General features: G+C 61.7%; 108 protein-coding genes and 5 pseudogenes (1 of these 113 cut by a window edge). 61 read left to right on the plus strand and 52 right to left on the minus strand.

Annotated features, from left to right (window positions below; all coding sequences use genetic code 11):
• Positions 1–296: 296 nt before the first annotated feature.
• Positions 297–605, minus strand: a complete 309-nt coding sequence (locus tag PQQ52_RS21140) for a DUF4148 domain-containing protein (RefSeq protein WP_408215393.1) — start codon at positions 603–605, stop codon at positions 297–299.
• Between the two features lie 245 nt (positions 606–850).
• Positions 851–1855: a LysR family transcriptional regulator gene (locus PQQ52_RS21145; RefSeq protein ID WP_408215396.1), complete on the minus strand. Its 1005-nt coding sequence runs from the start codon at positions 1853–1855 to the stop codon at positions 851–853.
• Positions 1856–2029: 174 nt separating this feature from the next.
• Here PQQ52_RS21145 and PQQ52_RS21150 point away from each other — a divergent pair, with 174 nt between their 5' ends.
• The 10 genes from PQQ52_RS21150 to PQQ52_RS21195 all read left to right on the plus strand — a co-directional run bounded on the left by PQQ52_RS21150 (position 2030) and on the right by PQQ52_RS21195 (position 16374).
• Positions 2030–2884, plus strand: a complete 855-nt coding sequence (locus PQQ52_RS21150; protein WP_408215399.1) for an alpha/beta hydrolase — start codon at positions 2030–2032, stop codon at positions 2882–2884.
• Between the two features lie 45 nt (positions 2885–2929).
• A complete protein-coding gene (locus tag PQQ52_RS21155) occupies positions 2930–4141 on the plus strand; it encodes an efflux RND transporter periplasmic adaptor subunit (protein ID WP_408215402.1) in 1212 nt (403 codons plus the stop codon).
• Positions 4142–4228: 87 nt separating this feature from the next.
• Positions 4229–7414 (plus strand): efflux RND transporter permease subunit, encoded by a 3186-nt coding sequence (locus PQQ52_RS21160; RefSeq protein WP_408215405.1) that lies wholly within the window; start codon positions 4229–4231, stop codon positions 7412–7414.
• A 13-nt stretch (positions 7415–7427) separates the two neighbouring features.
• Positions 7428–9023, plus strand: coding sequence for an efflux transporter outer membrane subunit (locus PQQ52_RS21165; RefSeq protein WP_408215407.1), 1596 nt, complete (start codon positions 7428–7430; stop codon positions 9021–9023).
• Positions 9024–9460: 437 nt separating this feature from the next.
• Positions 9461–10300 (plus strand): MetQ/NlpA family ABC transporter substrate-binding protein, encoded by an 840-nt coding sequence (locus PQQ52_RS21170; protein ID WP_408215409.1) that lies wholly within the window; start codon positions 9461–9463, stop codon positions 10298–10300.
• A gap of 64 nt (positions 10301–10364) precedes the next feature.
• Positions 10365–11771, plus strand: a complete 1407-nt coding sequence (locus tag PQQ52_RS21175; protein WP_408215412.1) for an LLM class flavin-dependent oxidoreductase — start codon at positions 10365–10367, stop codon at positions 11769–11771.
• A gap of 12 nt (positions 11772–11783) precedes the next feature.
• Positions 11784–12944 (plus strand): methionine ABC transporter ATP-binding protein, encoded by a 1161-nt coding sequence (locus PQQ52_RS21180; RefSeq protein WP_408215414.1) that lies wholly within the window; start codon positions 11784–11786, stop codon positions 12942–12944.
• Positions 12937–13593, plus strand: coding sequence for a methionine ABC transporter permease (locus tag PQQ52_RS21185; RefSeq protein WP_120344862.1), 657 nt, complete (start codon positions 12937–12939; stop codon positions 13591–13593). Before PQQ52_RS21180 ends, PQQ52_RS21185 begins: the two co-directional genes overlap by 8 nt.
• A 192-nt stretch (positions 13594–13785) precedes the next feature.
• Complete coding sequence (locus PQQ52_RS21190) at positions 13786–14988, plus strand: acyl-CoA dehydrogenase family protein (protein WP_408215417.1); 1203 nt, start codon at positions 13786–13788, stop codon at positions 14986–14988.
• A gap of 60 nt (positions 14989–15048) precedes the next feature.
• Entirely contained in the window at positions 15049–16374 is a 1326-nt protein-coding gene (locus tag PQQ52_RS21195; protein WP_408215419.1) for an Nramp family divalent metal transporter, read from the plus strand.
• 168 nt (positions 16375–16542) lie between these two features.
• Here the strand turns inward: PQQ52_RS21195 and flhC are convergent, their stop codons facing one another.
• From flhC to PQQ52_RS21230, 7 genes are all read right to left on the minus strand, one after another.
• Positions 16543–17112, minus strand: coding sequence for a flagellar transcriptional regulator FlhC (gene flhC, locus PQQ52_RS21200; RefSeq protein ID WP_408215422.1), 570 nt, complete (start codon positions 17110–17112; stop codon positions 16543–16545).
• A gap of 14 nt (positions 17113–17126) precedes the next feature.
• Positions 17127–17447, minus strand: coding sequence for a flagellar transcriptional regulator FlhD (gene flhD, locus PQQ52_RS21205; RefSeq protein ID WP_028194930.1), 321 nt, complete (start codon positions 17445–17447; stop codon positions 17127–17129).
• Positions 17448–17968: 521 nt separating this feature from the next.
• A complete protein-coding gene (locus tag PQQ52_RS21210; protein ID WP_408215424.1) occupies positions 17969–19192 on the minus strand; it encodes a YeeE/YedE family protein in 1224 nt (407 codons plus the stop codon).
• Positions 19193–19343: 151 nt separating this feature from the next.
• Positions 19344–19874, minus strand: coding sequence for a GNAT family N-acetyltransferase (locus PQQ52_RS21215; protein WP_408215426.1), 531 nt, complete (start codon positions 19872–19874; stop codon positions 19344–19346).
• A gap of 105 nt (positions 19875–19979) precedes the next feature.
• Positions 19980–20858, minus strand: coding sequence for a helix-turn-helix domain-containing protein (locus PQQ52_RS21220; protein WP_459252558.1), 879 nt, complete (start codon positions 20856–20858; stop codon positions 19980–19982).
• 166 nt (positions 20859–21024) lie between these two features.
• Complete coding sequence (locus PQQ52_RS21225) at positions 21025–21327, minus strand: addiction module antidote protein (protein ID WP_054039070.1); 303 nt, start codon at positions 21325–21327, stop codon at positions 21025–21027.
• Positions 21324–21695 carry a type II toxin-antitoxin system RelE/ParE family toxin gene (locus PQQ52_RS21230; protein WP_408215432.1) on the minus strand — a complete coding sequence of 124 codons (372 nt, stop codon included), beginning with the start codon at positions 21693–21695 and terminating at the stop codon, positions 21324–21326. The genes PQQ52_RS21225 and PQQ52_RS21230 overlap by 4 nt, the downstream gene beginning before the upstream one ends.
• A 293-nt stretch (positions 21696–21988) precedes the next feature.
• Between PQQ52_RS21230 and PQQ52_RS21235 the strand changes: the two genes are divergently transcribed.
• The 6 genes from PQQ52_RS21235 to PQQ52_RS21260 all read left to right on the plus strand — a co-directional run bounded on the left by PQQ52_RS21235 (position 21989) and on the right by PQQ52_RS21260 (position 24667).
• The gene (locus PQQ52_RS21235) at positions 21989–22357 is read left to right on the plus strand and encodes a nuclear transport factor 2 family protein (protein WP_408215435.1); all 369 of its coding nucleotides are present in this window, start codon (positions 21989–21991) and stop codon (positions 22355–22357) included.
• Between the two features lie 29 nt (positions 22358–22386).
• A complete protein-coding gene (locus tag PQQ52_RS21240; RefSeq protein ID WP_408215438.1) occupies positions 22387–22644 on the plus strand; it encodes a hypothetical protein in 258 nt (85 codons plus the stop codon).
• A 125-nt stretch (positions 22645–22769) separates the two neighbouring features.
• Positions 22770–23231 (plus strand): RbsD/FucU family protein, encoded by a 462-nt coding sequence (locus tag PQQ52_RS21245; RefSeq protein WP_408215441.1) that lies wholly within the window; start codon positions 22770–22772, stop codon positions 23229–23231.
• Positions 23232–23280: 49 nt separating this feature from the next.
• Entirely contained in the window at positions 23281–23688 is a 408-nt protein-coding gene (locus tag PQQ52_RS21250) for a VOC family protein (RefSeq protein ID WP_408215443.1), read from the plus strand.
• Positions 23689–23898: 210 nt separating this feature from the next.
• Positions 23899–24330, plus strand: a complete 432-nt coding sequence (locus tag PQQ52_RS21255; protein ID WP_408215446.1) for a DoxX family protein — start codon at positions 23899–23901, stop codon at positions 24328–24330.
• Positions 24331–24394: 64 nt separating this feature from the next.
• The gene (locus tag PQQ52_RS21260) at positions 24395–24667 is read left to right on the plus strand and encodes a hypothetical protein (RefSeq protein WP_408215449.1); all 273 of its coding nucleotides are present in this window, start codon (positions 24395–24397) and stop codon (positions 24665–24667) included.
• Between the two features lie 72 nt (positions 24668–24739).
• On the opposite strand, the gene PQQ52_RS21265 is transcribed toward PQQ52_RS21260, so the two are convergent.
• Together PQQ52_RS21265 and PQQ52_RS21270 are read right to left on the minus strand one after the other, a co-directional pair.
• Positions 24740–26284 (minus strand): MFS transporter, encoded by a 1545-nt coding sequence (locus PQQ52_RS21265; RefSeq protein WP_408215452.1) that lies wholly within the window; start codon positions 26282–26284, stop codon positions 24740–24742.
• 143 nt (positions 26285–26427) lie between these two features.
• On the minus strand, positions 26428–27729 hold the full coding sequence (locus tag PQQ52_RS21270; protein ID WP_408215454.1) for an MFS transporter: 1302 nt from the start codon (positions 27727–27729) through the stop codon (positions 26428–26430).
• Between the two features lie 408 nt (positions 27730–28137).
• On the opposite strand from PQQ52_RS21270, the gene PQQ52_RS21275 reads away from it, so the two are divergent.
• Entirely contained in the window at positions 28138–28857 is a 720-nt protein-coding gene (locus PQQ52_RS21275) for a response regulator transcription factor (RefSeq protein WP_408215816.1), read from the plus strand.
• Positions 28858–28870: 13 nt separating this feature from the next.
• Here PQQ52_RS21275 and PQQ52_RS21280 read toward each other — a convergent pair whose 3' ends face one another.
• Positions 28871–29776: a dihydrodipicolinate synthase family protein gene (locus tag PQQ52_RS21280; protein ID WP_408215456.1), complete on the minus strand. Its 906-nt coding sequence runs from the start codon at positions 29774–29776 to the stop codon at positions 28871–28873.
• Between the two features lie 348 nt (positions 29777–30124).
• Between PQQ52_RS21280 and PQQ52_RS21285 the strand changes: the two genes are divergently transcribed.
• The 6 genes and pseudogenes from PQQ52_RS21285 (at position 30125) to PQQ52_RS21310 (ending at position 35219) form a co-directional block, all read left to right on the plus strand.
• A complete protein-coding gene (locus PQQ52_RS21285) occupies positions 30125–31081 on the plus strand; it encodes a 4-hydroxyproline epimerase (RefSeq protein ID WP_408215819.1) in 957 nt (318 codons plus the stop codon).
• Positions 31078–32205, plus strand: coding sequence for an NAD(P)/FAD-dependent oxidoreductase (locus PQQ52_RS21290; protein ID WP_408215459.1), 1128 nt, complete (start codon positions 31078–31080; stop codon positions 32203–32205). The genes PQQ52_RS21285 and PQQ52_RS21290 overlap by 4 nt, the downstream gene beginning before the upstream one ends.
• A pseudogene (locus PQQ52_RS21295) lies at positions 32198–32458 on the plus strand ((2Fe-2S)-binding protein); the annotation flags it as partial. The gene PQQ52_RS21290 and the pseudogene PQQ52_RS21295, both read left to right, overlap by 8 nt.
• Positions 32459–32580: 122 nt before the next feature.
• Positions 32581–33873: an FAD-dependent oxidoreductase gene (locus PQQ52_RS21300; protein ID WP_408215462.1), complete on the plus strand. Its 1293-nt coding sequence runs from the start codon at positions 32581–32583 to the stop codon at positions 33871–33873.
• 236 nt (positions 33874–34109) lie between these two features.
• Positions 34110–34877: an AraC family transcriptional regulator gene (locus PQQ52_RS21305; protein WP_408215463.1), complete on the plus strand. Its 768-nt coding sequence runs from the start codon at positions 34110–34112 to the stop codon at positions 34875–34877.
• Positions 34878–34889: 12 nt separating this feature from the next.
• The gene (locus PQQ52_RS21310) at positions 34890–35219 is read left to right on the plus strand and encodes a hypothetical protein (protein ID WP_007177862.1); all 330 of its coding nucleotides are present in this window, start codon (positions 34890–34892) and stop codon (positions 35217–35219) included.
• 8 nt (positions 35220–35227) lie between these two features.
• Here the strand turns inward: PQQ52_RS21310 and PQQ52_RS21315 are convergent, their stop codons facing one another.
• The 3 genes from PQQ52_RS21315 to PQQ52_RS21325 form a co-directional block, all read right to left on the minus strand.
• Positions 35228–35488, minus strand: coding sequence for a hypothetical protein (locus PQQ52_RS21315; protein WP_408215466.1), 261 nt, complete (start codon positions 35486–35488; stop codon positions 35228–35230).
• A gap of 156 nt (positions 35489–35644) precedes the next feature.
• Complete coding sequence (locus PQQ52_RS21320) at positions 35645–35977, minus strand: hypothetical protein (protein WP_408215469.1); 333 nt, start codon at positions 35975–35977, stop codon at positions 35645–35647.
• A gap of 229 nt (positions 35978–36206) precedes the next feature.
• Positions 36207–38090, minus strand: coding sequence for a bifunctional sugar phosphate isomerase/epimerase/4-hydroxyphenylpyruvate dioxygenase family protein (locus PQQ52_RS21325; RefSeq protein WP_408215472.1), 1884 nt, complete (start codon positions 38088–38090; stop codon positions 36207–36209).
• Positions 38091–38410: 320 nt separating this feature from the next.
• Here PQQ52_RS21325 and aroQ point away from each other — a divergent pair, with 320 nt between their 5' ends.
• The 3 genes from aroQ to PQQ52_RS21340 all read left to right on the plus strand — a co-directional run bounded on the left by aroQ (position 38411) and on the right by PQQ52_RS21340 (position 41220).
• Positions 38411–38866, plus strand: coding sequence for a type II 3-dehydroquinate dehydratase (gene aroQ / locus PQQ52_RS21330; RefSeq protein WP_325046400.1), 456 nt, complete (start codon positions 38411–38413; stop codon positions 38864–38866).
• Entirely contained in the window at positions 38863–39756 is an 894-nt protein-coding gene (locus PQQ52_RS21335; protein WP_408215475.1) for a shikimate dehydrogenase, read from the plus strand. Before aroQ ends, PQQ52_RS21335 begins: the two co-directional genes overlap by 4 nt.
• Positions 39757–39840: 84 nt before the next feature.
• Positions 39841–41220, plus strand: coding sequence for an MFS transporter (locus PQQ52_RS21340; RefSeq protein WP_408215478.1), 1380 nt, complete (start codon positions 39841–39843; stop codon positions 41218–41220).
• 84 nt (positions 41221–41304) lie between these two features.
• Here PQQ52_RS21340 and PQQ52_RS21345 read toward each other — a convergent pair whose 3' ends face one another.
• The 5 genes from PQQ52_RS21345 to PQQ52_RS21365 all read right to left on the minus strand — a co-directional run bounded on the left by PQQ52_RS21345 (position 41305) and on the right by PQQ52_RS21365 (position 46355).
• Positions 41305–42000: a TetR/AcrR family transcriptional regulator gene (locus PQQ52_RS21345; RefSeq protein WP_325046397.1), complete on the minus strand. Its 696-nt coding sequence runs from the start codon at positions 41998–42000 to the stop codon at positions 41305–41307.
• A gap of 121 nt (positions 42001–42121) precedes the next feature.
• Positions 42122–43453, minus strand: coding sequence for an NAD(P)/FAD-dependent oxidoreductase (locus PQQ52_RS21350; protein ID WP_408215482.1), 1332 nt, complete (start codon positions 43451–43453; stop codon positions 42122–42124).
• Between the two features lie 132 nt (positions 43454–43585).
• On the minus strand, positions 43586–44368 hold the full coding sequence (locus PQQ52_RS21355) for an anti-sigma factor (protein ID WP_408215484.1): 783 nt from the start codon (positions 44366–44368) through the stop codon (positions 43586–43588).
• On the minus strand, positions 44368–44937 hold the full coding sequence (locus PQQ52_RS21360; protein WP_408215486.1) for an RNA polymerase sigma factor: 570 nt from the start codon (positions 44935–44937) through the stop codon (positions 44368–44370). The genes PQQ52_RS21355 and PQQ52_RS21360 overlap by 1 nt, the downstream gene beginning before the upstream one ends.
• Before the next feature lie 485 nt (positions 44938–45422).
• Positions 45423–46355, minus strand: coding sequence for a dihydrodipicolinate synthase family protein (locus tag PQQ52_RS21365; RefSeq protein ID WP_408215489.1), 933 nt, complete (start codon positions 46353–46355; stop codon positions 45423–45425).
• Positions 46356–46502: 147 nt separating this feature from the next.
• Between PQQ52_RS21365 and PQQ52_RS21370 the strand changes: the two genes are divergently transcribed.
• Both PQQ52_RS21370 and PQQ52_RS21375 read left to right on the plus strand, forming a co-directional pair.
• Entirely contained in the window at positions 46503–47510 is a 1008-nt protein-coding gene (locus PQQ52_RS21370) for a LysR family transcriptional regulator (protein ID WP_408215492.1), read from the plus strand.
• Between the two features lie 196 nt (positions 47511–47706).
• The gene (locus PQQ52_RS21375; protein ID WP_408215494.1) at positions 47707–50787 is read left to right on the plus strand and encodes a transglycosylase domain-containing protein; all 3081 of its coding nucleotides are present in this window, start codon (positions 47707–47709) and stop codon (positions 50785–50787) included.
• A 117-nt stretch (positions 50788–50904) separates the two neighbouring features.
• On the opposite strand, the gene PQQ52_RS21380 is transcribed toward PQQ52_RS21375, so the two are convergent.
• From PQQ52_RS21380 to PQQ52_RS21405, 6 genes are all read right to left on the minus strand, one after another.
• Entirely contained in the window at positions 50905–52131 is a 1227-nt protein-coding gene (locus PQQ52_RS21380) for an ROK family transcriptional regulator (protein WP_408215495.1), read from the minus strand.
• 30 nt (positions 52132–52161) lie between these two features.
• Positions 52162–52959, minus strand: coding sequence for an ATP-binding cassette domain-containing protein (locus PQQ52_RS21385; RefSeq protein ID WP_179740863.1), 798 nt, complete (start codon positions 52957–52959; stop codon positions 52162–52164).
• Positions 52960–52979: 20 nt separating this feature from the next.
• The gene (locus PQQ52_RS21390; RefSeq protein WP_408215498.1) at positions 52980–53966 is read right to left on the minus strand and encodes an ABC transporter permease; all 987 of its coding nucleotides are present in this window, start codon (positions 53964–53966) and stop codon (positions 52980–52982) included.
• Positions 53967–54128: 162 nt separating this feature from the next.
• Positions 54129–55133, minus strand: coding sequence for a sugar ABC transporter substrate-binding protein (locus PQQ52_RS21395; protein ID WP_408215500.1), 1005 nt, complete (start codon positions 55131–55133; stop codon positions 54129–54131).
• Between the two features lie 482 nt (positions 55134–55615).
• Complete coding sequence (locus PQQ52_RS21400; protein ID WP_408215503.1) at positions 55616–56374, minus strand: flagellar brake protein; 759 nt, start codon at positions 56372–56374, stop codon at positions 55616–55618.
• 274 nt (positions 56375–56648) lie between these two features.
• A complete protein-coding gene (locus PQQ52_RS21405; RefSeq protein WP_408215505.1) occupies positions 56649–57686 on the minus strand; it encodes a LacI family DNA-binding transcriptional regulator in 1038 nt (345 codons plus the stop codon).
• A gap of 191 nt (positions 57687–57877) precedes the next feature.
• Between PQQ52_RS21405 and PQQ52_RS21410 the strand changes: the two genes are divergently transcribed.
• The 5 genes from PQQ52_RS21410 (at position 57878) to PQQ52_RS21430 (ending at position 64293) form a co-directional block, all read left to right on the plus strand.
• Positions 57878–59035: an ABC transporter ATP-binding protein gene (locus tag PQQ52_RS21410; protein ID WP_408215508.1), complete on the plus strand. Its 1158-nt coding sequence runs from the start codon at positions 57878–57880 to the stop codon at positions 59033–59035.
• Positions 59036–59046: 11 nt separating this feature from the next.
• Positions 59047–61041 (plus strand): beta-galactosidase, encoded by a 1995-nt coding sequence (locus PQQ52_RS21415; RefSeq protein ID WP_408215510.1) that lies wholly within the window; start codon positions 59047–59049, stop codon positions 61039–61041.
• Positions 61042–61115: 74 nt separating this feature from the next.
• Positions 61116–62369, plus strand: coding sequence for an ABC transporter substrate-binding protein (locus tag PQQ52_RS21420; protein WP_408215514.1), 1254 nt, complete (start codon positions 61116–61118; stop codon positions 62367–62369).
• A gap of 63 nt (positions 62370–62432) precedes the next feature.
• Positions 62433–63431 (plus strand): carbohydrate ABC transporter permease, encoded by a 999-nt coding sequence (locus tag PQQ52_RS21425; protein ID WP_408215517.1) that lies wholly within the window; start codon positions 62433–62435, stop codon positions 63429–63431.
• A 10-nt stretch (positions 63432–63441) separates the two neighbouring features.
• Complete coding sequence (locus PQQ52_RS21430; protein WP_408215521.1) at positions 63442–64293, plus strand: carbohydrate ABC transporter permease; 852 nt, start codon at positions 63442–63444, stop codon at positions 64291–64293.
• Positions 64294–64329: 36 nt separating this feature from the next.
• Here the strand turns inward: PQQ52_RS21430 and PQQ52_RS21435 are convergent, their stop codons facing one another.
• The 5 genes from PQQ52_RS21435 to PQQ52_RS21455 all read right to left on the minus strand — a co-directional run bounded on the left by PQQ52_RS21435 (position 64330) and on the right by PQQ52_RS21455 (position 69040).
• The gene (locus PQQ52_RS21435; protein WP_408215524.1) at positions 64330–65517 is read right to left on the minus strand and encodes a porin; all 1188 of its coding nucleotides are present in this window, start codon (positions 65515–65517) and stop codon (positions 64330–64332) included.
• Between the two features lie 85 nt (positions 65518–65602).
• Positions 65603–66316: an ABC transporter permease gene (locus PQQ52_RS21440; protein ID WP_408215527.1), complete on the minus strand. Its 714-nt coding sequence runs from the start codon at positions 66314–66316 to the stop codon at positions 65603–65605.
• Positions 66313–67002, minus strand: a complete 690-nt coding sequence (locus PQQ52_RS21445) for an ABC transporter permease (RefSeq protein WP_408215530.1) — start codon at positions 67000–67002, stop codon at positions 66313–66315. The genes PQQ52_RS21440 and PQQ52_RS21445 overlap by 4 nt, the downstream gene beginning before the upstream one ends.
• Before the next feature lie 28 nt (positions 67003–67030).
• Positions 67031–67819: an ABC transporter substrate-binding protein gene (locus PQQ52_RS21450; RefSeq protein WP_408215533.1), complete on the minus strand. Its 789-nt coding sequence runs from the start codon at positions 67817–67819 to the stop codon at positions 67031–67033.
• A gap of 27 nt (positions 67820–67846) precedes the next feature.
• Positions 67847–69040: a M20 aminoacylase family protein gene (locus tag PQQ52_RS21455; RefSeq protein ID WP_408215536.1), complete on the minus strand. Its 1194-nt coding sequence runs from the start codon at positions 69038–69040 to the stop codon at positions 67847–67849.
• 164 nt (positions 69041–69204) lie between these two features.
• On the opposite strand from PQQ52_RS21455, the gene PQQ52_RS21460 reads away from it, so the two are divergent.
• A complete protein-coding gene (locus PQQ52_RS21460; RefSeq protein WP_408215822.1) occupies positions 69205–70158 on the plus strand; it encodes a LysR substrate-binding domain-containing protein in 954 nt (317 codons plus the stop codon).
• Between the two features lie 62 nt (positions 70159–70220).
• Here the strand turns inward: PQQ52_RS21460 and PQQ52_RS21465 are convergent, their stop codons facing one another.
• From PQQ52_RS21465 to PQQ52_RS21485, 5 genes are all read right to left on the minus strand, one after another.
• Positions 70221–70841: an energy transducer TonB gene (locus PQQ52_RS21465; protein WP_408215539.1), complete on the minus strand. Its 621-nt coding sequence runs from the start codon at positions 70839–70841 to the stop codon at positions 70221–70223.
• A 157-nt stretch (positions 70842–70998) separates the two neighbouring features.
• Positions 70999–71397 (minus strand): ExbD/TolR family protein, encoded by a 399-nt coding sequence (locus PQQ52_RS21470; protein ID WP_408215541.1) that lies wholly within the window; start codon positions 71395–71397, stop codon positions 70999–71001.
• A complete protein-coding gene (locus PQQ52_RS21475) occupies positions 71394–72041 on the minus strand; it encodes a MotA/TolQ/ExbB proton channel family protein (protein WP_408215544.1) in 648 nt (215 codons plus the stop codon). The genes PQQ52_RS21470 and PQQ52_RS21475 overlap by 4 nt, the downstream gene beginning before the upstream one ends.
• Positions 72042–72068: 27 nt before the next feature.
• Positions 72069–74414: a TonB-dependent receptor gene (locus PQQ52_RS21480; protein WP_408215547.1), complete on the minus strand. Its 2346-nt coding sequence runs from the start codon at positions 74412–74414 to the stop codon at positions 72069–72071.
• A 302-nt stretch (positions 74415–74716) separates the two neighbouring features.
• Positions 74717–75628, minus strand: a complete 912-nt coding sequence (locus PQQ52_RS21485) for an NAD(P)/FAD-dependent oxidoreductase (RefSeq protein WP_408215550.1) — start codon at positions 75626–75628, stop codon at positions 74717–74719.
• Between the two features lie 173 nt (positions 75629–75801).
• Between PQQ52_RS21485 and PQQ52_RS21490 the strand changes: the two genes are divergently transcribed.
• A complete protein-coding gene (locus PQQ52_RS21490; RefSeq protein WP_408215553.1) occupies positions 75802–76236 on the plus strand; it encodes an Rrf2 family transcriptional regulator in 435 nt (144 codons plus the stop codon).
• Positions 76237–76345: 109 nt separating this feature from the next.
• Here the strand turns inward: PQQ52_RS21490 and PQQ52_RS21495 are convergent, their stop codons facing one another.
• On the minus strand, positions 76346–77140 hold the full coding sequence (locus PQQ52_RS21495; protein ID WP_408215556.1) for an alpha/beta hydrolase: 795 nt from the start codon (positions 77138–77140) through the stop codon (positions 76346–76348).
• Between the two features lie 127 nt (positions 77141–77267).
• Positions 77268–77618, minus strand: a complete 351-nt coding sequence (locus PQQ52_RS21500; protein WP_408215559.1) for a DUF4148 domain-containing protein — start codon at positions 77616–77618, stop codon at positions 77268–77270.
• Positions 77619–78209: 591 nt separating this feature from the next.
• Here PQQ52_RS21500 and PQQ52_RS21505 point away from each other — a divergent pair.
• Positions 78210–78449: a UDP-glucose 4-epimerase gene (locus tag PQQ52_RS21505; protein WP_408215561.1), complete on the plus strand. Its 240-nt coding sequence runs from the start codon at positions 78210–78212 to the stop codon at positions 78447–78449.
• Here PQQ52_RS21505 and PQQ52_RS21510 read toward each other — a convergent pair.
• The gene (locus PQQ52_RS21510; RefSeq protein WP_408215564.1) at positions 78446–79531 is read right to left on the minus strand and encodes a lysylphosphatidylglycerol synthase transmembrane domain-containing protein; all 1086 of its coding nucleotides are present in this window, start codon (positions 79529–79531) and stop codon (positions 78446–78448) included. The genes PQQ52_RS21505 and PQQ52_RS21510 overlap by 4 nt on opposite strands.
• 302 nt (positions 79532–79833) lie before the next feature.
• Between PQQ52_RS21510 and PQQ52_RS21515 the strand changes: the two genes are divergently transcribed.
• Positions 79834–80871: a zinc-dependent alcohol dehydrogenase family protein gene (locus PQQ52_RS21515; RefSeq protein WP_408215567.1), complete on the plus strand. Its 1038-nt coding sequence runs from the start codon at positions 79834–79836 to the stop codon at positions 80869–80871.
• Positions 80872–80902: 31 nt separating this feature from the next.
• On the opposite strand, the gene PQQ52_RS21520 is transcribed toward PQQ52_RS21515, so the two are convergent.
• The 3 genes and pseudogenes from PQQ52_RS21520 to PQQ52_RS21530 all read right to left on the minus strand — a co-directional run bounded on the left by PQQ52_RS21520 (position 80903) and on the right by PQQ52_RS21530 (position 82074).
• Complete coding sequence (locus PQQ52_RS21520) at positions 80903–81427, minus strand: universal stress protein (RefSeq protein ID WP_408215570.1); 525 nt, start codon at positions 81425–81427, stop codon at positions 80903–80905.
• 64 nt (positions 81428–81491) lie between these two features.
• Positions 81492–81799 (minus strand): annotated as a pseudogene (locus PQQ52_RS21525) (Crp/Fnr family transcriptional regulator); the annotation flags it as partial.
• Complete coding sequence (locus PQQ52_RS21530; RefSeq protein ID WP_408215842.1) at positions 81736–82074, minus strand: hypothetical protein; 339 nt, start codon at positions 82072–82074, stop codon at positions 81736–81738. The pseudogene PQQ52_RS21525 and the gene PQQ52_RS21530, both read right to left, overlap by 64 nt.
• On the opposite strand from PQQ52_RS21530, the pseudogene PQQ52_RS21535 reads away from it, so the two are divergent.
• Positions 82058–82213 (plus strand): annotated as a pseudogene (locus PQQ52_RS21535) (hypothetical protein); the annotation flags it as partial. The gene PQQ52_RS21530 and the pseudogene PQQ52_RS21535 overlap by 17 nt on opposite strands.
• Here PQQ52_RS21535 and PQQ52_RS21540 read toward each other — a convergent pair.
• The 3 genes from PQQ52_RS21540 to PQQ52_RS21550 form a co-directional block, all read right to left on the minus strand.
• Positions 82163–82348, minus strand: coding sequence for a hypothetical protein (locus PQQ52_RS21540; RefSeq protein WP_408215845.1), 186 nt, complete (start codon positions 82346–82348; stop codon positions 82163–82165). The pseudogene PQQ52_RS21535 and the gene PQQ52_RS21540 sit on opposite strands and share 51 nt — an antisense overlap.
• Positions 82336–83625: an NRAMP family divalent metal transporter gene (locus PQQ52_RS21545; protein WP_408215572.1), complete on the minus strand. Its 1290-nt coding sequence runs from the start codon at positions 83623–83625 to the stop codon at positions 82336–82338. Before PQQ52_RS21545 ends, PQQ52_RS21540 begins: the two co-directional genes overlap by 13 nt.
• 252 nt (positions 83626–83877) lie before the next feature.
• Positions 83878–84822: a LysR family transcriptional regulator gene (locus tag PQQ52_RS21550; protein ID WP_408215825.1), complete on the minus strand. Its 945-nt coding sequence runs from the start codon at positions 84820–84822 to the stop codon at positions 83878–83880.
• A 130-nt stretch (positions 84823–84952) separates the two neighbouring features.
• Here PQQ52_RS21550 and PQQ52_RS21555 point away from each other — a divergent pair, with 130 nt between their 5' ends.
• The 5 genes from PQQ52_RS21555 (at position 84953) to PQQ52_RS21575 (ending at position 90868) form a co-directional block, all read left to right on the plus strand.
• Complete coding sequence (locus PQQ52_RS21555; protein ID WP_408215575.1) at positions 84953–85918, plus strand: sugar ABC transporter substrate-binding protein; 966 nt, start codon at positions 84953–84955, stop codon at positions 85916–85918.
• 76 nt (positions 85919–85994) lie between these two features.
• Positions 85995–87635: a sugar ABC transporter ATP-binding protein gene (locus PQQ52_RS21560; protein ID WP_408215578.1), complete on the plus strand. Its 1641-nt coding sequence runs from the start codon at positions 85995–85997 to the stop codon at positions 87633–87635.
• Between the two features lie 3 nt (positions 87636–87638).
• Positions 87639–88640 carry an ABC transporter permease gene (locus PQQ52_RS21565; RefSeq protein WP_408215580.1) on the plus strand — a complete coding sequence of 334 codons (1002 nt, stop codon included), beginning with the start codon at positions 87639–87641 and terminating at the stop codon, positions 88638–88640.
• Between the two features lie 58 nt (positions 88641–88698).
• The gene (gene rbsK, locus PQQ52_RS21570) at positions 88699–89631 is read left to right on the plus strand and encodes a ribokinase (RefSeq protein WP_408215583.1); all 933 of its coding nucleotides are present in this window, start codon (positions 88699–88701) and stop codon (positions 89629–89631) included.
• A 133-nt stretch (positions 89632–89764) separates the two neighbouring features.
• Positions 89765–90868 carry a nucleoside hydrolase gene (locus PQQ52_RS21575; RefSeq protein ID WP_408215586.1) on the plus strand — a complete coding sequence of 368 codons (1104 nt, stop codon included), beginning with the start codon at positions 89765–89767 and terminating at the stop codon, positions 90866–90868.
• A gap of 43 nt (positions 90869–90911) precedes the next feature.
• On the opposite strand, the pseudogene PQQ52_RS21580 reads toward PQQ52_RS21575, so the two are convergent.
• Positions 90912–91067, minus strand: a pseudogene (locus PQQ52_RS21580) (LysR family transcriptional regulator); the annotation flags it as partial.
• Between the two features lie 2 nt (positions 91068–91069).
• Here PQQ52_RS21580 and PQQ52_RS21585 point away from each other — a divergent pair.
• The 18 genes and pseudogenes from PQQ52_RS21585 to PQQ52_RS21670 all read left to right on the plus strand — a co-directional run.
• Positions 91070–91558: pseudogene (locus tag PQQ52_RS21585) on the plus strand (cation:dicarboxylate symporter family transporter); the annotation flags it as partial.
• Positions 91559–91645: 87 nt separating this feature from the next.
• The gene (locus tag PQQ52_RS21590; RefSeq protein ID WP_408215589.1) at positions 91646–91828 is read left to right on the plus strand and encodes a hypothetical protein; all 183 of its coding nucleotides are present in this window, start codon (positions 91646–91648) and stop codon (positions 91826–91828) included.
• 72 nt (positions 91829–91900) lie between these two features.
• Positions 91901–92257, plus strand: coding sequence for an aminotransferase class V-fold PLP-dependent enzyme (locus PQQ52_RS21595; RefSeq protein ID WP_408215592.1), 357 nt, complete (start codon positions 91901–91903; stop codon positions 92255–92257).
• Between the two features lie 83 nt (positions 92258–92340).
• Positions 92341–92784 (plus strand): hypothetical protein, encoded by a 444-nt coding sequence (locus PQQ52_RS21600; protein WP_408215595.1) that lies wholly within the window; start codon positions 92341–92343, stop codon positions 92782–92784.
• Positions 92785–93106: 322 nt separating this feature from the next.
• On the plus strand, positions 93107–93310 hold the full coding sequence (locus PQQ52_RS21605) for a hypothetical protein (RefSeq protein WP_408215598.1): 204 nt from the start codon (positions 93107–93109) through the stop codon (positions 93308–93310).
• Between the two features lie 1069 nt (positions 93311–94379).
• Entirely contained in the window at positions 94380–94565 is a 186-nt protein-coding gene (locus PQQ52_RS21610) for a Flp family type IVb pilin (protein WP_408215600.1), read from the plus strand.
• A 130-nt stretch (positions 94566–94695) separates the two neighbouring features.
• Positions 94696–95232 carry an A24 family peptidase gene (locus PQQ52_RS21615; protein ID WP_408215602.1) on the plus strand — a complete coding sequence of 179 codons (537 nt, stop codon included), beginning with the start codon at positions 94696–94698 and terminating at the stop codon, positions 95230–95232.
• 36 nt (positions 95233–95268) lie between these two features.
• Positions 95269–96102, plus strand: a complete 834-nt coding sequence (gene cpaB, locus PQQ52_RS21620) for a Flp pilus assembly protein CpaB (RefSeq protein WP_408215604.1) — start codon at positions 95269–95271, stop codon at positions 96100–96102.
• 86 nt (positions 96103–96188) lie between these two features.
• Positions 96189–98177, plus strand: a complete 1989-nt coding sequence (locus PQQ52_RS21625; protein WP_408215606.1) for a type II and III secretion system protein family protein — start codon at positions 96189–96191, stop codon at positions 98175–98177.
• Between the two features lie 23 nt (positions 98178–98200).
• Positions 98201–98494 (plus strand): hypothetical protein, encoded by a 294-nt coding sequence (locus tag PQQ52_RS21630; RefSeq protein WP_408215608.1) that lies wholly within the window; start codon positions 98201–98203, stop codon positions 98492–98494.
• A gap of 46 nt (positions 98495–98540) precedes the next feature.
• On the plus strand, positions 98541–99743 hold the full coding sequence (locus PQQ52_RS21635; RefSeq protein ID WP_408215611.1) for a CpaE/TadZ family protein: 1203 nt from the start codon (positions 98541–98543) through the stop codon (positions 99741–99743).
• 55 nt (positions 99744–99798) lie between these two features.
• Positions 99799–101184 carry a TadA family conjugal transfer-associated ATPase gene (locus PQQ52_RS21640; RefSeq protein ID WP_408215613.1) on the plus strand — a complete coding sequence of 462 codons (1386 nt, stop codon included), beginning with the start codon at positions 99799–99801 and terminating at the stop codon, positions 101182–101184.
• A 34-nt stretch (positions 101185–101218) separates the two neighbouring features.
• A complete protein-coding gene (locus tag PQQ52_RS21645; protein ID WP_408215615.1) occupies positions 101219–102196 on the plus strand; it encodes a type II secretion system F family protein in 978 nt (325 codons plus the stop codon).
• A 63-nt stretch (positions 102197–102259) separates the two neighbouring features.
• Positions 102260–103228 carry a type II secretion system F family protein gene (locus tag PQQ52_RS21650; protein ID WP_408215617.1) on the plus strand — a complete coding sequence of 323 codons (969 nt, stop codon included), beginning with the start codon at positions 102260–102262 and terminating at the stop codon, positions 103226–103228.
• 29 nt (positions 103229–103257) lie between these two features.
• Entirely contained in the window at positions 103258–103776 is a 519-nt protein-coding gene (locus PQQ52_RS21655) for a TadE/TadG family type IV pilus assembly protein (protein ID WP_408215620.1), read from the plus strand.
• 1 nt (position 103777) lies between these two features.
• Positions 103778–104407, plus strand: a complete 630-nt coding sequence (locus tag PQQ52_RS21660; protein WP_408215622.1) for a TadE/TadG family type IV pilus assembly protein — start codon at positions 103778–103780, stop codon at positions 104405–104407.
• A 48-nt stretch (positions 104408–104455) separates the two neighbouring features.
• The gene (locus PQQ52_RS21665; protein ID WP_408215624.1) at positions 104456–105793 is read left to right on the plus strand and encodes a VWA domain-containing protein; all 1338 of its coding nucleotides are present in this window, start codon (positions 104456–104458) and stop codon (positions 105791–105793) included.
• Between the two features lie 5 nt (positions 105794–105798).
• Positions 105799–106515: a methyltransferase family protein gene (locus PQQ52_RS21670; protein ID WP_408215627.1), complete on the plus strand. Its 717-nt coding sequence runs from the start codon at positions 105799–105801 to the stop codon at positions 106513–106515.
• Here the strand turns inward: PQQ52_RS21670 and PQQ52_RS21675 are convergent.
• From PQQ52_RS21675 to PQQ52_RS21700, 6 genes are all read right to left on the minus strand, one after another.
• Positions 106512–107690 (minus strand): MFS transporter, encoded by a 1179-nt coding sequence (locus tag PQQ52_RS21675; protein ID WP_408215629.1) that lies wholly within the window; start codon positions 107688–107690, stop codon positions 106512–106514. The two genes, PQQ52_RS21670 and PQQ52_RS21675, sit on opposite strands and share 4 nt — an antisense overlap.
• On the minus strand, positions 107687–108457 hold the full coding sequence (locus tag PQQ52_RS21680) for a DeoR/GlpR family DNA-binding transcription regulator (RefSeq protein ID WP_408215632.1): 771 nt from the start codon (positions 108455–108457) through the stop codon (positions 107687–107689). The genes PQQ52_RS21675 and PQQ52_RS21680 overlap by 4 nt, the downstream gene beginning before the upstream one ends.
• Before the next feature lie 156 nt (positions 108458–108613).
• Entirely contained in the window at positions 108614–109063 is a 450-nt protein-coding gene (locus PQQ52_RS21685) for a copper chaperone PCu(A)C (RefSeq protein ID WP_408215634.1), read from the minus strand.
• Positions 109064–109099: 36 nt separating this feature from the next.
• Positions 109100–110611 carry a PepSY-associated TM helix domain-containing protein gene (locus tag PQQ52_RS21690; RefSeq protein WP_408215637.1) on the minus strand — a complete coding sequence of 504 codons (1512 nt, stop codon included), beginning with the start codon at positions 110609–110611 and terminating at the stop codon, positions 109100–109102.
• 145 nt (positions 110612–110756) lie between these two features.
• Positions 110757–113132 carry a TonB-dependent receptor gene (locus tag PQQ52_RS21695; protein WP_408215640.1) on the minus strand — a complete coding sequence of 792 codons (2376 nt, stop codon included), beginning with the start codon at positions 113130–113132 and terminating at the stop codon, positions 110757–110759.
• An 82-nt stretch (positions 113133–113214) separates the two neighbouring features.
• Positions 113215–113536 carry the 3' portion of a DUF2946 domain-containing protein gene (locus PQQ52_RS21700; RefSeq protein ID WP_408215643.1) on the minus strand. Its footprint extends 80 nt past the window's final position, so the window shows 322 of its 402 coding nt (coding positions 81–402); the start codon falls outside the window, past its right edge; the stop codon is at positions 113215–113217.

Genomic DNA, 113536 nt, shown 5'->3' on the forward strand with positions numbered 1-113536 from the left:
GGCAAAGAGAAGTAAGTGCCTGCCCCGCACAGGGGCGACGCTAATAAACCAATAAGAATTCAAGGAAAGGCCAACGCCACAGGCCAACAGACAATAAGCGCCGCGCAGGCAAAAAAACCAAACCCAAACCCCAAACCATCAAGACGCCCGATAAGGCGTCCACACAGGCACAGGCGTATCCCTATCCCAATGATCAAGTTCAGACGGCGTCATAACATGCTCCTGTATAAAGAGTGCACAACCACCACCACAATGACTATTTCTTTCGGAAACCGAATCATCGCGATGCATCAGCCTCATTGCCCGGTGGCAACACGTGTCACGTCACCACTGCCACCTTCCTGCAATGCAATGCGCGCAGCCTGCGTCTGACCAATCAGACCTTTATTCGGATACGACGTACGATTCAATGCAGGCAGCGAGCCGTCACGATACGCCGCGACCAGTTCGGCCTTAACTTCAGCACGGGTTTTGCCGCCTGTAGTCGGTGCGGGTTGCGTTTCGTATGTGCCGGCGTGCCCAATCCCACCGCTATTGCTTTGAGCAAAAACCGGTGCGCTGGCAAGCAGCGAAAGAGCCAGACCTGCTAAGAGATTGCGTTTCATGATTCACTCCTGTCGATTCGTTTGCAGCACGAGGAGCGCTGCGACAGGGTGAAATGTAGACTTCGAGGCGACTCGGATAAATCGCACTTTCGCGAAATGAATTGTCGCGATTCCAGAACAATCGGTGCGACGTGCGAGTCTCTCGTACAACTGCAGGGCAATGACAGGACAACTGCGGACAACCGCAGCATTAGAGCCGCGGTTGGAATTCACTGTTCCAGATTCTGTACTTCAACTCGCGCGAATCAGGCAACCCACTCCGTTATCACCGGCGTATCGAGTGTCGGGGCAGATTCGCGTTCTTCGAAAGTACGCTTCGTGCACATTGCGTCCAGACTGCCGCGTCCGCTCAGCAATGGGCAGCGGTCGAACAACTCCGCGATCCAGTCTACGAAAACACGGACTTTAGGCGACAGATGCCGACTGTGCGGATAGACTGCGGAAATCGGCATCGGCAAAGGCTTCAGTTCCGGTAGCACTTCAACCAGCTGGCCTGAACGCAGATGCGGCAACACCATGAAGAGCGCCGGCTGAATCAGGCCGAAACCTTCCAGTCCGCAAGTTACGTAGGCATCGGCGTCGTTCACCGACACAATGCCCTTCATCTTCACTTCAATTTCTTTGCCATCAACCATGAAGGCCCAATCGATCGTGCGCCCCGTGCGGCTGGAAAAATAATTGACTGCTTTGTGATTCTCGAGGTCTTCGAGCGAAGCCGGCATGCCCGCACGCTCGATGTAGTCGGGGGCCGCGCACGTCACGCCCTCGAACAAACCGATGCGCCGCGCCACCAGCGACGAATCCTGTAGTGCACCCACACGTACCACGCAATCCACGCCCTCCTGCAACAGATCGACGGGCCGGTCCGTCAATCCAAGTTGCAGGTCGATGTCCGGGTAACGCGTGTGGAATTCACACAGCGAAGGGATCACCAGCAGGCGCCCGATCGATCCGGGCATGTCGATGCGCAGCTTGCCGTGCGGCTTCTTGTTGCCGCTCTGGAAGCTGGCCTCGGTTTCTTCGACGTCCGCAAGGATGCGCACGCAGCGTTCGTAATACGCCGCGCCGTCCGGTGTGAGCGACAAACGCCGCGTGGTCCGGTGCATCAGCCGCGTGCCGAGGAACGCTTCGAGGTTCTGAATGATGGTGGTAACCGATGCGCGCGGCAGGTCGAGCGTTTCCGCCGCACGAGTAAAGCTGTTGGTGTCGACGACGCGCGTGAACACTTGCATGGCCTGAAGCCGGTCCATTGCAAACCTCCAGATAGGGGCGGGCGCACTGAGCAGGAATCGAATCCGCAGAGCAATCGCATTCGATTGTTCAGGGGCGCCGAATTGTGTTGCCGGATTATAGGCATTTATTTACGAGTCTGCTGAACCCACAATTCGCACCATTGAAGTTCTATGCGCATTGCGCGGCTCGACATGGATGCATTTAAACCGCCGTACTCCTTTGTGCCCGCCGGCAGCGGCCCGGCGCAGGCAGACAGCACGGCACTCGACGTAACTGACGTGCAGATCGAAGGGCACGCGCAGGACATTACGTTGCGTTTGTACCGGCAGTCACAAAAAACCGCACTGCCAGTACTGCTTTATTTTCACGGCGGCGGTTTTACGAAGGGCTCGATCGATCAGGCCGAGTACGCCGCACGTTATTTCGCAGAACACTTACCGGCGCTCGTCGTCTCGGTCGGTTATTCGCTGGCGCCGCAGTTTCCGTTTCCGGCGGCGCCTGAAGACGCACACCGCGCGGCGCTGTGGGTGCAGACAAGAGCACGCGCGTTTGGCGGAAATAGCGGGAAGATCGGCGTGGCGGGCCACGATGCAGGCGGGCAGTTGGCCAACTGCCTCGCTTTTATCGCGCGGGACCGCGGCGACGTTCGCATTGCCGCGCAGGCGCTGTTCGGACCGATGCTGGATCCAAGCCTGACGCGCCTCGGCGACGAGCTACGGCTCAGTTCGGACATCACCGCGAAGGAATGCGCGGCGTGTTATCGCGCGTATCTGCCGCAAGCGTCGCAACGCATGCATCCGTATGCCGCGCCGCTCGAGTCGTCGCGCCTCGCGGGCCTGCCGGCCACGCTGATCGCGACGGCGCAAAACGATGTGCTGCATGTGGAGGCGGAGAAATACGCGAGCAGTCTGATCGACGCGGGTGTGCTGACCCAGGTGGTCCGCTATCCCAGCGTCTCGCACGCCGCGTTGGCCGACCATCCACCTGCGTTGCAGGAAGCAGTGCGATTTTTTCAGTGGCGCTTTGATTCGCGCGCCCATCGCTGAGACAGAAATAAGCAGAACTTTAATCAACGATACCGGGAGCCTCTCATGACTATCCTTCCTCTTTCCCGTCGCCGTGTGGCGATTGCCGCGCTAGCCGTCATCGTCGTGGCCGGGCTGGGCACGTTCGGCGCGATTCGTGTCGACGCGAGCTCGCCCGCCGCACCGACCATCGTGCCGGAGGTCGATGTTGCCACTGTGGTGCAAAAGACCATCACTGACTGGCAAAGCTATTCGGGCCGCCTCGAAGCGGTCGAAAAAGTGGACGTCCGTTCGCAGGTGCCGGGCACGATCGTGTCCGTCAACTTCAAGGACGGTGCGCTCGTGAAGAAAGGCGATACGCTGTTCGTGATCGATCCGCGTCCGTACACAGCCGAAGTCGATCGCGCGGAAGCACAGCTCGCGGCGGCGCAAGCGCGTACGGGCTACACGCAAAGCGATTGGGAACGCGCGCAGCGCCTGATCGCCGACAACGCAATCGCCAAGCGCGATTACGACGAGAAGCAGAACGCCGCGCGCGAAGCAAGCGCCAACCTGAAGGCCGCGCAAGCCGCCGTCGAAACCGCGCGCATCAATCTCGGCTACACGAAGATCGTTGCGCCGGTGGCGGGCCGCGTCTCGCGCGCGGAAATCACCGTGGGCAATGTGGTGGCCGCGGGGGCAGGCTCGGCACCGCTGACCACGCTGGTGTCGGTTTCGCCGATCTACGCATCGTTCGACGTTGACGAACAAACCTACCTGCAATACCTGAGCCGGGCGAAAGACGGCCGCAAGGTGCCGGTGGACCTGGGTCTGGCGGATGAAAGCGGCTACTCACGCAGCGGCACGATCGAATCCGTCGATAACCGGCTGGATACGTCGTCCGGCACGATTCGGGTGCGCGCGCGCTTCGATAACCAGGATGGTGCATTGATTCCAGGTCTGTATGCCCGCGTCAAGGTCGGCGGCAGCGAACCGCATCCCGCACTGCTGATCGACGATGCAGCGGTGGGCACCGATCAGGACAAGAAGTTCGTGCTGGTGGTCGACCAGAACAATCACGTCGTATATCGGGAAATCTCGGTGGGCAACATGCAGGGCAACCTGCGCGTCGTCAAGGGCGGTTTGCTGGCGACCGACCGGATCGTCGTGAACGGTATCCAGCGTGTGCGCCCGGGCGATGCAGTACGCGCTCACATGGTGCCGATGACCGCCGATCAGGACCCGAACGGCGCACCGCTCGCACAGACGCGAGCGAAAACAGCGGACAAGAATTCGTGAGTCTCGTGCGCCGCGTTTAGGTAGCGCCACCTTGTGTGGCCCTTCAGGCAGCCGTAGCGGCGCATGCTCCAACGTTAAGAGCTTCCCATGAACATATCCAAATTCTTCATCGATCGGCCGATCTTTGCCGGCGTGCTATCGGTATTGATTCTGCTGGGCGGCATCATTGCGCTCTTCAAGTTACCGATTTCGGAGTACCCGGAAGTCGTGCCGCCTTCGGTGGTGGTGCACGCGCAATATCCGGGTGCCAATCCGAAAGTGATCGCCGAAGCCGTCGCCGCGCCGCTCGAAGAGCAGATCAACGGCGTTGAGAACATGCTGTATATGCAGTCGCAAGCCAATAGCGACGGCAATCTCACGCTGACGGTGACCTTCAAGCTCGGCACCAATCCGGACCTTGCGACGCAACTGGTGCAGAACCGCGTCAATCAGGCGCTGCCGCGCCTGCCGGAAGATGTGCAGCGCCTCGGCATCACGACCATCAAGAGTTCGCCCACGCTGACCATGGTGGTCCACCTGATCTCGCCGAACAATCGCTACGATATGACGTATCTGCGCAACTACGCGCTGCTCAACGTCAAGGACCGGCTGGCGCGGATTCAGGGCGTCGGCGAAGTGCAGTTGTGGGGTTCGGGCGACTACGCGATGCGCGTCTGGCTCGATCCGCAGAAAGTCGCACAGCGCGGGTTGACGGCGACCGAAGTGGTCAACGCAATTCGTGAGCAGAACATTCAGGTGGCAGCCGGTGTGATCGGCGCATCGCCTTCGGTGCCGGGCACGCAATTGCAGTTGTCGGTGAATGCGCGTGGCCGTTTGAAGACTGAGGGCGAATTCGGCGACATCATCGTCAAAACCGCGCCGGATGGCGGCGTGACATACCTGCGTGATATCGCACGTGTCGAACTGGCGGCGTCGGAATACGGCCTACGTTCGCTGCTCGACAACAAGCCTGCGGTGGCCCTTGCTATCAATCAGGCGCCTGGTGCGAACTCGCTGGCGATTTCCGATCAGGTTCGTGCGGCGATGAAGGAGCTGGCGCAAGATATGCCGGCCGGCGTCGAATACAAGATCGTCTATGACCCGACGCAGTTCGTGCGCTCGAGTATCGAGGCGGTGATTCACACGCTGCTCGAAGCGATTGCGCTGGTGGTGATCGTGGTGATCGTGTTCCTGCAGACGTGGCGTGCGTCGATCATTCCGCTGATTGCGGTACCGGTGTCGATTGTCGGCACGTTCTCGTTGCTGCTGGCATTCGGCTTCTCGATCAATGCGTTGTCATTGTTTGGGATGGTGCTGGCCATCGGCATCGTGGTCGACGACGCGATCGTGGTGGTGGAGAACGTCGAACGGAACATTGAAAGCGGGCTCAGTGCGCGCGATGCGACTTATAAGGCCATGCAGGAAGTGAGTGGGCCGATTATCGCCATCGCGCTGACGCTGGTCGCCGTGTTCGTACCGCTCGCGTTCATGACTGGCCTGACGGGTCAGTTCTACAAGCAGTTCGCGATGACCATCGCGATCTCGACAGTGATTTCGGCATTCAACTCGCTGACCTTGTCGCCTGCTTTGTCCGCGCTGCTGTTGCGCAGCCACGGCGCAAAGGAAGACTTCCTGACGCGTGTGATGAATCGTGTGCTGGGCCGCTTTTTCAAGGGCTTCAACAAGGTGTTCCATCGCGGCTCGACGGAGTATGGCCGTGGTGTGAAGGGCGTGCTGCGCCGTAAAGGCGCGATGCTCGCGGTCTACGCGATCCTGCTGTGTGCGACGGTGCTGATCTCGCGCGTCGTGCCGGGCGGTTTCGTGCCCGCCCAGGACAAGGAATATCTGATTGCATTCGCGCAGTTGCCGAACGGCGCGTCGCTGGATCGCACGGAAAAAGTGATCCGCGATATGAGCGCGATCGCGCTGAAGCAGCCGGGCGTGGAAAGCGCGGTGGCGTTCCCGGGTTTGTCGGTGAACGGCTTCACCAATAGCTCGAGCGCGGGCATCGTGTTCGTTACGTTGAAGCCTTTCAAGGAGCGCGGCAACAAGAAGCTCTCGGCCGGTGCGATTGCCGGTGCGTTGAACCAGCAGTACGGTGCGATCAAGGATTCGTTCGTCGCGGTGTTCCCGCCGCCTCCAGTGCTGGGTCTCGGCACGCTCGGCGGCTTCAAGATGCAGTTGGAAGATCACGGCGCGGTGGGCTATGCCGAGTTGAACAAGGCTGCGGAAGCGTTCGTGAAGAAAGCGGCGCAAACACCTGAACTTGGACCGACGTTCTCGAGCTATCAGATCAACGTGCCCCAGCTGAACGTCGATCTGGATCGCGTGAAGGCCAAGCAACTCGGTGTGCCGGTCACGGACGTGTTCAACACGATGCAGATCTATCTGGGCTCGCTGTATGTGAACGACTTCAACCGCTTTGGCCGCGTGTATCAGGTGCGGGTGCAGGCGGATGCGCCGTTCCGTCAACGTGCTGACGACATTCTGCAACTGAAGACACGCAATGCTGCTGGCGACATGGTCCCGCTGTCGTCCCTGGTGACGGTGACGCCTACGTATGGCCCGGAAATGGTGGTGCGTTACAACGGCTATACAGCTGCCGACATCAACGGTGGACCGGCGCCGGGCTACTCGTCGGGCCAGGCGCAAGCCGCGGCGGAACGCGTGGCGGCCGAAACCTTGCCGCATGGTGTGAAGCTCGAATGGACCGACCTGACGTATCAGCAGATCATCGCCGGCAACGCGGGTTTGTGGGTGTTCCCGATCAGCGTGCTGCTCGTGTTCCTCGTGCTGGCCGCGTTATATGAAAGCCTGACGCTGCCGCTCGCGGTGATCCTGATCGTGCCGATGAGCGTGCTGTCCGCGCTGACGGGGGTGTGGCTCACGGGTGGCGACAACAACATCTTTACGCAGATCGGCTTGATGGTGCTGGTGGGGCTATCGGCGAAGAACGCGATTCTGATCGTCGAGTTCGCCCGGGAGTTGGAGCATGACGGGCGTACGCCGCTGGCGGCGGCAATCGAGGCGAGCCGCTTGCGTTTGCGTCCGATCCTGATGACGTCGATCGCTTTCATCATGGGTGTGGTGCCGCTGGTGCTGTCGAGTGGGGCGGGTTCGGAGATGCGTCACGCGATGGGTATCGCGGTGTTCTTCGGCATGCTCGGCGTGACGTTGTTCGGCCTGATGCTGACCCCTGTGTTCTATGTGGTGCTGCGTACGTTGGCGGGCGGGACGATTCACGTCGCGCAGAAAGACGCGCCGCACCTTGGGGCGCCGGTGACGGACGCCTGAGGAGAAAACAATAATGAAACGTCTTGATTCTTTTGGTGGGTGGGGCCGGGCGGCTACCAGTGGTTTGCTGGTTGCATTGCTCGCCGCCTGCTCCGTGGAGCCCACGTATAAGCGGCCGGAGGTGGATACGCCGGTCGCATTCAAGGAAACGCCCGCTGCTGCGACGGGGGCGTCGGCTGCGTCCGCTGCATCGGCTCAGGATGCCGGCACGTGGAAGCAGGCCCAACCTGCCGACGACGCGCATCGCGGCGAATGGTGGACGATTTTCGGCGATCCGCAGCTTAACGCGCTGGAAGAGCAGGCTGCTGCTGCGAACCAGGACCTGAAGGCGGCTGCGGCGCGTGTGCAACAGGCGCGTGCGGTGACGCAGGCGGCAAAGTCGGACTGGTTCCCGAAGTTCGATGCGGGTTTTGGCCCGACACGTGAACGGGCATCGGCAGCGTCGCAATTCCAGCCGGATAGCGCGGGCGGTACGAACGGCACGATCTGGCGTGCCCAGGTGGGTGCATCGTATGAAACCGATCTGTTCGGGCGGGTCGGGTCGAATGTGAATGCGACGCGTGCGGACGAGCAGCAAACTGAAGCGCTGTTCCGGTCGGTCCAGTTGTCGTTGCAAGCTGATGTCGCGCAGAATTACTTCCAGCTGCGCGAGCTCGATACGGATCAGGATCTGTACCGTCGTACCGTGGCGTTGCGCGAGGACACGCTGAAGCTGGTCGAGCGGCGTTTCAAGGAAGGCGATATCGGCGAACTGGATGTTTCGCGTTCTCGCAACGAACTGGCGAGCGCGCGGGCCGATGCGGTTGGCGTGGCGCGTCAGCGCGCAGCCTCCGAGCATAGTCTCGCGATTCTGCTTGGCAAGCCGCCGGCGGATTTCTCGTTCGCGGAAGCGCCGCTCGCGCCGGTGACGGTGCGTGTGCCGCCGGGTCTGCCGTCGGCGTTGCTCGAACGCCGGCCGGATATTTCGGCGGCGGAGCGGGCGATGATGGCGGCGAATGCGCGGGTCGGTCTGGCGAAGTCGGCGTTCTTCCCGAAGCTCGATATCACGGGTGGGGCTGGCTTTGAATCGGCCACGCTGGGCGATCTGTTCATGTGGTCGAGCCGCGCGTTCATTCTCGGGCCATTCGCCGGTACCGCGCTGACGCTGCCTCTGTTCGACGGTGGTCGCCGCAAGGCGAACCTCGCGCAAGCTCGCTCGAAGTATGACGAAGACGTGGCGCAATATCGTCAGCAGGTGCTGGTGGCGTTCCGTGAGGTTGAAGATAACCTGGCCGATCTGCGCTTGCTCGACGATCAGATGCGTGAGCAAAACGATGCGGTCACGGCTTCGCAACGGGCAGCGCATCTGTCGCGCACGCAGTACACGGAAGGCGCGGTCAGCTATCTGGATGTGATCGACGGCGAGCGGCAGGTACTGACTTCGCAACTGCAGGCGAGCCATCTGTCGGGCACGCAAGCGGTGGCGACGGTGAATCTGATTCGCGCGCTGGGCGGCGGCTGGGGCGATGCGAAACCTGCGGGTGATGACGCAGTGGGGGCAGTTGCACCGGCTTCGACTTCGGCTGCTGCAACTGCTTCTGTGCCGGTGGATCAGGTGGCGAAGCGCTAGGGTTTGCTGCTGAGGCATGGCTGCAGGACGCCGGATCGCGCGAAAGCGCATCCGGCGTTTTTTCTTGAGCGCCGTGTTGATCGCACTCGGCGTGACAGACGGCTTGTCGCCTGTTTCAGGATGTTGTGGTTTTCAGGTCCAACTGGCGATCCTGGCTCCCCCAAATCATTTTTCCCGCTTTCCTTCCCAAAATCCGTTCGTAGACCGCTGGTTTCCCGCCGTCTATCATGATTCGCACCTCATCTGGAGAGAGGCGATGACCTGTCCGACCTGCCGCTGTCCGCGCTGATCCGCTCGCGCGTTCCATTACTGCTGCGCGCCGGTTAAACCGCGCGTTGCAGATTTCTGTTGTCCGACTGATTCCGGCACGCTCGCCCGCATGCCGTGGGATCGGCTCGCCTCGAAACACGCCACGCCCCAAACCTGACGAGATCACCATGCGTATTTCTCTTGCTACCGTACGACGTCTTTTCCGCGCGCCGGCTCTAACGCTTATCGGCGCGCTTGGTTTCGCACTGGCGTTGCCGGCGGCGTCCGCAGTCGCGGCAGACACGCCCACGCTGAAAATCGGCACCGCCACCAGCCCGCAAATCGAGGCGCTCAAAGTGGCCGCGCGCGAGGCGAAGGAGCAAGGGCTCGATGTGAAGATCATCGAGTTCACCGACTGGAATACGCCGAACGCGGCGCTTGCCAACAAAGATATCGACGTCAACTATTTCCAGCACATTCCGTTTCTCGAGAACGCAAAGAAGCAGGGCGGCTATAACTTCGTTGCAATCGCGCCGGGCACGATCATGAAGATCGGTCTGTACTCGAAAAAGATCAAACGCTTCGACGAATTGAAAGACGGTGCCACTGTCGCCATCGCTAACGATCCGGTCAACGGCGGGCGCGGTCTGTTGTTGCTGCAACGCGCCGGTCTCATCAAACTGACGCCGGGCATCGACTATCGCGCCACGACGCTCGACATCATCGACAACCCGAAGCACCTGAAGATCGTTCAGCTCGAGGCCTCGCAGCTGGCCCGCTCTCTCGACGACGTCGATCTCGCCCAGGGCTACCCGAGCTTCATCAAGCTCGCGGGCACCACCGATCCGAATAGCGCATTGTTGTTCGACGGCCTGGAAAACAAGAACTATGCGATCCAATGGGTGGTGCGCCCGGAAAGTGTCAACGACCCGCGCATCCGCAAGTTCATCTCGATCTATCAGCATTCGCCCGCTGTGCGCGCCGCGCTCGACAAAGCCTTCGGCAATCTCTACGCCGTCGCCTGGTAAGTCGCGCAGCCAGGTCACGCAACCAGGCACGCAGCTAGCGTTGTATAAAGCAAGGAGCCGCACGATGGCGAAGAAAAAGATCCTGCTGAACGCGTTCAACATGAACGCGGTCGGTCATATCAATCATGGTCTGTGGACGCATCCGCGCGACCGTTCCGCGCGTTACACCGACCTCGATTACTGGACGAGCCTTGCGCAAACGCTCGAGCGCGGCAAGTTCGATGGGATTTTTCTCGCGGATATCGTCGGTGTGTACGACGTTTATCAAGGCGGCCCCGAAACGCCGTTGCGCGAATCGGTGCAGATTCCGATCAACGATCCATCGCTGATCGTGCCCGCGATGGCGCATGTGACGAAGCATATCGGCTTCGGCGTCACGTCGAATCTGACTTATGAGCCGCCGTATCTGTTCGCGCGCCGCATGTCGACGCTGGATCATCTGACCAAGGGCCGGGTGGGCTGGAACATCGTCACCGGCTATCTGGATAGCGCGGCACGTGGCATGGGTCTCGCGCAGCAGATCAGCCACGATGACCGCTACGACCGCGCGGACGATTACATGGACGTGGTTTACAAGCTATGGGAACAAAGCTGGGAGGACGATGCGGTGGTGCGCGATCGGGCGACGCGTATCTTTTCGCATCCCGACAAGGTGCATCGCGTAAAACACGACGGTCCGTACTATTCGATCGACGCCATTCATTTGAGTGAGCCGTCGCCGCAACGCACGCCGGTTCTGTATCAGGCGGGCTCGTCGAGCCGCGGCGTCGATTTCGCGGCACGTCATGCGGAATGCGTGTTTGTTGGCGGTCAGAACAAGCAGCTCACGCGCTCCATTGTCGACGATATTCGAGCACGGGCGGTGAGCTTCGGCCGCGCGCCTGACGATATCAAGATCTTTGCCGGCATCACCGTTGTAGTCGGTGAAACAGAGCGTGCCGCGCAGGAGAAATTCGAAGAATACCGGCGCTATGCGAGCGCCGAGGGAGGTATTGCGCACTTCTCCAGTTCGACCGGCATCGATTTCTCGCAGTACGAACTGGACGAACCGATTTCGTATGTGAAGACCGAATCGATGCAATCGGCGGTCGAAGCGATTTCGAAGAAGAGCGTGAGCGGCGTGTGGACCAAGCGCAAGGTGCTCGAACAGATGACGCTCGGCGGCCGCGCGAAACCGGTAGTTGGCTCGCCGCAGCAGATCGCGGATGAGTTGGAGTCGTGGATCGAAGAGGCCGGCGTCGACGGATTCAATCTGACACGTACCGTCATGCCCGAATCGTTCGAAGACTTCGTCGATCTGGTGGTGCCGGAATTGCAGAATCGCGGTGTCTACAAGGAAGACTACGACCCGGCGCCGACGCTGCGCGAAAAGCTATTCGGTGGCGGCCGTGCGCGGCTGCCCGCAGTGCATGCCGGTGCGCAGCATCGGCGTAGCGTGCAAACCGGTGCGCCATCCACCGTGGAAGCATAGGGGAGCGAAGCCATGGCTAATCTATTCGATGTGCCGCAGTTCATTGAAGACGCGCCGTCGTCGCTCGCCTTGAATCGTGTTGCGGCCGATGCCGAGCGAGAAGCCGTCGTATTCGACGACGTCGGCAAGGTATTCACCAGCACGCGCGGTGTGCCGACCGCGGCGCTTGCGAATGTCACGCTGAATGTGGCGCGCGGCGAAGTGTTCGGCATCATCGGTCGCAGCGGCGCGGGCAAATCGACGCTGTTGCGGCTCGTCAATGGTCTGGAAAAGCCAAGTTCCGGTGCGGTGCGCGTGAATGGCGTGAGCGTCGGCGAGCTGGACGAACGTGGACTCGTCACGCTGCGGCGCCGTATCGGCATGGTGTTCCAGCATTTCAATTTGCTCTCCGCGAAGACGGTACGCGAAAACATTGCGTTGCCGCTGAAAATCGCCGGCGCGCCAAAAGCGGCGATCGACAAAAAGGTCGACGCCTTGCTCGAACTGGTCGGTCTGTCGACCAAGCGCGACGCCTATCCGGCGAGTTTGTCCGGCGGCCAGAAGCAGCGCGTCGGGATCGCGCGGGCCCTCGTGACCGACCCGGACATTCTGCTGTGCGATGAGGCGACGTCCGCACTCGATCCGGAAACAACGCAAGCCATTCTCGCGTTGCTGCGCGATATCAACCAGCGGCTCAATCTGACCATCGTGCTGATTACGCATGAGATGCAGGTCATTCGCGAAGTCTGCGATACGGTGGCGGTGATCGAGCGCGGCGAAGTGGTGGAAACGGGACCCGTATGGCGAGTATTCGGCGACCCGCAGCATGACGCGACGCGTGCGTTGCTGCGCACCTTGGTGCATGACCTGCCTGCGGACCTGGCCGCGCGAGTGAAACCATTTCACGAGATCGAGCAGGCGGATGCACAGATTCTGCTTGATGTGCGCTTCACCGGCAGCGATGCACGTGAACCTGACCTCGGCGGGCTGACGTCCGCATTGAGCATTGAAGGCGGCCGGGTGAGCTTCGTGCATGGCGGCATCGACCGGATTCAGGGGCATGCGCAAGGGCGCCTGGTGATGTCGGCAGAAGTGCGTGCGAACGCGGATGGCACGGTGCAAAAGCAGGTCGCGGCGCTGCTCGAGCGCGCGCGTCACTATGCCAATCATGTCGAGGTGCTCGGCTATGTCTGATCTCTGGCTCTCGGAACTCGCCGATGCTATTCGCGACACCATCGTCATGGTCGGCGTATCCGCCTTCGTGGCGGCGTTGATCGGCATTCCGCTCGCACTGGTGCTGGTCACCACCACACGCGGCGGCATCTTTGAAAAACGAGTGGTGAACAGCACGCTCGGCGCGCTCGTCAATGCGTTTCGTTCCACACCGTTCATCATTTTGCTGGTTGCGCTGCTGCCGCTCACGCGTTTGCTGATCGGCACGACGATCGGCGTATGGGCGGCAATCGTGCCACTCAGTATCGCGGCAATTCCTTTTTTTGCACGCGTGGCTGAAGTGAGCTTGCGCGAAGTGGACCGCGGCTTGATCGAAGCCGCTCAGGCAATGGGCGCGCAGCGCCGGCATATCATCTGGCACGTGCTGCTGCCGGAAGCGTTGCCGGGCATTCTTGGCGGCTTTACGATCACCGTGGTAGCGATGATCGGCTCCTCGGCAATGGCGGGCGCGGTCGGCGCCGGCGGCCTCGGCGATCTGGCGATTCGCTACGGCTATCAGCGTTTCGATACCACGGTGATGGTGACCGTGATCGTGTTACTAATCGTGATCGTGACGGCGGTGCAGTTCGTCGGCGACCGCTTCGTGCGACGGCTTGCGCAACGTGCATGATCGTCGCCACTCATGCGCTATTTGCATGACGAATAGGGGCATATGTCCGACGTTTTCGGCGCTGATATCACCGTCTATCATGCTATTGACGCACGATGTGCGCAGCGCAATTCCTGCTCACCTGATCGAATGCAAGCCGGCCGCGCTGATAAGCCGCGTGTCGCTTACCGAACCTCTTCACGTGGAAGCTGCATGAACGAACCTCGTCATCCCGAGGCATTGCAGACGCTGCAAACCGACGCTGCGCCCGTGGTGCGCGATCTCGCCGGTTTGCTCGACGCGTTGCATGCCAGCGCGGCCCAGCGCGATCGCGACGGCGGCCACGCCGCGCAGGAAAAACAATGGATCGCCGACGCGGGTCTGCTTACGCTCGCCGTGCCGCGTGAATTCGGCGGTCTCGGCGCGCGCTGGCCTGAGATCTACGAGACGGTCCGCAAGATCGCGCGAGTCGACAGTGCGCTCGCCCATCTGCTGGGCTTCACGTGTCTGCAGGTGGTCAGCGTCAATGTGTGGGGCAATCCGGAACAACGTGCGCGCTATCTGAGCGGCACAGTGGAGGGGCGCTGGTGGTGGGGCAATGCGGTCAATCCACTCGACACGCGACTCGTTGCGAGCGCAACCGGCGATGGCGGCTATCGTCTCGACGGGCAGAAAGGATTTTGCTCGGGCACGCGCGGCTCGCACATGATGACGGTTTCCGCGCACGATTCGGTCACCGGCAAAGCGGTGTTCGCCGTGGTCCCGACCACGCGCGAGGGCATTACCGTCCACGAAGACTGGAATCCGATCGGCCAGCGGCAAACCGATAGCGGCAGCGTCTCCTTCGCGCGAGTCCTGGTCGAGCCGCATGAGGTGCTGGACCGGGCCGACACGTCATTTGCCAGTTTGCGCACGCTTATCTCGCAGCAGGTGCTGACCAACCTGTTCGTGGGCATCGCGCAGGGCGCGCTCGAAGAGGCGCGCGCGTACGTCACGCAGTACGGCAAGCCATGGATCACCTCCGGCGTCGATAAAGCGACCGACGATCCCTACCTGATCCAGCGTTTTGGCGAGATGCGCCTGCAGGCGGTGAGCGCGGAAGCGCTGGCAACGCGTGCCGCCTACGCACTCGAGGATGCGTGGCAACAAGGCGTGGCTTTGGACGCCGAAACCCGTGCATACGTGGCGCTCGCCACCTCGGAGGCGAAAATCGTCGCGCATCGCGCCGCGCTCGACGTCAGTGAAAAACTGTTCGACGCCTGCGGTGCGCGCGCCACGCACGCGCCGCTCGCGCTCGACCGCTTCTGGCGCAATGCTCGCGTGCATACGCTGCACGATCCGCTCGACTATCGCGTGCGCGACGTCGGCCGTTACGCGTTGAGCGGGACATTGCCGGAGGTTTCTTTGTACACTTGAGGCGGTTCGCGGCGGCCTGCACTAGGCGTCGCGGTTTATCCCCCTCAAGAGACCACCGGATTGCAGTTCAAATTACCGACCACCGCAACTGCGCCGTTTTGCCCATCCGAGGTGCAAGGCACGGTCGCCATCACGCAAGGCGCGCCGTTCTGGAAAAAAATCCTGCAATTCGCAGGGCCTGGCCTGCTAATTTCGATCGGCTACATGGACCCAGGGAACTGGGCCACCGATATCGAAGCGGGTTCGCGTTACGGCTACAGCCTGCTGTTCGTCGTGATGCTGTCGAGTCTTGCCGCGATGGCGCTGCAGTGCCTGAGCATGCGCCTCGGCATCGCCACCGGGCGCGACCTCGCGGAATTGTCGCGACTGCGTTATTCACCGGGTGCCGCGCGCTTTCAGTGGTTGCTCGCCGAGTTGTCGATCGTGGCCTGCGATCTGGCCGAAGTGCTCGGCGGCGCGCTGGCCTTCCATCTGCTCTTTAAATGCTCATTGACCACCGGCGTGTTGCTGACCGCGTTCGACACGCTGATCGTGCTTGGCCTGAAGGGCAAGAATTTTCGCGATCTCGAAGCGATCATGCTCGGGTTGATCGCGACCATCGGCGTCGGTTACGTCATCGAGTTGGCGCTAGTGAAGCCGCATTGGCCGTCAGTCGCCCAAGGGCTGATTCCTTCATGGCAGGCACTGAGCAGCAGCGAGCCGATGTATCTGGCGATCGGCATTCTCGGTGCCACCGTGATGCCGCATAACCTCTATCTGCATTCGTCGATCGTGCAGACCCGCGCGGTCAAGCGTGATCCGGCCAGCATCAGGTCGGCGATCGGCATGTCGCGCATCGATACGATCGTCTCGCTGGTGATTGCGCTGCTGATCAACATGGCGATCCTGATTCTCGCGGCCGCCGCGTTCCATGCGACTGGCCATAATCAGGTTACCGAAATCGAAGACGCTTACAAGTTGCTGGCGCCGATCGTCGGCACCGGTTTCGCGGCGGTGCTGTTCGCGATCACGTTGCTGGCGTCGGGGCAAAGCTCCACCTTCACCGGCACGGTGGCGGGGCAGGTCATCATGGAAGGCTTCCTGAAGCTGAAAATTCCGTGCTGGCAGCGGCGCTTCATCACGCGGGCACTCGCCTTGATTCCGGCGCTGATTGGCGTGCAGATGATGGGGAATGGCGCAGTCGGCAAGCTGCTGGTCGCAAGCCAGGTCGTGTTGAGCCTGCAACTGCCGTTCGCGCTTTATCCGCTGATCCGCATGACCGACGATCGCTCGTTGATGGGGGAATTCGCCAACAGGCTGCCGACACGGCTTCTTGTTTGGTCGCTGTTCGTGGTGATTAGTGCGGCGAACCTCTGGCTGGTGGTGCAAACGGTGGGGCTGGTTTGACCGATGCGGCAGCAGAAGCTAGCGGGATGGCGAGGTAGCGCCGGGTGTCAGGCGTCCAGAGTCAGGGCGAAAGCCATATAAAAAAGGTCCGCGTGAGGATGGCGGACCTTTTTTCTGGGCGCTTCGCTTCGAATCAGGCTGGACCGGCCCTTATCGAACCATTTCAACTCAGGCGGCTTGTGCAATCTGCGCTGCTTCGAGCGCTTCCTGGCGAGCGGCGGCGGCCTTCTTGGTCTTGCCGGCGCGCGACGGCGGCTGGCAGGCACCACACACCACGTTGTGTTGCAGGTCGTGCTTGTGCGCGACGAACTTGCCGGTGCAACGGCAGCACTTGGTCTGCTGCAGGATGTCGGCGTCGAAGAAACGCACCAGCGTCCATGCGCGCGTCAAATCCAGCACCGGTTCGGTTTCGCTGTGCTGGCAATGTTCCAGATACAGCCGATACCCTTTGGTCAGCGCATCCAGGTGCGAGCAACGCGCTTCGTTCTTCAGGAACAGGTACGTGTTGTAGAACAACGACGCGTGAATGTTCGCCAGCCACGTCATGTACCAATCTGCCGAGAACGGCAGCATGCCCTTGGGCGGCGATACACCTTTGACCTCGCGGTACAGGCGGATCATGCGGTCGCGCGAAAGCGTCAACTCGCTTTCGAGCACCTGCATGCGCGCGCCGAGTTCGATCAGCGCGATGGCACGGAATACTTCTTGTGCGTCTTCCGTCAGGCTACGCTTGAGCATCGCAGTCACCTCAATTAAGCAAACTGCTCAGCAGGCTGGCCTGCAAGCAGGATCGCCGCGTGAGTCGGCGCAACTGCTGCGTGCTTCGTTGTTTGCGTCAACGCCGACAACATCGAGTGGTCGTTGAAGCGGAAGAAGCATAAAAGCTGATCGGAAGCGGCCAGCTTGACGATCTGCGCGAGCGACAGCCCGGCAAGCAAATCAGCCAGTTCCGACGACAGTCCCAATCGGAACATACCGACCGGTTTGTCCTCACGCAACATACGTTGCGCGAGCATGATGTAAGACAAGTTGATCTCGCGGATTGAATCCAGCGTCTCGCTGCTACGGTCCATTTTCTGTGTTTCCGAAGCCCCGAATTACTAAGTCGGCATTTTTTGCCGTTATGTCTTTTGTGCCTCGCCGGAAACGATAACCTCCGGCTACATGTCACCACTTGATACAGATGGCGACCTTTTGATACATCGCGTTACATTTCGTAACAGCTTGGGACGAATTGTATGAAGGGTAAAAGAAGAAATCAATCCCTTCTCAAAAAAATATCTCAAAAAGATGCATCAAATTTCGGTAACTCTTTCATGGTCCTGTAATAGACGGTACTTCGCGGGTTTTTGGCGAGTCAGGAAATTCGTCTGATCCATGAAAACCCTTGTGCGGCGGGCTTCTTTATTATTTGTCTGAGCAAAGCCGCACGTCCGGTCGAGAACCGGAAAATCAGGTCTGAATCGGAAAGGAAATAGAAAGCAAGACCAATTAAAAGTAATAAATACCGTTCATTGACATCGCTATGGGGACAAATCAAAGGCGTAACAAATTGGTGCGACCCCGGTTACAAACGAGGCCGCATTTGTAACTTCTAGCAACCGTTTGCGCGGATCCGTTCGACTTCGAGGCCGAACGCCGGGCGCAGCCGGGTGCCGAGTACGTTGCCGGCGAAGGCGGCGATCAGCCACAGCCAGCCATGCAAGCTGCCTGACACGATGCCGCTGAAATAGGCGCCGATGTTACAACCATAGGCCAGGCGGGCTCCGTAGCCGAGCATCAGGCCGCCGACCACTGCTGCGATCAGTGAGCGGGCCGGCACTTTCCAGACCGGCGCGTAGCGACCCGCGAGCGCGGCGGCCGTCATGGCGCCGAGGATGATACCGATGTCCATCACCGTGGTGACGTCGTGTGTAACAGGGGCGGCCAGCGCGCCAGCGTTGGCATGAGCGGCCCAATACGGCCAATTGGCCACGTCGATACCCAACGCGGCAAATAGCTTGGCGCCCCACAGCGCGAACGCCGACGTCACGCCCCATGGGCGGCCGGACAGTGCTAGCGTCGCGAAATTGAGCAAAGCCAGAGCGATTGCGCCGACGAACAACGGCCACGGGCCGTGCAGCCATGGCGACGCGTGCGGCGCGCGTAGCGGCTCGTCGACCAGCCGGCCATGGCGGCGCCGCTCCACCAGGACGGTGAGCGCCGCGATCGCGGCGAAAATGACCAGATTCAGCGCGATGGCCCAGCCGGCACCGAACGTGGTCACCATCGAAAGCGGCTTGAGCGACGGTAGCGCGGTCCAGAACGGCATGTGCGCGGTCGCGACAACCGATCCGATGACGAACGCCACCAGCGTGACGATCATGCGTGTGCTGCCGCCGCCCACGGTGTACAGCGTGCCGGACGCGCAGCCGCCGCCCAACTGCATGCCGACGCCGAACATGAAGGCCCCGACCAGCACCGACGTTCCTGCCGGCGCGACCAGGCCGACCACGGGCCGGCCGAACAGCGTACCGGCGGCGAGCGCCGGAAAGAACAACACCACACCGAGCGCCAGCATCAGCATCTGTGCGCGCAGACCGGCGCCGCGACCATCGGCGATAAAGACCCGCCACGCGGAGGTAAAGCCGAACGCCGCGTGATAGAGCGACATTCCCAGCAGCGCCCCGACAAAGTAGAGCGCCGCCTGACGGCCGCTGACGGTCTGTGCCAGATAGACGGCGCCCAGCGCGATCAGGACGAGCGCGGCGCCTAGCGGTTTCGAATTGATGTCGAAACGGCGTGGTACGCGTGGAAGGGAGGTAGAGAGATCGGACATGGTGTTTGACTGGCGAACGGCAAATGGAAGCTAGCCCGAGGGGCGGATGAGGCGTTTCGGGGCGGGCGCAGCGGAAAGGTGATTGAAAAAGATAGCACGGATCGCGTGCTGAAGCAGGGCGGCACGAAGGCGGTGCGGTGCTCGATAGCAGTTACATGAAGCGCACCATCAGGTCGGCGTCATGAAACACCCCGCCGACGTTCAATGAACCGACCTCGCAGCCATATTTGCGAAAGCCGACCGACTCATAGAGCCTGCGTGCCGCTTCGTTCTGGCTACTCACCATCAACTGGATTTGCCGCAGATCTTCTATCTGTGCCGCTCGCGCCAGCAACTCATTGAGCAGGGCGCGCCCGACTCCGCGGCCCGCCGCCTCCGGCGCGACATACATACCGATGACGGCGGCCTTGTGCCGTTCTCTGTCGCGCTGGTTACGCAGCAGCCCGACTACGCCGATCAACGGCGTATCGGCCGATGCGTAAGCACCGAGCAAAAAGTCGCCTTCGGCCGCGCGCGCGCCCTGCAACATCGTGTCATGTTGCGGCGCGCCCCTGGCCACCGCTTCCTCATAGCTTTGACCGAACGACTCCGGATGTGCCTTCAGCCCACGCAGGCGAAGTTGAAAGTAGGCGTCGCGGTCGGCCGGTCCGAGTTGGCGGACCAGTAAGGAGTTGTTGATCAAATGCGTCTCTCCGCGTGATTTGAATGGTGCTGCAAGCGGTAACAACTTAGCGTTCGATGCTGCCCGGGCTCGTGCAGTTCTGCGGTCCTGCAGTCCGCGGGCTTGCTATGACTTCACGGCGTCCGCTCCTTGGCTTCCGGCGCGTTGGCTTTCCGCAAATTCACGCAATGCCGCCGCGGTTTGCTGATCGGCGGGAAAGAACGCCTCAATGGCAAGTTCCGACAGTGTCACGTCCACCGGCGTGCCGAATACCGTGGTTGTGCTGAAGAACGACAACTCGCCAATCGGTGTGCGCAGCCGCAGCGGCACGGCGACCTGATGACTCGCGGTATCTTCGTGGTCGGTTACTTCCGCGCCGGGTGGAGCAGGATACGTGGCTAGCTCGTCACGCAGTGCCCTCAACGTCTCGTCACCACTCACGTCGATTTGCCGCTGGAGTCGGGACAGCGCGTGCGTACGCCAGGCGTGCCAATTGACGATCGACGCCGCGATGCCTTCCGGATGCAAGCTCAGTCGCATCGCATTGACCGGCGGTTTCAGAAGTTCCGGGCTTGCGCCTGTAAGCAGCGGCGCAAGCGCGTTGTTCGCCGCAACGATGGTCCAGTGACGGTCGATCGCGAGTGCCGGATACGGCTCATGGCCTTTGAGCACCAACTCGACGGCCTCGCGCGCGGCGGCCAGTTGCGGGTCCGTCAAAGGACGTTCGCGGAACAGCGGCGCATACCCTGCCGCGATCAGCAGCGCATTGCGTGCACGGAGTGGCACGTCGAGCCGCTCGGCGAGGTGCATGACCATTTCACGGCTGGGCACTGCACGGCCTGATTCGACAAAGCTCAGATGCCGCGTTGAAATATCGGCTTCGGCGGCGAGCAGCAACTGGCTCATTCTTCGCCGCTGTCGCCATTCACGCAGCAGATCGCCGACCGTGCGGCTTGCCGTCGATATGTTCGACGGGATGGATTGCGCAAGAGAGAGTGTGTTCATGCTGCCGATGATAGCCAAAGCGCGTGAGCGATCCATTACCTGACAGGTAATGGAATACCCGGGAATACCCAGGAATACGCGGCAATACCCGAGAAAACGTAGGTGCACCCACGAAGACGGAGCAGATTCAGGGCGTTGCCTCAAGCGACAACACGGCAAGCGCGAATCAGGCGGGCGCCACACCTTCCGGCACGGCGTTGAGCTTGACACCCAGTGCGCGCAGCAGTTTGAACACCGTATCCATGCGCGGTTTGGAGCCGGGCGCGAGGGTCTTGTAAAGGCTTTCGCGCCCAAGCCCGGCGTCGGCCGCGACCTTCGCGATGCCGCGTGCTTTCGCGATGTCGGCGATTGCGGCGAGGAGGAGGTCGGCGTCACCTTCTTCCAGCGCTGCGTTGAGATATTCAGCGATCATCTCCTCGCTATCGAGGTAGTGCGACGCGTCGAACCGTGCGGTTTTGACTTTGCTCATGACAGTTCCTTTCTGATGGCTGCCCACATTGATTTGGCATGCTTGATGTCGCCCGGCTGCGTGGACTTATCGCCTCCGCAGAGCAGCAGGTACACAATGCGCCCTTCGCGCGCGAAGTAGACCCGATAACCCGGACCGCAATCGATACGCATCTCGGATACACCGTCTTCCAGCAGCTTGACGTCGCCGAAATGACCTCGCTCAGCACGCCGGACCCGCACCAGGATTTTTGCCCTCGCTCTTAAGTCGGCGAGGCCGGCAAGCCAGCTGTCGAATGCCTCAGTGCGGTTGACCGTGTGCACAGGTGGTGAACCGATGTGCTGATGAGTGTATCCTTGTGGATACGATCTTGCAAGTGAAAAAGCCATATTAAAAAAGCGGCTCGTGTCCGCACCCGTTCAGTTCGTCACATGCCGCTGTGCAACGCCGCGCGGCCCTCATTTGCGGCATGAGGTTAGCGGCTGACGCAGCCCGTGACGATTCGGCCGAATGGCCAATCCTGTAGTCAATCAGGTGCGGATCTTCACCTCCGTGTATCCGGATGCTTACCTCCCACGTAATCGACGCGCTGCGCTCGAGCCGTCAATCTTCACTCCGAGCCCGCCGCAAACAACGTGTCTGCGAGGCGTAGTGCTCAGTGATGTCAATCAAGGAGTCTGAGATGAATGCACATACCGATCTGATCGACCGTTATTTCGACGCATGGAATGAAACCGATGCCGCGCGTCGCCGCGACCTGATCGCCGCGACGTGGACCACCGATGCCGACTATCGCGATCCGCTGCTGACAGGCGCGGGCCATGACGGCATCGACGCGATGATCCGCGCGGTGCATGAGCGCTTCCCGCATCACACGTTTCGTCGCACGACGGAGGTCGACGGTTTCGCGAACCGGTTGCGCTTTTCGTGGGAACTGACCACGCCGGCCGGCGAGGCGATCGTCAAGGGTTCCGACTTCGGCGTGCTCGACGCACATGGCCGCCTGCAGGCAGTAACGGGCTTCCTCGACCAGGTACCTGCCGCCACCTGACCACTTACAGTTTTTTCACGGAGACGATCATGCACGAGTCCGCTGCCGCCACCGCTCCCGGTACTTTTCTCACGCTCGCGCGCCTGTCGGGCGCTGTCGACACGCTCTCCAGCGCGGTCGCCGGCTTCGCTCTGCTGGCCGGCACGCGCGCGTTCACCTTCACCGCGTTGCTGGCCTGGCGCGAGCCGGTGTTGGGCGGGGCGGGTCTCGTGTTACTCGCGTTGGTCGGATGGCTGCGGTGGCAGTGTCGCCAGAATGTCGCTCGCCGCATCGTGCGGAAAAACTGATTGGCGATGAGCCACGGGCATCGGACCGTTCGCCGTGGTCTTGCTACAATCGATCACGATGCGCTACGAGGACAAACCGTCCAACCCCGGGCGGTTCACCGCCCGTCGGATCATAAGGAGACACCGTGCTGAAGAATCTGGACCCGCTGCTGAATGCCGACGTGCTGCATGCGCTACGCTCGATGGGGCATGGCGACGAACTGGTGATTTGCGACGCTAACTTCCCGGGCGCTTCCGTCGCGCAGGAGACGGTGTTGGGCAAGCTGCTCCGCCTCGATGGCGTGAACGCGCCGCGTGCAATTCGCGCGGTGCTGTCGGTGATGCCGCTGGATACGTTCATCGAGCGTCCTGCATCGCGGATGGAAGTGGTGGGCGAGCCGAATACGATTCCAGCCGTTCAGCGCGAAGCGCAGATCGAGATCAATGCGGCGGAGGGACGCGAGGTGCCGTTTGCTTCGGTTGAGCGTTTCGCGTTCTATGAGCGGGCGCGCAAGGCCTATTGCGTAATCGCTACCGGCGAAGAGCGCGGTTACGGCTGCTTCGTGTTGACAAAGGGCGTCTTGCTCGCGCCGGATGCGCCGCAGTAATAGCACGTCAATAGCACCTCAGCAGCAGGTCATCACGGCGACGAAACCCATGAGCTTCTCGATAGACAGTCTCGATCATCTCGTTCTGAATGTCGCCGACGTGGAAGCCAGCGCGGCCTGGTATGCTCGAATGCTGGGCATGCGGCGCACCGAGTTCGAGTCGCGCACCGGCACGCGCGTGGCAATGACCTACGGCAATCAGAAGATCAACCTGCGTCCGGCGGATGCGGACACGGTCGCGTGGTTTACCGGGCGCGAGCCGGTGCCGGGCAGCGCCGATCTATGCTTTGTCACTACCACGAGTCCCGCCGAGGTCAAAGCGCATTGGCTCGCTCAGGGTGTCGAGATAGAGGCCGGCCCGGTTGAGCGCGATGGCGCGCGCGGCAAGATGACCTCGGTATATTGCCGCGATCCGGACGGCAACCTGATCGAGGTCGCAACATATCCGCGCGCTTGAGCACGGCGGCGATACCGGCCGTGCCGTGCAAAATCGGGCACTCGCCGAGCGCTCGGACACCTTTTCTCTTCCCGTCAGACGGCGCGAATTGCCCCGTTCACACCGGCCCGCGCTTGGAAAAGGCGGGCAATGCACATATTCTCAGATGCAAAGCGGGGAACTGCGGCGGCCTGGGCGGGTCTGCTGCTTATTCATTAACAGGAGCTCCTCATGACGCGTCCCGTCGATTCCGGCGTTATTCTCATCGCGCGTATCGCCCTTGCCGTGCTGTTTTTGTGGGGCGGTGTGATGAAATTGCTGGGCTATGCGGGCTTCGTCGGCTATCTGCATTCTAAGGGTGTGCCGTTCGTACAAGTCGCCGCACCGATTGCAACAGCGGTCGAGGCGCTCGGCGGTCTTCTGCTGATCGTCGGCTTCAAGATCCGCCCGCTCGCGCTCATCATGGCCGTCTACACTGTGGCAACCGCGGTGCTGGGCCACGATTTCTGGAACGTGACCGATCCCGCTTTGCAACGCGATATGGTGATCCACTTCTGGAAGAACATCGGTATCGCCGGCGGTTTCCTGTTGCTGTTCGTGACCGGAGCGGGCCGTATCAGTATCGACGGCGCGCGCTCGCCCCGCGGCGGGCTGAATCTCTGATCGCGCAGTTGAGGTAGTCTGTGTCGGTCGCTTTTGATTCTGGCTGTATTCAAGGGAGAAAATAATGATTCAAAGTTTTGAGCAAACCATTGGTGGCAAGGTCACGCAGTTGTGTGCAAGTCTTGGTGAAGGGCCTACACCGCATCGCGTCATCATCAGCCTCGCCGATTCAGCGAAAACATTAGTGGTTCTGGATGCGTCCGGGATTATCGGCACGATCAAGGCCGAAATCGAACAGCCGGAGAAGCTGATCGCCGACGCGATCGCCAAGGCGCAAAACGAAGGCTTGATCGAGCGCGCGATCGATACCGGCACGATTCAGGAAGCGTCGCTGTAAACCGTGGCGGCAGCGCGAGTGGTGTCGTTGTATCCTATTCACCAATCCGCGCCGACCAAAGCGCCAAGACGATCAGCGCGATTCAGTAGCTTGCCTGGACTCGGGCTTGTGCGGCTTCGAGGCCGACGTGTGCGGCTCAGGATGGACAAGGCAGCCCATCACCCCACCGACCACCAGCAGACCGACTGAGATGGCGGTTGCGGCCTGCATCCCCGAGACGATCTGCGTCGCGGCAGCGCCGCTCGCCAATGCGCCGAAGGCGGCTACACCCACTGCGCCGCCAGCTTGCCGGGCAGTATTCAGCACGGCGGACGCAGTGCCCGCGCGCTGTGCTTCGACGGAGGCGAGCACGGCCGTCGTCATTGCCGGGACCGCAAGCCCCATTCCCGAGGGAATCAGCAGGAACGGCAGCAGCAAGCCGACGAGCGGCGTTGACGCATCGACGAAATGCAGCAAGCCATAGCCGAGTCCCGCGGTGATTGCGCCGGCGATCATCGGCACACGTGCGCCGAAACGTCCGACCACCCACCCGCTCACCACGTTCGAGAGCAGAAATCCGCCCGTCAACGGCAGGAAGGCGAGGCCTGCCTGCAGCGGGGTATAGCCGCGTACGCGCTGCAAATACAGGCTCAGCACGAACACCATGCCGTAGTACGTCAGATTTACGCAGATGCCGAACAGCACCGCCGCATTGAAGGTGCGCTTTCTGAATAGCGAGAGTGGCAGCATCGGTGCCGCGACGCGCGACTCTACGGCGATAAAGGCGCCCGTTGCGATAAGCGAGAGGATGAACCCGCCGGCTACCAGCGGGTGGCTCAGTCCTAGCGGTCGCAATTCGATCACAGCGGCGACGAAGGCGGTGAGCGCGACGATCGCAAGGGCCTGACCGCCCAGATCGACGCCACGAGCGCTTACCTCGGTTGCGGTTGCAGTTGCAGTTGCAGTTCCGGTTCCGGCCCGGGTTGGCGCACCAGCCTCAGCCGTAGCACCAGCCTCAGCCGGGGCTGCCTGTCGCGTGTCTTTCGGCGCGGATTCGGGCCGTGGTATCCAGAGCAACGTTGCCAGGAAACCGGCTGCGCAAATCGGCAGATTGACGAGAAAGATGCTGCGCCAACCGAACGCCGCAATCAGCAGACCGCCGACCACCGGTCCGGCCGCGATCGAAATCGCGCCCGCCGCGGTCCATAGCCCGACTGCACGCGCCCGGAGCTTCGGATCGTGGCCATATGACTGGTTGAGCAGCGCCAACGAGTTCGGCAGCATGGCGGCGGCGCCGATGCCCTGCACCGCGCGCGCCGCGACCAGCATGGTGGCATCGAGCGCCAACCCGCAGGCGAGCGACGCGAGCGCGAACAGCACGATGCCGGCCGCGTACATGCGCCGCGTGCCGAGCCGGTCGCCGAGCGCGCCCGCCGAGAGCATCAGCACGGCGAAAGCGAGCGTGTATGCGTCGACGACCCATTGCAGCACCGCGACATTCGCATGCAGGTCCGCACCGATCTTGGGCAGCGCGATGTTGACGATGGTCACGTCGAGTTGCGTGACGACGAAGCCGACGCTGACAGTCGCGAGAATGCGGCCGAGGGTGGGCGAGGAGGGTGTAGTGGGAGAGTTCATGAGATACATCGTAGGCCGATACAGCGCACGATGTTTCGGTCCGGCGTGAACTATGGATGTCGCCGGCACTGCCGGAAAGGCGGGGCGTGAAACCGATGCAAACAACGGCGCACCAGCCGGTGCGCCGTTGCGAAACAGCTCGATTAGTGCGTTTGCGGCGCGTCTTTGATAAACGGTGTAGTCAACGCTCCGAGAATGCAGATCGCGCCGACATACAGGGGCGCCGCCATCGGGTTCGACTTCATCATCAGCGAAACGGCGATGGGCGTCAGGCCGCCGAATACCGCGTAGGCGACGTTATACGAGAACGAGATGCCCGAGAATCGCACGACGGGCGGGAATGCCTTGACCAGCACGAACGGAATCGCGCCGATCACACCGACGAAAAGGCCAGTCAGGGCGTACAGCGGCACCAGCGCCGAGGTATCGACGGCGAGCTGCTGGAACATCACGTAGTACGTCACGGCCAATGCGAGGCCGCCGATGAAAATCGTGCGCCCCGCGCCAATCCGGCCTGCGATCGAACCTGCCATTACGCAACCGATGGTCAGGCACAGCGTCGCCACGCAGTTCGCCAGCAGCGCGGTGGCCGGCGGGATATGAAACTGCTTCTGCAGTAGCGTCGGCGTCATCAGAATCACCACGACGATCGCGGCCGACAGCATCCACGTAAGCAGCATGGACACGATCACGGCGCGGCCATGGTCGCGCAACACCGCCTTGAGCGGCACTTCCGCTGCAATTGCCTTGCGTTGCTTGAGCTCGGCGAATACCGGCGTCTCATGCAGCCAGCGGCGCAGATAAACCGAGAACATACCGAACACGCCGCCCACCAGGAACGGGATGCGCCATGCGTAGGCGGAGATTTCCGCCGGCGCGAAGTTGCGATTCACCGCCGATGCGATCAGCGAGCCGAGCAGGATGCCCGCCGTGAGGCCGGCCGTCAGCGTGCCGCACGCATAGCCTACGTGCCGCTGCGGCACGTGTTCGGAGACGAACACCCATGCGCCCGGCACTTCCCCGCCGACTGCCGCGCCTTGCATCACGCGGAACAGCAGCAGCAATACCGGGGCCATCACGCCGATGCTGGCGTAGGTGGGCAGCAGACCCATCATCAGCGTCGGTACCGACATCAGCAGCACACTCAGCGTGAACATGCGCTTGCGCCCGAACAGGTCGCCGAAGTGCGCCATGATGATGCCGCCAAGTGGCCGTGCCAGATAGCCCGCCGCAAAGATGCCGAAGGTCTGCACCTGACGCAGCCAGTCCGGCATCGCGGCGGGGAAGAACAACTGGCCGATTGCCGGCGCAAAGAATACGAAGATGATGAAGTCGTAAAACTCCAGCGCCCCGCCGAGCGCGGCGAGTCCGAGTGTCTTGTAATCGCTTCGTCCAAGAGGACGTGGGGTGACAGCCTGCGCTCCACCCAGATTTGTCGCTTGCATTGCTTGTGTCTTGTCTTGAATTGGGAACCACACGTAGTGCGTGGAAATACGGCGGTCGTCAGGCGAGAAGTGTGGCAAGCGCTGGGTAGAGCACGGGACACCGGCGCACCGGCCCGGGTAGGGCCAGCGCGATGACGATTGGGGCCGGGCCGGGATTTTACAGGATGAAAGCCTTCCGCTTCGGGAAGTGCTTAATTAGATTGGAAAAAGTTCCACTGGACGTATCTTTTCGACGGCGTGCAGGACCGCAAGGTCCGTGCGTCGTGCGAGCCGCGGCGGTCCCGTGTAGGAATGGCGCGCACACCTGTCGGAGCGGGGCGATTGGTACGCAAATTAGGAATGCTCCTATGGGATGGCCGGGGCGTCCCTCTGAGAATCGCGTCCAAGCTATCAGTTAAGAGTTATCTCATGCGCATTGCCATCCTTCAGCGTGACCCCGTCATGCGTCAGTCGATCGAAAAGATCCTTATGGGCGCCAGCCATACCTGTATGACCTACGACGACGGTTTGACCATGTCAAAAGCGCTTGCCCGTTCCACGGTGGATCTGCTTGTGTTGGACTGGCACGGCACACGCCTTTCTGGCGCCGAGGTCCTGCGATCGGTGCGTGCCGTCGGCGGCGACCGGCTGCCGGTCGTGTTCGCGTCTGCGGAGACGTCGGAGGAGAGCGTGGTGCGCGCCTTTGCCAGCGGGGCAGACGACTATGTTTCGTTGCCGTTGCGGCCCGGCGAGTTCCGCGAGCGCATTGCGGCGTTGCTGCGCCGCGCCTATCCGGATCGTTTCAGTGCCGCGAGCTTCGATGTGGGCCCCTACCATTTCGACACGCATCGCCAGCTCGTCATGTTGCGCGGTCAGCCGGTACAGCTATCGGGTACGCAATACCGGTTGGCGTCGCTGTTCTTTTCCAATATCGGCCGCGTCATGTCGCGCGACCATATCTTCGCGATGGTGTGGGGCCGTGAATTCCGCGAGTTCACCCGCACGATCGACAGCCATGTGTCGCGCCTGCGGCTGTTGCTCGAAATCGAGCCGCAAAACGACTTCCGGCTGCAACCCGTTTATAAGAGCGGCTATCGGCTGCTGCACCTGCGGCAAGGCGAAGCCGCAGCGGAGCAGCAGGCGGCCTGAGCGGGTCCTTAACTCAAACCTGCGGCAGCACCGGCCGGGTTTCAATCGACTGGCGGATCAATGCTTCCACCGATTTGCGTTCATCTCCGGCCAACGGCAGACGCGGCGGCCGCACCGGCTCCGTGCCAAGCCCGACGATCGTTTCGGCCAGCTTGATGTTCTGCACCAGCTTCGACGAGACGTCGAGCGCGAGCAGGGGCGCGAACCAGCGATAGATCGCCCGCGCTTCATCAAGACGGCCCGCCTTCAGCAACTTGTAAATCACGACCGTCTCGCGCGGAAACGCGCACACGAGACCGGCTACCCAGCCATGCGCGCCCATCAATATCGCTTCCATGGCAAGGTTGTCGACCCCGCACAGGATCGCGAAGCGGTCGCCGACCACGTTGATCAGATCGGTCACGCGCCGCACGTCGCCGCATGATTCCTTGATCGCGACGATCTTCTTTTCATCGGCGATTTCCGCGAACATCTCGGGCGTCATGTCGACGCCATAGGCCAGCGGGTTGTTATAGATCATCAACGGCAGCGCGCTTGCGTCGGCGACGCTGCGAAAGTGGTGCAGCGTTTCGCGCCGGTCTGACAGATAGCGCAGCCCGGGCAGCACCATGAAACCGGCCGCACCACGCTGGCTGCCGGCTTCGGCCTGGCGGCATGCATCGAGCGTGCTGTTCTCGGCGATGGTCAGCAAAACCGGCACGCGTCCGCGTGAGGCCTCGACAGCGATATCGAGCACTTGCAGCTTCTCGTCCAGCGAGAGCGTCGACGCTTCGCCGAGCGATCCGCACACGATGATGCCGTCCACACCCGCGTCGATCTGCGCCTCGATATTCTTACCGGTCCATTCACGGTCTATGCTGAAATTCGCGTGGAATTTGGTGGTAACTGCGGGTAATACGCCTTCCCAGATATGCGCCACGGCTGCTCTCCTGATTGTGATGAGTCGAAGCGCAGTGTAAGCAGGGAAAATGCCGCCGTCTTGCGCGATTCGCGCGTGGTGAATGACGATTTCAGCATAGTGGCTATGCCCGTAAGCCCAGCAAGACCGGGCGAACCGACTATTTCAGGACAAGACGCAAAGGACGTTGAAGTTGCATGGAGAGAGGCCTACGTGCGCGCTTGAGTTCGCGCCGCCATCCGTTTTTCAGGCATGGGCGTTCCCAGTTCAAAAAAATCGTCGTGTGAATAAATGGGCGTAAATATTATGCCGAAATCGTCACAATCCACGCATAAGCACACCAAGACTCCGATGCCTGGCTTTCCTACCATGTGCATCATGAAAACCCTAGACATTATCGACTCGCACACCGGCGGTGAACCGACCCGCCTGGTGGTGTCGGGTGGCCCGGCGCTTGGCGGTGGCACGCTGGCGCAGCGTCTCGACATGTTTCGTACATATTTCGACGACTGGCGCGCAGGCATCGTCACCGAACCGCGTGGCTCGGACGTGGTAGTCGGCGGGCTGCTGTGCGAGCCGGACGACCCCACGTGCGCGGCCGGCGTGATCTTCTTCAACAACGTCGGCTATCTCGGCATGTGCGGGCATGGCACGATCGGCCTCGTTGTCTCGCTCGCGCACATGGGACGGATCGGGCCGGGGCGTCATCGGATCGAGACGCCGGTCGGCATCGTCGAAGCAACGCTCAACGAAGACGGCAGTGTGGCTGTGCGCAACGTGCCGGCTTATCGCTACCGGCAAGGTGTGCAGGTGGACGTGGCGGGTTACGGCATGTTGAGTGGCGACATCGCTTGGGGTGGCAACTGGTTCTTTCTCGTCGCCGACCACGGCCGCACGCTGGAGGCAGCGTGCATCGCCGAGCTGACGGCCTTCAGTGCGGCAATCCGCGACGCGCTGATCGCGCAGCGCATCACCGGCGTGGACGGCGCCTTGATCGACCACATCGAACTCTTTGGACCTGGCTCGCGCGACGGTATCGACAGCCGCAGCTTCGTCCTTTGTCCCGGCAACGCGTACGACCGCTCGCCGTGCGGTACGGGCACGAGCGCGAAAATCGCCTGCCTCGCCGCTGACGGCAAGCTCACCGAAGGTGCTGTGTGGCGGCAGGAGAGCATCATCGGCAGCGTGTTCGAGGCGAGCTATCGTCACGCCGGCGATGGTGTCTCGGTGATTCCGACCATCACCGGCCACGCGCACATCATGGCCGAAGGGCGTTTGTGTTTCGACGAGCGTGACCCGTTCGCGTGGGGGATCCGCACGGCATGACAGCGGACGCGCTGATCATCGGGGCCGGCATTGTCGGCACGGCTTGTGCGGCGGAGCTGGCCGCGCTCGGCATGCGGGTCGAGGTACTCGACGCACAGGGCATCGGCGGCGGCGCGACGGCGGCGGGCATGGGCCATATTGTCGTGATGAACGACTCGCCCGCGGAATTCGCATTGAGCCGCTATTCACGCGACTTGTGGCTGGCGCTCGCGCCGCAACTGCGCGCGCGCGACGCGTTCGCGCGCTGCGGCACGCTATGGGTTGCAGCCGACGATGAGGAGTGGCAGGCCGCCCGCGCCATGCATGGCGCGTTCGAAGCACAGGGCGTGTCAGCACAACTGCTCGACGCGGCTGCGTTGCGGACGTGCGAGCCGGCGCTGGCGGCATCGATGGTGGGCGGCTTGCGGATCGAGCACGACAGCGTCGTGTATGCGCCCACCGTTGCCGAGTGGTTGCTGACGCAATCGTCAGGAGTGGAGAATATTCGTGTGCGGCTCGGCGCACGGGTTGCCGCGATCGGCGCGGACGGCGTGACGCTGGCCGATGGCGAGCGCATTCGCGCCGCGCACGTGATCGTTGCCAATGGTCTGGGCGCTCAGCAGCTGCTGCGCGCGCTGCCGTTGCAGCCGAAGAAAGGTCATCTGCTGATCACTGACCGTTACCCCGAACTCATTCGCCATCAATTGCTCGAACTTGGCTACATCAAGAGCGCGCATCACGCGGTCGGCACCTCAGTGGCATTCAATGCGCAGCCGCGACCTACAGGCCAGTTGTTGATTGGCTCGTCGCGCCAGTTCGATACAACCGATCCCGCCGTCGACATGCCCGTGCTCGCTCAGATGTTGCAGCGCGCGGCGCACTATCTGCCGGTGCTGCCGACGCTCAATGGCATCCGCGCGTGGACCGGCTTTCGTGCGGCATCGCCCGATGGTCTGCCATTGATCGGTCCGGCCGGCGATTTTTCGCCCGGCGTGTGGCTCGCCGTCGGACACGAAGGTCTCGGCGTGACGACCTCGCTCGCAACCGCAAAGTTGCTTGCCGCACAAATCACCGGGAGCGCGGCACCGATTCCGGTGGAGCCATATTTGCCGGTCCGTTTTGCGCAAAAGGTGGGTCATGACTAGCGCCAATGCAGCACTTATTCAATTGACGATCGACGGTAGAAGGGTTGCGGTCGAGGCGGGTACGACCGTGGCCGCGGCGCTCGTCATGGCGGGTGTCCGCGGTACGCGGACTTCGGTGAGCGGCCGGCCGCGCGCGGCGCTGTGCGGGATGGGCGTGTGCCAGGAATGCCGCGTCACGATCGACGGACGGGCCCACGCGTTGGCGTGCCAGACGCTTTGCCGCGAAGGGCAAGTGGTTTGCACCACGGCCGGGGCTGATGCGGCCAACGTATCCAAAGCATTCAACGGGAACAACGGGAACAACGGGAACAACGGGAACAACGGGAACAACGGGAACAACAGGGCCGCCACCATAACCACCGTCACAGGCTCGCGATGAATCAGCACTTCGATATCGTCATAGTGGGCGCCGGTCCAGCCGGGCTGAACGCTGCGCAGGCAGCGGCGCGCGAGGGCGCCACGGTCGCGCTGCTCGACGACAATCCGCGCGCGGGTGGTCAAATCTGGCGGCAAGGTCCCGGCCATTCGCTGCAAGCGCCGCTGCAAGGCCTGCTCGCTGCGTTGAAGACGCGAACCCATATCACCCTTATGCCGTCGACTCGCGTGATTGCGCCCATGAGCCCACGCGGTTTGCTGCTTGAGTCGGCTGAGCATGGCGGATTCTCTATCACGTACGATCAGTTGATCCTCGCGACCGGCGCGCGCGAGCGTCTATTGCCATTCGCCGGCTGGACGCTGCCCGGCGTGACCGGTGCAGGCGCGCTGCAGGCACTCATCAAAGGCGGCATGCCGGTGCGCGGCGAACGGATCGTGATAGCAGGCAGCGGTCCCTTGCTGATCGCCGCGCTCGCCACCGCGCGTGCTGCCGGAGCGCAGGTGGTGGCGGTCGTGGAACAGGCGTCGGCGCTCGAGGTCGCACGATTCGGAATCTCTTTGTTGGGCGAGCCGGCGAAGTTGCGGCAAGCCCTTGCCATGACACGCGGCTTCGCGGGAGTGCGTTACTGGACGGGCAGCATCGTCGCGCGAGCTGATGGCAATGGCTGTGTCGAGCGCGTGACCATCCGGCGCGGTCAACGAGTGTCGACGCTTGACTGCGACCGCATCGCGTGCGGCTATGGACTCGTGCCGAATATCACGCTTGCGCAGGCGCTCGGCTGTGCGATTGCCGAAGCAGGCGAGATCGTCGTCGACGGTGAGCAGCGGACCTCGGTCGACGGCGTGCTGGCGGCAGGCGAATGCACGGGTGTCGGCGGCGCGGAACTGGCGTGTGTGGAAGGCGAGATCGCAGGCCTCGTCGCGAGTGGCGCGTCGGTAAACCGCACCTCGGCAGGCGCCACACTGGATTCGCAACGGACGCGATGGCAGCGCTTCGGTCGGCGCGTCGAAGCGGCCTTTGCGTTGCGAGCCGCCGCGCGCACGCCGCCTGACGATGCCACACTGCTCTGTCGTTGCGAAGACGTCAGCATCGGCGAGGTGCGCGCGTATCCGGATTGGCGCGAGGCGAAGCTGCATACCCGCTGCGGGATGGGCGCATGCCAGGGACGAATCTGCGGCGCAGCGGCTGGCCTGTATTTCGGCTGGGACGCTGCAATGCCGCGCCCGCCGTTTAGTCCGGCGCAAATTGGCACATTGATGGCGGCGAGGGCGGAGCAGCCGCTGGTTGAATGACACCGGTATCGATACGTCTGGTGGATATTGTCGGCGGCTGCTCGGCCCTATAATCGACCGCAAGCGCTCGCTCGAGTCGTTGCGCAGGTGAGGCACCGACACAAGTAGTACGGCAAATGCGCCGGCAAAAGTCTGAGTAAATGCACCGGCGAAGCACGGATCCAACAATCAACGCAAAACCGCAACCGCAACCGCAACCGCAACCGCAACCGCAACCGCACCACGGAACCCGCTCGATGAACACGCTGGCTCATCCGCTCGAACCGGACGACGCAACGCTATCCGGCATGCTGTCGCATTTCACGCTGCTCGAGCCCGTGTTCGACGCGATGCCGGACGTCGTGTTCTTCGTCAAGGACGCGCACGCCCGCTACGCGCTGGTCAATCGCACGCTGGCTTCGCGCTGCGGTTTCAAGGAAAAGACCGCGTTGCTCGGCAAGACCGCCGAGGACGTCTTCCCGCGCCGCTTCGGCCGCATTTACACCGCACAGGACGAAGCGATCATCAACGTCGGCAGCCAGATGATCGATCAGCTGGAGCTGCATCTATATCCCGGCCGGCAACCGGGTTGGTGCCTGACCTGCAAGCAGCCGTTGCGCGATCCGGCGGGCAAGGTGGTGGGTCTCGCGGGCATCTCCCGCGACCTGAAAGCGGACGAAAGCAGTCATCCGGCTTACAGCCGGTTGGCGGCCGTGGTGCAGTCCATCCAGGAAAACTACGTGCAGCCGCTAAATCTCAAACAGCTTGCTGCGATGGCGGATATGTCGGTGGCGCAGCTGGAGCGTTATTTTCACAAAGTGTTTCATTTGACGCCGCGCCAGGTGTTGCTGAAAACGCGACTGGACGCCGCCACCGCGCTGCTGGTTTCGCACGACAAGGTCACCGACGTCGCCGCGCTCTGCGGCTACACCGACCACAGCGCCTTTACGCGCCAGTTCAAGGCGACCGTCGGCGTCACGCCGACCGAGTACCGGATGCTGCTGCACGGAACCTCGCGAAGCTGAGCCGCTGCGCACATGGCTCGTCGCAAGCATCATTACTATGTCTACGTCGTCGCGCTGGACGACAAGGTCTGGAACGAGGCACGCTTTCGTCGCGCGAATCCGGATTACCGGTTCGACAAGCCTTGCGTGTACGTGGGAATGACGGGACTGGACCCGGATCTGAGATTCGACCGGCACAAGGCCGGCATTCAGGCAAACCGCTATGTACGCGATTACGGCCTGCGTCTCGTGCCCGAGTTGTATGAAGTGTTCAATCCAATGCCTTACCGCGGCGCACAGGATATGGAAGTGGAATTGGCGATTGGACTACGCGAAGCGGGATACGGCGTGTGGCAGGCGTAAGCCGCGCATTATTTCACGCCAAGACCACGCAGCACCGCATTGCCTTCGGACGTCAGACGGATATGCGAGGCGCCTGCATCGCCGGAGACCGTTTCGATCAAGCCGGCTTCGTGAAGCTGCGGAATCTCGGGTTTCGCGGACGCGTCGATCGGTGCATGCAGCAACAGCAGCAATGTTGCCAGCTCATGGTGGCTCAACAGGCGGCGCAGAATCGTGGGCCGCTTCGCCGGTGCCGGCGTGTCGTTCGTATTGTGATCGGGCTGGTTCATGGAGCGCACCTTGTGCGGGATAGTGTCGGATGGATCATGCGGACGAAGTCTTAAACGATTCTTAAGACACCATTGTGATGTAACACCGTGACACTATGATTGCGCCGGAACAAGTTACCGATCGTTACATCTGGCCGATTGTTACCCCTTCTTACCTCACGGCGCGCAGGTTTTGCTCGCCGATTCAATCCATAGATTGCCTACGTGCCGCTTGCCCGCGTAGAAGCGGTAAGTCGTTGCGCCGTTGTCGCTGCGTACCTTGACGATATTCGAATCGCCGAAGTCGAGCATCTGGCCTTGCGGGATTGCTGTGGATTTGAATGCCGCGTTGTGGCTGGTCGCCACTTGAGTCAGGCAGGCGACCACATCGTTGACCGAGCGCTGCGTGGTGGTGTCCGTGACGGCCTCGCCGGCATCCGGATTCTTCTGGAAATAAGCGCAAGCGCTGAGAAGCAGGGGAACTGACAGGACTACGGCAAACTTCTTCATATCTCTCCTGGCGTTTCATTCGGTCGACGGGGCGCGCGACGCCCGCGTGGGACAGAGTGGGCGCGGCACCGGACCGCGGATCAACCGCCATTATATCGGTGCGGCGTGCTCGCTTGAGCCGATGCAGCATGGCCCATGCCCGATTCGCCCGATTCGCCCGAATCTGCCGACCGCCAACCGCCAACCGCCAACCGCCAACCGCAATCCTCCGGCGCGCCCGGCCGGCCGCCTATTTGCGACGCTGGGCCTGCGCGGCGAGCCGCACAGCTGCGTTGGCCGCGCCATAGCCGTCGTAGCCACCGCGCCGTTCCACAATCTCCATGAAAAAGCGCTGATCCAGTTGTTCGGTGTAAGCGTGGAAAAACTCGCCACCGCGTTCGTCCCTGTCGTACAGGATGTCGTACGCCCGCAGCGCCTCGAGCGTCTCGTCCGGCAGCGCATAGCGGGCGGCGAGGTCGTCGTAGTAATTGCGCGGAATGCGCAGCACCGGCAAACCGTCGGCGACGAATTCGGGAATCGCGCTGAAGATGTCGCCAGTGCCGAACGCGACGTGGTTCAGACCCGAGCCGTGGTAGGTGTGCAATGCTTCAGCCACGGCCGTGTGATGGTCCACCGACGCGTTCAGCACGATGCGTACCGAACCGTCACGACTGCGCAGCGCGCGGCTGCGCACCAGCCCGTACGGGTCGGGCACCAGCACGCCCGGCTCGGCCTGGAAGCCGAACGCGGTCCGCAGAAACAGAACCCACGTATCCAGCGAAGGCGCCGGCACCGACAGGCAAACGTGATCGATGCGCGTGAGCGGCCCGACTTCGGTCGGACCGTTGACGTCGGTGAGCACGAAATCGGCTTCGAACAGGGTGGGCTGGTCTGGCGTCTCGTCGACGAAATAGTTCAGGCTGCCGTCGGGCGCCTGCACGGCCGGCAGCACGCGTTCGTTCGGGCCGACCTGGCCGGAGAATGGCGCGTAGCCGAACCCGGCGGCGCGCTCGAATGCCTGATTTGCGTCGTCCACACGAAACGCCGACGCGCACAGCGACAAACCATGCTGCTGGAAGAAGGCGTTGGCGAACGAATCCGGTTCGGCATTCAGCACGATCGAAGCTGCGCCGTGCTGAAACAGCGTCACATCTTTCGAACGATGCTGGCCGGCCTGGCGAAAGCGCAGCTTGCCGAGCCAGTCGACCAGTTGCGCGCGGGTGGTGTGGTCGACCGCGAACTCGAGAAACTGGTAGCCGACGTGCGCGGGCGCAGCGGGCGACTGGTAGAGCTCGCCGACCGGCTGCCGGGCGGCTTCAAGCCGCGCGCGAGTCTGCTCCTCGAGAAACAGCAGCGAGCGATGACCGTCCGCCGCGGTGATCGTGGTCGGTGCGGCGCGAAAACCATCGTTGAAAATTTCGAGCGAAAGCGGCCCTGTGTAGCCGGTTTTCACGACCTGCGCGGTGAAGCCTGCCAGATCGAAATCGCCCTGGCCCGGGAAGCAGCGGTAGTGGCGGCTCCATTCAAGCACGTCCATGGCGAGTTTCGGCGCATCGGCGATTTGCACGAAGGCGATGCGGTCGCCCGGAATATCGGCGATCGCGTCCACCGTATCGTTTAACGACAACGCGTGAAAGCTGTCGAGCACGAGCCCAAGATTGGGATGATTCACCGCGTCGACGAGCTTCCACGCATGGCGGTAGGTCTTCACGTGCTTACCCCACGCGAGCGCCTCATAACCGGCGATCACGCCGGCCGCTTCGGCCGCGCGGGCTAGTGCACCCAACTGGTCGGTCATCAGCAAATCGTCGCAGATAGTGTCGGGCGAGACGTTGCTGCACACCAGAATCCGGTCCGTACCCAGTTCGTGCATCACGTCGAACTTGCGCTTGGCCCGATCCAGATTGCGTTCGAGGCGTTCCGGACTCACCCCGTCGAAATCGCGGAACGGCTGGAACAGGATGATCTTCAGCCCGAGATCCTCGGCGATGCGCCGCACGTCGGCGGGTGAGCCGTCGAAATACAGCAGGTCGTTCTCGAAGATTTCGACGCCTTCGAAACCCGCCGCCTGGATGGCAGTCAGCTTCTCGACGAGGGTTCCGCTGATTGACACGGTGGCAATCGAACGTTGCATGAACGGCTCCTGCAAAAACAATGAAACGGCTGTTGGGACTGCGCGAAGCGGCCGCTGTGCCGCATCGGCATACCTTGCGGTTCGCCATGCTGCAATGCGCAAAATGGTCTAGCTGGTTACCTGAAATGAGCAATATGCAAGCTGGAAATACCCACACTAACCGAAATTTCCGACAGTTTATACAAACTAACTAGATGGTACAAATTCGTATAAACCCCGAATGACGATTGCGGTCAATGCGCGCACACTGCGATTACGTTGTAGAGCCACGGCGCATGCTGTGGCCCGCTTTATGCCTTATTTTTGCAGGAGTGGTCGTCATGAGTTTTGCATCAGTGCTGGTCCTCAACGGACCGAATCTCAATCTGCTCGGCACGCGTGAGCCCGCCATCTATGGCTCGGAAACGCTGGACGACGTTGCGAAACTTTGCAGCGATGCGGGTGAGCGGCTGGGTCTGTCGGTCGGCTTCTGCCAATCGAACGCCGAGCATCAACTCATTGACTGGCTGCATGCGGCGCGCTCCAAGGTTGACGGTATCGTGATCAATCCTGCGGCTTACACGCATACCTCGGTGGCGATTGCCGACGCGCTCACCGCGATCGAAAAGCCCGTCATCGAAGTGCATATTTCGAATGTGCATCGCCGCGAAGCGTTCCGGCATCACTCGTACGTGTCGGCCGTGGCCGAAGCGATCATCATCGGTTGTGGTACGCAAGGCTATGTGCTCGCTCTGGAGCGGATGGCGACCATCCTTAAGAATCGGGTGGCTAAATGAACATGCCAGCGAACACACAAGCGAACACACAAACGAGCGCCAGATCGTTTCTCGTCGGTCTGATCGGTTCAGGCATCGGAGGATCGCTCAGCCCCGCGATGCACGAGGAAGAGGGCAGCAAGCTTGGTCTGCACTATGTGTATCGGCGCATCGATCTGGAAGCGTTGAAGCTGGACATCGCGGCGCTCTCCGATCTGCTCGTCGCCGCCGAACGCATGGGCTTCAACGGACTGAACATCACGTACCCGTGCAAGCAGGCGGTCATTCCGTTGCTCGACGAACTCTCCGACGACGCGCGCGCACTCGGCGCGGTCAACACAGTCCTGTTCAAGGACGGCAAACGTATCGGTCACAACACGGATTGGTCCGGTTTCGCGCGTGCGTTTCAGCGTGGCCTGCCGGACGTTTCGCTGGGGCGCGTCGTGCAGTTGGGCGCGGGCGGCGCTGGCGCAGCGGTCGCGCATGCCGCGCTGACCATGGGTGCGCAAACGCTCACGCTATTCGACGTGGATACCACGCGCGCCGCGTCGCTTGCCGCTGAATTGCAGAGGCGTTTCCCTGCATCCACCGTCAGCGCCGGCAACTCGCTGGCCGAATCGCTCGCTGCCGCGAACGGCCTGATTCACGCGACGCCCACCGGCATGGCGAAATTGCCGGGCTTGCCGTTGCCGGTCGAATTGCTGCACCGTGGTTTGTGGGTATCGGACATTGTCTATTTCCCGATCCGCACCGCGCTGCTGCAAGCCGCCGAAGCGCTCGGCTGCCGCACGTTGAGCGGCGGCGGCATGGCGGTGTATCAGGCGGTCGACGCGATGCGCATCTTCACGGGCCTCGAACCCGATGGCGAGCGCGTTTACACGCACTTCCAGTCCTTGTTGCAACGCCCCTAAGGAAGCCCCTGGGGGACGCTAAGCCGGTAGCACGCGAGCCGTACACAACCGGTACACAAACCAGACCGAGGAGACAGAGACGACATGCCGCAACCTATTCATTCCACACCCGCCGACGCGACGCGCCAAACGAATGCCGCGGCGAGCACCACGCGCCGCTCGAAAGCCCGCTACAAGATCCTCGGGCTACTGGCCGTCGGCACGATGATCAACTACCTGGACCGCACGGTGCTTGGCATCGCGGCGCCGCAGTTGACCAGGGAACTCGGCATCAATGCCGCGCTGATGGGATTGCTGTTCTCCGTGTTCTCATGGAGCTATGTGGCCTCGCAGATTCCGGGCGGTCTTTTTCTCGATCGCTTTGGCAGCAAGCTCACGTATTTCCTGTCGATGACGTTCTGGTCGCTGTGCACGCTGGCGCAAGGGCTCGTGCATGGCATCGGCGCGTTGTTCGTGTTCCGGCTCGGCCTCGGCGTGTCGGAAGCGCCGTGCTTTCCAACCAATAGCCGCGTGGTGGCCACATGGTTTCCGCAGAGCGAACGCGCAATGGCGACCGGCACGTACACGGTCGGCGAATATATCGGCCTCGCGTTTTTCAGCCCGTTTCTGTTCATGCTGATGGGCGCGTTCGGCTGGCGTTCGCTGTTCTACGTGGTGGGCGGCGTGGGCCTCGTGTTCGGCATGATCTGGTGGTTGTTCTATCGCGAGCCGCACGAGCATCCGACCGTCAATCAGGCGGAACTTGACTATATCGAAGCAGGCGGCGGTCTGACGCACCGCAAGAAGGACGCCGATCTTTCCGGCGCACCGGCTGCATCGGCTGCAACGGCAAAGAGCGGCTTCGAATGGCGCACCATCGGACGTCTGCTCAAGCATCGTCAGCTCACGGGGATCTGCCTCGGCCAGTTCGCCGGTAACTCGACGCTGGTGTTTTTCCTCACCTGGTTCCCCACCTATCTCGCCACCGAACGCCATATGGCATGGCTGAAGATCGGCTTCTTCGCGATCATGCCGTTCATTGCCGCGTCGATCGGTGTGATGTTCGGCGGTATCTTCTCCGATTGGCTGCTGCGTCGCGGCAAGTCGCCGAATGTGGCGCGCAAGCTGCCGATCATCGCCGGCCTGCTGCTCGCGTCGACGATCATTCTCGCCAACTATGTCGAGAGCAACGTGGTGGTGATCGCGATTCTGTCGGTGGCGTTTTTCGCGCAGGGGATGGCAGCGTTGGGCTGGACGCTGGTCTCGGACATCGCGCCCGAAGGCCTGCTCGGTGTGACCGGCGGCATCTTCAACTTTGCCGCCAATCTGGCTGGCATCGTCACGCCGCTGGTGGTGGGATTCATCGTTGCGGCAACCGGCTCGTTTGTCGGTGCGCTGGTGTTTATCGGCGCGGTCGCGTTGATCGGCGCGCTCTCGTACATCTTTATCGTCGGCGATATCAAGCGGATCGTGCTGGTGGATTGAGCCGCACGGCTTGATCGAATAGCCTCAGCAAAAAAAGCGGGACTTGGCCTAGGCCAAGTCCCGCTTTTTCGTGTCCGCCTTGCTTCAGTCTTCCTTGCGCACGAAACGCAGCACGGCGTCGACGATCATCGCGCGATGACGCGCGCGCAGGCGCGGGTGCGAAGGATCACGGCCGAACGCCGTACCGAAGGTATGGCGATTGCCGATGCGGTGAAAGCACAGCGAGCTGATCATCAAGTGCAGGTCGATCGCATCGACGTCGCTACGGAACAGTCCCGCCGCGATGCCGCGCGAGAGCAGATCTTCGATCGTATGAATGACGGTGACGTTGCGGCCTTTGAAGCTCTTCACCTGCTCGACGTATTTCGCGCCGTGAATGTTCTCGATCGTCACGAGGCGGACGAAGTCGCGCTGACGGTCGTGATAGTCGAACGTGAACTCGACCAGCGCGCGCATGCCCTCGATCGGATCGAGTTCGCTGACGTGCAGATCCTGTTCGAGCGCGCGAATGTCGCCGTACACTTTTTCCAGCACGGCCTGGTACAACCCTTCCTTGCTGCCGAAGTAGTAGTACAGCATGCGCTTGGTGGTGTTCGTGCGCTCCGCGATCGCGTCGACGCGCGCACCGGTCAATCCCATCGCGGAGAATTCCTGCGTCGCGACGTCGAGGATGTTGCGCTTCGTCTGTTCGGGATCGTACTTGCGTCGGGCGTCGCTACGCGGAGCGTTGGACGCGATGCCGTTGGTATCAGGCTCGGCGGCCTTGCTTCCCTTTTTCATTGTGTATTCGAGCGGCAGTGACGGCGCATTCTAGCATGGTAAAACCGGCCTCCGGAGTGGGTCCCGGGCATCAGCAGCGGCGTATCGAGCCGCGTATCGAATAGCCTCACGGCGAATAGCGTCAAGGCGTCGAGCGGGTCGCGGGCCGCCGGGCGGCGAGTGCGTCGCGCGTCTGCATGGCGGTGTAGGTGAGTTGCGCGGCCGCGAGACCGAGCGCGCCGTAGGTGGGCGTCAGGCCGAAGGCCGCGAACGCGTTGGGCACCGGCCGTTCGCCGGAGATGGCCGCCGCCAGCAATTCGCCCGAGACAGTGGCGGGCGCCATGCCGTGGCCGCCGAAGCCAACCGCGTACCAGACGCCGTCCGCGCTGCAGCCGATTTGCGGCATCTTGTGCCGCGCATAGCTCATCAGGCCGCCCCAGGCGTGTTCGATACGCACATCGTGTAGCTGCGGATAGACCTTCAGCAGATCGCGCCGTAACAGCCGCGCGATGACCTCGGGAGCGCGGTCGCGAACCGAGATGCGGCCGCCCCACAGGATGCGTGTGTCGGGCAACGGGCGGTAATAGTCGAAGGCGAAGCGGGTGTCGTAGACGGCGGCGCGGGTGTCCATCGCGTCTTTCAGGCGTGCGCCGAGCGGTTCAGTGGCCATCACGTAGGTGGCGATCGGCAGGACCGCGCGCTCGACCCGCGCATAGACGTTGCGCGTATAGCCGCCGCCGGCCATCACAACGTGGCGTGCTTCGAGCGCGCCGTGTGGCGTATGCACCACGAAACCCGCACCGTCGTGACGGGCGCCGCCGCGCCGGGCGCCGTTGCGCTGCAAGCGCACAACGGGGGACTTCTCGTGAATCTGCACATCCGCGTTGGCCGCGGCGCCAGCGACACCAAGCACATATTTCAGCGGATGAAAGTGGAACGCGTTGCGCTCGAACAGGCCACCGTGATAACGGTTCGTCTTCAGTTGTGAGGCAAGCTCCGCGGCCGCCATGGGTTCCCACTCGACGCCGAACGAATCCCGCATCAAACGCCGCTGCGTGTCGAGCCTTGCCGGTTCGTCGAACCAGTTAGCGAGAATCACGCCGGCATCGGTCACGTCACAATCGATGTGGTAGCGCTGGATACGCTTACGCATCAGATCGACGGCGTCGGTTGTCAGCGTATAGAGTTCGCGCGCGCGGGCCGGCCCGAGGGTTTTCAGCAGATCCGCGCAATCGAGGCTATAGCCGCCGAACACAAAGCCGCCGTTGCGTCCGGAGGCGCCGAAGCCGACCTGCTCGGCCTCGAGCACAGCGATGTCGGCGACGCCACGTTCGGCGAGCCCCAACGCCGTGGACAAACCCGCGAGGCCCGCACCAATGATGCAGACGTTGACGCTCCGCCGGCCGGTTAGCGGCGCGTAAGCGGATGGGTGCCCGGCAGAGCGGGTGACGGTGGCTTCGTAAAAGCTTTGCATGGAGTCAGGGTAGCGGGAATGTCACGCTCACGTCCAGCCATCGCGCGATGACCGCGCCGGAGACCTGGAAAAACAAAGTTCGGCATCCGCAAAAAAGCGCATGCCGACCTTGCCCGTTGATACCGAACCGGTTCAGGACACCGGCAGCAGCTTGCCGCTGAACACCACTGGACCGCTAGGCGCATTGTGATCGGGCGAGCCGCCCGGCGCTTCGATCGAGACCGCCAGCGCCTGATAGCTCTCCGGCTTCTGCAAGCCGGCCGTCACCCTGCCGCTGGCGCTGTCAGGCAACATGCCGAGGGAGACCGGATGGCCGTTCGCCGGAATGCCCCACAGCTCCATCGCCCGGCCCGCCGGCAAATCGACCTTGCCGAGCGGATGCAGCGTCATGGTGGAGTGGGCTTCGTCCCAGGCGACCAGCATGACCGGATGCGCTTCCTTATTGTTCAGCACGGCCACATGCGAAACGGCCGTTTCCGGCTGCTGCGCGACGGTCGGCGCCGTGGGAGGCGTCGCACCGGACGGCAACAGCGAGCGCACCGCGACCACGACAGCGACTGCGGCCAGTCCCGTGACACCGAGTGCCCAGCCACGCCAGAACGCGAGATTCTCGAAGATACTGCCGGACGGACGCGCGGGCTTTTCGACCACGGTGCGCGGTCGTGCCGCCTCACGCGCAGCGGTGAGGCCGAGACGCCGCTCGATGGCGTCCCACACGGCAGCCGGTGGCATGCGCGGCTCCGCGAGTTCGGCCAACGGCGAGATGCGCCGTTGCCAGGCTTCGACGGTCTGACGGATGACCGTATCGTGGTCCGCGTAACGTTCGAAGCGGCGCCGGGCGCCCCCGCGCAAGGTGCCGAGCACATACTCGGCAGCCAGCATGTCGACCAGTTGAGGATAGCGATGGAGATTCATCACTCGCCTCCCAAGCAGGTTTTCAGCTTGGCAAGGCCGCGCCGGATCCAGGATTTGATGGTGCCGAGCGGCACCGTTAGAACCTCGGCGATCTCGCTATGGCTTTGATCGCGCAGGTAGGCGAGCGCAACCGCCTGACGCTGCGCCGGTTCCAGTTGCTGCATGCAGCCGGCCAGCAAACGTGCCTGCAGGCTGACCGCGGTCAGCGCTTCGGGATCCGGATCGCCGGTTGCCACAAGATCGTCCAACGCATCGCTCCATTCTGTTTCCTGTGGATTGACCCGCCGCAGGTGATCGAGAGCACGGTTCCGGACGATCGCCGACATCCACGTCATGGGGGCGGACAGTGCCCGGCGGTAGTCGCCGGCAAAGCGCCAGATATTGACGAAGCTGTCCTGCAATACTTCTTCGGCCCACTCGTGCCTGCTCAATATACGGAGCGCGAGGCCAAACAGTTTCGGGGCGGCGAGATCATATAGCTCACGCAGCGCCGCGGCATCTTCTTTGGCAATGCGTTCGAGCAACCCGGCGAGGGTTTCCGGCGTCAGTTCTCGAGGATTGGCGGTCATGGAAAGTGATGTGGTGGGCTTGCGGGCTTATGTTACCCAGTTTCTTCCCGGTCTTATATGTGATTTTTCCGGAGTGGACTGCATCCGCCGAGCTTATTTCTGCGTATACGGTTGCGGGGCCCAGGTGCGCCCGGACTTTGCGTCATCGCGGAATCGAGTCGTCACGCGACGCGACGGGCGCGGCACTAACAGTGCGCCAACGGGGCCATTTACGGGGGACTTGAACACGGGGTGCGTGTGCAGGGAGGCGTAGGGCCGTTGCACAAGCCTGATGAGCGGCGGCAACGGAGCCACGCGACGCGGGATGGATAGTGCGGCGCGGGCGTGTTCGACGGTGAAGGGCGACGGGCTCATTCCAGATGAGGTTCGGGCCGTTGTCGGTGGGTCGACAGCGGCCCGGGCGGAATGGGTTCGCCTGCCCGTTGCCTTTTCTTTCGGGGGCCTCAGCTTGCTTCAGGCAGCTTCGGGTTGACTTCGGTTTGACCTTACCCGCCCCAGCGCAACACCAGCGGATCGAGCCGCCTCGCGACTTTCAGCAAGCCTGCACGCGTGGCCGGATGCATCGGCGGCAACGGATGGCGCACCGCGTCTGAGCGAATCACGCCGCCTTCTTTCATCAAAGCCTTGCATGACGCGAGACCGCCCTGACGGTTTTCGTAGTTGATGAGCGGCAGCCACTGCTGATAATGGGCAGCGGCCGCTTCCGTGTCGCCCGCCGCATAGGCGTCGACGATCAACCGGATGCCGTCCGCGTAACCGCCGCCTGTCATCGAACCCGTTGCACCCGCATCGAGATCGGCCATTAGCGTGATCGCTTCTTCGCCGTCCCACGGACCCACCACGGCATCGCCGCCCAGTTCGATCAGCTCGCGCAGCTTGTTCGCTGCTTGCGGCACTTCGATCTTGAAGTACGAAACGTTCTGCAGTTCGCGCGCCATACGCGCGAGAAACGGCGCCGACAGCGCCGTGCCGCTGACGGGCGCATCCTGGATCATGATCGGAATCCCGATTGCATCGGACACCGTGCGATAGAACTCATAGATGCCGCGCTCGCCGATGCGAATCGTCGCGCCGTGATACGGCGGCATGATCATCACCATCGCGGCGCCCGCCGCCTGCGCGCTGCGGCTGCGTTCAGCGCACTGGTGCGAGCTGAAATGGGTGGTCGTGACGATCACCGGCACGCGGCCGGCGACGTGTTCGAGTACCTGGTGCATCAGCGTGTTGCGCTCGTCGTCGGACAGCGCGAATTGTTCCGAGAAGTTCGCCAGAATGCACAGGCCGTTGGAACCCGCGTCGATCATGAAATCGATGCAGCGTTTCTGTCCTTCCAGATCGAGATGGCCGGCCTCGTCGAAGATGGTCGGCGCGACGGGGAACACGCCGCGCATTGGAGCAGGGTTGGGTGTCTGGGTCATGGTGGTGGGCGTTGTACCGAGGTGGTCAGGCGTGGGTTTTTGAATGTCTCCACCGCTGACTATACGGCGGCGTGCGTGGCGGGTATATTGAATTGTTTCCATCTTGTGATCGCTTTTGCGACTCACCCCGCAGTTGCCCGACAACCTATGAAAGACACCCTGAACGTCCTGCTGTCGAGACTGCGCATGAAGCAGTTGCAATTGCTGATCGCGCTCGACGACCACACGTCGCTGCACAAGGCCGCCAGCGCGATGTCGATGACGCAATCGGCCGCGAGCAAGGCGTTACAGGAGCTGGAGTCGATGTTCGAGGCGCCGCTCTTCGAGCGCTCGAAGAGCGGCATGATTCCGAACCAGCTCGGCCACTGCGTGATCCGCTACGCGCGGCTCCTGGCAACGGACCTGACCTCGCTGTGCCAGGACGTCGCCGAGATACGTTCGGGGCGCGGTGGGCGTCTCGCGATTGGCGCGATCATGGGCGCGATTCCCGAATGCGTCGTGCCGGCACTGAACGATCTGCATGCCGGGCAGCCGGGTCTGTCGATTGAAGTAATGGAAGACACGAGCGCGCGCATGCTGCTGCAACTCGACCAGGGCCGGCTCGATCTGGTGATCGGGCGTGCGGCGGTTGCCGCCGATCCGTCGAAATATCACTATCATCCGCTGGGGGACGAGCCGTTATCCGTGGTGGTGGGGTATGGCAATCCGCCATTGCCCAGGAAGGAAGTGAAACTGCGTGACCTGGCCGGTCACCGCTGGGTAATGTATCCGTCGCACATGCCCTTGCACGCCTTGCTCGAACGGGAGATGGATCTGGCGGGTCTCGAGATGCCGGACAACCCGATCTCGACGGCCTCCACCTTCGTGACGGTGGCGCTTCTGCATAGCAGTCCCGATCTGGTTTCGCTCTTGCCGACCGCGATCGCGGAATTGTTCGTACGGCAGAAAATGTTGCGCTTCGTGCCGGTCAGGTTGAAGTCGCCTTCGCAAACTTTCGGCATTGTGACGCGCAAAGGCGGCGTGTTGTCGCCGCCGGCTGAGCAATTCATCGAGTTAATACGTGGGCGAACGGCGGGACAGGGGGCGCCGTTGGGGAATCAGGCGGTGAAAAAGGAAAAAGCGGAAAAAGCGCAGAAAACACAAAAACCCGCCTGAAACGACGATTTTTCGATTGACGGAAGACGTCCAATATCTCACGCCAGTCGGCGCTCCGCCATGCCTTGTGATTGCGGTGTTGCGGCGACGACACTGTCGGGTAAATCTGAACCGATTGCACGCTCGCGTTCCGCGCTACACTTGATTGAAGGTGCGCCAGAACCAAGATCACGGCGCACGCTCGGGGAGAGCAGCCATGAATCGGCCACTGATTCGGTTACCGCTTCGCACAACGGGCACCGCGCCTGTCAGGAAGTGGCTCAAATGGGGGCTGGCAGCGGCATTTCTGCTCGCGCTGGCTTTGGCGGCCCGTTTTGTTCAGATCGAGATAGAAACCTCTCGATTGCAGGCGCGCTATCTCTCGGAACTCACGCGCGATGTGGGTTTTTCCGTCGCCGATGGTCCAAGTCATTCCATCCGATTCCCTCAGACAGATAAAGGCCCCTACGACAGTCGGCTCGGCTACGCGTTGCTGCCTTCGTTCCAGCAGCGATTGCTCCAACGCGGGTTTGAAATCAGCGCACAGTCGCGTGATTCCGAACGCATGCTGTCGCTGGCGGATGAAGGTCTATTTATTCCCTACGCCGAAAAAGACCAGGCGGGGCTGCAACTCTTCGACGGCACCGGCGCGCCGCTCTTCGGTGCCCAGTTTCCGGGCCGCATTTATAACAGCTTCGATTCAATCCCGCCGCTTGTCGTCAATTCGCTGCTGTTTATCGAAGACCGCTATCTGCTCGATCCGGATCAGCCGAACCGCAATCCGGCAATCGACTGGGGACGCTTTAGCCGCGCGCTAGTCGATCAGGGCGCGCGTGTACTTAACCGGCATCAGTCGACGCCGGGCGGCAGCACGCTCGCCACCCAGATCGAAAAGTTCCGCCACTCGGCTGGCGGGCGCACCGCAACGCCACCGGAGAAATTACGGCAAATCGCATCGGCATCGGTACGCGCGTATCTGAACGGCCCGCAGACCATGCCCGCGCGTCAGCAGATCGTCGTCCACTATCTCAACTCGGTGCCGCTTGCCGCACAACCGGGCATTGGCGAAATCAACGGGATGGGCGACGGTCTGGCCGCCTGGTACGGCCGCGATTTCAACGACGTCAACCGCATTCTCAAAGCGCCGTCGACTCAGGACAATCTCGCGGAGCAGGGCGTGGCGTTCCGCCAGGTGCTCTCGCTGATTATCGCGCAACGTGCGCCGTCGTATTTTCTGCATCATGGTTATGCCGAACTTGAACGTCTGACGGATAGCTATTTACGGCTGCTGGCGAACGGTGGCGTGATCACGATTGCCCTGCGTGATGCTGCGCTGTCCGCGCAAGTCGATCTGCGCCACGCACCGAATACGACGCAGAACGCAGATTCGTTCGTGTCGCGCAAGGCTGTGACGTCGATGCGCTCGCATCTGTTGGCGGCGCTCGGCATTCCGAGTTTCTATGAACTCGACCGGCTCGACTTGCAGGCAAAGGGTACGCTCAACAACGCCGTGCAGCAGGCCGTGAGTGAACGGCTCGCCGCCGCCGGGACGCGCGACGGCGCGAAAGCCGCGGGGCTTGTCGGTTTTGAAATGCTGCGCGCCTCCGACGATCCGTCGAGAATCGCCTATAGCTTCACGCTGTTCGAACGGCGTGACGGCGCGAACCTCGTGCGAGTGCAAACCGATAGCGTCAACCAGCCCTTCGACATCAACTCCGGCGCGCGGCTGAATCTTGGTTCGACCGCGAAAATGCGTACCGTGGTGACGTATCTGCAGATCGTCTCCGACCTGCATGCGCGTTATGCTCCGCTGAGCACAGCGGAACTGAAGGCCGTGAAGCCCGATCCGAATGATCAGCTCACCCGCTGGGCGCTCGACTATCTGGCGCATACCTCGGATCGCTCGCTACAAGCCATGCTCGATGCGGCCGTGGAACGTAAATACTCGGCGAGTCCGGGCGAAACGTTTTACACGGGCGGCGGCGCGCAGACCTTCAACAACTTCGATTCCGACGACAACAGCCGCATTCTCACGGTGCACCGCGCGTTCCAGCATTCGGTGAATCTGGTGTTCGTGCGGCTGATGCGCGATATCGTCCACTACGAGATGGTGCAAACCACCGGACCGTCGTCGCAATGGCTGGGCGATCCGGCGATCCGCAAGATGTATCTCACGCGTTTCGCCGATCAGGAAAGCCGCGTGTACATGAATCGTTTCTACACGAAGTACCACGGCAAAACGCCCGACCAGGCGTTGGCCCTGCTGCTGCTCGGCGTACGTAAATCGCCGCCTAAAGTGGCGACAGTGTTGCGCAGCGTCGCGCCGGATGAATCGAATGCGTGGTTCAACGCGAAGATGCGTGCGGCGTTGAAGAACACGCCGGCTGCCTCCATGCTGGACGATGAAGACCTGGCGAACCTGTACGACAAATATGCGATCGACCGCTTCAATCTGAACGATCGTGGCTACATTTCGAGCGTGCATCCGCTGGAACTGTTGACGCTTAACTATCTGCGTGCCCATCCCGATGCGACGCTCGACCAGATACAGACCGCAAGCCGCGATGTGCGTCTGTCGACTTATTCCTGGCTCTTCAAGACCCGCTATCACGCCACCCAGGATCGCCGCATCAAGCGGATGGTCGAATTGCGCGCGTACGATGCGATTGGCAAATCGTGGCAGGCACTCGGCTATCCGTTCGCGACGCTCACGCCGTCGTACGCGGCGGCGATTGGCGCATCCGGCGACCGACCGGCTGCGCTCGCGCAACTGATCGGCGTGATTGCCAACGGCGGCAACAAGGTGCCGACCGAAAGCCTCACGCAACTCGATTTCGCCAAAGACACGCCATACGAAACGCATTTCCAGCGCGCGGCGGTGGCGCCACAGCAGCAGATGTCACCGGAGATCGCCGGGGTTGTCAGAGTGCTGTTGCGTGATGTCGTGTCAGGCGGTACGGGCAAGCGTCTCGCGCAGGGCATGATGTTCCCTGATGGTCAGACACTCGAGGTTTATGGCAAGACGGGCACCGGCGATCAACGCTTCAATGTGTGGGCCAAAGGCGCGCGCCTGATCGAGTCGCGCAAGGTGAACCGCAGCGCAACCTTCGTGTTTGCAATGGGAGACCGCTTCTACGGCACGCTGACCGCCTATGTGCATGAACCGTATGCGGCCCGCTACGATTTCACCAGCGCGCTGTCGGTGCAGTTGCTGAAGTCGCTTGCGCCGGTGTTGCAGCCGTTGCTGGAGAATCCGCCGGCCAACACTGCTTCTGTCGCGAAGGTGGCGGCACAATGAGCGGCTGGTTAGCCACGGGCAATCGTCGCATGAAGGCCGTGCAAGACCTGACCTGATGACCCAAGGTGCGCTCGTTGCGGACCTGGGCGAATCAGGAAAACAGATCCGTCTCGACGCCTAATATCCCGCGTCTGTCGCCGGCTTAAGGAACAGTTCGTGCACGGGCGCGAAATGCGCGTACAACGGCAGAATCGCACCGCCCATTGCCCGCGCATCGGCACCGATGGTGCCTTCGAGCAGCTGCGGGCGCACCATGCCTTCCCATTCAAAACGATCGAGCACGCGCTCGGTTCTGCGGATGATTTCGCGGACCAGTTGGCGGTCGAACTCGCCGTCGATCACCACCGCTTCCAGGTCGAGCAAGGCAGCCGCATTGGTCGACGCATTGGCGATCGCGGGGCAAGCGGTGTCGAGCCACTGTTCGGTCTGCCGCCACAGTTCAGGCGACAACGCGCGATGGTCATGCGCGGCGGCGGGCGGCGCGCCCGCATCGCTCAATAGCTGTTCCAGAACGAAGCCCGATGCGGCGTGCAGCAGTTGCCGCGCCGGCTGGCTCGCGTTGCCGTCTCTCAACGGAATTGAGCCGACGGCGCCCGCGTTGCCATGCGGTCCGCCATGCAAGCGGCCGTCGATCACCAGGCCGCCGCCGATAAACGTGCCGACAAACAGATACAGAAAATTATGGATCCCGCGGCCCTGGCCCATCACGAGTTCGGCCGCGCAGGCAGCCGTGGTGTCTTTGGCAAACTCGACGGGCAAGCCCGTCATCGTCGCGATGCGACTGCGCAAGTCGATCTCGTGCCACGCTTCCAGCGCTTCCGGCGGTGCGCCGAGAAAGTCACGCCAGCCGCCGAGCCACAACGGTGCCGCGACGCCTACGCCCACCACTTTGTTTGCCTTCGCGCCGAGCGTCTGATTCACGCGCGCCAGTCTGCTTTCGAGCGCGGGGAACAGCGTGCGCGGATCGGGATAGGCATACTCGAATACGTCGCGGCACACCACGTGGCCCGCGAAATCCATCGCCAGCACGTCGAGGCTGCGGCGTCCGACCTTGATGCCGATGGTGTACGCGCCATCCGCACGTAATGCGATCGGCACCGAGGGTTGACCAATGCGGCCACGCACGCGCGCCTGCTTCTCGAGCAGGCCGTCGTCGATCAGACGGTCGACGATCATCGACACCGTCTGCATCGACAGACGGGTGAGACGGCCTACGTCGGCTTTCGGCAGCGGCCCATGCAAGCGGATCGTCTGCAGAACGATTCGTTCGTTGAACTGCCGCATGCCGACCTGATTCGAGCCGACCGTGCGTTTGACGGGAGAGCGGGTGCCGGTGGTGTCCATCGTCGCGTGCCCCTCAGCGGGATGCATGCATCATGCAATGGCCTTGACGTCCGCTTCCTTCGCGCCCGTCATGATCGCCACGGCCTCCGACATGTGGATGTCTTTGGTGTTCACCACCGCGGCACGCCGGCCGAGCCTCTGGATATGAATGCGATCCGCGACTTCAAACACGTGCGGCATGTTGTGGCTGATCAGGATCACGGGCAGACCGCGCTCGCGCACGCGGCGGATCAGTTCGAGCACCATGTTGCCTTCTTTCACGCCGAGCGCGGCGGTGGGTTCGTCGAGAATCACCACATGCCGCGCGAACGCCGCGCTGCGCGCGACAGCCACGCCTTGACGCTGGCCGCCGGATAACGTTTCGACCGCCTGGCGCATCGAGCGGATGCCGATCTGCAAATCCTTCATGTGCGCGGTGGCTTCCTCGAGCATGCGGCGCTTGTCGATCATCTTGAAGATCGAACCGCGCCAGCCCGGCTTGACGAGTTCACGGGCGAGAAACAGGTTTTCGGCGATGCTCATGGCAGGCGCGACCGCGAGTTCCTGATACACGGTTTCGATGCCTTGCGCGCGTGCATCCAAAGGACTGCGGAATTTGACCGGCTTGCCGTCGAGCAGGATTTCGCCTTCATCGGGTACGGTGGCGCCTGAAAGCGCCTTGATCAAGGACGACTTGCCCGCGCCGTTATCGCCGATCACGGCGAGAATCTCGCCGGGCAGCACTTCGAAATCGCAGCCGTCGAGCGCGGTGACGTTGCCGTAGCGTTTGACGAGTCCGCGCGCCTGCAAAACGGGCATCACGGCAGAGGCGGAAGTAGGTGTCGACATGACAGGTTCCTGTTGAGTGCTCAACCGCGACGATGGGAAAGTTTGTCCGCGGCCACCGCGAGAATCACCAGCATGCCGGTGATCAACACCTGGTAGACCGAAGAGACGCCGATCAGCGTCAAACCATTGCGAAACACGCCGACAATCAGCGCGCCGAGCAGCGTGCCGGTAATCGAGCCGCGTCCACCGAACAGACTCGTGCCACCCAGCACCACGGCAGTAATGCTGTCGAGGTTCTCGGTTTGCCCTGCCTGCGGATCGCCGACGCCGGTACGCGACACCGACAACAGCGCGGCGATGCCGTAGATCGCACCGGCCAGCGAATACACGGTAAGCAGGATCTTTTGCGACGAGAGGCCCATCAGTCGAGCGGCTTCGGGATTATTGCCGAGCGCATACAGATGCCGGCCGGGCACGGTGTCGCGCAAGACGAACCATGTCGCCACGTACATCAGCAGCGTGAGCACGGTGCCGTAGGTGACGTCGGCGGGGCCGAGTTTGAACGTGTTGCCGAGGAACATGATCGCGTCCGGCAGGTTCGAGACGCTCTCCGCGTTCGAATAGATCTGCGTGAGCGCGAACGCAATGTTCAGCGTACCCAGCGTGACGATAAAAGCCGGTAACTTGATCCGCGTGATCAGCACGCCATTGAGCGCACCGAACAGCGCGCTCGCGGCGATGCCGCACAGAATCGCGAGAACGGGCGGCACGCCGAGCGTGACCGCGAATTTGGTCATGATGATCGAGCCGAACGCCATCACCATCCCGCACGACAGATCGATCCCGCCTGTCAGCACGATCAGCGTCTGGCCGATGGCGATGACGGCGACCACCATGGTCTGTTGCAGGATTAGCGAGAGGTTCTGGAACGACAGGAACCGGTTGCTCTGCGAGATGAAGAAGCCGCAGGCCAGCAGCAGGGCGATCAGTGGTCCGATTTCAGCGAGCGACGGCAAGCGTTCGCTGAAGGGGCGCGAGTGGCTGGCGGGCGCAGAAGGAGTCGACATGATAGGTGTCCTAGATACATGAACGTGGCGTGCAGGCCATGCGGTGAATACAGCGGTCGGCCATCCGGCCGCCGCGTCTGATCCGGCGATCAGCGTGGCCGGCCATCCAGTGGCTGGCGAGCCATCGGCGGCCCATCGAAGTGGGCCGCCGTTCGGAGCGCGTTACTTGTTGCCCCAGCAGTTGTCGAGGCCGAACTTCGTATCCTTGCTGTCGACGCCGGACATCGGCTTGTCGGTGATCAGCGTCACGCCCGTGTCCTGATAGCCGGAGACCTTCTTGCCGGTCTTCGCATACTCGACACCCGCCGTCACGCCGAGCGCGGCCATCTTCAACGGATACTGCTGCGAGGTCGCGGCAATCGCGCCGGCCTTCACATTGCGTACGCCTTCGCAGCCGCCGTCGATGGAAACGATCATCACGCTCTTATCCTTGCCCGCCGCCTTGAGCGCGCGATACGCACCCGCTGCGGCCGGTTCGTTGATCGTGTAGACCACGTTGATGTCCGGCGATTTCTGCAGGCAGTTTTCCATCGCCGTCTGGCCCTTCGCCTGATCGCCGCGGGTGTCCTGGCTGCAGACGATCGACGGATCGCCTTCCTTCACGCCGAAGCCTTCCAGGAAGCCGTTATGACGCAATACGCCGACCGATACGCCGGGTGCGAGATCGAGCGTGGCGATCTTCGCGGGTTTACCGTTCATGGCGGTTTTCGCGTACTTGCCGATCAGCACGCCGGCTTTGAAGTTGTCGGTGGCGAAGAGGGCGTCAGTGGCATCTTGCGGATCGGTCGGCGTGTCGAGTGCGACCACCATCACACCGGCCGCGCGCGCTTTCTTGATGCTCGGCACGATCGCTTTGGTATCGCTCGGCGTGATCAGAATGGCTTTCGCGCCGGCCGTCATCATGTTTTCGATGGCGGTGACCTGGCTCGCGTTGTCGCCGTCGAACTTGCCGGCCGCGGTGAGCAGCTTGGCGCCGTCTTTCGAGGCGGCGGCTTCGGCGCCCTGTTTCATCTTCACGAAGAACGGGTTCGTGTCGGTCTTGGTGATGAGCCCGACGACAGGCTGGTCGGCTGCCTGGCTCGCGCTCGCACACCACACGGCCGATGCCGCTACGCACATCGACACGATTTTCCTGGCGACAGGGTGCCTGCGGGAATTCAGATTCATGGGACGCTCCTCCGGTTATTGGCAACAACGTTGTGGACTGCGGGCGGTTGCACACGCGAACGCTGCGCGTTTGCAACCTGTTTGCAACCTGATTGGGGACCTGGCGTGGAACCCCAATGCAATTCCAAGGGTAATCCGACGCGGACCGCCTAAATCACTTGGATTGATTTAGTACAGCAGGCGGGCGGACGCACGTCAAGAAAACGATTGGGATGGGGGTTGACGTGCCGAAACAGCCGGGAGGGCGGAAAAGCTTGCGGGGCGGGGATTGGCGGGCGTAACGCGGTGCGAGATCGAACGCAGGAACTTGGGGAAAGTCCTGGCTCGATTGAAGGTGAATTGAAATCTTAAGGGATGTTTCTCGAACGCATTGGCGTGCGTCGTGAAGATTTTCAGTGGGGGTTGAAAACAACGATTCTCACAGCGATGACCGCAAACCTGATCAATGCCGTGAGAATCGCGGCGCGCGCGCTTGAGGGTGCTTACCGGCGCGTCACGAGCGTTTGACGCTTCGTTTCGAGTTGGGTGACGACACGTTGCAGGGTCCGTTCCGCCGGCCCCGGTGTCTGCATGAACTTGCAGCCGATGACGAAGCGACGGTCGCCCTTCGGTGTAGTCAATTGCCGCGGCGCGACGATTTCCAGATCGAGTCGCAGCGTGCCGAAGCTGCCGAGTTGCAGCGTCACGTCGCGCAATACGGTGCCGCTTTCAAGTGAGCCGAAGCGCTCGTCGGCGGTTTTCAACGCCACGCCGCCCAATGAAAGGTCCTGCAGTTCCAGCCGGAACGAACCGCCGTCCACATACGGCCCGCTGGCGATGTACGGATCCAGCACGGGCGTTTGCACGCGGAAGAATTCGCGGCGTTGAACGTAGTAGAGGAGCGCCGGAAAGGCTGTCTCGAAAGCCGGGCGCCCGTCGAACATGATGGGGTTTGCGTTAAGCGTCGTGAACTCCGTGCGAATGCCACCCGGCAAGCTGCGGAAGATCAACTGGCGCGCGGCCGGTAGCGCGTAGTTGTCGGCATCGACACTGCCGGCGTCGAAGATGAAGCGGGCATTGCGCGAGTCGACATCGAGTACTTGTGTAACGATCTGACGGCCGTTGAATTCCACCGTCACGAAGTCCTGCCCGGTCATCAGCTTGCGTAGGCAAACTGCGATTTGCAGGGGGTGACGCTGCGCGAAAGTCGAGTCCGCGTCGGACTGTTCGGCGACATCGGCGTCGAGAAGAGCGGCAATCATTTGAGTATCCATGCGTGTTATGGCCTTGGCCCGGCCAGTTGGGGGAGCGCGAGCGGCATATGATTCCTGCCGGCGCCCGGCCTTTTCCTGCTTTACTGCAGGGACCGTGCCAACTGCATGGATGAACTGATCGGCGCGATGTTTTTGCCACGGAACCGCTTGATACAGGCGTTTGCGGGCGACAGCCCGGAAGGCGGGGATGGGTGTATTCAGGGTTCGCTACGTAACGTCCCTGACACCGTTACGGCCACACGAGCGTACTCGCCCGCATCATTCATCGCGCCTGACGCGCCGCGCCGGTCGATGCGCGCACAACCAGTTGCGGCGGCGAGGAAATCCGCATCGGCACGCTTGCGGCGACCTCGCGACCCGCTTGCCCATACGAGGATTCGATCAACTCGCGCAACAGCGAAACCGCGAGACCGGCGACTTCGACGGTCGGCACAGCGACCGTCGTCAACGCGGGCCGGGACTCGCGCGCCAGTTGAATATCGGTGATGCCGACTACGGATAGATCGCCCGGCACGTTCAGACCGAGATCGGCCGCCGCGTGCATTGCACCGAGCGCCGGCAGATCGTTGGTCGCGTAAATCGCGGTGAGTGTGGGATCGGCTTCCAGCAGCGCGCGCGTTGCGGTGTAACCGCCTTGTATCGTATCGGGCGCGTGCTCGACCGGGCTTTTCGGCGCACCGGCCGCATGCACAGCCTCGGCGAATCCCTCGTAACGAGCCGCGTGAATGCCCGAGGCCTTGCTGCCGACAACCGCGCCGATCCGTCGATGCCCAAGCTCCAGCAGATGCCTGCCGGCCAATTCGCCAGCCAGTCGAAAATCGACCGCGACGCACGGCAGCCCCGGCGGGTCGTCAGGCCGCTCCCACATGCACAGCACGACGGGCGTGCCGCGCGATTCGATCGCATGAAGGTCCGCAAAATCGAGGTTGGCGTTGGTCACGAGCACGCCCTCGGAAAGCGTTCCCGCAATCTGGTCCAGATACGCCCGGCCGATCAGCGGATTCTCGTTCGTATTGCAGATGATCAGGAAGTGGCCGCTGCTGCGCGCGGCGTGTTCGACCGCGAGTGCGAACTCCGGATAAAACGGATTGGCGATGCTCGACACCATCAGCGCCAGCGTCGGCGCGCGACCTTCGGCGAGCGCGCGAGCGGCGAGATGTGGGCGATAGCCGAGCACCTCGATGGCGTCGAGCACCCGCTGCCGGGTGGCCGCGCCGACCCGGCCGCGATTGCGCAGTACATTCGATACCGTGGCCGGCGTAACGCCGGCATGCCGTGCGACTTCGCTAAGTGTGGACATGGCCTGTCAGTATTTGGGATGGCTGTTCGATATTTGCATCGGGGCGAAAGGCGCGGCACCATTTGCCGCACAGACAAAACGATATCGGAGACAGGTAAGGCCTCACGATCGCTTGCGATCGATTTTTTAGGCTTGACTGATTAAGCGCTTAATCTCCGACATCGAGCCAATTAAATCACGGAGTCGAAGCGATGGCGAGCATTTCGTTGAAAGGCGTGCAGAAGGCGTATGGCGACGGCGCGCTGGTGATCCGCGACGTCGATCTGGAGATTGGGGAAAACGAGTTCTGCGTGTTTCTCGGTCCGTCCGGCTGCGGCAAGTCCACCTTGCTGCGCATGATCGCCGGCCTCGAAGACTTGACCGACGGCGACCTGTCGATCGCCGGCCGCCTCGTCAACGATGTACCGGCGGCGCAGCGCGGTGTGGCGATGGTGTTCCAGAGCTACGCGCTGTTTCCGCATATGACCGTGTTCGAGAACATGGCATTCGGCCTGAAGCTGGCTAAAACCCCGAAACACGAAATCGACCGCAAGGTGCGCGAAGCTGCACGCATCCTGCAACTGGAGGCCTTGCTCGAGCGCCGGCCGAAGGCACTGTCCGGCGGCCAGCGTCAGCGTGTGGCGATTGGCCGGGCCATCGTGCGTGAACCCGGCGTGTTTCTGTTCGACGAACCTCTCTCTAACCTCGACGCGACGCTGCGCGGCCAGACCCGCGTCGAAATCGCACGACTGCATAAGCAGTTCGCCAAAGCCAGCGTCGTGTACGTCACTCACGACCAGATCGAAGCCATGACGCTGGCCGACAAGATCGTGTTGCTGCACGCCGGCAAGGACACCGAGCGCTACGGCAGCATCGCGCAGATCGGTGCGCCGCTCGAGTTATATCACCGTCCCAGGAGTCGCTTCGTCGCCGGTTTCATTGGTTCGCCGCGCATGAACTTTTTGCCGGGGCGGGTGGCGTTGGTCGATCCGCAGGGCGTGGTTATCACGCTCGATCACACCGACGAAAACGTGCGTGTGCCGGTCAGCGGTGAAGGGCTCCAGACGTCGCAAGCCGTCACGCTAGGCGTACGACCTGAACACCTGGAATTTATCGATGCGGCCGCGTCTGCAAACGCACAGGACGCCGTTCTGACTCGCACGGTATCCCTCGTCGAACAGCTCGGCGAGCATAGCTACGTCCACCTCGATCATCCCGGCGCTGCCGCGCTGATCGCCAAGGCGCCGGGCGACACACGCCTCGTGCCGGGTGACCGCGCGAGCTTGCGCGTGCCGAGCCGCGCTTGCCATTTGTTTACCGAAGACGGCTTTGCCGCCGCTTCGCTCGAATCCGTCGAACACTACGCATAAAGGACATTCGGATGCGCCTTGGAGTCTGTTATTACCCGGAACACTGGCCGGAGTCGATGTGGGAAGACGACGCCCGCCGGATGAAGGCACTCGGCATCGAGCAGGTGCGGATCGCCGAATTTGCATGGAGCCGGATGGAGCCGACGCCTGGCGAATACGACTGGGGCTGGCTGGATCGCGCGATCGACGTACTCGGCGCGGCTGGTCTGCAGGTCGTCATGTGTACGCCGACGGCGACGCCGCCCAAGTGGCTGATCGACCGTCATCCGGACATTCTGCCGATCGGTGCCGACGGCCGCCCGCGCGCCTTCGGCTCACGTCGTCATTACGATTTCTCGTCGCCTTCGTATTTTGCCGCCTCGCAGCGGATCTGCACGGCAGTCGCCGAGCGTTACGGCAAGCATCCGGCTGTCGCGTACTGGCAGACCGACAACGAATTCGGTTGCCATCACACGGTGGTCAGTTATTCGCCGGCGGCAGTGGGGCGCTTTCGCGAGTGGCTCAAGGCGCGCTATCAAACCGTCGAAGAACTGAATCGTGCGTGGGGCACGGTGTTCTGGAGCATGGAATATCGCAGTTTCGCCGAGATCGACGCGCCGGTGGCGACGGTCACCGAAGCGCATCCGTCGCACCGGCTCGATTACCGGCGCTTCGCCTCAGATGAAGTGGCGCGCTACAACCGCATGCAGGTGGAGATCATCCGCGCGCATTCGCCGGGGCGGCCGGTCGCGCACAACTTCATGCAGCTCTTTTCCGAGTTCGATCACTACAAGGTGGCGGCCGATCTCGATGTGGCGGCATGGGACAGCTATCCGCTCGGTGGACTCGAAGAGCAGTGGTTTGCGCCGGAAGTGAAGGCGCGCTGGTTGCGCAGCGGGCATCCCGACTTCGCGTCGTTCAATCATGACGTGTACCGCGGCATGTCGAAGCTGCCGTTCTGGGTGATGGAGCAGCAGCCGGGGCCGGTGAACTGGGCGCAATGGAATCCTGCGCCGCTTCCTGGCATGGTGCGGCTGTGGAGTTGGGAGGCGTTCGCGCACGGCGCGGGCTGTGTGTCGTATTTCCGCTGGCGTCAGGCGCCGTTTGCACAGGAACAGATGCACGCCGGTTTGAACACGCCTGACAACCGGCTCGACGTCGGCGGCAGCGAAGCTGCGCAGGTCGCTGACGAGATTCGCACGGTGCTCGCCGCGAACGCCGATGCCAATGCCGTGATTCGATCGAAGGTCGCGCTCGTCTACGACTACGAAGCGAAGTGGCTCTTCGAGATTCATCCGCAAGGGGCGGACTTCCACTATCCGCGCTTCGCATTCGAGTATTACTCGGCGCTGCGCTCGCTCGGGCTCGATGTCGATATCGTGCCGGTTGATGCGCCGCTCGACGGCTATCGTCTGATTGTCGTGCCGCCGTTGCCGGTTGTGCCCGCCGATTTCGTCGCCCGGCTTGCGAGCTCGGGCGCGCAAGTTGTGCTGGGTCCGCGCACCGGTTCGAAGACTCAGGATTTACAGATTCCGGCGAATCTGCCGCCGGGCGCGCTCACCTCGGTGATGCCGCTGCGGGTGTGGCGCGTTGAATCGATGCGGCCGAATGTAACCGAAGCAGTGCGGCTGGCAGACAGCAAGGACGCGGTCGCGGAAGACGGCGTGGCGCGCCACTGGCGCGATTTCATCGATGTCGGCAGCGATGTAACGAACGCACTCCACGTGCGTGCGTATTTCGCGGACGGTCACCCTGCCTACGTGAAAAGCGGCGCGTTTCATTATCTCGCGAGCCTGTTCGACGACGCGCTCACCGCCCGTCTGTTCGAGCAGATCGCCGGGGAGGCGGGCATCGACACGCTACCGCTCGGCGACAGCGTACGCATCAGCCGTCGTGGCGCGCTGACCTACGTGTTGAACTACGGCGAGCAGATCCACACGCTTGCCAATGTCGCCGACGATGCTTTCGTAATCGGCTCCCGCGCTATCGAACCGCAGGGTGTGGCCGTTTATCGATCGAACACATGATTTGAAGCGCTGAACGAAGGATTCCATGCAGTAACAACAACGACGCAAAATCAAGGAATAAAGGAGACGGCAATATGGCACTGAAACCTCGCAAGATTCTGCTGGCACTCGCGCTCGCCGCGGCGGCCGCAGGCACATCCGTTGTCAGCACGGCGCAGGCCGGCACGCTCGCGGTCAACATCGCGTTCAAGGGCGCGAGTCAGCGCGCTGTCTGGCAGTCGATCATTGACGAATTCAAGAAAACGCATCCGGGCACGGACGTGAAGGTGTCATTCGTCGATGAGGAAGCGTACAAGGTGCAGTTGCCCGGTTGGCTCTCCACTGTCGCGCCCGATATCGTCAACTGGCATGACGGCGAGCGGATGGCGTATTACGCGCAACGCGGCCTGTTCGACGATCTGAGCGGCGACTGGGCGAAGAACGGTTGGAACGACATGTATGCGTCGACGAAGGAAGCGTCGTCGTATAAGGGCAAGCAGTATGCCGCGCCAACCGTGTATTACTCGTGGGGCATGTTCTATCGCAAGGATCTGTTCCAGAAGGTCGGCATTACCGGCGAGCCGAAAACATGGGACCAGTTCCTCGACGACTGCAAGAAGCTGAAAGCAGCGGGCATTACGCCGATTGCAGTGGCTGGACGTGATTCGTGGACGCTGGCCGGCTGGTTCGATTATCTCGACCTGCGCCTGAACGGCAACGCGTTCCATCAGAAACTGATGGCGGGCGACATCGCGTACACCGATCCGCGCGTGAAAAAGGTCTACACGACGTGGAAACAACTGATCGACGCCGGCTATTTCATCGACAACTCGCTCTCCTACGATCTGGATTCGGTGCAGCCATTCCTGTTCCAGGGCAAGGCCGCGATGATGCTGATGGGCACCTTCATCTCCGCCGGTTTTCCGCCGAACGTGAAACCGGAAATGGGCTACTTCCAGTTCCCGATCATTGACGCGAGCGTGCCGACGGCTGAAGATGGTCCGGTCGAATCGCTGCATATTCCCTCCAAGGCGAAGAACAAGGCGGACGCGCATGCGTTCCTCGCGTTCGTCGAGACACCGGAAAATGGCGCGAAGCTGGCAGCCGGTCTTGGCTCGCTGTCGGCGAACAGCAAGTCGCCTGAGCCTGAGGATCCCATTTCGAAGATCGGCTTCCAGATCCTCTCGAATACGAAGGGCGGTATTGCGCAATTCTACGATCGCGACATGACGAAGGAAATGGCCGATGAAGGAATGAAGGGGATGCAGCAATTCGTTTCCGATCCTTCAAAGCTTGACGACGTGCTCGCGCAACTCGAGCAGACGCGCAAGCGGATCTACAAGAAGTGAGCGGTGGCGGCCCGTTGATGGGCCGCCCGCTTAAGTGCCAACTCGCCACGTTCGATCGGGAGAATGATCGTGTCGCACTCCGTCACCCGTCACACTGTTGGTGGCCCTGCCGAACCAGGCGGTTCTGGCTTTCCTGCGCCGGGCGGACCGGCTTCGGGCGGTGCATTGCGCGGTGGGCCACCTCGTGTGGCACGCCGTCGCCGTCCATCGCCGACCGCGCGCCGGCAGCGGCGAGCCGCCTTTCTGTTTCTCGCGCCGGCCTGCGTGATGGTGGCGATTTACGTCGTGTGGCCAATCATCTCGACCATCCACCTGAGCTTTTTCAACTGGGATGGGATGACCGACCCGTCTTTCGTCGGCATCGCCAATTATGTTGAGTTATTCCATACGCAGACGTTCTACACTGCGCTGAAGAACAATCTCATCTGGCTGCTGCTGTTTCTGCTTGCCCCGCCGATGGGGCTCGCCGTCGCGCTCTATCTGAATCAGGCGGTGGCCGGTATTCGCATCGTCAAATCGCTGTTTTTCGCGCCGTTCGTTTTATCGGGCGTGGTGGTCGGTTTGATCTTTTCGTGGTTCTACGACCCGACCTTCGGCCTGCTGGCGGTGATTCTCGGGCACGGCGTGCCGGTGCTCGGTGATCCGCGCTACGCGACCCTCGGGATCGTGTTCGCGGCACTGTGGCCGCAAACGGCGTATTGCATGATTCTCTACCTGACCGGCCTGACGTCGCTGAACGCCGAGCAGATCGAGGCTGCGCGAATGGAGGGCGCGCGCGGCTGGTCGATGCTGTGGCACGTGATCTTGCCGCAATTGCGGCCGACCACGTTCATGGCGATCGTTGTCACGGTGATCGGCGCGTTGCGCAGCTTCGATCTGATTTCGGTGATGACCGGCGGCGGGCCGTTCGAAAGTTCGACCGTGCTTGCGTATTACATGTATGACCAGGCGATCAAGTATTACCGCGTCGGCTATTCCGCGGCGGTGGCGGTCGTGCTGTTCGGGATCATGCTCGTGTATATCGTTTATCACTTGCGCCGCATGCTGCGCACCGAGCAATAAGGAGCCGATCATGTTTCCAATCCCGATCGACAAATGGAAGCCGGTGACACGCCGCGCGTACAAACTGACGTTGCCGCTCGCGCTGCTGATCTGGCTGCTGCCCATGATCGCGGTTCTTGTGACTTCGGTGCGTTCGACGGAAGAACTGAGCGAGGGCAACTATTGGGGTTGGCCAAAGCATTTCGCGATGTTCGATAACTATCGCGAGGCGTTGACGACCTCACCGATGCTGCATTACTTCTGGAACAGCGTGCTGATTACCGTGCCCGCGGTGGTCGGCTCGATTGCACTCGCGGCGATGGCGGGATTCGCGCTGGCCATCTATCGGTTTCGCGGCAATTCGGCATTGTTTGCGACGTTTGTCGCGGGCAATTTTGTCCCGGTGCAGGTGTTGATGATTCCGGTGCGGGATCTCTCGTTGCAGCTCGGCTTGTTCAATACGGTGGGCGCGTTGATCCTGTTCCATGTGTCGTTTCAGACTGGATTTTGCGCGCTCTTTCTGCGGAATTTCATTAAGCAACTGCCGTTTGAACTGGTTGAAGCCGCACGGATTGAAGGCGCCAATGAATGGACCGTGTTCTTCAGGATCGTATTGCCTTTAATCCGTCCCGCACTTGCGGCTCTCGCGATTCTTGTGTTCACGTTCGTGTGGAATGACTACTTCTGGGCCTTGTGTCTGACACAAGGCGACGATGCCGCACCGATTACCGTAGGCGTTGCGGCATTGAAGGGGCAGTGGACCACCGCGTGGAATCTTGTGTCCGCCGGGTCGATTCTTGCCGCGTTGCCTTCGGTCGCCATGTTCTTTGCGATGCAGAAGCACTTTGTTGCGGGGTTGACGTTTGGGGCGACGAAGGGGTGAAGGGTGCGCGAGAGCAACGCACCCGCTGGATTTGAGTTAGAACGTATGCCGGATTGCCGCGCGAACGACAATCTGGCTCGACGACGAAGACAGGTCCTGCGCGCCGGGCACGTATGCCTGATCCAGCGCCGATCCGGTTGCGTCGCCGGCGATCTTTTGAAAGGCGCCCTGGACGTAGACATCGGTGCGCTTTGACAGGTTGTAGTCCGCCATCAAGCCGACTGTGTGAATCTTCGGTCGTACGCTGCCTGTCGTTGCGTCGTAGTTCTCCAGCGTATAGACGTATTGCGCGCCCACGAAGAACGCCGGCGTGAACTGATATTTACCGTTCAGTTCAAAATTCTGATATTTCAAGCTGGTCAATGTCCCGCCTGCGAGTGCACCGCTAGTCGGCTCGATGCTCTCCTGCGCGCTGAGGTAGGCGACATTCGCGACCGGGTTGCTGATGTTCGTGTTGGTATAAACGAAGCCAACCGTCGCCGGGCCCATTGTGTAGTTGATCCCTGCGCCAAAGATGCGCAAGCGCTCCGATTGAAAATTCGCGTCGGCTGCGATGGTTGAACCTGACCCGGCAATGGCGCCGCCGGACGTCGATCCCGGATTGTCCGCGTTCAGATAGGCCGCAGCAATCAATAACCCGCCGTACGTGTACTGTGCGCCAACGCTTAACTGCCGGTTGTTGGCGAAGCCCGTGCTGTTGCTGAAGCTATAGGTGCCGCCGAACTGGAAGCCGGCAATATCCTGACTCGCATACTTGATCGTGTTGTTGACGCGGAACGTGTTATCCGTGTTGTCGTTGTCGAATGGATGCGATAGCAGATAACCACCCCAGTTGCCATTGGCTGTCGTCAGCGCAAGATAGTCGACCACCGAATCATATTGGCGGCCTAGCGTCACGGTTCCGTACCGCTCGCTTTCGATACCGACATACGCCTGGCGTCCAAATCCGAGGCCGCCTTGCGCGAGTTTGCCGGTGTTGACGTTGAAGCCGCTTTCGATCTGAAAGATCGTCTTGAGGCCGCCACCCAGATCCTCGGCGCCTTTCAACCCCCAACGACTACCCTGTGCATAGCCACTTGCCATTTCATACACGTGATTTCCGCCAACGTTATTCGTGAAGTCGAGTCCCTCGTCAATCACGCCGTACAGCGTTACGCTGCTCTGTGCAAATGCCGACGTTGCAAATGTTGACGCTATTGCGATAAAAACGAATTTATTATTCACTTCGCCATCCTGAATGTTTAAAGTTTTTTTTAATACTCGATTGCTATTGACCAACCCGACGATTTTCTGGAGCGGCAATGCACCGTCATCCAGCTCGTGGCTTCAGATACGCCAGAAGGCGTCGCTCAAGCTGCCGAAACATCCAGACCAGGGCGAAAGCGACCATTGCATACAGCAGCGCGGCAATCCCAAAGGCCTCAAATGATGCATACGTTGCCGAATTGACATCACGGGTCACTTTCAGAATGTCTGGAATCGTGGCGGTGAACGCGAGCGTGGTGGAGTGGAGCATCAGAATCGCTTCGTTGCCGTACATGGGTAACGCACGCCGCAGCGCCGAAGGCAGAATGATTCGCCGGTAGACGGTCAATGTGGACATGCCGACCGCGAGCGCGGCTTCGATTTCTCCGTAGGCGGTCGCCCTGATCGATCCCGCAAAGATCTCTGTGGCGTAAGCGCACTCGTTCAACGCAAACGCCAGCAATGTGCAGTTCATCGCATCGCGAAAGAATGCGTCGAGCAACGCATGCGAATGCACGACATGCAAGCTGTACAGTCCCGTATAGCAGATGAGTAATTGCACGTAGAGCGGCGTTCCCCGAAACACGTAGGTGAACAGCCAGACCGGTATCGACAGGAATCGATGACGCGAAGCACGGGCCACGGAGAGCGGCAACGCCAACATGAATCCGAGGCCGAGCGACGCCACGAGAAGCCACAATGTGACCGCGAGCCCCGTGAACTGGAAGCCGTCGGTGTACAGGTAGTTTTGCCAGTACTGGCGAACGATATCGATCATGCCGGCGCGCGCCTCACACCCACGGAATACCGTACAGCGAGCCGCCACAACACTGCATTGGACACGGTTGTGATTGCCAGATAAATCGCACCGGCCGCGACCGTGAACAGAAAGAAATCCTGCGTCGACTTGCCGGCATCCTGTGACGCCTTGACGACATCCGAGAGCCCAATGATCGACACTAGCGCAGTTGCCTTGACGATAACCTGCCAGTTGTTGCCGATTCCCGGCAACGCCAGTCGCATCATCTGTGGAAACATGATTCGAGTGAACACCTGCCAGCTGGACATGCCGAATGCCATGCCCGCTTCCAGTTGTCCCCTCGGTACGCCCATGAACGCGCCACGGAATGTCTCGGTGAAATACGCGCCGTAAATGAAGCCAATCGTGACGACACCTGCCGTGAATGGATCGATATCCATTTGTCTAAAGCCAAACGCATCAGTGATGTGGTTCAGCGCGATCTGGATGCTATAGAAGAGCAACAGCATCAGCACGAGATCCGGCACCGCCCTGATCAGCGTCGTGTAGGCGACACCGACCCGGACGATGTAGCGGCGGCTGGACAGTCTGGCCGCTGCCCCGCAGAGTCCGAGCACGAACGAAACAAGTAGCGACAGCAGCGCGAGCTTGATCGTTTCGCAGGTGCCGGCGACGAGAGCCGGCCCGAAGCCTCCGAGTATCATTTTGTCTCCTGTTATGGCTCAGGCCGGCTCACTTCGCGCCGTAGATATCGAAGTCGAAGTACTTCCGGTTGATCCGCGCATAGGTTCCGTTTGCCAGCACGGCAGCCAATGCCTGATTGAACGCATCGCGCAATGCGACATCCTCTTTGCGGAGGCCCAGACCGTCGCCCTGACCGAAATACTTCGGGTCGTCCAAAGCGGGGCCGGCGAACTTGTAGTCCTTACCCTCGGGCTTCTTCAGAAAACCGTCGCTCGCTTCGATCGACGCCTGAAAGGCCGCATCGAGCCGTCCCGAGATCAGATCGGTGTAGACCTGGTCCTGATTCTGGTAAGAGACGATCTGTACGCCAGCCGGTTGCCACTGTGCTCTGGCGTAGTCTTCCTGACTCGAACCCTGTTCGACGCCGACACGCTTGCCTTTTAGCGAAGCGGCGGTCGGCAGCAGATCGGAGTCGCGCTTGACAACCAGGCGGGCCGGTGCGTTCGAGATCTTGTTCGTGAACGCAATCTGCTGCATACGCTTGGGTGTGATGGTCATCGACGAAGAAATCGCGTCGAACTTTCTCGCCAGCAGCCCGGGGATCATGCCGTCAAAGCTGGTTTCGACCCACACGCACCGCGCGTGAAGCTCGGCACAGAGCGCATTGGCGATATCCACGCCAAAACCGGTCAGCTTGCCGTCGGGCGTCTTGAACTCGAGCGGCGGGTAGGTCGGATCCACCGCCAGCCTGATCTCCTTACCGGACCAGTCGGCGGCACTGGCGCTACCAGACAAGGCCATCAAAGCAAACGAGATCGCTGCAAATGCCTTCTTCATATGTTTCTCCTCACCGTCGTTGTTGAATTAGTTCTGTTCCGTGCGAACAGGGTTTGCCAGAAAGCGCTCGGTCAACTTGACCCAGTAGGTGGCGCCCACCGCGAGGCAGTCGTCGTTGAAGTCGTAGCCGGAGTGATGGAGTGCGCAACTGCGTTCACCGTCGCCATTGCCGATCACGAGGTAGCTGCCTGGACATTTTTCGAGCATGCATGCGAAGTCCTCGCTGGCCGTGAAGGGTTCGAGGTCGTCAATGATGGATTGCGTGCCGAACCAGTCCGCAGCCACCTGGCGCGCGAAATCCGTTTCTCTCGCGTGATTGATCAGCACCGGATGACAACGGAAGTAGTCGATCTCCGCATGCGCGCCAAAACTTGCCGCCTGCCCGTGCACGAGTTCGTGAATCCGGCGTTCAAGCAGGTCGCGCACATCCGGCGCAAGCGCCCGGACAGTCAGCAGCATATGCGCCGATGAAGGGATCACATTCGACGCGACGCCCGCATGAATCGAACCGACGCTGATGATGGCCAGATCGCGCGGGCTCACGTTACGTGACACGATACTTTGCAGCGCCGTTACGATCGACGCGCACACGACGATCGGATCGACCGCCTTGTCCGGTACGGCACCGTGGCCGCCGCGACCCACCACTCGTACGGTAACGGTGTCAGCGGACGCCATGAATGCACCCCTAAAGAAGCCCAGATGGCCGGCCGGATACCCGGGGACGTTGTGGAGAGCGAATACGGAATCGCACGGAAAGCGTTCGAAGAGGCCGTCTTCCATCATCTTTTGCGCGCCGCCGAGGCCTTCTTCAGCGGGTTGGAAAATCAGGTTCAGCGTGCCGGAGAAAGCGCGCGTTGTGGCCAGGTATTTTGCCGCAGCCAACAACGTGGCCGTATGCCCATCGTGGCCGCAGGCGTGCATGACGCCGTCGTTCCGGCTGGCATAGGGCAGGCCCGTCGTCTCGTGAATGGGAAGCGCGTCCATATCGGCGCGTAACCCAAGGGACGGACCATGTCCGTTCTTTAACGTGCCCACCACGCCGGTTTGTCCCACGCCGCGTGTGACCTGATAGCCCCACTGGCTCAGGCATTCGGCGACCAGCTCACTGGTCGCGACCTCCTGAAGGCCGAGTTCCGGATACGCGTGAATGCGGCGGCGCAAGCCGATCATTTCCTCCTGAATGGCCGCGATACCGGGCAAAACGAAGTCTTGAACCATCGATGAAGTCCTTGGAAGAGCGGGCAGACCCGATCGTCGCGCCACGCCGGTTGGGTTTCGGGCAACGCAACTGTCTGCACTGGTCGGAATGCTATGCAGCTAAATTTCGAGGGTGAAGCCGCAGTTTTGTTATGCTGACAACCATTTGTTGTCGGGGTGGTTTCATGAAGATTCATCAACTGCAGGCGTTAGTCGCGAGCGCGGAAACGGGCAGCATCAGAGCGGCCGCGCGATCATTGGGGATTTCTCAGGCCGCTGTCACGCGCGCGCTGCGCGAACTCGAAGCCACCGAGCAACTGCCGCTGCTGATACGTGCGCCAGCAGGAATCAGCTTTACCGAATATGGCAAGGCATTGCTAACACACGCGCGGCTCGTCCTTAATCAGCTGGAGCACGCCCAGAACGACCTGGCAAGACTGCGTGGCCGGGCGGAGGGGCGGCTTAGTGTTGGCGTGACACCGTGGATCACGTTGACGTTTCTGGCCGAGACAGTATTGTTGTTTCGCAAGCGGATGCCTGATATTCAACTGGAAATTTTCGAGAGTCTGATGGCTGTCGCGCAACCGCTGTTGCGTGCCGGTGACATGGACTTCGTGATCGGGCAGGTGCATCCGTCTACCGCCACTCAGGAGTTTTCCTGTGAACCGGTTTTGAACTACGAGACGGCCGTGATGGTTCGTCGGGGACATCCGCGTCAGGGCTGTCGTTCGATTCACGATTTGCTCGACCAGGACTGGGCGCTGAATTTCGCGCCTGACGGGCAGGACGCGCTTATCGACTATCTGTTCACGCGCCATGGCGCGCGGATCGACGGGAACCGCATCGTACGGGCTCATTCGCTAGGGACCCTGCAGATGCTGGTGGAACGTGCCGACATGTGCACATGGTGCCCAACCGTCCTCCAGACGGCGCCCCTGTTTCAAGGCCAGATGGTGGCGCTGGCACTGAAAGAGAAATTCGATTCGCGACAACTGAGCATTGTCACGCGTCGAAATAGCACGCTCGGCGGCGCGGCCCATTGCTTTATCGAGTGTCTGCTGCAAGTGATCCGCAAACATGCACGATCGGCAAAAAAAGAGGACGTGGCGCTGTTTGACACCTTGACCTTGCTGGTCTGAACATCGGAAAACCGCAGGGGTGATGCGGTCATGGCGAGCTCGGACGCATCACCGTCAGCACACTAGTTCACATTGAAATGCACACGGATGTCCTGCCGGCTTTCTACCGGATGCCCGGCCTGCATTGCCGGAAAGAACCGCCATTTGCGCAGCGCGTCAAGGAGGATCTGGTTGAGTCGCGGGTTGGACGTCGGCTTGATGAGATCGACTTCGACTGAGCCATCGACGTGAATCGCGAAGCGAGCCGTCGCGACGGTTTGATACGCCTGCTCGCGCAAATCGTCGGGGAGTTCCGGTAACGGTTGGGAAAGGGCGTGCGCCGTGGCATCACCGGATGACCTGGTGTTTGCGCTTTCTTCCGAAGGTGCAGTAGCGTGCGCAGGCGGCTCGGCTGACGGTTTCGCTTCTTCCGTTGGCGGTGCCGATTGAGGCGATTGGGCCGGCTGAGCCGATTGGGCCGATTGGGCCGATTGAGGCGATTGGGCAGCTGGCACAACGCTTTGCGCCGATCGCACATCTGGCTTCGAGGGCACAGGTGACGTCGCGCGTGCTTGTGTGGCGACGTGAGGGCGCGGATCGGCAGGTTGTCGTGATTTTGCCGGAGTGATCGGAGCGTGCGTAATCGGAGCCACAGAAGCATCCGCAACCGGCGCCTTCGGCGGATCGAGTTCCACCACCTGCATCTCGAGTGGCCTGACAGGGGCATGTGCAGGCGCCGATGGACCCAACCAACGTCCCAACTGAAACAGGAACACGATCCATACGACTAGCGCGACCAGCACCGCTAGCGCGATCCGTACTGGCGGAGAGTCGTCGACAGCGACCGCGAAGCGCATCCGGCTATTCACGATGCACGGCGATCAGAAACCGCTCAGCGCCGGCGCGGCGCGCGGCCAGCATCGCCTGAACGACCACGCCGTGGCCCGCTGCGTCGTCAGCGGCGATTACGACATTGCCGTCGGGTTGCAGCAGACGTTTTACCGTCGCCTCGATCTGATCGAGCCGAACGGCCTGACGATTCACGAACACCTCATTGCGATTGTCCACCGAGATTGTCAGCGGCTCATGGGCCGTCATTTGCTGCGCGTGGCCGGCTGGGAGCTCGACTTTGAGTGCGTCGAGTCGCTGCATCGCGAGCGACGCGAGCATGAAGGTCGCCAGCAGAAAGAACATCACATCGATCATCGGAATGATTTCGATGCGACCACGCTTCGCCGCGCGCGAGCGCCTGAACTTCACGGCTGCGCTCCCACCGGCGGGGCGGCAAGGCGGATTTCGCTGAGCCGCGCATTCGCGAACGACTCGAGCTCGTCCATGAGGCGTTCAAGCCGGCGGGAGAAATAGTTGAACGCAAAGAGCGCGAACAACGCGACCACCAGGCCAATCGCGGTTGCCACCAATGATTGCGCCACGCCACCGGTCACGCCGCCGGGATCGACGAGACCATCGCCGCCGAACAACTGGAACGAATGCATCATGCCGACGATGGTGCCCAGCAGACCCAGCAAGGGCGCCGCCGTCACGATGGTTTCCAGCACCCAGAAACCTTTGCTCATGTCGCGTTCGATTTGCGAGGCGACCGATTGTGCCTTTGCCTCGCGTAGCCACAGCGGTACAGAAGGATCGGGCGTCCACGGCGCGCTCATCCGCCTGAACGCGTTCTGACTGGAGGCATCCTTTAGGCTGCCGGCCCAATCAAGGGCTGATCCGGGTGCCGCGATTTCGTCTGTGTCACGCAGCGCGCCCGGCAAACGGCCAAAGCGCAGAAACACATAGATGCGGTCGAGGGCGATCGCGACCGCCAGAATGGCGAGTATCGTCAGCGGATAGATGACCCATCCGCCTACGCGTACCGCCGCCAGAACGCTTGCCCAATCTTGCATGACCTACCTCTTCATAGCCTGACGGAATTAGAAATGCTTGGTGATGCCGGCATAGACGGCGAAATGTGGGCCATATTGCGGTGCGCCAACGCCGATGCCCGATCCATCGCGCAATTCGTAGACGCGATTGAACGCGTTGATCACGAGCAGGCTTGCATCGAATTTGCCGATGAGCGGCTGGTTAAAGTGCTGTATCACACCGAGATTGACTTGTGCATAGAGCGGCAGCCGGTCGGTGTTCGCAAAGCCGCTACGCAAACCGCTTCCCACCAGTCCATCGAAAGTGAAGGTTGTTCTGCCGAAGTCGTAGGTTCCGCCGAATGACGCGGTGATGCGCTGGTCGTGATCCAGATAGACCCAGTGATTGTTGATATAGGCGAGTTCCGCCGGGTCGAAATTGAACTGTGCGGAGTCGATCTGGGTTCCCTGCGCGCGGCTCCACGCGATATTCACATACGCGGATACGTTGCCCTGTTTGTAATTGGCCGTGAACTCGACCCCATACACACGTCCCTCCCGGTAGTTGAACGGGGTGAAGATGAGCGCGGAGCCGAACTGGCCTTCGTCGAGCAGGTTCGTCGATTTCTTGTAGTAGGCGTCGAGCCCGACCGTCACGTTCGACCCCAGGCGCTGGGTCACACCGAGATCGAAATAATGGCTGCGTTCCGGTTGCACCTGATCGTTCTGGCTCGATGGACTCTGGTTGGTCGTGCCATTGAAGCGGCTGATGGTCGAGCCGAATACCAGCTCGAACGCGGGCGGCGTGAAATAGCGCGAGTAACCGGCGTGGAAGGTCGTAGACGGCGTCAGCGTATAAACGAGGCCAATACGAGGGCTGAGCTGGCTTGCGCTGACATATTCGTCCATCTTGTCGTAACGCAGACCATAGTTCAGCGTGAGCTTGTCCGTGATTTTCCATTCGTCCTGCACGTAGGCGCTGTACAGATAACCGGTCTTGCTGCTGGAGTCCTGAATATTGAAGGGCTGATCGGATAACGGGTTGCCGTTACTGTCGGTCGCGAACACGTTGACGCTGTCGTCGAACACCGCATGTTCCTGCTGGAAGAAGATGCCCGCGCGGATCGTATGCTTGTCGTTCAGCCGCCAGGTCGTGTCCACTTGTGCGCCATTGGCCGAGTTGCTGTGAAAATCCTGCGACGCCACGCCGTTAAAGAGCAGATCGCCGACCGGATCGGGATTGAATTGCGTCCGCGTGTAGCGCGTAAAGAGAGCGACCTGGTAATCCAGTGCGCCGCCATTGGTGCCCTGAAGCGCCACTACGGCGAAGTTGTTCAACTCCGATTGCGTTTCGTTCAGTTGGCTCGAATTGAACGTGTTGTTGCCGTTGAGCGTGAAGTGGGTCGGCAGGCCGGGTGTATTGGGAATCTCGAACTGGTTGCTCGTCGTGCCGAACATCACACTCACGCGCGTGAGCGGATTGATGATGTATGACATGTAGCCGAACGCATCGCCCTGGCGGGTGTGGTCGTGAATCGCGTTGGCACTGGCGGTGGGATTTTCGATCCCGAGGTTGTTCATACCGACCGAGCCGCTGAAGTAGTAGCTGAGCGGCCCCTGAGTGCCGAATACATCCGCGCTGGTCTTGATGGTCTGATGGCTGCCGCCGAATACGTCAATGGATCCGCCGTTGCCTGCGCCACCCGTTTTCGTGCGAATGTCCACCACGCCTGCAGTGCGATAGCCGTACTGCGCCGGCAAGGCACCGGTGAGCAGGTTCACCTGGTCGATGATGCGGGTGTCGAGTGTCTGACCGAAACCACTGATCGGCTCGGGAATGATGATGCCGTTGATGCGATATTGCAGGTTTGCGTGGTCGCCGCGCACGTGCAACTGGCCGTACGAGTCGCTTGCCACACCGGGCGCCTGCAGCAACACCTGGTTCAGCGGCGTATCTTGCCCCGCGGGCAGCGCATTGATATCGGCCTGGCTGAAGCGGTACACGCTACTGCCGGTTTCTGGCAGCAGCCCGTTGCGAGCTTGATCGAGGCGCCTGGCGTTCACCTGAACGTCGAGTGTGTCGCTTTGAGTGAGTTTGACGCTCACCGCGCTTTCTGCACCCGCCGTCGTGGTGGCTATGCTGTTGCCGCTCGCGAATCCCGATGCCGTAACGACGATCGCATACGTGCCCGGCGTCACATGGCCGATTGCAAAACGACCTTCTGCGTCCGTCTTCGCCTCATTGACTGCGGCGCCGCTCGCGTTCTGAACGCTGACGGTGGCGTTTTGGACGGGCTTGCCCGCCGCGTCGGTGACGGCGCCCGTCACCGAGCCTTCGTCGGGCGCGGCATGGGCATGGGCAGCGATTGCGAACAGCAGCAGGGCTGCGTGGGAGACGCGCGTGCGGTTTTTCATCTTGGTTTATTTGAGGTTGACCACGGGATGGATGCGTTTCCGTCTTGTCGACGTTCTTCTTGAGTGCGATCGGGATGACAGGGCGTGCGCTTACCGATCCCGATCAAGCGGGATCCTTGCCGTCTTTCTGTTTTTAGGAATGTTATATCATTACATTTAAAGGCAAAAATAACAACCGGACGGAAGGCGCCACGAGCGAGATGGGGAAGTGAGGAGGGTGTTCGAGGCGTGAGCGGGGCCCGGATTCGGGCCGCCATAGTGCGCCGTAATGATGTAGCACGGAGTGCGTGCCGTGATCGTGCTTAGTTGTGCTTTGGCATCGCCAACGAATGGTGCGCACCGACGCCCGCCATCACACCGGCCGCGGACGCAAACGTCGCGTTGGTCATCTTGTTGGCTATGTCGCCTGCGGCATAAACGCCCTCGACCGTCGTCTGCTTCAGATCGTCGACCCTGATCACGGCGCCAAGCGGACCGTCATCGAATGCACATCCGAGTTGCTCCGCGAGTGAGCTGCTCATGTGCGTTCTGGGCGCGACGAACAATGCGTCGATCGCGACAACCCGGCCATCGGCGAGCCTAAGCCCTTCGAGTTCTGGTGCTTGGCCGAGTAGTTCCGTCACCGGTGAGCGCTCGATGCGAACATTGCGTGCGGCCAGTTGTGCGATCTGCTCGGCGTCGGGTTCGAAGGTACCCTGGGTGAAATACGTTGTCGGACCCCATTCGGGAACGAGAAGCGCCTGATGAACGGACAGCGCGTGACTGCCCAGCACGCCCAGACGCCGGTCCTGAACTTCGTACCCGTGACAATAGGGGCAGTGCAGCGCCGTCGTGCCCCAACGTTCCTGCAATCCAGGTATGGATGGCAACTCGTCCCGCACGCCCGTAGCGAGAATGAGCGGGGAAGCGAATTCAGTCCGGCCGTCCGAAAGCGCGACAGAGAAAGCATTGTCGGTCCGTCGAGCGCTGACAGCCTCGCCTTTGACCCATTGAACCGTTGGGTAGGCCGCAAGCTGTAAAGCGGCTTCGCGAATGATCTCCGCAGGCGGCTTGCCATCCTGGCCGAAGAATCCATGAGCGTGCGAAGCAAATCGATTGCGCGGAAATCCGGCGTCGACCACGAGAACTTTCCGCCTGGCGCGCGCCAGCTGCATGGCAGCCGACAAGCCAGCAAAGCTACCGCCCACAACAATCACATCATGCTGCGTATGCATTTCCTCTCTCCTGTATCACGCCGACGCTCACGCTTATCGGTCTTCGCCAAACTGACGCCGGCAGTTTCATGAAACATCATGAGTTGCATGATAGGGCGGTGTTATACTTCACGCAACTCTTAATGTTGCGTGAGTGGGGTGGTCCGCTATGCTGCTTGAACACGAGGCGATAAATGAGAACGGATAGCCGCCTGTCGCGGATGCTGCATGTCCTGATTCACATGGATCGGCACGATGGTCCGCTGACGTCTGAAACGATCGCGCAGATGCTTCGCACTCATCCCGTTGTGGTGCGGCGAATGCTGGCTGGTCTAAGAGATCAGGGCTACGTGCAGTCGGAAAAAGGGCACGGGGGTGGTTGGGTTGTGTCGATAAATCTGGATGAGCTAACGTTATTGGATGTCTATCGGGCAGTCGGCGAGCCGCCGATTTTTTCCGAATTGCTGACGGACGATCACCCCGAGTGTCTCGTCGAGCAAGCCGTCAACGCCGGTTTGTCAGAAACGATTCGAGAGGCTGAAGCTGCGCTGCTTGCACGGTTCGGCGAAATTTCAGTCGGGATGCTGGCGCGCGATTTCGACGAACGGTTTGCCCGCAGCAGCCGATGACCCGCATGTCGCAAAGTCATCGGCGAGCGTGCGGGTGTTCGCATCAATCTTTCTGCGGGCTCAATGCCCAAGTCCGTTGGTCTCGATATAACTTGACGCATCGATCCACTTATAACTGGGCGTGCTTGGCCGCGTCCTCGATTACCGCGGCGACTTCTTTCGGGCGTGATTCATAGACCGAATGGCTCGCGCCGGCGAGTACGGTCGTGTGACTATGGGCGCGCGCGTAGTACCAGCGTTCGAGGTCGGGATTGATGATTTTGTCATCGGCCGCGACGATGCCCCAACTCGGCTTGCTGGTCCATGCGGCCACTGTCATCGGTGTCGAGAAGACCTTCGCGGCGGTCAGGATTTGCGCGTGCGATTCGAACTGGGCTTCCTTGAGCGGCAGATCGGCGGCGAAATCATTCGGGAAATCCGCGGGGTTCAGGAACGTATAGCCATCGCCGGTCTTCATGATGGCGCCCGGCTGCTTTGACGTGTAACTCGGCATGCCTTTGCCGAGCGTGCTTTCATCTTCGCCGACGGCCGGCGCGTGCGCGGCCACGTACACCAACCCGACGACGTTCGGATGCACGCCGGCCTCCGTGATGACCGAGCCGCCATAGCTATGGGCCACGAGGATCGTTGGCCCGTTCTGCTGGTCGAGAACGCGTTTGGCTGCGGCGACGTCGTCTTCGAGTGAGCTCAGCGGCTCCTGCACGATGGTGACGTGGTAGCCGTCTTTGGTCAGCCGCTCATAGACCGGTTTCCAGCCTGATCCGTCCACCCATGCGCCGTGTACGAGCACGATGTTGTGGACCGGGACATTCTGCGGCTGGGCGTCCTGTGCCATCGCACCGGTCGAAGCGAAAAGACAAGCCGACAATGACACGGCCGAGGCGACGAGAGGCAAAACTTTCATGAGACACTCCGTTTTTTAGTTGAGATGGTTACAGGTATTGAGAGAAAACCGGTTGATTCTTCGAAAAAAAGTAGGAGTACTGTTCATGCCGGATACTAAACAGAACCCCGTGGCGCACCGTCGGCAGTTAGCTCCCGAAATACGGTGTGCAGAAACCTGCGGGGCCGACACACGCCGTCATCGCCGCGCCTGCCGCATAAACGGGTGCTGTGGAAGCGCGTTGACCTGCCGCCGTCGAACCCGACATAGCCGAACCCTCGCCACTCGTGTTCACCGTCATGCGCGCAGTCCGTTGCGAGAAGATCGGGTTGATCTCGGGATACGACGTGTCGGTCACGAGGCGCGAGCCGTTGGCTTCTGCCTGAATCAGTTCCTGACGCACTTCCGCGCGGGTCTTTTCCTGTGCCGATGCCTGCGTGACTGCACCGGCAGATGCAAGGAGAAGAATCGAAAAGGTAATAGCAAGGTTGCGTTTCATTTTGGATACCTAATTAGTAGTGATCGAATCTGACTATTTATGTGATTGAGAAACTGCGTCTTTACTTGTCCATCTATGTGATCCACGTGCTACTGGCGTTGCTCAGAAGCTTTTCTGCTTTTCGGCCGTGGACCGCCTGCTTGTTGTCGTCTATGTAGGGGCAAACACGTCGAGTTGCTGTTTATTCCATTTTTTTCTGCCGCTTCGCGGAAGGGCACGAGCCTTACATTCCCCTGAACAGGTCCGCATACAAACGGCTGACAACCGGCCGCGTCGGATTCGCGTCCGGCGCGAAGCGGATCCCGCTCACCCCGTTGGGAAAGCGCGCGAATGTAATGCATGTTTCGGAATCTGCAGTTTAGCAACGCTGTACCCGGCTGCGCTGGACAGCCCAGTACGCCACCGTACCGACTTCCTCCCCCCACGCGAGCACCGTTATCGGGAGCCCTCGGTGTTTCCCAGTCACCACGATCTCTGGCATGCGGTCGCGCTTTGATTTCCCATGTTTGCGCGTTTGAAAATCGGTTAGGCAGCGTGTGAACGCGGGTCGTCGAACTTCACGATGTTGAATTCTGCACGAGGCGAAACTTCATGGATATGTCCGGGAAGGTGGACGGCGGCGGCTGGACGGTCAAGGCTTGCGCGCGCAAAAGCGGCGCTGAATTCGGCTGCCTGATCGGCACATGCATTGCCGCGCCCGATGGCGCGATCGTGCGTGAATTCACTCACGACCGAACTTTCGGTACGCCGCAGGAGGCCGTGCTGGAAGGGTTGAAGGAAGGCATGTCGTGGGTGGACCTGACGACGTCGAACACGATTAGCGCCTGCTAGTGACGCCGTATTTCCCGGCGTGCCAGCCAGATGCCGGGCAGCATTGGCAGCCAGAAGGTCAGGCCACGCAGCAGGAGTGTGCTGGCCAGCGCAGCTTCTACCGAAACGCCGAGCAAACTCAACATCCCCACGGAGGTGGCCTCGAAAGTTCCCAGGCCGACCGGAATGGGACCAATCGTTGCCACCATCGACGCGATGGCGAAGCTGACGAACACGACCCACAGCGGCGGCACTTCGCCGATTGCGTTGAACGCAAGCCAGAGCGTCGACGCGTCGAGTATGAAGATGGCCAGTTGCAGTCCCACCGTCTGGATAAGCAGGCGCGGGCTGCGCAGCAGGCGAGTGGGTGCGTCGGTCAACTCCTGAAGCAGTGTGGTGACGCCCAGGCACTTGCTGAGCCACGCGATTGGCGCACGTGTGCCCCATTGTTTGAGTCCCAGCACGGCAGCCGGTAGCGCCACCGTGACGATCGCGAAGATCGCCACACCGACGATCAGTGCCATGTTCATTCGATGCTGGAACCACAGCACACTGGCGCTTGCGAGCACCACGAGCAGATAGGCGATGTCGTAAGACACCAGACCGACCAGCATCGCAGCCATCGCAATCTCGGCAGGGACGCGCCTTCCGATCAAGCCGCGCACCACCAGCATCGTGCCGCTGATGCCGCCGCTCGGCAGTACCTGATCGGTGAAAACCTTGGCGATGCCGAGCGGAACCAGAGTCCGTAGAGGCAGCGGATGTCCAGCCCGGCGCAAGGCTTCGCGCCATACGAACGCGGCGCTGACATAGGTGGCCGACTGTACGGCAAGCGCGACAAGCAGCCAGCCGGGCCGAGCCGATCGCACCAGTTCGGCCATCTTTTGCAATGAGCCAAAATGCAGCACGACCAGAATGACAGCCAGAAAGCCCACCAGTCCTACGATCCAGAACATCAGCGAGCGCAGCCGCGAGGTTCTGCCGAGCAGTCCGGGGGCAATGTGCACGATGCCCGTCTCGGTAGCGGGCGTCTGCTTCGGCAGCAAGGCGTCGCTTCCCGGCATCGGCGGGGTGTGGGCGGAGCGAATCTGCGGAGTGCTCATTGAATGAGATGCGATTGAAGGTGCTGCAAGAGTTCTAGCCCAAGCGGCTGGCGTCATTTCGCCTGCTCGCCTGGCCGCGTTAAAACACGTTGCTCGCGCCCTGGCGCGATGTCGGTACGGTGCCGTACGCGGTCGGGCTAACGCGCTCGGCCGGCAGCAATGCGGTCTGCCACCGTACCGACTTTTTCCGCATGCCGCGGCAGAGTAGTTGCAGGCGATGACAGCCGCGCGTCAGTTCAACTGCCCGAACAGACATGCGTCGCTGCGTACGGGCCGATCCAATGCAATTGGAGTTACTGGCAATGAAAGCACTCGTTTATCTTGGTCCAGGCAGGAAGGCCGTTGAAGAACGGCCCAAACCAGAGATCGAGGCGTCCACCGACGCCATCGTCAAGATCAGCAAGACGACAATTTGCGGCACGGATCTGCACATTCTCAAGGGTGACGTCGCGACCTGCCAGCCCGGCCGCGTGCTCGGCCATGAAGGTACCGGCGTAATCGAGCAGGTCGGCGCAGGCGTCACGGCGTTCAAACCGGGTGAACGCGTCCTGATTTCGTGCATCAGCGCATGCGGAAAGTGCATGTACTGCCGCAAGCTCATGTATTCCCATTGCGTCAGCGGCGGCTGGATTCTGGGCAACAGGATCGACGGCACGCAAGCCGAGTTCGTGCGGATTCCGCATGCGGATACCAGTCTTTACCGGATTCCCGACGACGCCGACGAAGAAGCGCTGGTGATGCTAAGCGATATCCTGCCGACGGGCTTCGAGTGCGGTGTGCTCAATGGGAAGGTGCAGCCCGGCAGTACCGTGGTTATTGTCGGCAGCGGTCCGATCGGGCTCGCCGCGCTGCTCACAGCCCGGTTCTATTCTCCGGGCCAGATCATCATGGTCGAACTCGATGACATCCGGCTCGAAACGGCGCAGCGTTTCGGTGCCACGGCAGTGATCAACAGCACGGACGGCAAGGCAGTCCAGATGATCATGAAACTCACTGCCGACCGCGGTGTCGACACTGCAATAGAGGCGGTCGGCATTCCGGCTACCTTCGAGTTGTGCGAGGCCATCATCGCGCCGGGTGGGACGATCGCCAATATCGGCGTGCATGGCGTCAAGGTGGATCTTCATCTCGAACACCTGTGGGACCGTAACATCACCATCACCACGCGGCTGGTCGATACCGTCAGTACGCCGATGCTGCTGGACACGTTGCGTGCCCGCAAGCTCGATCTCGCGCTTCTGATTACGCATCGCTTCAGGCTCGATCAGATTCTCGATGCCTACGAGACCTTTGAGCATGCTGCAGACACGCACGCGCTGAAGGTGATCATCGCGGCATAGCCGATCGCCGCAACGGTACTCTGTTGCCGCTCTAGCGCGGCATTTCGTACATCGCTGCAGCGACGTCGGCGTGGCCGGGTTTGGCCGGCTCTACGTGCGTGTTTTGCGCCTGCCGGCTTGGCACCAGCAACACCGGACAGCACGCACTGCGCACCACACGTTCGGCGACGCTGCCGAGAAACAGACGCTTGAAGCCGCGCCGGCCGTGCGTACCGAGCACCAGCAGGTCCGCGTTGAACTCGTTCGCCGTGATGCAGATACGCTCCGAAATATCCTCGCCGATCGGCGCGACGTCTACCATCCGCGGTGTGCCGGCCACATTTTCCTGCTTCATGCGGGCCAGTGCGTCCGCCAGCAATCGCTGACCTTCTTCCACGAACGCGTCACGCAGTATCGTCGGATCGTAGCCGGAGGCGTCATACGCCATCAGCGGGTTATCGACGACATAGAGTGGTTGCAATTGCGCGCCGCTCTCGCTCGCGAGTTGTAACGCAGCGTCGAATGCGTGCTCAGATGTTTCGCTGCCGTCGATCGCTACCAGAATATGTTTATACATGTGGGCCTCGGTGAGTTCAATAACTGCGCAAGACAAGCGGGTAAGCCGGTTACTGCGCGCGGGTCTAAACGGCTCTCAGATCGGGCAACAGACGGTCGAATTCGCGCCTCAACACGCCATAGCATTCACACACGTGTTGCTCCAGACCCACCCGGTCGATCACTTCGATATGGCCATAGCTGTAGCGGATCAATCCCGCATCCTGCAGCTTCATGGCCGTTTCGGTGACACCCGAACGGCGCACGCTGAGCATGTTGGCAATCAACTCCTGCTTCATCCGGAGTCGTTGGATGACAAACGGTCGATGCTCAACAGCAGCCGGCGGCCCAGTTGCTGATCGATCGAGCGGTGCCGGTTGCACACTCGGCATTGATCTGTATGACCTGAGCGGGACACGTCGCGCGCTGCGACTGTCCCTTCTTTGCGGCGGCAAGCCGCAGCGGCGCTAGTGGACCGGGCAGTTCATGCGCGACCATCGCGAGGATTGTGTCGTTCGGGCGCAGCGATTCGCCGGACTGTCGCGCGAAAGCGGTTTGGAAATCGCGGGTGCATACAGGGTCAGCAATCACTCTGGCACGCATCGTGATGCGCGTCTGTACGGTGGCGTGCACGACGACTTCCGCATGGCGTATGAGCCGCTTATCCAAGGGTAAATCCGGTACGGCATCGTACCGACTAGACGTCATTGAACCGAAATACGCCGGTGGGACGGATGCACCGCGCTTCGAGGGGTCATCATTGCGCCGCGGATGGACTGCCCGGCACCTTGCGCACGATCTCGAGATTAACGCCGCGGGTATTGCGCTCGCACTCGATCTGCTCGATGAAATCGAAGTCTTGCGCGCACAACGGCCTGGACGAATAGAGGTAGATCGTTACGCCGCTGCGAGCGCCTTTGAGCGCATGGCTTATGCAAACCACGAGACACTCATCGCGACGACCGTAGTCGCCATCACACCGGTCGCCACCCAGCCGAGAACACGTAGCGTCAACGGCAACGTGAAGCGCGACATGATGCCGGTGCGCATCGACAGATGCATCATGACGATCATCACCGGCACGGCGACCACCCCGTTGAGCACCGCGCTCCAGAAGAGCGCCTTGACCGGGTCGATCGAGGTGAAGTTCAGCCCGACGCCGACGGCCGTCGCAGCGGCGATCACGCCATAGAACGCTTTTGCCTGCAGCGGCAGGCGGGCAAGACCGACCCGCCACGCGAACAGTTCGCCCACCGCGTAGGCACCCGAGCCAGCCAGTACCGGCAGCGTTAACAAACCGGTGCCAATAATGCCGGCCGCGAAAATGACAAACGTGAACGGTCCCGCGACCGCTCGCAGCGCTTCCGCAGCCTGGGCCGAGGTCTGGATATTGTTGAGCCCGTGAGCATGCAACGTCGCCGCTGTGGTCACAACGATGAAGAACGCGATGGTATTCGACAGCGCCATGCCGAAATAGGTATCGATACGGATTCGCGTGAACTCGGCAGGGGCTTCCCACGGCGCGTGAGTGAGGGGATGGGCGCCGGGCCTTTCCAGTTCGTCTTCAACTTCCTGTTCGGCTTGCCAGAAAAACAGGTAAGGGCTGATCGTCGTACCCATGACCGCAACGATGGCAACGATGTAATCCGGCTTGGCCGAAAGCGGCGGCCAGATCACGGCCCAGCCCACCTGAGTCCAGGGTACTTTGACGACGAATGCGCAGATCACGTAGCTGAAGAGCGACAGGCTCAGCCATTTGAGTATCGATACGTAGCGCGCATAACGCGTAAAAACTTCGAGCGCTACCGAGAGCAAGCCGAAACCGCAGACATAGAGCAGCGCAGGGCCCGAGATCAGCAGCTTGAGCGCCGCGCCCATCGCGCCGAGGTCCGCGCCCAGATTGATGATGTTCGCAATCAGTAGCAGGATGACGACACTGGTGGAAAGCCAGCGCGGATAGTGCCGCCGTAAATTGCCGGCGATGCCGCAGCCGGTGACGCGGCCGATGCGCGCACTGATCTCCTGGATCGCGGCCATCAGCGGATAGCTGAACAGCAGGGTCCACACGAGGCCATAGCCGAACTGCGCGCCGACCTGCGAGTAGGTGGCGATACCGCTCGGGTCGTCGTCCGAGGCGCCGGTAATGAGGCCGGGGCCCATCACCTGAAGCAGTTTTGGGCGAGTCGGCTGCTTGACCGGATCGTGGGTCAGCGTCTCCATGGCCGAGGTTCCTCAATGGCCAGCGAGGCCGTATTCGCCCGTCAGACGGCTGCGGGCGCAGCCGGTTCGGTCACTGTCACGCCTTTGTGCCACCCAGGGCAGTGTGATGCGGCGCGGGTAACTTGGTGCTGTTTGCCGCGACGTTCGCCGACGTGCGGCGAGACGAGTCGAGGGTGCGCCTGTTTGCCGATGTAGTCGGTACGGTGTCGTACCACGTGGTGCCGTCGCCCCTCGCGAGCGCCGGGGTCCGTGCTACCGGAAGATCTCGGCGATGAGGTTCGCCACGGTCCGGATCCGCTCGCTATCGCGCAGCGCGGGATGCAGCACCATCCACACGTCCTGGTCGAGCGCCTTGATGTGCTTTTCGATGCAGACGAGATCGCTCGTCGTGTCACCCGCGAGCTGGGCGAGCACGCCAAGCCCGGAGCCGCCCAGCACGCCGTCGAATACGCCCATGCCATAGCTGCTTCGAAGCGAAGGCGCAGGCGCGCCCGGCAGGGTTTTCAGCCATTGCATGGCGGGGTGATCGGGCTGCCGGTCGTCATAACCGACGAACGACAGCTTGTCCCATTCCTTCCTCGTGATCGCCGCCTTGTGGCGCAGATAGTAATCGCGCGAACCGAAGAGCCCGAAGCGGATTCTGCCGATGCGCCGGACATACAGATCGCCCTCGTCAGGGCATTCGGACCACAGCGCGATGTCCGCCTCGCGGCGGGCAAGACTGTATGGCCGTCGCGAGGTCAGCACTTCGATAGCGAGGCCGGGTAACCGCTCCTGGAACGAACCGAGCAACTTAAGCAAGATGTAAGACGGCCATTCCACGGCGTTGATCCGCACCGTGCCGTGAGCGCCTGCGCCGCCGGTCACGTCCGCGGCGCGCTCGATCCGGTGGGCGAGATCTTCCATCTGCTCGGCCCAGGCCAGCACGCGCGCGCCGAATGCCGTCACCGTACAACCGGACGGCACCCGGTCGATGAGCGGCTCGCCCAGCCGCCGTTCAAGCTCGCTCAGGCGGCGCGACAGGGTCGGCGCGCTCAGATCGCATGCCGCGGCGGCGGCTCGCATGGTCCCGCCTCGTGCGATTGCCACCAGAATCCGCAGGTCGTCCCAGTCCACGTGTTCCATTTTTGAAACGCTCGATTTTGAAATTAGACATAGCATAACGTGGATCGCGAGGATAGCATTGGACTTGGCCATACTCGTCCCAGCATCTGGCAAAGAAACCCGAGGGTTTCCACGGCCGCCGGCGGCAGGTGTGGCGTCCCAACCCATCACGCGACTCAACGGCTACCCGTACGTAGACCGAACGAGCGATACGGAGACATCAATGATTCGTCATTTCCAACCGGCGCGGCGTCGCGTCATCGTAGCCAGCGCAGCCTTTCTCGCAGCGTCGATCCTGCCGATGCCCGCAGCGTTCGCTCAGGCCGCTCACAAGCCGAAGGTCGCGCTGGTGATGAAGTCGCTGGCGAACGAGTTTTTCCTGACCATGGAAACCGGCGCGAAAAACTATCAGAAACAGAATCCCACGAAGTTCGATCTCGTCACGAACGGCATCAAGGACGAAACCGATACGGCTAACCAGATTCGCATTGTCGAGCAGATGATCGTGTCGAAGGTCGACGCGCTCGTGATCGCACCGGCCGATTCCAAGGCGCTGGTGCCGGTTCTCAAGAAGGCAGTCGACGCCGGCATTATCGTGGTCAACATCGATAACCAGCTGGATCCGGGCGTGCTCAAGTCGAAAGACCTGAACATCCCGTTCGTCGGCCCGGATAACGCGAAGGGCGCGCTGAAGGTAGGCGACTATCTGGCCAAACATCTGAAGTCGGGCGACAACGTCGCCATTATTGAAGGCGTCTCGACGACCACCAATGCGCAGCAACGCACGGCCGGCTTCAAGCAGGCCATGGCGACGGGCGGCATGAAGGTCGTCTCGCTGCAGTCGGGTGAGTGGGAAATCGACAAGGGCAACGCCGTAGCGAGCCAGATTCTCAATGCCAACCCGGACGTCAAGGCGCTGCTGTGCGGCAATGACAACATGGCAATCGGCGCGGTCTCCGCAGTGCGCGCGGCTGGCAAGGCCGGTAAGGTGCAGGTGGTGGGCTACGACGACATCGACGCGATCAAGCCGATGCTCGCCGACGGCCGCGTTCTCGCCACGGCCAATCAGTACGCCGCCAAGCAGGCTGTGTTCGGTATCGACACGGCTTTGAAGGCACTGTCCGAACACAAGAAGCAGTCGGAATTGTCGGGCGTCGTCGAAACGCCTGTCGATCTGGTCACCAAGTAAGATTGGCACAACGCGTGGCCCGTGCCGTTTGCGGGCGGGCCCCGTTGCCTGATCTTTGTCGGGCTTTATCAATGTGATGTCCACTCCCATCCTATCCTCGACCGATACCCCGCCCGTGCTGAGTGTGCGAGATATCGGCAAGACCTACGCCGGGCCCGTGCTCGCCGATATCTCGCTGGAACTGTATGCGGGCGAAGTGCTGGCGCTGACCGGCGAAAACGGCGCGGGCAAGAGTACCTTGTCCAAGATCGTCGGTGGTCTCATCACGCCGACTACCGGTTCGATGACACTGGGCGGCGCGGCTTATGCGCCGGCCAGCCGCAAGGAAGCCGAGGCACTCGGCGTGCGCATGGTCATGCAGGAGCTGAACCTTCTGCCGACCCTCACGGTGGCGGAGAACCTGTTCCTGAACCGCTTACCGCAGCGCGGCATGTTCGGCTGGATCGACCGCGCGAAACTGCGCGAGGACGCCCGCCATGCCATGGCGCAAGTCGGACTCGACGCGATCCACCCTGACACGCTGGTCGGCACGCTGGGCATCGGTCATCAGCAGATGGTCGAGATCGCGCGCAATCTGATCGGCGATTGCAGCGTGCTGATCCTCGACGAACCCACCGCGATGCTAACCGCCCGGGAAGTGGACCTGCTGTTCGAGCAGGTCGAACGGCTCAAGGCGCGTGGCGTGGCGCTGGTGTACATCTCGCACAGACTGGAAGAATTGAAGCGTATCGCGCGGCGTGCTGCTGTGCTGCGCGACGGGCGGCTGGTGCATGTCGACGAGATGGTCAATCTCTCCGCCGACCGTCTTGTCACGCTGATGGTCGGCCGTGATATCGGCGAGCGGATCGACCTCGGCGAGCGGCGCATCGGCGACGTGGCGCTCAAGGTGGCGGGCATGACCCGCGAGCCGGTCGTGCGCGATGTGTCCTTCGAGGTGAAGGCCGGCGAGATTTTCGGCATCAGCGGTTTGATCGGCGCAGGCCGCACGGAACTGATGCGGCTCATCTACGGGGCCGATCGGGCGGATGCCGGCACGGTGTCGATCGCGCATGGCGGCGGCCCGCTCGAACCCGTGAAGGTTTCATCGCCGTCGGACGCGGTGAAGCACGGCATCGCGCTGATTACGGAGGACCGCAAAGGCGAGGGCCTCCTGCTGACACAGCCGATCGCCGCTAACATCTCGCTCGGCCATCTGCGCGCGGTGTCGAAGAACGGCGTGGTGGACGGCCGTCGCGAGGCGGCGCTGGCGCGCAAACAGATCGACGCGATGAGCATCCGCAGCGCGGGGCCGTCGCAACCGGTGTCCGAGCTTTCCGGCGGCAACCAGCAGAAGGTAGTGATCGGCCGCTGGCTGGCGCGCGATTGCACGGTGCTGCTGTTCGACGAGCCCACACGCGGCATCGACGTCGGTGCGAAGTTCGATATCTATGCCTTGATGGGCGCGCTCGCGCGCGAAGGCCGCGCATTGGTGGTGGTGTCGAGCGATCTGCGCGAGTTGATGTCGATTTGCGACCGCATCGGGGTGATGTCGGCAGGACGGATGACGGGCATGTTCGAGCGCGGAAGCTGGACCCAGGACGCGTTGCTCGCAGCGGCGTTCGCGGGCTACACGAAACGCGACGCGCTGCTGCACGATCCGATCGAACCTGACGCGCGGGCGCCCGGCGCGAAAGCGCCCGACACATCGGCGCCCGGCACAAATTCTGTGGAGTATTGAAGCATGACCGCACCAACCAGCCTGCCTACGTTGCAGAACGAACCGCCCAAAGACGCGAAGCCGATCGGCACGCGCCTGGGTTTCTCGAACTACCTCGGCCTGCTCGGCGCGCTGCTGGGGATGATCGTCCTGTTCTCGCTGCTGAGCTCGCACTTCCTGAGCTACGACACCTTTAGCACGATCGCGAACCAGATTCCCGATCTGGTCGTGATGTCGATTGGCATGACCTTTGTCCTCATCATCGCCGGGATCGATCTGTCGGTCGGCTCCGTGCTGGCGCTCGGCGCGGCGCTCACGAGCGTCGCGGCCTTGCAGTGGCACTGGCCGGCGTTGCCCGCCGCCTTGCTCGGCATGGCAGGCGCGGCCCTGACGGGCTGCGTGACCGGCGCGATTACCGTGGCATGGCGGATTCCTTCATTCATCGTGTCGCTCGGCGTGCTCGAAGCGGCCCGCGGTCTCGCGTATCAGCTCACCAACTCCCGCACGGCCTACATTGGCGATGCGTTCGATTTCCTGTCCAACCCGATTGCGTTCGGCATTTCTCCCGCGTTCCTGATTGCCATCGTCGTGATGGTCGCCGCGCAGTTGGTGCTGACCCGCACGGTGTTCGGCCGCTATCTGGTCGGCATCGGCACGAACGAGGAAGCGGTGCGCCTCGCGGGCGTCAACCCGCGCCCCTACAAGATTGCCGTATTCGCGATGATGGGCCTGTTAGCTGGCCTCGCGTCCCTGTTCCAGATTTCGCGGCTCGAGGCTGCCGATCCGAATGCGGGCTCGGGCATCGAATTGCAGGTGATCGCGGCCGTCGTGATCGGCGGAACGAGCTTGATGGGCGGCCGGGGCTCGGTGATCAGCACCTTCTTTGGCGTGTTGATCATTTCGGTGCTGGCCGCGGGTCTCGCCCAGATTGGCGCGACCGAGCCGACCAAACGCATTATCACGGGGGCTGTGATTGTCGTGGCCGTCGTGCTGGATACGTATAGAAGCCGACGTCGCGCCGCATAAATATTGACCATTAGTGACCGTCAGCCACCCTACGTGGATGGTCAGCAGGAGAATGAAAGTGTCGAAAGAAGTGAAGCAGGGCCGGGTGCTCGTGGTGGGCAGCATCAATACCGACCTGGTCGCCCGCGCCCCGCATTTGCCGCGGCCCGGCGAGACAATTGGCGGTCATGAGTTCTCGCAGGTTGCCGGAGGCAAGGGGGGCAATCAGGCGGTGGCGGCTGCTCGCATCGGCGCGCGCGTGGCAATGATCGGACGCGTGGGGAACGATGCGAACGGCGCCCAGCGGGTCCAGGATCTGGAAGGGGAAGGTATCGACTGCGCGGGTGTCGAGGTCGATCCGGCGCAACCCACCGGTGTTGCGATGGTGACGGTGTCGGACGACGGGCAGAACACAATCGTTGTGGTCGCCGGCAGTAACGGCGAACTCACGCCGGACAGCGTTGCCCGCCACGAAGCGGCGATCAAGGCCAGCGACGTCGTGGTTTGCCAGCTGGAAACGCCTTGGAATTCGGTCCACGCGACACTCGCCCTTGCCCGGCGGCTGGGCAAGATCACCGTGCTGAACCCCGCGCCGGCAACCGGCCCACTGCCCGCGGAATGGTTGCCGCTCGTCGATTACCTCGTGCCGAACGAGGTCGAGGCCGCGATACTGGCCGGCCTGCCGGTCGAATCGCAAAGCGGCGCGAGAAGGGCGGCACTGGAGCTGCAACGCGGCGGCGCGCGCAACGTGATCGTCACGCTCGGTTCGCAAGGGGCCTATCTGTTGCCGGAAGGGGGCGAAGGCATGCATTTTCCCTCGCCGCAGGTGCGGGCCGTCGATACGACCGCTGCCGGCGACACCTTTATCGGTGTCTTTGCCGCGCAACTCGCCGCCCGGCAGCCGCTGGAAGGTGCAATCAGCCTTGCGCAACGCGCGGCTTCGATTTCGGTCACGCGCGCCGGCGCGCAGCCTTCGATCCCGACTCGCGCGGAAGTGGATAGCGCAGCCTGAGGCGGATGCCTGTTGTGACATGAGGTAGTCCGACCCGCAACTCTGGATAGCTTGACGTTGAATGACCGGCACCATCTCCGGATGGTGTTCCCCTGGTTTGATCGCGATCTCTACTGGAATAAATGGACGAAACATGAAATCACAATATATAGGTATCCTGATGATGACACTGCTGCTCGACGCATGTGGGGGCAGTGTGACGACCACCGATCCGCTCGCCAACGCGCCGAAGGTCATCATCGATTCGGACTTCAACACAATGGGTGACGATGGACAGTTGTTCGCCATGACCACGCAGTTGATGGGGCAGGCCAAGGTCAACCTGTTGGGCTTGACCGTCGTAACCGGCAACGACTGGTTACTTCAGGAAGAGGCGGATGCACTGAAGGCCGTGGAGCGCATGGGTGTGCAGAGTGTGGTGGGCGTCTACGGCGGCGCGGACTATCCGTTGCAATACGACGTAGCGAGCATTCGTGCGCAGCAGGCCGCCAATCCGCAAGGCTACTTCGGCGCGTGGATGCGGCCGGAACCGACCCAGCAGTCCCAGCTTGTGGCGCCGCCGGACGGCTTCGCGGTGTCGACGAAACTGCAGACGCAAAGCGCCGCGGATTTCATGATCCAGACCATCAAGCGCTATCCGAATCAGGTCACCATTCTTGAGGTCGGGCCGCCTACCAATCTTGCCACGGCGATCATGAAAGCGCCTGAGATCGTGCCGCTGATCAAGCAGATCGTCTACATGGGCGGCGCGATGGCGGTGCCGGGCAATGCGAATGCCGTGGGCGAACTGAACTGGTGGTTTGATCCGCTTGCCGTACGTACCGTTCTTCAAACAACGATTCCCCAAGCCGTCATTCCGCTCGATGTCACGGATACAGTGCCGCTCACGCAGAGCGTGTACGACCAGATCGTCAACAATCCGAGCAAGCAGACCGCGGTAACGAGAGCGTACGGCATCGCGAACGCAGGCGCGTTCGCCGACAACACCGACCTGTTCGATACCCTCACGATCGCTTATTTCATGGACCCGACCTACGCCACGCAAACGAAGAGTGCCTACCTCGATATCGACACTACGAGCGGCGAGGATCAGGGCCACGTGACGGTCTACCCCGATCAACCCGCAGCGGGCGCGTCACCGAACAAGATCACGTACGTCACGCAGTTCGACAACAATCGTTTCTTTAGTCTCTACGTCGATTTGCTCACACGTCCTGTGCCGATCACGTTGCCTTGATGGCACGATGCCGGACGAATCGCTGAATGGGCCGCGCTCTCGCTCAGACGCGGCCCGGATCGAGCAGGTTCGAGCTGAAATCGCAGCACTGCGCGGCGAGCCGAACGATTTCGGCATTCAGCGAATGCGGTTGTTCCGCGCGATGCATCGCGACGTATGAGACAGGCGGCAGCGCCGGTCGCGTCTGAATCATCCGGAGCCAAGGACGAGCTGATCATCGCATTCTCGACCTGCAGCTCGGCAACGGTGCTGCCACAATTGATGAAGAAGATGGAGGATTACGGCGTGCCGAAGAGCATCACGACCTTCGTCGTGCCGACCGGCTACACGTTCAACCTCGACGGTGCGTCGATCTATCTCGGCATCGGCACGCTGTTCGTTGCGCAACTGTATGGCATTCATCTTGGCTGGCAGGAACAGATGGTCCTCGTATTGACGATGGTCGTGACCTCGAAGGGGGCGGCCGGCGTACCGGGCTTTATGTTCGTGATTCTGCTCGCGACGCTTGCAAGCGCGGGGTTGCCGCTCGAAGGGCTCGCTTTCATCGCCGGCGTAGACCGCGTGATGGACATGGGACGTACCCCGCTTAACGTGGTGGGCAACGCGCTTGCGCCGCTTGTCATCGCCAAATGGGAGCACCAGTACGATGCGGAGAAGGGTAAAGCGTATCTCGCGTCGCTCGACGCTTGAGCGGGCACGGCCCGCACAACAATCGTTCAGCAGAAAAGATCAGGAGCATTCAGATGAGCAGTAGCCAAGGCGAGTTTTTCCGCACCGTTGATGCAGGAGATCAAAGCACGGTTTCACCATGTCGACCACGACACCGACGGAAGCGAGCGACTCTTCTTTGACAACGCGGGCGGTTCGTTCCGCCTCAAGGCGGCCGTCGACGCATTCGCGCGCATCGACGCGCTGCCCGATTGCCCGGAGCGCATCCACGCGCGCGCACGCGATCTTTAGGACGTTCAGGCGCGCGGCGAGGCGGATATCCGCACGATCCTCAACGCGAAGGACGGCAGCATCTACACGTCGTTGACGGCGTCGGGCGCGATGTTCGACATGGTGCGCGCGATCATGGAGAACGTACCGGGCAGCAATGCTGTTACGACGATCCTCGAACATCCGTCTTCTTTCGACGCGATGACGTACTACGCACAACGCACGGGTAAGTCGCTGCGTGTGGCGCCCAGCAATCCGGAGACGGGCGGGGTGGACGTGGAGGCGATTCTGTCGTTGATTGACGCGGACACGGCGCTGCTCAGCGTCATGTATGCATCGAATATCTCCGGCGCGAAGCTCGACATCGCGACGCTCGTGGCATCAATTTCGCGCCCTACAAGTTCTTTGGTTGCCGCGGCTCAGGCATCTCGTGGCTGTCGCCGCGTGTAGCCGTTCTACCGCATCACCGCCTCGACGCGAAGCAGGAAGGGATATGGGAACTCGGCAGCCCGGCACCCGCGCAGTTTGCTGTCGTGAGCGAGATCGTCGAGTACGTGACGTGGATCGGTGGGCAATTCAGCGCTGCGGATACGCGCCGTGAGCGCTTCGTGGAGGGGATGAAACGTATCGAGTTGCACGAACGTGCGCTACTCGCCGCCATGCTCGACGGTTGCGGCGGGCGGCGCGGTTTGCGGCGGCTCGACGGCGTGGACGTATTCTGGGACCACGCCGATCTGACGAAGCGCGATCTGATCCTCGGTATCGGCTTCGCGAACCTGAGCCCCACCGACGCCGTGCGCGAATACGAAAAACGTGGCGTGATCGTCTACGAACGAATCGCGTCGAGCCTGTACTCGGGCCGGATGCTGAAGTCGTTCGATCTCGCCGGCGCGGTGCGGATTTCGCCGCTGCACTGTCATGCGCCCAGCGACGTCGAACGTTTTCTTTCGATCACTGAAGTGCTGACAACGCTGTGAGGCGACGGTCCGGGTCTTCCCGGACCGTGGCGCTGAGCGTTTAAGCAGATTGATACAACTGGATGACGGCATGACCGGCGACCGATCCGGCCCGCCGGTCCCGCGACTCCTACGCAGACCCCAATTACGAGGCGCGCGTAAAGTATTGCGTCCCTTTACTCGCTCGTTCGCCACGGCGCTTCTGCCTCAAGGCGCGGCAGCGGTTTGCCGTCGACGCTTACAGCGCCGCAGGTAATCCACCGAAACACAACCGTAGTCGAACTGTAGTGTCACGTGTCCAGGATGTCCTCATCGCCCATGTATCGACCTATGGAGGTGCCGGATGCTTAGTCATCACGAACTCGCGACGCTCATGCTGCTTGGCGACACGGACAAGCGGCTGGAAGATTTTGACCCGGATGTGCTGGCGTTACGCCGTTACGAGCTAGTGGAAATACGAAAGCGCGATCCACAGGGATCGACGCTGCAACTCACCCGCCAGGGCCGTGAATTACTGGAGCGTCTGCGCACGGGCGCAGGGGGATGAGCGAGGCGCGTAGCGAAGGCTCCTGAGTTTTTCGACGAGCTGGATCAGCGCGCCATAGGAATCAAATCCGGCCGATTCACGCGTCTTCTCACAGCAGTGCTGAGCTAAGCCGGACGCAATGTGCGTCGCGAGTATCCGGGCGCTGTACAGCGCGCGAAGCGCGAAGTTTCTTTGTCGGCCGCTCGCAAAACCATATCGTTGGGTACATGCCCACTGTGCTGCGGAACGCGCTTCCAGCAACGCGTTCCGCCTCGCGCGAGGCGAAACGGGCACATCGCTTACCTCATACAAAGAAAATGCGCGCCGCGCGTCGCTTGTCCCACGTTCAAGCGAGTCATAAATCCTCCGTCAACCCCCGTAGTGCGGGCTAGCGCACATAGCGATGCAAGCGCCGGCCGTGTCGACCCCATGACACATCGGCCCAAACGGCGGCTCATCGTCTCAGGCTTGCGACGGTCCGGTCCAGGGCATGAAAAAGCTACTTCATCGAATTGCGAATCGGCATATTTGACCTGAGCATTCGTCAAACCATTGCCTGTCATCGAGACCAAGGGTTTTCCATCCTCCAGAAATCACGCACGGCGCACGACGACTGGCCGCCGAGACGGCCATCCACGGCGTATCAGGCGCGAGTCATCGCGCGATGCGAATCCCTCTTCCACGGGTGTGCCGAATCACTCATCTCCGCCCGGCAAGGCTTTGAGGGCACATGGCATAGCCCGTGCAATAAGCGAGTCACAAAGCGAAACACGTTGCAGCCGGGAAGCAGCACACGAGTGGAAGCAGCAGAAAAAATCCCGGCAGCAGCAACAGTCTTCGTAGAACGCGTCGGGGAGTTCAACGCGCTTTACGAGGTGCGGCGGGGCCAGCGAAAAACGGACGTCGATACAGTACGGCGCGAATGATCGATACGGGGTATCGGCCACTTGCGACCGCGACGACGTGAAGCGATGATCCCGCCACTTTTTCCGTCTCTATGGACGGACCTGAACGCCGCGCCAGCAGACCTGTTTTCAGGCAACTGTGGCGGCACGAACTGAAGTCAACTTTCACTCTTACGGGGGTTAGCATGAAGAACACGATCCAACAATTCCTGCGCGAAGAAGACGGTGTTGCAGCGATCGAATACGCCCTGCTGGCAGGGCTGATTGCGGTAGCAATCATTGGGACGGTGACGACAATGAGCACGAGTCTGAAAGGCGTGTTCACGACCATTTCGAACTCGTTGGCCGCCATCACCACGGCTGCAGCCTGACGCAGCACGCAGCACCAGGCGCATACCGATCGCTCGCCCTGTCTCGACGGTCCTTCGAGACAGGGTAGCGACGGCCCAGCGCTAAAAGACACGCAAGAAGGGCAATTCGATCCTCAAAGCGGAGCAGATAATGAACGGGGTTCCTTTTCCGGTTGGGCCGTGCGTGATAACGCTGGCGCTCTTCGCCGCACTGTGGGATATGCAAACGCGCCGGATTCCTAACTGGTTGGTGGCGACAGGATTGATCGTGGCGATACCGGTGCAATGGTTCACGCAGGGTGGTATCGGCGGGATGCAGACGTGGCTGGGCGGCACACTCGTGGGCGGTGCGATGTTTTTGCCGGGCTACGCGATGCGGCTGATGGGCGCGGGCGACGTGAAACTGATGGCAGCGATCGGCGCTTTCTGCGGCGCTTACGGCGCATTCGAAATTAGCCTGGCGACTTGTGTGATTGGTGGAATCGGGTCGCTTGCAATATTGCTCCGGCGCCGCCAGATGCGCGTCGGACTGAGCGCGGTGGCGGCGTTGCTGATGAGTTGCACGACGCCGGGATACGGCGCAAAGCAGCGGCAAGGCGGTGTGGCCGCGAGTAGTACGACGGGGTCCATGCCGTACGGAGTGGCCATAGCAATAGGCAGCGCACTCGTGTTGTTCTACAGCGTGTGACGCTGACCAGCAGGCCAAAAAAATCGGGGGTTGAAAATGAAAAATGCGCGCGCTGTAACGATGCTGCTGATCGCGACGCTGGCCGGCCTTACCGCGGTCGTGTTCGCTTCACGCTGGATGGTCTCGCAGGCGTCGAATGCCACCACCAAGGTGGTGGTGGCCGCAACCGATATCAATCTCGGTCAGCGGATCGGGCCTGACTTCCTGAAACTCACCGACTGGCCGTCGAACAGCGTGCCGCCTGGCGCCTTCACGGACACCCAGAAACTCGACGGCCGGGTGCTCAAGGAGAGCCTGCTGCACGGTGAGCCGATTGTCGAAGCGAAGCTGACACCGGTTGGCACGCTCGGCGGCTTGTCGGCGGTGATCGGCGAAGGCAAGCGGGCCATCACGGTGCGTGTGAACGACGTGATTGGCGTGGCGGGCTTCGCGCTGCCGGGCAACTACGTCGACATCATCGTCAATACGCAGAAAGATACGCGCGATCCCGGTGCCCAGCGTGACCAGAACATTTCGAAGATCGTACTCGAGAAGATTCTCGTGCTGGCCGTCGCGCAGGAAGTGGGCCGCGACGAAACCAAACCGAAGGTGGTCGATGCGGTGACACTCGAAGTGTCGCCGGAACAGGCCGAGAAAATCGACCTGGCACGCAGCATCGGCACGCTCTCGCTGGTGTTGCGCAACCAGATCGACCCGCTGGCCATCGATACCGCAGGCGCGACCAAAGCAACGCTGCTGAAGATGCCGGTTGCCGTGGTCGCCGCGCCGGAGCCGAAGCCGGTGAACATCGTACGAAAAGTGGCGGTGCGCGCACCGGGTAATTGCGTGCGCGTACTCGACGGCGCCGACGCAAGACAAGAATGCTTTTGACAGGCCTTAGCCTGCAAGCCGTGACCGATGCGTGACTGACCTCCAGGTACAGCACGTAAAAAAGCGGCACATAACGGGGGTAGGACATGAACGCCAGAATCAATCAGCGCGCTTGCGCGCCGCAGGATCCGCTCGGCCCGCGCAAAGCGAACGCGCGCTCACCACGCGGCCGGACCCGGATCGCCGAAGCTTGCACGTGTGTGGTGGTCGGACTGTATCTGTCGATGCTGCCGGCGGCGCAGGCGGCCGGCCAGAATATGGCGGGCAACGTGCCGGGTTTGCCGGACATGCCGCTTACCATGGCGTCAAACGGCGCCGTGCATCTGACCATCGCCGCCACAGGCATGGGCGGCGGCGCGTTGTCCGGCAGTGCTGCGCAAAGCAGCCGCGGACCTAATTGCAGCGGCCCGGTCGCCGAACATAGCTCGGTTACGATCCCGGTCGGCAAGTCGGCGATGATCGACGTGCGCGAGCCGGTGCGGACCCGCACCGTCGGCAATCCGTCCATCGTGCAGGCGATGCTGGTGTCGCCGCAAACCCTTTATCTGCTCGGGACGGACGTCGGCACCACCAATATGATCGTGCAGGGCCGCAGCGGCTCCTGCACGATTATCGACGTCAGCGTTGGCGCGGACCCGGGCGGTCTGCAACAGACGCTCGCTGCGCTGATGCCCGAGGAAACTGAAATTCAGGTCAAAGCAGCCGCTGATACGCTGGTGCTGACCGGCACGGTTTCCGATGCAGTCAAAGCGGAGCGCGTGATGGAATTGGCCCGCGCCTTCGTAGTCCGGCCGACCGCCGCGTTGCAAAGCAGCGCACCCATGGGAAGCGGCCCGCTGCCCATCGGCGCCGCGCCTCGCGCAATGGGTGCGCCGGCGCCCTCGCTCGGCGGGGCGGGTGGCGAACGCATCATCAACATGATGCGTGTCGCCGCGCCGCAGCAGGTCATGCTCGAAGTGAAAGTCGCCGAAGTCTCAAAGACATTGATCGACCAGCTCGGCGTCGCGGCCAACATCCAGGGCGGTATTGGCAGCTGGAGTTTCGGCTTGCTGGCCAATTATCTGTCCGGCGGATTGAGTGCGTTGACCGCCTCGAAAGCCAACAATCTGCCGCTCAACCTCGCGGTCGACGCGCAGAAAACCGATCAGCTCGTGAAGATCCTCGCCGAGCCGAATCTGATGGCGATCAGCGGCCAGGAAGCGAGCTTCCTCGCGGGCGGCAAGGTCTACATTCCGGTGCCGCAAAGCAACGGCTCGGGCGGCACCACGATTGTCCTGCAGGAAGAGCAATACGGTGTCGGTCTGACCTTCACGCCGACGGTGCTCGAAGGTGGCCGTATCAATCTCAAGGTGTCGCCGGAAGTGTCCGAGCTGTCATCGACCGGTGTGGTGGTCAGCGCGGGCAACTCCAACACGACGTCGATCCTGCCGCTGATTACGACGCGACGCGCCTCGACCACGTTGCAGGTATTCGACGGTCAGAGCTTCGCGATCGGCGGCCTTTTGAAGAGCAACGTGACTGGCTCGATCAAGGGTCTGCCCGGTGCGGCGGAACTGCCGGTGCTCGGTGCGCTGTTTCGCAGCACCAGCTACGAGCAGGACAAGACCGAGCTGGTGTTCGTCGTGACGCCGCGTCTCGCCAAGCCGCTGCCGCAGCACTATCCGCTACCGACCGACGGTTTTAACGATGCCAGTGAAGGGAACGTGTATCTGACCGGCCATATGGAAGGCACGAAGCGCACCGCGCCCGCAGCGGGAGCTTCGGCACCGGTGGCGCCTGGCGCACCCATGGCACCGGCTGCGCCCGCGACACCTGCGGCGATTACGCAGACACCAGTGATCACTACGCCTGTCGTAACGCCGGCCTCGTCCACGCAACCCTTGCAACCCACGCAACCCGCGCCGGGTCCGAACGTTCGCACGCCGGCGGCGGCGACCGCTCCGGCCCGATCATCGGCGGCAAGCGACGGCGGCATGCCGCAATTGCTCACGGTCGCAAAGCCTGACGTGGCCCACGACGCCACGCTCGTCGGCCAGGTATCGGCGGCCGGCGCCGACTCACACGCCGCGCGCTGATTCGCGGCACATTGGAGATCGATATGACATCCACCAGGACACTGATCTGCGCCGCTTTGTGCGCGGGCCTGAGCGCCGCGCTCGCCGGCTGCCTGACCTCGACGCCGCATTGGGACGCGACATTCGGCGACTCGCTCAACCAGATCAAGGAAATGCAGACGCTCAATCCGCAAGCCTCGGCCAATACCGACCCGGTTGCGGGTATCGACGGCGTGGCGGCGGCCGCGGCGCAGAAGAGCTATGCCAAGTCGTTCACGGCGCCGTCCGCGCCGACCAATAACTTCACGATCGGCATCGGTTCGTCGAGCAGCTACTGAAACAGCGCAGCCAGGCGGCTCGGGTTCGAGCCAGCGGAGACACACCATGATCGACACTCTCCTGATTTCGTCCAGTACCGAGCGCGGGCCGCAGATCGCCGCGCGTCTCGAAGCAAGCGGTATTGCGTTCCGGTTGCGCACACTGCACGGCAACGCGAAGCAGCTGCGCGTGCATGCTGCGGCGATCAAGAACGCCGATCTGCTGATCATCGACGATGCCGAGTTGACGCCACGCGAACTAAGCGGCGTCGAAGAGGCCCTGTCGCACACGCCGAATCTCCATTGCATGCTGGTGACACCCGCGCCGTCGACCACGCTGTTGATGGCGGCCATGCGCGTTGGCGTGCGGCACGTGCTGTCCTGGCCGCTCGACGAAGTGGAACTTGCCGACGCGCTCGCGCATGTTTCGTCGAAGAAAAACGCGGGCATGCGCCGTGATGGCCGTGTGATCTCGTTCACATCGTGCAAAGGCGGCAGCGGTACGACGCTGATCGCCGTGAATCTCGCTTATACGCTCGCGGCGCAGCGTGACAAGCGCGTGCTGCTGATCGATCTGAATCAGCAGTTCGCCGACGCAAGTTTGCTGGTGGCCGACAAACCGCCGCCCGCGACGCTCGCCGACCTCTGCGCGCAAATCGACCGGCTCGACGCCGCTTTCTTCGAAGCCTGCGTGATGCACGTTCACGCCAATCTCGATGTGCTGGCCGGCGCGGGTGACCCGGTCAAGTCGGGCGAGCTGCGCGCCGCGCATCTGGAACGAATCCTGACGCTGGTGCGCGAGCAATACGACGCGGTGTTGATCGACGTCGGCCAGAACATCAATCCGCTTGCCATTCATGCGCTCGATCACAGCGACTCGATCTGCATGGTGGTGCGGCAGAACATCCTGTATCTGCATGCCGGGCGCCGCATGCTCGACATCTTCAAGGAACTCGGCTATCCCGCGAGCAAGGTGAGGATGATTGTCAATCAGTACGACAAAAACGCGCGCATCGATCTGCCGACGCTCGAAGAAACACTCGGCGCGAAGGTCGCGCATCACCTGCCGCGTGACGAGAAGCAGGCCACCGAGGCGCTCAACCACGGCGTGCCGCTCGTCACCTCGGCGAAGGGCGGGGCGCTCGCTCAAGGCATCGCGCAACTGGCTGAGGTGCTGTGGCCGCGGCCTGTCGTGGCGCGTAAGAACGTGCTCGGGCGCCTGTTCCGTGGCCGGCCGAATGCGCCGCCGCAATTGAAGACTGGACACTGAGCCCGGCTCAGCCTGGCTGAGCCGGGTTGTCATCGAAAAGAAAGCGGAGAGCACCATGTCATTGCGCGAACAGTTGATGATGCAAAACGGCACCATGCCGTTCGACGGCGCCAGCGGAGGCAACGCGGCGGCAGCCGGCGTCGCGGCCGAAAGCCTCGCGGCGCGGCGCGCATACCAGCAACTCAAGATGAACATTCATCAGGCGATCATCGACCGCGTCGAGCTCGACAAGCTGCAACGCCTGTCGCCCGAACAGATCAAACGCGAACTCGCGCAACTGGTGGAACGGATCGTCGACGAAGACAAGATTCCGATGAACGAACTCGAGCGTCGCCGTCTCGCGCAGGACGTCCACGACGAAATGGTCGGCCTCGGTCCGCTCGAACCTTTGCTCAACGACCCGACCATCTCCGACATTCTCGTCAACACGTCGCAGCACGTGTACGTGGAGCGGCACGGCCGTCTCGAACACACCGACGTGACGTTCTATGACGACGCCCATCTGATGAAGATCATCGAGCGCATCGTCTCGCGCGTGGGCCGCCGGATCGACGAGTCCACGCCGATGGTCGATGCGCGGCTGCCCGACGGTTCCCGTGTCAACGCAATCATTCCGCCCTCGGCGATCGACGGTCCGCTGGTCTCGATTCGCCGCTTCGCGGTGAATCCGCTGACGGTCACCGACATGGTGAACAACCAGAGCTTTACGCCGGCGATGGCGCAACTGCTCGAAGCGCTCATCAAGGCGAAGCTGAACGTGTTGATCTCGGGCGGCACGGGCAGCGGCAAGACCACGCTGCTCAATCTGCTGTCGGGTTTCATTCCCGACGATGAACGGGTCGTGACGATCGAAGACGCGGCCGAACTGCAGATGCGTCAGGAGCACGTGCTGCGGCTTGAAACGCGGCCGCCGAACATTGAAGGCAAGGGTGAAATCTCGCAGCGCTCGCTGGTCCGCAATGCATTGCGGATGCGCCCTGACCGTATCGTGCTCGGCGAAGTGCGCGGCGCCGAAGCGCTCGACATGCTGCACGCGATGAACACCGGCCACGAAGGCTCGATGGCTACGTTGCACGCTAACACGCCACGTGATGCACTGACGCGGCTCGAGAACATGGTCGGCATGGCCGGCCTGACGATGCCGATCAAGGCAATCCGTCAGCAGATCGCCTCCGCGATCACGGTGGTGGTGCAGGCCTCGCGTCTGACGGACGGGCGCCGCAAGCTGATGAGCATTCAGGAAGTCACCGGCATGGAAGGCGATGTCATCAACATGCAGGAAATCTTCACGTTCAAGCGGACCGGTGTCGACGAAAACGGAATGATCAAAGGGCATTTCTGCGCAACCGGTGTACGGCCGAAGTTCTGCGACCGGCTGGCGGGCTTCGGCATTGCATTGCCGGATCAGATGTTCGATCCGGCGCGGCGCTTCGAGGTGTGAGCATGCGGTACGCAACAGCGTCAAGGAGACGAACATGAACACATCGCTTATCGGCTTTGCGGTACTTGCGTTTCTCGCGATCGTGCTGCTGATCGAAGCCGTCTATCTGTTCTGGAGCAGCCGTCATGGCACGGCCGTCAAGCGCATGGACGAGCGCCTCCGAGCCCTCTCGGCGGGCGGCAATATCAGCAACGAGCAGTTGTCGATCCTCAAGCGGCGCCTGCTGAGCGAGTCGCCGTTTGTTATGCGGTTATTGCTGCATGTGCCGCGTGTGTACGCGCTCGACCGCCAGTTGCTGCAGTCCGGGCTGCGCTGGTCGGTGGCGCGCTTTGCCACCTACACGCTGCTGTGCGCGCTCGCCGGCGCCGTGCTGGGTTTCCTGATGCAGACACCGGCTTTGCTGACGGCGGTTCTGGCAGGCGTGGTGGGCCTGTTGCCCGCCATGATCCTGCGCCGCAAGCGCGCGAAGCGCGTGCTGCAACTCGAACGCCAGTTGCCCGATGCAGCCGATCTGATCGCTCGTGCGCTGCGCGCCGGTCACTCGTTTCCCGCGGCGCTCGGCATGGTCGGCGAAGAGCTGCCCGATCCGCTCGGCGGCGAATTCGCGCTGGTGTTCGACGAGGTCAACTACGGCGTGTCGATGAACGACGCGCTCCTGAATATGGTGAACCGCGTACCGGTCGACGATCTGCGCTACTTCGCGATCGCCGTGCTGATCCAGCGGGAAGCGGGTGGCAATCTGGCAGAGATTCTCGGCAGCATCAGCAGCATCATTCGCGAGCGGCTGAAGCTGCTCGGCAAGGTGCGCGTGCTGTCGGCGGAAGGGCGCTTGTCGGCCTGGGTGTTGGGTGTGTTGCCGTTTGCAATTCTCGGCCTGCTGTCGATGCTCAATCCTGGCTACATCAACGTCTTCTGGCAAGACCCGGCGGGCGTGCACCTTGCCACTGTCGCGCTGACGATGATGCTGTTCGGCATCTTGTGGATGCGCAAAGTCGTGCGCATTCATATCTAGCCCACGGGTTCCATCGGTTCCATCTGTTTGAAAAAAGAGGAGCGCGGGCCCCGCCCGCTGACCATGAAAACAGAACAGATCGTCATGCTGGGGGTGATGTTCCTGATCGTATTCGGCGCCGCGCTGAAAGCGATGATGCTGCTGAAGGCCGATCCATTACAACGGCGTATCGAGAAAGTCGGGCATTCCGGCGTCGTGAATCGTGCCGATGCGGAAGACGACGCAGGCGCACAGAAGAGCTGGGTCGAAACCGTCGCCAAGGTGTCCGAACATGTCGCCAGGCTTTCCCTTCCGAAAGACGACTGGGACAAGTCCGCGCTGCGCCTGCGCTTTGCGAACGCGGGCATTCGCACGCCGTCCGCGCCGGCCGTCTATTTCGCCGCCAAGACACTGCTGGCACTCGTTCTGCCGGCTGTCGCACTGATCTTTCTTGGCAACAGCTTCGATGCTGACAAGCGGATGTGGCTGCTGCTGACGGAGTTGGCGGTGTCGGCGGCCGGCTTCTATTTGCCGAACCTGGTGCTCACGCGTCTGATCGGCAGTCGCCAGCGCAAGCTGTTCGAAGACCTGCCCGACGCACTCGATCTGATGACCGTCTGCGTGGAGGCGGGCCTCGGGCTCGACGCGGCGATGATGCGTGTCACCCAGGAAATCGGCGTCAAAAGCCACGCCTTGAAGGACGAGTTCGACATGGTGCTGCTGGAATTGCGTGCTGGGTCCGGACGCGACAAGGCGCTGCGCAATCTGTCGCTGCGCACCGGCGTCGAAGATATCGACACGCTCGCCGCGATGCTGATCCAGGCGGACCGCTTCGGCACCAGCGTCGGCGATTCGCTGCGCGTTTATACCGACAACCTGCGCACCAAACGGCGCTTGCGAGCTGAAGAGCAGGCCGCAAAGATCGCATTGAAACTGCTCTTTCCCTTGATGTTTTTCATTTTTCCGACGCTTCTGGTTGTGCTGATCGGCCCGTCAGCGATCCAGGTCGCGCGCCAGTTGTTCCCCACCATGACCGCCATGTCAGGTGGCTGAGCGATTGCGATCCCGGATAAGGAGGTCAAGTGAATACCACCCCGAAATCCAAGTCCCTGAAGTCCACGCAACGGGACAAAGCGCGCAGGCAGCGCGGCGTAGTCACGGTCGAATTCGCGCTGCTCGCGCCGCTGCTGCTTCTGTTGCTGTGCATCGCGATGGACATGGGCATCGCGCTATGGGTCAATCTGACGATGCAATACGCAGTGCGGGAAGGCGCGCGTTACTCGGTGACGGGGCAAAGCAACCTCGATCCGAACGCGACCAATCAGCAGCGTTATCTGGCGATCGTGCAGGAGATCAAGAACAGCTCGATGGGTCTCTACACGCTCGTCTCGCCGAGTTACGTGATCACCATCAATGGCGCAACCCAAACCTACAACACGCAAACGAATTACAGCACCGGCATGTTCGGCAATCCGGGCGACATCGTCGTGCTGCAAATCAATTGCATCTGGCCGCTGCTGACGCCACTGGTCAAGCCGTTCTTTGCCAATGGCAAGTTCAGCTTCAGCGTCGCGGCGACGATGCGTAACGAGGGCTTCTGACATGCGCACACGTTCCTCGCGAAGAAGCCGCCACGCAGCCAGAGGCATCGTCAGCGTGGAAATGGCGTTGTTGCTGCCGATGCTGGTTGCACTCGCGCTGCCGGTGTACGACATCGCGCGCAACATCCAGGCGCAGATGATCCTGATCAACGTGAGCCGCGAAGGCGCGAGCCTGTCGTCGCGCGCGTCGCTCACGTATCCGATGCAAACCATCATGTCGTCGCTGACCTCGACCACGCCGCCGCTGAACATGGACGCGCACGGGATGATCTACATCACCGAGATCATGGGCAACAACAACTGCGATAGCAACGGCAACAACTGCACCGGCGTCGTAGTCGCCCAGTATCGCTGGAACGGCGGCAATTATTTTCCGGCGAGCCAGTTGTGGAGTTGTGGCAGCAGCGGCACACGCTGGGCGACCGACGGCACCGGCAGTTGCAGTGGCATTCCGGCGGCGGGGACCACGTCGCCGGTGGTGAACCTGCTGCAAGGCAAGCTCTCCGATGGTCAGATCGCCTATGCGGTCGAGACGTTTTATCTGCAGACACCGCTGATCGGTTCATTGAATCTGGGCAGCATCAAAACACCAGCGCTTTCGCCAAATCTCTACGCGATGACGGTGTTCTGATTCAGGCAGGAATTGATCCAAATAAAAAACGCAAGCCGGGGGGATGCAATGAAAAAAATAGCGGTGCATAAAGGGCAGAAGGGCTCGGTCAGCATTATCGTGGCGGTGTCGCTGATTGCGTTGCTGGGCATTATCGGGCTCGTGGTCGACTCCGGCTTCGGCTACATGATCAAGGCGCGGCTCGATGCCGCCACCGACGGCGCGGTGATCGCGGCCGGTGAAGCGGTCACACGCGGCAACAACCAGACGCAACAAACCGCGAATGCGCAGCAGGCGGCCACCGCTTTCTTCACTGCAAATTATCCGGCGGGTTTTCTCGGTTCGAGCGTGGCGGCAGGTACGCCGTCGATTGTGTTCAACGCGGGCACGGTCACGATCGGCATGACGGCACAGGCGAGCGTGCCGGTCACGTTCATGCAGACGCTTGGCTTCAAGGTGCTGCACGTGAGTGCCTCCTCACAGGCGATCCGCAGGACACTGGATATGGCGTTCGTGATCGATAACACCGGTTCGCTGAACACGGCCGGCGTGCCGGCCGCGGTGCGCTCGAACGCGGTGGCGTTCCTGAACAATTTTGACGTGACGAACGATCGCGTGGCGCTAATGCACTTCGCGTACGGCACGGTGGTTGATGTGCCGTTCAACGGCAATGCACGTGGCTTCGACCGCACGACGATGACCACGGATATCAACAACTACACGTTCAATGGCAGCACCAACTCGGCTGAAGCGATCTGGAATGCGCGCAACCAGTTGAATACGGTGATCACGCAGCCGTCCAGTCTGCGGGTGATCGTGTTTTTCTCGGACGGTGCGCCGAACAGCTTTTCGTCGTTCTTCACGACGAATCAGAGCGGTTGCAATAACAAGGCCGGTACGATCGCGAGCCCTGACAGTGCAGGCACGATGTCTGGGCTGTACAGCATGACCGCGCTGAATCAGGCGCTGGGCTCACCGTGCTTCCAGAGTAACGTGACCAGGCTCGTCTCCGCGATGCCGCAGTGGTACAACGCGCACAACGTCAACGAGCAGATTTTCCCGGTCTGGCCGGTGACCGCGCCGCGCGCCGTGCCGAACGGCAACATCACCTATGTGAACGTCAATCGCGCCTCGCGCAATCTGCTCGAAGCGATGGCGGCGCAGGCGCGCATCGAGGGCACTTATGTGTTCACGCTCGGCTATGGACCCGAACTCGTCGCGCCGGCCGGCCCGGACAACGAACTGGGCGAGGACGTTCTCAAGTGCATGGCTAACACGCCGGATTCGCTTGCCCGGTGCTACAACCCGAAACAGCCTGTCGGCGTGTTTTGCTACGCCGCGACGCCGGCCGATCTGAAACCGTGCTTCTCGCAACTGGCCTCGCAAATTCTCCGCATTTCCAGGTGAACGCCATGACACCCACGACATCCTTGCAAGATCTACCTCTCGCTGTCAGCGCGATGGGCGCGGCGGTTGCGTCGCCTGCATCCGCAGCCGATCGGGTCGCGTCCACCGGCCTGCGTCACGCGCTGGTGGAAATCGCGGCCCGGCTCGGCGCCGCGACGATGCTGAGTCTGTTCGCCTACGCCGCGATCATGCGGTGGCGCGCGACGCCGTCGCGGATCACGTTGCTCCTGCTGGTGCTGGCCGCGTGCGTGACGGTCGGTTTGTCGCTGTTCTCGCGTGTGCCGATGAAACGCGACTGGCGGCCGCTCGCGTTCATATTTTCGATGGGCGGCACGTATTACTTTCTGGCCGTACGCCTTTCGCCCGGCGCGCAACTTGTGCCGGAGACAGTGGGTGCGTCGTTGCAGTTGCTGGGCATTTTCTGGCAACTGTTCGCGAAGGCGTCGCTCTCGCGCTCGTTCGGCATCTTGCCGGCCAATCGCGGTGTTGTATCGCGCGGCGCATATCGCTTTGTGCGACATCCGATGTATCTCGGTTACTTCATCGCCGACATCGGCTTTCTGCTGGTGAACTTCGGTCTGCAGAACCTGCTCGTGTATGGCTGCCAGTTTGCACTGCAGGTGGGCCGAATCGTGCGGGAAGAACGGCTTCTATCGGCGGACGAAGGGTATCGGACGTACAAGGGGCGCGTACGTTATCGCGTGATTCCAGGCGTGTTCTAGGCAACGCTCGCGCTGCGCACCGCCTTGCCGCCCATCAGGCAGACAATCAGGGTGGCCACGACGAGCACACAAAGCGCCACGCGCAAGCCGAGCAAGCCGGCGCCGAGTCCGATCAACGGCGGACCGACCAGGAAACCGGCGTAACCCGCGGTGGCCGCCATCGATACACCGACAGCCGGCGTAACGGTCGAGCGGCCCGCCGCGCTGAAAATGACCGGGACGATATTCGCGAGGCCGACGCCGACCATGGCAAAGCCCACGCAAGCCGTGAGCACGCTCGGCAGACTCAGCACCAGCGCGAGCCCGGCTGCCGCCAGAACGCCACCGAAGCCGATCACCTTGCTCGAACCGAAGCGCCGCACGGACACATCGCCGACGATGCGGCAAGCCGCCATCGAGAACGCAAACGCGGAATAGCCGACCGCCGCGACGCTGGCCGCTTCGCTCAAGGTGGTGCGCAAATACACCGCGCTCCAGTCGGCCACCGCGCCTTCCACCATCATGCAAAGGAACGCGAGCAGGGCAAGTTTCATCACCTTGGCGTTGGGCAACGCAAAGCCACTGGAGGACGCGGCCGCGCGCGGACCGAGATCGCGCAACGCAAGCACCGCGGCGGCGACCATGAGGATGGCGATGAACACGTCCGGCAACACGAGACCGCCGATCACCCCGACGCCGCCTTTCTGGATCATGGCGCCCGTCGCCGCGCCGAGCAGGCCGCCCGCACTCCACGCCGCGTGAAACGAGGACATGATCGGCGACTTCCATTGTGTTTCGATCGTGCTGGCGTGCCCGTTCATCGATACGTCGAGCGCGCCGTTCGCCGCGCCGAGGGCGAGGAGCATGATAAACAGTGCCGCCAGGTTCGGTGCGAACGCGGGTAGCGGCAGCGCCACGACAAATGCCGCGCCGAGCAGCGCCGTGGCCCGGCCACTGCCGAAGCGCGGTGCCAACTGTCCCGCCAGCGGCATGGCTACGATCGCGCCCAGCGCAAAGGCGAACAAAGCGATGCCCAGCGAGGTGTCGCTCAGCGACAGGCTTTCCTTGATGCGCGGCACTTCAACCGCCCAGGCGCCGATCCCGAATCCGTTGGCGAGAAACACACCGAGGGTGGCTACACGCTCCTTGAGCGGCCTGGTGGCCGGCTGCACGAATGGCTTGGCAAGTGTTTTCATGAGCGGGCCACCATCACGTTGTCGCACACCGCTTCGAGCAGGGTACGCCGCGCGGCCGTCACATCTGCTTCGACGAACAGATAGTCCACCGCGCATGCCGGTGCAACGGAAAACGGCGCGGCGGTCATCAGTTTTTCCGAGGTCATGGCGATGGCCACCTGACTGCTTGCCTTTACCATCGCCCGTTTGAGTTCGGCATCTTCGACGTCGAACGCGGCGAGCCCTTCGTCTGGATCGAATGCGCACGCGCCCAGGAAGCAAAGGTCGGCCTTGATCTGCTGGACCTGCAGCAAGGCGGTGGCGCCGGTCGAGCCGGCCGCGCTCTGGGCGATGCGCCCGCCGATGAGAATGAGGTCGAACCCCGGCCGGTTGAGCAGGCGTGCACACACCTCCGGCGAATTCGTGACGACGGTGAGATCCGCGTTGTCCGGAAGCGCGGCGGCGATGGCGACATTGGTCGATCCGGTGTCCAGCAACACGATCTGCTTCGGCCGGACGATGGACGCAGCGGCGGCAGCGAGACGCGCCTTGCGGTCCACCGCTTCGCTCATGCGGACCTGCGCGCTTTTGCCGGACGGCGAAATCAGCAGGGCGCCGCCATAAACGCGCTTGCAGTGCCCCTGCTCGGCGAGTTCGCGCAGGTGACGGCGGACCGTGTGCTCGGAGGTCTGGAATTCAGCCGCGAGTTCGGACGCCAATACGCGACCCTGCGCCCGCAGCCGTTCCAGAATCTGCCGCTCCCGTTCTTCGGGCAGAAGCCCGTCCATTGCGTCCTGTCGCGTTCGTTGCATGACTTCACCTTGCCTGATTGCGAATCGATCATAATCGAGCAAAATGTATCATAAACGAGATATCCCTGCAAATGACCGGCTGGACGGGGCATCAGAACGATTTTCGCGGCCCTTTAGTCGACATTTGAACCATCACGGGGCCATCGTGCCCGCGCTTTTCACCATGCAAGCGGCAGTGACTTTCTCGCCGTCGCTGAACGAGAACGTCAGCGGGATCGTCGTGCCGATCTTGAGTGGCTGTTTCGGATGCTCCAGCATCACGTGATAGTTGCCCGGTGCAAAGACGAGCGAGCCGTGCGCGGGCACCGCCACCTGATCGACCATCGCCATCGAGGACGTGCTGCCCTGGCTTTGCGTCTGATGCAACATGGCCATGCCGAACGCTTCGGAGCCGACGCCGACGAGATTGACGGGTTGGTCGCCCGTATTGCTGGCCTTGAAATAGCCGCCCGACGGCAGATCGCCCGGCAAGGCGCGGATCCAGCAGTCCGATACGCTGGCGCTTGTCGCGGCACCCGCGAACGCCTGCATGGATGAACCGCACAACAACGCGGCGAGTAAAAGTTTGCGAGGTGCTTTCATGGTGTGCTCCTTGGTTTTAACTGCGGAAATGAGGCTTTAAGCAGGTTGCCGCGCGGCGCGGCCAAAAATCGTGCGGTCGGCGAGCCACACCGCGAGCAGCGTGGCGCCCATCAATGGAAAGACGATGCCGAGCAGAACGAGGCCGGTTTTCCAGCCGCGCATCGGCGGTGCGGCATGTTCGCGCGACGGTGCGCCGAGCGAGCGCTGCGGCCGCCGCTTCCACCACATCACAAAGCCGGTCACGGCCATCCCCGCGAGTCCAAGCGAAATCACGGCGCAGAGAATCTGATTGGCGACACCGAAATAGCGGCCCATATGCAGCGATGTGCCGTACGACACGGCCTTCGATATCGCGCCGTAGTCGCCGTAACGGATGTCTTTCAGCACCGCGCCGCTGTATTGGTCGATGTATAGCGTGCGTTCGTCTTTCGGGTCGGCCGGGAAGTACGAGACGGTGTAGACGCCCGTGGCGGAGGTGGGTAACACGATGTCGTAGCCGCTCGGAACGCCGAGCGATGCGACGAGCGCGACGATGCGTCCCAGCGGTAGCGCTTGCGCCGCGTGTGCATCGGCGGATTGCGGCACGGGCGTGTTGCCGACGGCCCATGGCGTGAGCGGCAACGGCAGGTCGTCCATCACCATGCCCGGCATCGAATCCATGTTCGCCATGTTCGCCATGTGCGCGCTGTGTTCATCGGCTGATGCGTGCGCCATCTGCGTTTTCGCAGGCATCGCCGCAGTGCCCGCATGCGCATCGGCGTGCATACCTTGCAGTGCGGAGCGTAGCGGCAAGCCGCCCCACGAACCCGGCGGCGCGCCGAGATTGGCGGCGGTCGCGAGTGCCTTGAACTGCTTGCCCCATGAACCCGTCCAGGGCAGACCGCTCAGCACGAATACGAGCACGCCAAGCGCGAGCCAGATGCCCATCACGGCATGAAGGCTCTTCCAGAATGGGCGTCCTTGTAGTGAGAAACGAGGTATCAGCGCGGCGCGTGGGGTGGTGTTGTCGCGCGGCCACCAGAGCGCGACGCCGGTGCCGATCATCACCAGTGTCCAGCATGCGGCCAACTCCATCAGCAATTCGCCGGCTTTGCCGAGTAGCAGCTTGCGATGAAGCATGCGGTCCACCTGCATGAAGCGGCGCTCGACGCTTAGCGTACCCAATATTTCGCCGCTGTACGGGTTGAGATAGACGCTCTGTTTTTCGCCGTCGGCGAGGCGAAAAATGAATTCGGTGCTGCGATCCGGTGCGCGCGTAATGGGAGCGGTCACCGCACGCGCATTGGCCGGCATCGCTGCGCGGGCCTTGGCAAGCAATGCATCTTCGGTCAGCCGGGGTGTGGCTTGCGGTTCGACGATCAGGCGATGCGGGTAAAGCAATGGTTCGATTTGCGGCTGGAAGCAATACAGCGTGCCGGTGATCGCAAGCACGACCAGAAACGGCATCACAAAGAGGCCGGCGTAAAAGTGCCAGCGCCAGAGCGTGCGGTAGCCGGCGCTCGCCGTGCTTGCCGCCGAGGTCGTGCGTTGAGCGGTGGTGGTGGACATTGAATCCTCCTGAAGCAAAGAGTGGGTCGATCGGTTTGCGCAGCGATGCACACGCTGGTTTGCCACTCGCGAGTGCATCGTGTGCATCGATAAGGCGAGTGCAAATGGCGAGTGAAAAAGGCGCGTGCAAATCGCGTGTTCGCGTTTACATGCGCAGCTTCGCTTCGACGTAGAACGTGCGGCCCGGATACGGGTGATAGACGAAATAGCGCGCGTCGAACAGGTTGTCCACGCCGATTCCGACTTCACTCAGCTTTGTCGGCTTGAACGTGAACTTCGCATCGGCAACCGTGTACGAACTGGTGCCACCGAATACATCGGGATTCGTGTCGGTATTGGTGAGCGTGTTGTATTCGCGGCCGGAATAGCGCGCGGCGAGCGTCACCGCCGAGCGTTCGTCGATGTGATACGTCGCGGCGAGATTGGCGCGCCACAACGGAATCCGATAGAAATACTTGCCGACGCTCGCCGGGTTCTGTGCATTCGCGATGATCTTCGACTGCGTGTACGCCACGCTCGCTAGCAGATCGAGACCGCGTATCAACACATCCTGTCCGGCATAGCTCGTTTCGACGCCACGTGAGCGCACCTTGCCGATGTTCTGGAAGTTCGTCACGTTTGGAATCACGGTCGTATCGGTCTGACTGAAGATCGTGTTCTTCACGTCGTCCTGGAACAGCGAGAAGCGGAACACGCCGTTCCAGTGCGCCCATTCGGCGGTCAGTTCTTTCGAGAGATCGTCCTCGGGCTTCAGATTCGGATTGTTGTTGATGATCGACGAGCCGTTGATTTGCCCCTGGAACATCTCGCCCACCGTCGGAAAACGATAGGCGCGGCCAATGGAAGCGCGCAGGATCAGATCGTCGGTGACATCGAACGACAACGAGGCTTTCGGCGAGAAGTGCTGCTGATTCGCATCGCTGTACGGAATGGCTTTGCCGGGCAGCATTTGCGAGCCACCGTAGGCTTGCCAGTCTTCATACCGTACGCCGTAGACCAGTTTCCAGCGCGGCAGGAAGTGCCATGCATCCTGCGCATACAACGCCTGAGTCTGCGTCTTGCCGGCGAATGCATTGGCAAATGACGTGGCCGCGCCGTCCCGCCAGTTCAGCGTGTTGTAGCTCTCGTTATCGAGGAAGTAGTTGTCGTAGTGATAGCCGAAGCTCAGTGCATGGCTCGTCCACCCCGCTTGCGGCGTGACGGGGGTGTAAGTGGTGCGCAAATCGAGCGTTTTCCAGCCGGTGCCGTCGCCGAAAATCACCGTGCCAGGGCCGTTGCCCGGCGCACCTGAATTCGCGGTGCGCGCCACGCTATTGCCGATGTCGTAGTAGGAAGCGATTGCTTCGCCATTCCAGCCAGTGGCGTTGCGGGTCTTCAGCGTGAGGCCGTATAGCCAGTTCTCGCTGTGGCCGAGACTCGGGGCGAGGGCGGCCGCCGGAATCGTGTACTCGTAGCCGCCTATCGCGACCTTGCCGCTGTATACCGGGTTGCCGTTCGCGTCGCGCAGGAAACTCGATGTTGTGCTGTTGTACGTCTGATGCCAGTAGCCGAGGGTAAAGGCGGCCTGCAGTGTCGGCGTGAAGTCGTATTGCATCTTCAGCTTGAACTGGTCCTGCACCGTATGTTCGATCCCTTCGCCGTTCACGCCAAGTACCGCGGTCGGCGTATTGGTCTGGTTGTTGTAGAAGTACGCGCCGGTAACCGGCGTGTCGCCGGCTTTCGCGGGCGTGCTGGATTTGGCGAGCGTGGCGAATTGCAGCGGCTGGCTCGTGTTTTCCAGGTGATTCACGCCCAGCAAATACGAGAATTCCCCGATGCGGTCGCCAATCGACGCACTCGCTTCGCTACCGTTGAAATTCTGATTCACACCGAACAGGCTGAAGTGTTGGGTGAAGGCTTTGACGTCCGCGTCGGCTTCGAACTTCTTCGGCATGCGGGTGCTGATGAGCACCGTGGCGCCCAATGAGTTGCCCGGATAGAGCGCGGAAAACGGCCCGTAGATCACATCGACCTGCTGGATCTCGTCGGGAAACACCATCGACCAGCGTGGCGGAAACGAATAACTGTTGCCGAGCAGATTGCTGAGCAGCAGGCCGTCTGCATAAACAAGCCCGCGCGCGCTCTGCGTGTTGCTGGTACCGCGCACGGCAATGATCGAATTCAGATCGCCGATAAAGCGCTTGCGCACGGCGAGGTTCGGCATGTACTTCAGCACGTCTTCGGTATTGACGACGTTCCAGTTGTCGAACTGTTCACGCGTGACGGTTTCGACGGAAGCCGGCAGGTTAGGGTCGAGGGCGCGCGGGGCGGCGACGGCATGGGCGGTGACACTGACAGCGGGCAGCGTGGCGTCGGCGGGCGCGCTATCCGCGTAAGCCGGGGATGAGATGAATGCCGGCGCGAAAGCCGGAACTAACACCGGCAGACAAACGGGAAAATACGATAGCGGCCGGCCGGATGGAATGCGCCTGGCGCCGCGGCGGGCGTAAAAATGCAGCCCTCGCAGAGGGAAGTTGAACATGAACGTTTCCTTGATGCATTGAACAGGCGATCGCGCGCCCCTCAGCGGGTGCGACGAGATGCGCGATCAGGAACAACAGCGATCAGGAAACGGCAGGTGGGTCTCTTGGGCGTCCGGACGGAAACGCGCCGAGCGGCGTGAAGCGGGTGGAGAGGGCGGGCGGCGTGGTGCCCACCAGCGCGAGCGTGGCCGGCGGTTCGACGGCCGCGACGCTCGGCATGGCGACGTGATGTTCGAGCAGGTGGCAGTAACCGCATGCGCCGAAGGCGTCGTCGTGGCTTAGATGGACGGGTGCCGGGCTGGCAGGCGCGGACTGGCTCGTCAGGCTCTGAGTGCCCGGCTGTAGCGCCGAACAGAGCGCCGCGAAAGGCTCGTGCGCGCGGTTCGACACCAGCATCTGACTC

Origin of the sequence: Paraburkholderia sediminicola, from assembly GCF_046030555.1 — a bacterium.
In the GTDB taxonomy this organism is placed as follows: Bacteria; Pseudomonadota; Gammaproteobacteria; order Burkholderiales; family Burkholderiaceae; genus Paraburkholderia; species Paraburkholderia sediminicola_E.

Coding starts and splice junctions, on each gene's coding strand:
- PQQ52_RS21140 (WP_408215393.1), bottom strand. CDS start 605: ATGAAACGCAATCTCTTAGCAGGTCTGGCTCTTTCGCTGCTTGCCAGC.
- PQQ52_RS21145 (WP_408215396.1), bottom strand. CDS start 1,855: ATGGACCGGCTTCAGGCCATGCAAGTGTTCACGCGCGTCGTCGACACC.
- PQQ52_RS21150 (WP_408215399.1), top strand. CDS start 2,030: ATGGATGCATTTAAACCGCCGTACTCCTTTGTGCCCGCCGGCAGCGGC.
- PQQ52_RS21155 (WP_408215402.1), top strand. CDS start 2,930: ATGACTATCCTTCCTCTTTCCCGTCGCCGTGTGGCGATTGCCGCGCTA.
- PQQ52_RS21160 (WP_408215405.1), top strand. CDS start 4,229: ATGAACATATCCAAATTCTTCATCGATCGGCCGATCTTTGCCGGCGTG.
- PQQ52_RS21165 (WP_408215407.1), top strand. CDS start 7,428: ATGAAACGTCTTGATTCTTTTGGTGGGTGGGGCCGGGCGGCTACCAGT.
- PQQ52_RS21170 (WP_408215409.1), top strand. CDS start 9,461: ATGCGTATTTCTCTTGCTACCGTACGACGTCTTTTCCGCGCGCCGGCT.
- PQQ52_RS21175 (WP_408215412.1), top strand. CDS start 10,365: ATGGCGAAGAAAAAGATCCTGCTGAACGCGTTCAACATGAACGCGGTC.
- PQQ52_RS21180 (WP_408215414.1), top strand. CDS start 11,784: ATGGCTAATCTATTCGATGTGCCGCAGTTCATTGAAGACGCGCCGTCG.
- PQQ52_RS21185 (WP_120344862.1), top strand. CDS start 12,937: ATGTCTGATCTCTGGCTCTCGGAACTCGCCGATGCTATTCGCGACACC.
- PQQ52_RS21190 (WP_408215417.1), top strand. CDS start 13,786: ATGAACGAACCTCGTCATCCCGAGGCATTGCAGACGCTGCAAACCGAC.
- flhC (WP_408215422.1), bottom strand. CDS start 17,112: ATGCTCAAGCGTAGCCTGACGGAAGACGCACAAGAAGTATTCCGTGCC.
- flhD (WP_028194930.1), bottom strand. CDS start 17,447: ATGGACCGTAGCAGCGAGACGCTGGATTCAATCCGCGAGATCAACTTG.
- PQQ52_RS21210 (WP_408215424.1), bottom strand. CDS start 19,192: ATGTCCGATCTCTCTACCTCCCTTCCACGCGTACCACGCCGTTTCGAC.
- PQQ52_RS21220 (WP_459252558.1), bottom strand. CDS start 20,858: ATGAACACACTCTCTCTTGCGCAATCCATCCCGTCGAACATATCGACG.
- PQQ52_RS21225 (WP_054039070.1), bottom strand. CDS start 21,327: ATGAGCAAAGTCAAAACCGCACGGTTCGACGCGTCGCACTACCTCGAT.
- PQQ52_RS21230 (WP_408215432.1), bottom strand. CDS start 21,695: ATGGCTTTTTCACTTGCAAGATCGTATCCACAAGGATACACTCATCAG.
- PQQ52_RS21235 (WP_408215435.1), top strand. CDS start 21,989: ATGAATGCACATACCGATCTGATCGACCGTTATTTCGACGCATGGAAT.
- PQQ52_RS21240 (WP_408215438.1), top strand. CDS start 22,387: ATGCACGAGTCCGCTGCCGCCACCGCTCCCGGTACTTTTCTCACGCTC.
- PQQ52_RS21250 (WP_408215443.1), top strand. CDS start 23,281: ATGAGCTTCTCGATAGACAGTCTCGATCATCTCGTTCTGAATGTCGCC.
- PQQ52_RS21255 (WP_408215446.1), top strand. CDS start 23,899: ATGACGCGTCCCGTCGATTCCGGCGTTATTCTCATCGCGCGTATCGCC.
- PQQ52_RS21260 (WP_408215449.1), top strand. CDS start 24,395: ATGATTCAAAGTTTTGAGCAAACCATTGGTGGCAAGGTCACGCAGTTG.
- PQQ52_RS21265 (WP_408215452.1), bottom strand. CDS start 26,284: ATGAACTCTCCCACTACACCCTCCTCGCCCACCCTCGGCCGCATTCTC.
- PQQ52_RS21270 (WP_408215454.1), bottom strand. CDS start 27,729: ATGCAAGCGACAAATCTGGGTGGAGCGCAGGCTGTCACCCCACGTCCT.
- PQQ52_RS21275 (WP_408215816.1), top strand. CDS start 28,138: ATGCGCATTGCCATCCTTCAGCGTGACCCCGTCATGCGTCAGTCGATC.
- PQQ52_RS21285 (WP_408215819.1), top strand. CDS start 30,125: ATGTGCATCATGAAAACCCTAGACATTATCGACTCGCACACCGGCGGT.
- PQQ52_RS21290 (WP_408215459.1), top strand. CDS start 31,078: ATGACAGCGGACGCGCTGATCATCGGGGCCGGCATTGTCGGCACGGCT.
- PQQ52_RS21300 (WP_408215462.1), top strand. CDS start 32,581: ATGAATCAGCACTTCGATATCGTCATAGTGGGCGCCGGTCCAGCCGGG.
- PQQ52_RS21305 (WP_408215463.1), top strand. CDS start 34,110: ATGAACACGCTGGCTCATCCGCTCGAACCGGACGACGCAACGCTATCC.
- PQQ52_RS21310 (WP_007177862.1), top strand. CDS start 34,890: ATGGCTCGTCGCAAGCATCATTACTATGTCTACGTCGTCGCGCTGGAC.
- PQQ52_RS21315 (WP_408215466.1), bottom strand. CDS start 35,488: ATGAACCAGCCCGATCACAATACGAACGACACGCCGGCACCGGCGAAG.
- PQQ52_RS21320 (WP_408215469.1), bottom strand. CDS start 35,977: ATGAAGAAGTTTGCCGTAGTCCTGTCAGTTCCCCTGCTTCTCAGCGCT.
- PQQ52_RS21325 (WP_408215472.1), bottom strand. CDS start 38,090: ATGCAACGTTCGATTGCCACCGTGTCAATCAGCGGAACCCTCGTCGAG.
- aroQ (WP_325046400.1), top strand. CDS start 38,411: ATGAGTTTTGCATCAGTGCTGGTCCTCAACGGACCGAATCTCAATCTG.
- PQQ52_RS21335 (WP_408215475.1), top strand. CDS start 38,863: ATGAACATGCCAGCGAACACACAAGCGAACACACAAACGAGCGCCAGA.
- PQQ52_RS21340 (WP_408215478.1), top strand. CDS start 39,841: ATGCCGCAACCTATTCATTCCACACCCGCCGACGCGACGCGCCAAACG.
- PQQ52_RS21345 (WP_325046397.1), bottom strand. CDS start 42,000: ATGAAAAAGGGAAGCAAGGCCGCCGAGCCTGATACCAACGGCATCGCG.
- PQQ52_RS21350 (WP_408215482.1), bottom strand. CDS start 43,453: ATGCAAAGCTTTTACGAAGCCACCGTCACCCGCTCTGCCGGGCACCCA.
- PQQ52_RS21355 (WP_408215484.1), bottom strand. CDS start 44,368: ATGAATCTCCATCGCTATCCTCAACTGGTCGACATGCTGGCTGCCGAG.
- PQQ52_RS21360 (WP_408215486.1), bottom strand. CDS start 44,937: ATGACCGCCAATCCTCGAGAACTGACGCCGGAAACCCTCGCCGGGTTG.
- PQQ52_RS21365 (WP_408215489.1), bottom strand. CDS start 46,355: ATGACCCAGACACCCAACCCTGCTCCAATGCGCGGCGTGTTCCCCGTC.
- PQQ52_RS21370 (WP_408215492.1), top strand. CDS start 46,503: ATGAAAGACACCCTGAACGTCCTGCTGTCGAGACTGCGCATGAAGCAG.
- PQQ52_RS21375 (WP_408215494.1), top strand. CDS start 47,707: ATGAATCGGCCACTGATTCGGTTACCGCTTCGCACAACGGGCACCGCG.
- PQQ52_RS21380 (WP_408215495.1), bottom strand. CDS start 52,131: ATGGACACCACCGGCACCCGCTCTCCCGTCAAACGCACGGTCGGCTCG.
- PQQ52_RS21385 (WP_179740863.1), bottom strand. CDS start 52,959: ATGTCGACACCTACTTCCGCCTCTGCCGTGATGCCCGTTTTGCAGGCG.
- PQQ52_RS21390 (WP_408215498.1), bottom strand. CDS start 53,966: ATGTCGACTCCTTCTGCGCCCGCCAGCCACTCGCGCCCCTTCAGCGAA.
- PQQ52_RS21395 (WP_408215500.1), bottom strand. CDS start 55,133: ATGAATCTGAATTCCCGCAGGCACCCTGTCGCCAGGAAAATCGTGTCG.
- PQQ52_RS21400 (WP_408215503.1), bottom strand. CDS start 56,374: ATGATTGCCGCTCTTCTCGACGCCGATGTCGCCGAACAGTCCGACGCG.
- PQQ52_RS21405 (WP_408215505.1), bottom strand. CDS start 57,686: ATGTCCACACTTAGCGAAGTCGCACGGCATGCCGGCGTTACGCCGGCC.
- PQQ52_RS21410 (WP_408215508.1), top strand. CDS start 57,878: ATGGCGAGCATTTCGTTGAAAGGCGTGCAGAAGGCGTATGGCGACGGC.
- PQQ52_RS21415 (WP_408215510.1), top strand. CDS start 59,047: ATGCGCCTTGGAGTCTGTTATTACCCGGAACACTGGCCGGAGTCGATG.
- PQQ52_RS21420 (WP_408215514.1), top strand. CDS start 61,116: ATGGCACTGAAACCTCGCAAGATTCTGCTGGCACTCGCGCTCGCCGCG.
- PQQ52_RS21425 (WP_408215517.1), top strand. CDS start 62,433: ATGATCGTGTCGCACTCCGTCACCCGTCACACTGTTGGTGGCCCTGCC.
- PQQ52_RS21430 (WP_408215521.1), top strand. CDS start 63,442: ATGTTTCCAATCCCGATCGACAAATGGAAGCCGGTGACACGCCGCGCG.
- PQQ52_RS21440 (WP_408215527.1), bottom strand. CDS start 66,316: ATGATCGATATCGTTCGCCAGTACTGGCAAAACTACCTGTACACCGAC.
- PQQ52_RS21445 (WP_408215530.1), bottom strand. CDS start 67,002: ATGATACTCGGAGGCTTCGGGCCGGCTCTCGTCGCCGGCACCTGCGAA.
- PQQ52_RS21450 (WP_408215533.1), bottom strand. CDS start 67,819: ATGAAGAAGGCATTTGCAGCGATCTCGTTTGCTTTGATGGCCTTGTCT.
- PQQ52_RS21455 (WP_408215536.1), bottom strand. CDS start 69,040: ATGGTTCAAGACTTCGTTTTGCCCGGTATCGCGGCCATTCAGGAGGAA.
- PQQ52_RS21460 (WP_408215822.1), top strand. CDS start 69,205: ATGAAGATTCATCAACTGCAGGCGTTAGTCGCGAGCGCGGAAACGGGC.
- PQQ52_RS21465 (WP_408215539.1), bottom strand. CDS start 70,841: ATGCAGGTGGTGGAACTCGATCCGCCGAAGGCGCCGGTTGCGGATGCT.
- PQQ52_RS21475 (WP_408215544.1), bottom strand. CDS start 72,041: ATGCAAGATTGGGCAAGCGTTCTGGCGGCGGTACGCGTAGGCGGATGG.
- PQQ52_RS21480 (WP_408215547.1), bottom strand. CDS start 74,414: ATGAAAAACCGCACGCGCGTCTCCCACGCAGCCCTGCTGCTGTTCGCA.
- PQQ52_RS21485 (WP_408215550.1), bottom strand. CDS start 75,628: ATGCATACGCAGCATGATGTGATTGTTGTGGGCGGTAGCTTTGCTGGC.
- PQQ52_RS21490 (WP_408215553.1), top strand. CDS start 75,802: ATGAGAACGGATAGCCGCCTGTCGCGGATGCTGCATGTCCTGATTCAC.
- PQQ52_RS21495 (WP_408215556.1), bottom strand. CDS start 77,140: ATGAAAGTTTTGCCTCTCGTCGCCTCGGCCGTGTCATTGTCGGCTTGT.
- PQQ52_RS21500 (WP_408215559.1), bottom strand. CDS start 77,618: ATGAAACGCAACCTTGCTATTACCTTTTCGATTCTTCTCCTTGCATCT.
- PQQ52_RS21505 (WP_408215561.1), top strand. CDS start 78,210: ATGGATATGTCCGGGAAGGTGGACGGCGGCGGCTGGACGGTCAAGGCT.
- PQQ52_RS21510 (WP_408215564.1), bottom strand. CDS start 79,531: ATGAGCACTCCGCAGATTCGCTCCGCCCACACCCCGCCGATGCCGGGA.
- PQQ52_RS21515 (WP_408215567.1), top strand. CDS start 79,834: ATGAAAGCACTCGTTTATCTTGGTCCAGGCAGGAAGGCCGTTGAAGAA.
- PQQ52_RS21520 (WP_408215570.1), bottom strand. CDS start 81,427: ATGTATAAACATATTCTGGTAGCGATCGACGGCAGCGAAACATCTGAG.
- PQQ52_RS21545 (WP_408215572.1), bottom strand. CDS start 83,625: ATGGAGACGCTGACCCACGATCCGGTCAAGCAGCCGACTCGCCCAAAA.
- PQQ52_RS21550 (WP_408215825.1), bottom strand. CDS start 84,822: ATGGCCAAGTCCAATGCTATCCTCGCGATCCACGTTATGCTATGTCTA.
- PQQ52_RS21555 (WP_408215575.1), top strand. CDS start 84,953: ATGATTCGTCATTTCCAACCGGCGCGGCGTCGCGTCATCGTAGCCAGC.
- PQQ52_RS21560 (WP_408215578.1), top strand. CDS start 85,995: ATGTCCACTCCCATCCTATCCTCGACCGATACCCCGCCCGTGCTGAGT.
- PQQ52_RS21565 (WP_408215580.1), top strand. CDS start 87,639: ATGACCGCACCAACCAGCCTGCCTACGTTGCAGAACGAACCGCCCAAA.
- PQQ52_RS21575 (WP_408215586.1), top strand. CDS start 89,765: ATGAAATCACAATATATAGGTATCCTGATGATGACACTGCTGCTCGAC.
- PQQ52_RS21605 (WP_408215598.1), top strand. CDS start 93,107: ATGCTTAGTCATCACGAACTCGCGACGCTCATGCTGCTTGGCGACACG.
- PQQ52_RS21610 (WP_408215600.1), top strand. CDS start 94,380: ATGAAGAACACGATCCAACAATTCCTGCGCGAAGAAGACGGTGTTGCA.
- PQQ52_RS21615 (WP_408215602.1), top strand. CDS start 94,696: ATGAACGGGGTTCCTTTTCCGGTTGGGCCGTGCGTGATAACGCTGGCG.
- cpaB (WP_408215604.1), top strand. CDS start 95,269: ATGAAAAATGCGCGCGCTGTAACGATGCTGCTGATCGCGACGCTGGCC.
- PQQ52_RS21625 (WP_408215606.1), top strand. CDS start 96,189: ATGAACGCCAGAATCAATCAGCGCGCTTGCGCGCCGCAGGATCCGCTC.
- PQQ52_RS21630 (WP_408215608.1), top strand. CDS start 98,201: ATGACATCCACCAGGACACTGATCTGCGCCGCTTTGTGCGCGGGCCTG.
- PQQ52_RS21635 (WP_408215611.1), top strand. CDS start 98,541: ATGATCGACACTCTCCTGATTTCGTCCAGTACCGAGCGCGGGCCGCAG.
- PQQ52_RS21640 (WP_408215613.1), top strand. CDS start 99,799: ATGTCATTGCGCGAACAGTTGATGATGCAAAACGGCACCATGCCGTTC.
- PQQ52_RS21645 (WP_408215615.1), top strand. CDS start 101,219: ATGAACACATCGCTTATCGGCTTTGCGGTACTTGCGTTTCTCGCGATC.
- PQQ52_RS21650 (WP_408215617.1), top strand. CDS start 102,260: ATGAAAACAGAACAGATCGTCATGCTGGGGGTGATGTTCCTGATCGTA.
- PQQ52_RS21660 (WP_408215622.1), top strand. CDS start 103,778: ATGCGCACACGTTCCTCGCGAAGAAGCCGCCACGCAGCCAGAGGCATC.
- PQQ52_RS21665 (WP_408215624.1), top strand. CDS start 104,456: ATGAAAAAAATAGCGGTGCATAAAGGGCAGAAGGGCTCGGTCAGCATT.
- PQQ52_RS21670 (WP_408215627.1), top strand. CDS start 105,799: ATGACACCCACGACATCCTTGCAAGATCTACCTCTCGCTGTCAGCGCG.
- PQQ52_RS21675 (WP_408215629.1), bottom strand. CDS start 107,690: ATGAAAACACTTGCCAAGCCATTCGTGCAGCCGGCCACCAGGCCGCTC.
- PQQ52_RS21680 (WP_408215632.1), bottom strand. CDS start 108,457: ATGGACGGGCTTCTGCCCGAAGAACGGGAGCGGCAGATTCTGGAACGG.
- PQQ52_RS21685 (WP_408215634.1), bottom strand. CDS start 109,063: ATGAAAGCACCTCGCAAACTTTTACTCGCCGCGTTGTTGTGCGGTTCA.
- PQQ52_RS21690 (WP_408215637.1), bottom strand. CDS start 110,611: ATGTCCACCACCACCGCTCAACGCACGACCTCGGCGGCAAGCACGGCG.
- PQQ52_RS21695 (WP_408215640.1), bottom strand. CDS start 113,132: ATGTTCAACTTCCCTCTGCGAGGGCTGCATTTTTACGCCCGCCGCGGC.